The sequence below is a fragment of the Amycolatopsis sp. FDAARGOS 1241 genome, from assembly GCF_016889705.1.
In the GTDB taxonomy this organism is placed as follows: domain Bacteria; phylum Actinomycetota; class Actinomycetes; order Mycobacteriales; family Pseudonocardiaceae; genus Amycolatopsis.
On the sequence record NZ_CP069526.1, the window covers coordinates 1,134,351 to 1,243,596 of the forward strand.

124 protein-coding genes, 1 tRNA gene and 7 pseudogenes (2 of these 132 only partly in view) are annotated in these 109,246 nt (G+C 70.6%); 98 read left to right on the forward strand and 34 right to left on the reverse strand.

What is annotated here, in order from left to right; genetic code table 11:
• The 24 genes from I6J71_RS05450 to xerC all read left to right on the forward strand — a co-directional run.
• On the forward strand, positions 1-184 hold the 3' portion of the coding sequence (locus tag I6J71_RS05450) for a hypothetical protein (protein WP_204093710.1). 26 nt of this gene lie to the left of the window's left edge; only the last 184 of its 210 coding nucleotides appear in the window; its start codon lies off the left edge, out of view; the stop codon is at positions 182-184.
• The gene (locus tag I6J71_RS05455; protein ID WP_204093711.1) at positions 178-585 is read left to right on the forward strand and encodes an SsgA family sporulation/cell division regulator; all 408 of its coding nucleotides are present in this window, start codon (positions 178-180) and stop codon (positions 583-585) included. The genes I6J71_RS05450 and I6J71_RS05455 overlap by 7 nt, the downstream gene beginning before the upstream one ends.
• 148 nt (positions 586-733) lie before the next feature.
• Entirely contained in the window at positions 734-901 is a 168-nt protein-coding gene (locus tag I6J71_RS05460; RefSeq protein WP_204093712.1) for a hypothetical protein, read from the forward strand.
• A complete protein-coding gene (locus I6J71_RS05465) occupies positions 898-1,041 on the forward strand; it encodes a hypothetical protein (protein ID WP_204093713.1) in 144 nt (47 codons plus the stop codon). The genes I6J71_RS05460 and I6J71_RS05465 overlap by 4 nt, the downstream gene beginning before the upstream one ends.
• Positions 1,042-1,338: 297 nt before the next feature.
• Positions 1,339-1,542 carry a hypothetical protein gene (locus I6J71_RS05470; RefSeq protein ID WP_204093714.1) on the forward strand — a complete coding sequence of 68 codons (204 nt, stop codon included), beginning with the start codon at positions 1,339-1,341 and terminating at the stop codon, positions 1,540-1,542.
• Positions 1,542-1,898, forward strand: coding sequence for a hypothetical protein (locus tag I6J71_RS05475; protein WP_204093715.1), 357 nt, complete (start codon positions 1,542-1,544; stop codon positions 1,896-1,898). Before I6J71_RS05470 ends, I6J71_RS05475 begins: the two co-directional genes overlap by 1 nt.
• Positions 1,891-2,274 (forward strand): hypothetical protein, encoded by a 384-nt coding sequence (locus I6J71_RS05480; RefSeq protein ID WP_204093716.1) that lies wholly within the window; start codon positions 1,891-1,893, stop codon positions 2,272-2,274. The genes I6J71_RS05475 and I6J71_RS05480 overlap by 8 nt, the downstream gene beginning before the upstream one ends.
• A complete protein-coding gene (locus tag I6J71_RS05485) occupies positions 2,265-2,666 on the forward strand; it encodes a hypothetical protein (RefSeq protein ID WP_204093717.1) in 402 nt (133 codons plus the stop codon). The genes I6J71_RS05480 and I6J71_RS05485 overlap by 10 nt, the downstream gene beginning before the upstream one ends.
• Positions 2,663-3,982 carry a hypothetical protein gene (locus I6J71_RS47665; protein WP_239154455.1) on the forward strand — a complete coding sequence of 440 codons (1,320 nt, stop codon included), beginning with the start codon at positions 2,663-2,665 and terminating at the stop codon, positions 3,980-3,982. The genes I6J71_RS05485 and I6J71_RS47665 overlap by 4 nt, the downstream gene beginning before the upstream one ends.
• A 119-nt stretch (positions 3,983-4,101) precedes the next feature.
• Positions 4,102-6,459 carry an FtsK/SpoIIIE domain-containing protein gene (locus I6J71_RS05495; protein ID WP_204093718.1) on the forward strand — a complete coding sequence of 786 codons (2,358 nt, stop codon included), beginning with the start codon at positions 4,102-4,104 and terminating at the stop codon, positions 6,457-6,459.
• A gap of 244 nt (positions 6,460-6,703) precedes the next feature.
• Positions 6,704-7,192: a hypothetical protein gene (locus I6J71_RS05500; protein WP_204093719.1), complete on the forward strand. Its 489-nt coding sequence runs from the start codon at positions 6,704-6,706 to the stop codon at positions 7,190-7,192.
• Positions 7,193-7,508: 316 nt separating this feature from the next.
• Complete coding sequence (locus tag I6J71_RS05505; protein ID WP_204093720.1) at positions 7,509-7,943, forward strand: hypothetical protein; 435 nt, start codon at positions 7,509-7,511, stop codon at positions 7,941-7,943.
• A 25-nt stretch (positions 7,944-7,968) separates the two neighbouring features.
• Entirely contained in the window at positions 7,969-8,349 is a 381-nt protein-coding gene (locus I6J71_RS05510; RefSeq protein WP_204093721.1) for a hypothetical protein, read from the forward strand.
• Complete coding sequence (locus I6J71_RS49665) at positions 8,346-8,471, forward strand: hypothetical protein (protein WP_255570767.1); 126 nt, start codon at positions 8,346-8,348, stop codon at positions 8,469-8,471. Before I6J71_RS05510 ends, I6J71_RS49665 begins: the two co-directional genes overlap by 4 nt.
• 159 nt (positions 8,472-8,630) lie before the next feature.
• Entirely contained in the window at positions 8,631-9,080 is a 450-nt protein-coding gene (gene ssb / locus I6J71_RS05515) for a single-stranded DNA-binding protein (RefSeq protein ID WP_204093722.1), read from the forward strand.
• A gap of 21 nt (positions 9,081-9,101) precedes the next feature.
• A complete protein-coding gene (locus I6J71_RS05520) occupies positions 9,102-9,401 on the forward strand; it encodes a hypothetical protein (RefSeq protein ID WP_204093723.1) in 300 nt (99 codons plus the stop codon).
• Entirely contained in the window at positions 9,398-10,336 is a 939-nt protein-coding gene (locus I6J71_RS05525; RefSeq protein WP_204093724.1) for a bifunctional DNA primase/polymerase, read from the forward strand. The genes I6J71_RS05520 and I6J71_RS05525 overlap by 4 nt, the downstream gene beginning before the upstream one ends.
• A gap of 18 nt (positions 10,337-10,354) precedes the next feature.
• Positions 10,355-10,624 (forward strand): hypothetical protein, encoded by a 270-nt coding sequence (locus tag I6J71_RS05530; protein ID WP_204093725.1) that lies wholly within the window; start codon positions 10,355-10,357, stop codon positions 10,622-10,624.
• Between the two features lie 131 nt (positions 10,625-10,755).
• Complete coding sequence (locus tag I6J71_RS05535; protein WP_204093726.1) at positions 10,756-11,115, forward strand: hypothetical protein; 360 nt, start codon at positions 10,756-10,758, stop codon at positions 11,113-11,115.
• A gap of 20 nt (positions 11,116-11,135) precedes the next feature.
• Positions 11,136-11,618 (forward strand): ATP-binding protein, encoded by a 483-nt coding sequence (locus I6J71_RS05540; RefSeq protein ID WP_204093727.1) that lies wholly within the window; start codon positions 11,136-11,138, stop codon positions 11,616-11,618.
• On the forward strand, positions 11,618-13,288 hold the full coding sequence (locus I6J71_RS05545; RefSeq protein ID WP_204093728.1) for a DNA cytosine methyltransferase: 1,671 nt from the start codon (positions 11,618-11,620) through the stop codon (positions 13,286-13,288). The genes I6J71_RS05540 and I6J71_RS05545 overlap by 1 nt, the downstream gene beginning before the upstream one ends.
• 78 nt (positions 13,289-13,366) lie before the next feature.
• The gene (locus I6J71_RS05550; protein WP_204093729.1) at positions 13,367-14,944 is read left to right on the forward strand and encodes a hypothetical protein; all 1,578 of its coding nucleotides are present in this window, start codon (positions 13,367-13,369) and stop codon (positions 14,942-14,944) included.
• Positions 14,945-15,348: 404 nt separating this feature from the next.
• Entirely contained in the window at positions 15,349-15,555 is a 207-nt protein-coding gene (locus tag I6J71_RS05555) for an AlpA family transcriptional regulator (protein ID WP_204093730.1), read from the forward strand.
• 23 nt (positions 15,556-15,578) lie between these two features.
• Entirely contained in the window at positions 15,579-16,988 is a 1,410-nt protein-coding gene (gene xerC, locus I6J71_RS47670; RefSeq protein WP_239154456.1) for a tyrosine recombinase XerC, read from the forward strand.
• A 130-nt stretch (positions 16,989-17,118) separates the two neighbouring features.
• Here the strand turns inward: xerC and I6J71_RS05565 are convergent.
• Positions 17,119-17,191: transfer RNA gene (locus tag I6J71_RS05565), tRNA-Arg, on the reverse strand.
• 115 nt (positions 17,192-17,306) lie between these two features.
• Between I6J71_RS05565 and I6J71_RS05570 the strand changes: the two genes are divergently transcribed.
• Together I6J71_RS05570 and I6J71_RS05575 are read left to right on the forward strand one after the other, a co-directional pair.
• The gene (locus I6J71_RS05570) at positions 17,307-18,428 is read left to right on the forward strand and encodes an epoxide hydrolase family protein (protein WP_204093731.1); all 1,122 of its coding nucleotides are present in this window, start codon (positions 17,307-17,309) and stop codon (positions 18,426-18,428) included.
• A gap of 160 nt (positions 18,429-18,588) precedes the next feature.
• Entirely contained in the window at positions 18,589-19,500 is a 912-nt protein-coding gene (locus tag I6J71_RS05575; protein WP_204093732.1) for a cation diffusion facilitator family transporter, read from the forward strand.
• Position 19,501: 1 nt separating this feature from the next.
• On the opposite strand, the gene I6J71_RS05580 is transcribed toward I6J71_RS05575, so the two are convergent.
• Complete coding sequence (locus I6J71_RS05580; RefSeq protein WP_204093733.1) at positions 19,502-20,092, reverse strand: GDSL-type esterase/lipase family protein; 591 nt, start codon at positions 20,090-20,092, stop codon at positions 19,502-19,504.
• Positions 20,089-21,300 (reverse strand): DUF6236 family protein, encoded by a 1,212-nt coding sequence (locus tag I6J71_RS05585; protein ID WP_204093734.1) that lies wholly within the window; start codon positions 21,298-21,300, stop codon positions 20,089-20,091. Before I6J71_RS05585 ends, I6J71_RS05580 begins: the two co-directional genes overlap by 4 nt.
• A 57-nt stretch (positions 21,301-21,357) precedes the next feature.
• Between I6J71_RS05585 and I6J71_RS05590 the strand changes: the two genes are divergently transcribed.
• Positions 21,358-21,963 carry a flavin reductase family protein gene (locus I6J71_RS05590; RefSeq protein ID WP_204093735.1) on the forward strand — a complete coding sequence of 202 codons (606 nt, stop codon included), beginning with the start codon at positions 21,358-21,360 and terminating at the stop codon, positions 21,961-21,963.
• A 45-nt stretch (positions 21,964-22,008) separates the two neighbouring features.
• Here I6J71_RS05590 and I6J71_RS05595 read toward each other — a convergent pair whose 3' ends face one another.
• Positions 22,009-22,728, reverse strand: coding sequence for a DUF305 domain-containing protein (locus I6J71_RS05595; RefSeq protein WP_204093736.1), 720 nt, complete (start codon positions 22,726-22,728; stop codon positions 22,009-22,011).
• A gap of 7 nt (positions 22,729-22,735) precedes the next feature.
• Entirely contained in the window at positions 22,736-23,596 is an 861-nt protein-coding gene (locus tag I6J71_RS05600; protein ID WP_370542086.1) for a DUF3105 domain-containing protein, read from the reverse strand.
• A gap of 184 nt (positions 23,597-23,780) precedes the next feature.
• On the opposite strand from I6J71_RS05600, the gene argS reads away from it, so the two are divergent.
• The 8 genes from argS to prfA all read left to right on the forward strand — a co-directional run bounded on the left by argS (position 23,781) and on the right by prfA (position 34,305).
• Positions 23,781-25,442 carry an arginine--tRNA ligase gene (argS, locus tag I6J71_RS05605; protein ID WP_204093737.1) on the forward strand — a complete coding sequence of 554 codons (1,662 nt, stop codon included), beginning with the start codon at positions 23,781-23,783 and terminating at the stop codon, positions 25,440-25,442.
• Positions 25,443-25,445: 3 nt separating this feature from the next.
• Complete coding sequence (gene lysA / locus I6J71_RS05610) at positions 25,446-26,876, forward strand: diaminopimelate decarboxylase (RefSeq protein WP_204093738.1); 1,431 nt, start codon at positions 25,446-25,448, stop codon at positions 26,874-26,876.
• Positions 26,877-26,888: 12 nt separating this feature from the next.
• Complete coding sequence (locus tag I6J71_RS05615; RefSeq protein ID WP_204096893.1) at positions 26,889-28,199, forward strand: homoserine dehydrogenase; 1,311 nt, start codon at positions 26,889-26,891, stop codon at positions 28,197-28,199.
• Between the two features lie 82 nt (positions 28,200-28,281).
• Entirely contained in the window at positions 28,282-29,337 is a 1,056-nt protein-coding gene (gene thrC / locus I6J71_RS05620) for a threonine synthase (RefSeq protein ID WP_204093739.1), read from the forward strand.
• The gene (gene thrB, locus I6J71_RS05625; protein ID WP_204093740.1) at positions 29,334-30,242 is read left to right on the forward strand and encodes a homoserine kinase; all 909 of its coding nucleotides are present in this window, start codon (positions 29,334-29,336) and stop codon (positions 30,240-30,242) included. The genes thrC and thrB overlap by 4 nt, the downstream gene beginning before the upstream one ends.
• A 412-nt stretch (positions 30,243-30,654) precedes the next feature.
• Complete coding sequence (rho, locus tag I6J71_RS05630; protein WP_204093741.1) at positions 30,655-32,673, forward strand: transcription termination factor Rho; 2,019 nt, start codon at positions 30,655-30,657, stop codon at positions 32,671-32,673.
• Positions 32,674-32,922: 249 nt separating this feature from the next.
• Positions 32,923-33,147 (forward strand): 50S ribosomal protein L31, encoded by a 225-nt coding sequence (gene rpmE / locus I6J71_RS05635; protein WP_204093742.1) that lies wholly within the window; start codon positions 32,923-32,925, stop codon positions 33,145-33,147.
• 87 nt (positions 33,148-33,234) lie between these two features.
• Positions 33,235-34,305 (forward strand): peptide chain release factor 1, encoded by a 1,071-nt coding sequence (prfA, locus tag I6J71_RS05640; RefSeq protein ID WP_204093743.1) that lies wholly within the window; start codon positions 33,235-33,237, stop codon positions 34,303-34,305.
• Between the two features lies 1 nt (position 34,306).
• Here prfA and I6J71_RS05645 read toward each other — a convergent pair whose 3' ends face one another.
• From I6J71_RS05645 to I6J71_RS05660, 4 genes are read right to left on the reverse strand one after another with little or no spacing between them, the layout of a single operon-like run.
• A complete protein-coding gene (locus tag I6J71_RS05645; protein WP_204093744.1) occupies positions 34,307-35,752 on the reverse strand; it encodes a hypothetical protein in 1,446 nt (481 codons plus the stop codon).
• A 54-nt stretch (positions 35,753-35,806) separates the two neighbouring features.
• Entirely contained in the window at positions 35,807-37,072 is a 1,266-nt protein-coding gene (locus I6J71_RS05650; protein ID WP_204093745.1) for a mannosyltransferase family protein, read from the reverse strand.
• Complete coding sequence (locus I6J71_RS05655; RefSeq protein WP_204093746.1) at positions 37,065-37,499, reverse strand: GtrA family protein; 435 nt, start codon at positions 37,497-37,499, stop codon at positions 37,065-37,067. The genes I6J71_RS05650 and I6J71_RS05655 overlap by 8 nt, the downstream gene beginning before the upstream one ends.
• Entirely contained in the window at positions 37,496-38,509 is a 1,014-nt protein-coding gene (locus tag I6J71_RS05660; protein WP_204093747.1) for a glycosyltransferase family 2 protein, read from the reverse strand. Before I6J71_RS05660 ends, I6J71_RS05655 begins: the two co-directional genes overlap by 4 nt.
• Before the next feature lie 187 nt (positions 38,510-38,696).
• On the opposite strand from I6J71_RS05660, the gene prmC reads away from it, so the two are divergent.
• The 15 genes from prmC to I6J71_RS05735 all read left to right on the forward strand — a co-directional run bounded on the left by prmC (position 38,697) and on the right by I6J71_RS05735 (position 53,281).
• Positions 38,697-39,563: a peptide chain release factor N(5)-glutamine methyltransferase gene (prmC, locus tag I6J71_RS05665; RefSeq protein ID WP_204093748.1), complete on the forward strand. Its 867-nt coding sequence runs from the start codon at positions 38,697-38,699 to the stop codon at positions 39,561-39,563.
• Positions 39,564-39,624: 61 nt separating this feature from the next.
• Positions 39,625-40,032 carry a VOC family protein gene (locus I6J71_RS05670; protein ID WP_204093749.1) on the forward strand — a complete coding sequence of 136 codons (408 nt, stop codon included), beginning with the start codon at positions 39,625-39,627 and terminating at the stop codon, positions 40,030-40,032.
• 440 nt (positions 40,033-40,472) lie between these two features.
• Positions 40,473-42,464: a M6 family metalloprotease domain-containing protein gene (locus I6J71_RS05675; RefSeq protein ID WP_204093750.1), complete on the forward strand. Its 1,992-nt coding sequence runs from the start codon at positions 40,473-40,475 to the stop codon at positions 42,462-42,464.
• A gap of 64 nt (positions 42,465-42,528) precedes the next feature.
• Entirely contained in the window at positions 42,529-43,179 is a 651-nt protein-coding gene (locus I6J71_RS05680; protein WP_204093751.1) for an L-threonylcarbamoyladenylate synthase, read from the forward strand.
• Positions 43,180-43,286: 107 nt separating this feature from the next.
• Positions 43,287-44,444, forward strand: coding sequence for a glycosyltransferase family 4 protein (locus I6J71_RS05685; protein ID WP_204093752.1), 1,158 nt, complete (start codon positions 43,287-43,289; stop codon positions 44,442-44,444).
• Positions 44,445-44,765: 321 nt separating this feature from the next.
• Complete coding sequence (locus I6J71_RS05690) at positions 44,766-45,215, forward strand: hypothetical protein (protein ID WP_204093753.1); 450 nt, start codon at positions 44,766-44,768, stop codon at positions 45,213-45,215.
• A gap of 515 nt (positions 45,216-45,730) precedes the next feature.
• Positions 45,731-46,528, forward strand: a complete 798-nt coding sequence (gene atpB / locus I6J71_RS05695; protein WP_204093754.1) for a F0F1 ATP synthase subunit A — start codon at positions 45,731-45,733, stop codon at positions 46,526-46,528.
• Between the two features lie 56 nt (positions 46,529-46,584).
• Positions 46,585-46,842, forward strand: a complete 258-nt coding sequence (locus I6J71_RS05700; RefSeq protein ID WP_204093755.1) for an ATP F0F1 synthase subunit C — start codon at positions 46,585-46,587, stop codon at positions 46,840-46,842.
• Between the two features lie 31 nt (positions 46,843-46,873).
• Positions 46,874-47,431, forward strand: coding sequence for a F0F1 ATP synthase subunit B (locus tag I6J71_RS05705; RefSeq protein ID WP_204093756.1), 558 nt, complete (start codon positions 46,874-46,876; stop codon positions 47,429-47,431).
• 6 nt (positions 47,432-47,437) lie between these two features.
• A complete protein-coding gene (locus I6J71_RS05710; RefSeq protein WP_204093757.1) occupies positions 47,438-48,262 on the forward strand; it encodes a F0F1 ATP synthase subunit delta in 825 nt (274 codons plus the stop codon).
• Positions 48,263-48,325: 63 nt separating this feature from the next.
• Positions 48,326-49,963, forward strand: coding sequence for a F0F1 ATP synthase subunit alpha (atpA, locus tag I6J71_RS05715; RefSeq protein WP_204093758.1), 1,638 nt, complete (start codon positions 48,326-48,328; stop codon positions 49,961-49,963).
• 11 nt (positions 49,964-49,974) lie between these two features.
• Positions 49,975-50,913 carry a F0F1 ATP synthase subunit gamma gene (locus tag I6J71_RS05720; protein ID WP_204093759.1) on the forward strand — a complete coding sequence of 313 codons (939 nt, stop codon included), beginning with the start codon at positions 49,975-49,977 and terminating at the stop codon, positions 50,911-50,913.
• Entirely contained in the window at positions 50,913-52,340 is a 1,428-nt protein-coding gene (atpD, locus tag I6J71_RS05725) for a F0F1 ATP synthase subunit beta (RefSeq protein ID WP_204093760.1), read from the forward strand. Before I6J71_RS05720 ends, atpD begins: the two co-directional genes overlap by 1 nt.
• Before the next feature lie 115 nt (positions 52,341-52,455).
• The gene (locus tag I6J71_RS05730) at positions 52,456-52,821 is read left to right on the forward strand and encodes a F0F1 ATP synthase subunit epsilon (RefSeq protein WP_204093761.1); all 366 of its coding nucleotides are present in this window, start codon (positions 52,456-52,458) and stop codon (positions 52,819-52,821) included.
• A gap of 25 nt (positions 52,822-52,846) precedes the next feature.
• Positions 52,847-53,281 carry a DUF2550 domain-containing protein gene (locus I6J71_RS05735; protein WP_204093762.1) on the forward strand — a complete coding sequence of 145 codons (435 nt, stop codon included), beginning with the start codon at positions 52,847-52,849 and terminating at the stop codon, positions 53,279-53,281.
• Positions 53,282-53,482: 201 nt separating this feature from the next.
• Here I6J71_RS05735 and I6J71_RS05740 read toward each other — a convergent pair whose 3' ends face one another.
• On the reverse strand, positions 53,483-54,049 hold the full coding sequence (locus I6J71_RS05740; RefSeq protein WP_204093763.1) for a cob(I)yrinic acid a,c-diamide adenosyltransferase: 567 nt from the start codon (positions 54,047-54,049) through the stop codon (positions 53,483-53,485).
• A 61-nt stretch (positions 54,050-54,110) separates the two neighbouring features.
• On the opposite strand from I6J71_RS05740, the gene murA reads away from it, so the two are divergent.
• Entirely contained in the window at positions 54,111-55,385 is a 1,275-nt protein-coding gene (gene murA / locus I6J71_RS05745) for a UDP-N-acetylglucosamine 1-carboxyvinyltransferase (RefSeq protein WP_204093764.1), read from the forward strand.
• Between the two features lie 397 nt (positions 55,386-55,782).
• On the opposite strand, the gene I6J71_RS47675 is transcribed toward murA, so the two are convergent.
• Together I6J71_RS47675 and I6J71_RS47680 are read right to left on the reverse strand one after the other, a co-directional pair.
• On the reverse strand, positions 55,783-56,646 hold the full coding sequence (locus I6J71_RS47675) for a hypothetical protein (RefSeq protein WP_239154457.1): 864 nt from the start codon (positions 56,644-56,646) through the stop codon (positions 55,783-55,785).
• 161 nt (positions 56,647-56,807) lie between these two features.
• A complete protein-coding gene (locus I6J71_RS47680; RefSeq protein ID WP_239154458.1) occupies positions 56,808-57,083 on the reverse strand; it encodes a hypothetical protein in 276 nt (91 codons plus the stop codon).
• Positions 57,084-57,293: 210 nt separating this feature from the next.
• Between I6J71_RS47680 and I6J71_RS05760 the strand changes: the two genes are divergently transcribed.
• Positions 57,294-57,905 (forward strand): TetR/AcrR family transcriptional regulator, encoded by a 612-nt coding sequence (locus I6J71_RS05760; RefSeq protein ID WP_239154459.1) that lies wholly within the window; start codon positions 57,294-57,296, stop codon positions 57,903-57,905.
• Between the two features lie 6 nt (positions 57,906-57,911).
• Here the strand turns inward: I6J71_RS05760 and I6J71_RS05765 are convergent, their stop codons facing one another.
• Together I6J71_RS05765 and I6J71_RS05770 are read right to left on the reverse strand one after the other, a co-directional pair.
• Complete coding sequence (locus I6J71_RS05765) at positions 57,912-58,538, reverse strand: LysE family translocator (protein ID WP_204093766.1); 627 nt, start codon at positions 58,536-58,538, stop codon at positions 57,912-57,914.
• Between the two features lie 20 nt (positions 58,539-58,558).
• Positions 58,559-59,186: pseudogene (locus I6J71_RS05770) on the reverse strand (LysE family translocator).
• 140 nt (positions 59,187-59,326) lie between these two features.
• Here I6J71_RS05770 and I6J71_RS05775 point away from each other — a divergent pair.
• The 5 genes from I6J71_RS05775 (at position 59,327) to ehuA (ending at position 62,985) form a co-directional block, all read left to right on the forward strand.
• The gene (locus I6J71_RS05775) at positions 59,327-59,767 is read left to right on the forward strand and encodes a DUF6191 domain-containing protein (RefSeq protein ID WP_239154460.1); all 441 of its coding nucleotides are present in this window, start codon (positions 59,327-59,329) and stop codon (positions 59,765-59,767) included.
• Positions 59,768-59,942: 175 nt separating this feature from the next.
• A complete protein-coding gene (ehuB, locus tag I6J71_RS05780; RefSeq protein WP_204093767.1) occupies positions 59,943-60,839 on the forward strand; it encodes an ectoine/hydroxyectoine ABC transporter substrate-binding protein EhuB in 897 nt (298 codons plus the stop codon).
• 13 nt (positions 60,840-60,852) lie between these two features.
• On the forward strand, positions 60,853-61,563 hold the full coding sequence (gene ehuC / locus I6J71_RS05785) for an ectoine/hydroxyectoine ABC transporter permease subunit EhuC (RefSeq protein WP_204093768.1): 711 nt from the start codon (positions 60,853-60,855) through the stop codon (positions 61,561-61,563).
• On the forward strand, positions 61,560-62,216 hold the full coding sequence (gene ehuD, locus I6J71_RS05790; RefSeq protein WP_204093769.1) for an ectoine/hydroxyectoine ABC transporter permease subunit EhuD: 657 nt from the start codon (positions 61,560-61,562) through the stop codon (positions 62,214-62,216). The genes ehuC and ehuD overlap by 4 nt, the downstream gene beginning before the upstream one ends.
• Positions 62,217-62,220: 4 nt before the next feature.
• Positions 62,221-62,985 carry an ectoine/hydroxyectoine ABC transporter ATP-binding protein EhuA gene (gene ehuA / locus I6J71_RS05795; protein WP_204096896.1) on the forward strand — a complete coding sequence of 255 codons (765 nt, stop codon included), beginning with the start codon at positions 62,221-62,223 and terminating at the stop codon, positions 62,983-62,985.
• On the opposite strand, the gene I6J71_RS05800 is transcribed toward ehuA, so the two are convergent.
• On the reverse strand, positions 62,982-63,539 hold the full coding sequence (locus I6J71_RS05800) for a cysteine hydrolase family protein (RefSeq protein WP_204093770.1): 558 nt from the start codon (positions 63,537-63,539) through the stop codon (positions 62,982-62,984). The genes ehuA and I6J71_RS05800 overlap by 4 nt on opposite strands.
• A gap of 70 nt (positions 63,540-63,609) precedes the next feature.
• On the opposite strand from I6J71_RS05800, the pseudogene I6J71_RS05805 reads away from it, so the two are divergent.
• The 3 genes and pseudogenes from I6J71_RS05805 (at position 63,610) to I6J71_RS50340 (ending at position 66,240) form a co-directional block, all read left to right on the forward strand.
• Positions 63,610-64,600, forward strand: a pseudogene (locus I6J71_RS05805) (GlxA family transcriptional regulator).
• Positions 64,573-65,346 (forward strand): enoyl-CoA hydratase-related protein, encoded by a 774-nt coding sequence (locus I6J71_RS05810; protein WP_204093771.1) that lies wholly within the window; start codon positions 64,573-64,575, stop codon positions 65,344-65,346. The pseudogene I6J71_RS05805 and the gene I6J71_RS05810 overlap by 28 nt, the downstream one beginning before the upstream one ends.
• Positions 65,347-65,765: 419 nt before the next feature.
• Positions 65,766-66,240, forward strand: a pseudogene (locus I6J71_RS50340) (leucine zipper domain-containing protein).
• A gap of 91 nt (positions 66,241-66,331) precedes the next feature.
• Here I6J71_RS50340 and I6J71_RS05820 read toward each other — a convergent pair.
• Positions 66,332-66,871, reverse strand: coding sequence for an NUDIX hydrolase (locus tag I6J71_RS05820; protein WP_204093772.1), 540 nt, complete (start codon positions 66,869-66,871; stop codon positions 66,332-66,334).
• Between the two features lie 37 nt (positions 66,872-66,908).
• Here I6J71_RS05820 and nucS point away from each other — a divergent pair, with 37 nt between their 5' ends.
• The 9 genes from nucS (at position 66,909) to dhaM (ending at position 74,748) form a co-directional block, all read left to right on the forward strand.
• Positions 66,909-67,568: an endonuclease NucS gene (gene nucS / locus I6J71_RS05825; protein ID WP_204093773.1), complete on the forward strand. Its 660-nt coding sequence runs from the start codon at positions 66,909-66,911 to the stop codon at positions 67,566-67,568.
• A gap of 228 nt (positions 67,569-67,796) precedes the next feature.
• Complete coding sequence (locus tag I6J71_RS05830) at positions 67,797-68,123, forward strand: hypothetical protein (protein ID WP_204093774.1); 327 nt, start codon at positions 67,797-67,799, stop codon at positions 68,121-68,123.
• 259 nt (positions 68,124-68,382) lie between these two features.
• Positions 68,383-69,153 (forward strand): hypothetical protein, encoded by a 771-nt coding sequence (locus I6J71_RS05835; RefSeq protein ID WP_204093775.1) that lies wholly within the window; start codon positions 68,383-68,385, stop codon positions 69,151-69,153.
• A 164-nt stretch (positions 69,154-69,317) separates the two neighbouring features.
• Entirely contained in the window at positions 69,318-71,018 is a 1,701-nt protein-coding gene (locus tag I6J71_RS05840) for a sodium:solute symporter family protein (RefSeq protein ID WP_204093776.1), read from the forward strand.
• Between the two features lie 13 nt (positions 71,019-71,031).
• Entirely contained in the window at positions 71,032-71,328 is a 297-nt protein-coding gene (locus I6J71_RS05845; protein WP_204093777.1) for a hypothetical protein, read from the forward strand.
• A gap of 46 nt (positions 71,329-71,374) precedes the next feature.
• Positions 71,375-72,364, forward strand: coding sequence for a DUF3558 domain-containing protein (locus I6J71_RS05850; RefSeq protein ID WP_239154461.1), 990 nt, complete (start codon positions 71,375-71,377; stop codon positions 72,362-72,364).
• A gap of 70 nt (positions 72,365-72,434) precedes the next feature.
• On the forward strand, positions 72,435-73,436 hold the full coding sequence (gene dhaK / locus I6J71_RS05855) for a dihydroxyacetone kinase subunit DhaK (RefSeq protein ID WP_204093779.1): 1,002 nt from the start codon (positions 72,435-72,437) through the stop codon (positions 73,434-73,436).
• The gene (gene dhaL, locus I6J71_RS05860; RefSeq protein ID WP_204093780.1) at positions 73,436-74,068 is read left to right on the forward strand and encodes a dihydroxyacetone kinase subunit DhaL; all 633 of its coding nucleotides are present in this window, start codon (positions 73,436-73,438) and stop codon (positions 74,066-74,068) included. The genes dhaK and dhaL overlap by 1 nt, the downstream gene beginning before the upstream one ends.
• Positions 74,065-74,748: a dihydroxyacetone kinase phosphoryl donor subunit DhaM gene (gene dhaM, locus I6J71_RS05865; protein ID WP_204093781.1), complete on the forward strand. Its 684-nt coding sequence runs from the start codon at positions 74,065-74,067 to the stop codon at positions 74,746-74,748. The genes dhaL and dhaM overlap by 4 nt, the downstream gene beginning before the upstream one ends.
• A gap of 71 nt (positions 74,749-74,819) precedes the next feature.
• On the opposite strand, the gene I6J71_RS05870 is transcribed toward dhaM, so the two are convergent.
• Entirely contained in the window at positions 74,820-75,299 is a 480-nt protein-coding gene (locus I6J71_RS05870; protein WP_204093782.1) for an Lrp/AsnC family transcriptional regulator, read from the reverse strand.
• 59 nt (positions 75,300-75,358) lie between these two features.
• Between I6J71_RS05870 and I6J71_RS05875 the strand changes: the two genes are divergently transcribed.
• Positions 75,359-76,444 (forward strand): PLP-dependent aspartate aminotransferase family protein, encoded by a 1,086-nt coding sequence (locus I6J71_RS05875; protein WP_204093783.1) that lies wholly within the window; start codon positions 75,359-75,361, stop codon positions 76,442-76,444.
• 3 nt (positions 76,445-76,447) lie between these two features.
• Here I6J71_RS05875 and I6J71_RS05880 read toward each other — a convergent pair whose 3' ends face one another.
• Positions 76,448-76,651: a zinc ribbon domain-containing protein gene (locus I6J71_RS05880; RefSeq protein ID WP_204093784.1), complete on the reverse strand. Its 204-nt coding sequence runs from the start codon at positions 76,649-76,651 to the stop codon at positions 76,448-76,450.
• Positions 76,652-76,695: 44 nt separating this feature from the next.
• Between I6J71_RS05880 and I6J71_RS05885 the strand changes: the two genes are divergently transcribed.
• The gene (locus I6J71_RS05885; protein WP_204093785.1) at positions 76,696-77,820 is read left to right on the forward strand and encodes an alkaline phosphatase family protein; all 1,125 of its coding nucleotides are present in this window, start codon (positions 76,696-76,698) and stop codon (positions 77,818-77,820) included.
• 6 nt (positions 77,821-77,826) lie between these two features.
• A complete protein-coding gene (locus tag I6J71_RS05890) occupies positions 77,827-78,123 on the forward strand; it encodes a hypothetical protein (RefSeq protein ID WP_204093786.1) in 297 nt (98 codons plus the stop codon).
• Between the two features lie 75 nt (positions 78,124-78,198).
• Here I6J71_RS05890 and I6J71_RS05895 read toward each other — a convergent pair whose 3' ends face one another.
• Positions 78,199-78,696 carry a GNAT family N-acetyltransferase gene (locus I6J71_RS05895; RefSeq protein WP_204093787.1) on the reverse strand — a complete coding sequence of 166 codons (498 nt, stop codon included), beginning with the start codon at positions 78,694-78,696 and terminating at the stop codon, positions 78,199-78,201.
• 50 nt (positions 78,697-78,746) lie between these two features.
• Here I6J71_RS05895 and I6J71_RS05900 point away from each other — a divergent pair, with 50 nt between their 5' ends.
• Entirely contained in the window at positions 78,747-79,484 is a 738-nt protein-coding gene (locus I6J71_RS05900) for an alpha/beta fold hydrolase (protein WP_204093788.1), read from the forward strand.
• Here I6J71_RS05900 and I6J71_RS05905 read toward each other — a convergent pair.
• Positions 79,481-80,314, reverse strand: coding sequence for a phosphotransferase (locus tag I6J71_RS05905; RefSeq protein WP_204093789.1), 834 nt, complete (start codon positions 80,312-80,314; stop codon positions 79,481-79,483). The two genes, I6J71_RS05900 and I6J71_RS05905, sit on opposite strands and share 4 nt — an antisense overlap.
• Positions 80,315-80,449: 135 nt before the next feature.
• Here I6J71_RS05905 and ctaD point away from each other — a divergent pair, with 135 nt between their 5' ends.
• The 4 genes from ctaD (at position 80,450) to I6J71_RS05925 (ending at position 84,905) form a co-directional block, all read left to right on the forward strand.
• Positions 80,450-82,222, forward strand: coding sequence for a cytochrome c oxidase subunit I (gene ctaD, locus I6J71_RS05910; protein ID WP_204093790.1), 1,773 nt, complete (start codon positions 80,450-80,452; stop codon positions 82,220-82,222).
• Between the two features lie 202 nt (positions 82,223-82,424).
• Positions 82,425-83,654, forward strand: coding sequence for a phosphoserine phosphatase SerB (gene serB, locus I6J71_RS05915; RefSeq protein WP_204093791.1), 1,230 nt, complete (start codon positions 82,425-82,427; stop codon positions 83,652-83,654).
• A complete protein-coding gene (locus I6J71_RS05920; RefSeq protein ID WP_204093792.1) occupies positions 83,651-84,415 on the forward strand; it encodes a peptidyl-tRNA hydrolase in 765 nt (254 codons plus the stop codon). Before serB ends, I6J71_RS05920 begins: the two co-directional genes overlap by 4 nt.
• Positions 84,416-84,500: 85 nt before the next feature.
• Positions 84,501-84,905 (forward strand): OsmC family protein, encoded by a 405-nt coding sequence (locus I6J71_RS05925; RefSeq protein WP_204093793.1) that lies wholly within the window; start codon positions 84,501-84,503, stop codon positions 84,903-84,905.
• A 51-nt stretch (positions 84,906-84,956) separates the two neighbouring features.
• On the opposite strand, the gene I6J71_RS05930 is transcribed toward I6J71_RS05925, so the two are convergent.
• From I6J71_RS05930 to I6J71_RS05940, 3 genes are all read right to left on the reverse strand, one after another.
• Entirely contained in the window at positions 84,957-85,289 is a 333-nt protein-coding gene (locus I6J71_RS05930) for a hypothetical protein (RefSeq protein WP_204093794.1), read from the reverse strand.
• A gap of 108 nt (positions 85,290-85,397) precedes the next feature.
• A complete protein-coding gene (locus I6J71_RS05935) occupies positions 85,398-87,449 on the reverse strand; it encodes an ATP-dependent DNA helicase (protein WP_204093795.1) in 2,052 nt (683 codons plus the stop codon).
• Between the two features lie 92 nt (positions 87,450-87,541).
• Positions 87,542-88,132, reverse strand: a complete 591-nt coding sequence (locus I6J71_RS05940) for a biotin transporter BioY (RefSeq protein WP_204093796.1) — start codon at positions 88,130-88,132, stop codon at positions 87,542-87,544.
• Positions 88,133-88,309: 177 nt separating this feature from the next.
• Between I6J71_RS05940 and I6J71_RS05945 the strand changes: the two genes are divergently transcribed.
• Positions 88,310-88,981, forward strand: a complete 672-nt coding sequence (locus I6J71_RS05945) for a hypothetical protein (protein WP_204093797.1) — start codon at positions 88,310-88,312, stop codon at positions 88,979-88,981.
• 8 nt (positions 88,982-88,989) lie between these two features.
• Here I6J71_RS05945 and I6J71_RS05950 read toward each other — a convergent pair whose 3' ends face one another.
• Together I6J71_RS05950 and I6J71_RS05955 are read right to left on the reverse strand one after the other, a co-directional pair.
• A complete protein-coding gene (locus tag I6J71_RS05950) occupies positions 88,990-89,565 on the reverse strand; it encodes an isochorismatase family protein (protein ID WP_204093798.1) in 576 nt (191 codons plus the stop codon).
• A gap of 10 nt (positions 89,566-89,575) precedes the next feature.
• Positions 89,576-90,883, reverse strand: coding sequence for a nicotinate phosphoribosyltransferase (locus tag I6J71_RS05955; RefSeq protein ID WP_204093799.1), 1,308 nt, complete (start codon positions 90,881-90,883; stop codon positions 89,576-89,578).
• Between the two features lie 74 nt (positions 90,884-90,957).
• Here I6J71_RS05955 and clpS point away from each other — a divergent pair, with 74 nt between their 5' ends.
• From clpS to I6J71_RS05970, 3 genes are read left to right on the forward strand one after another with little or no spacing between them, the layout of a single operon-like run.
• Positions 90,958-91,257, forward strand: coding sequence for an ATP-dependent Clp protease adapter ClpS (gene clpS / locus I6J71_RS05960; protein WP_204093800.1), 300 nt, complete (start codon positions 90,958-90,960; stop codon positions 91,255-91,257).
• A complete protein-coding gene (locus tag I6J71_RS05965) occupies positions 91,254-91,811 on the forward strand; it encodes a DUF2017 domain-containing protein (protein ID WP_204093801.1) in 558 nt (185 codons plus the stop codon). The genes clpS and I6J71_RS05965 overlap by 4 nt, the downstream gene beginning before the upstream one ends.
• A 23-nt stretch (positions 91,812-91,834) precedes the next feature.
• Positions 91,835-92,827 (forward strand): P1 family peptidase, encoded by a 993-nt coding sequence (locus I6J71_RS05970; protein ID WP_204093802.1) that lies wholly within the window; start codon positions 91,835-91,837, stop codon positions 92,825-92,827.
• Here I6J71_RS05970 and I6J71_RS47695 read toward each other — a convergent pair.
• Positions 92,824-92,970, reverse strand: a complete 147-nt coding sequence (locus I6J71_RS47695) for a hypothetical protein (protein WP_239154462.1) — start codon at positions 92,968-92,970, stop codon at positions 92,824-92,826. The genes I6J71_RS05970 and I6J71_RS47695 overlap by 4 nt on opposite strands.
• Before the next feature lie 316 nt (positions 92,971-93,286).
• Here I6J71_RS47695 and I6J71_RS05980 point away from each other — a divergent pair, with 316 nt between their 5' ends.
• From I6J71_RS05980 to I6J71_RS06000, 5 genes and pseudogenes are all read left to right on the forward strand, one after another.
• The gene (locus I6J71_RS05980; RefSeq protein ID WP_204093803.1) at positions 93,287-93,694 is read left to right on the forward strand and encodes a Mov34/MPN/PAD-1 family protein; all 408 of its coding nucleotides are present in this window, start codon (positions 93,287-93,289) and stop codon (positions 93,692-93,694) included.
• 66 nt (positions 93,695-93,760) lie between these two features.
• Entirely contained in the window at positions 93,761-94,039 is a 279-nt protein-coding gene (locus I6J71_RS05985; protein WP_204093804.1) for a MoaD/ThiS family protein, read from the forward strand.
• A gap of 4 nt (positions 94,040-94,043) precedes the next feature.
• On the forward strand, positions 94,044-94,994 hold the full coding sequence (locus I6J71_RS05990) for a PLP-dependent cysteine synthase family protein (RefSeq protein ID WP_204093805.1): 951 nt from the start codon (positions 94,044-94,046) through the stop codon (positions 94,992-94,994).
• A complete protein-coding gene (locus I6J71_RS05995) occupies positions 94,991-95,701 on the forward strand; it encodes an aspartate/glutamate racemase family protein (protein ID WP_204093806.1) in 711 nt (236 codons plus the stop codon). The genes I6J71_RS05990 and I6J71_RS05995 overlap by 4 nt, the downstream gene beginning before the upstream one ends.
• Before the next feature lie 116 nt (positions 95,702-95,817).
• Positions 95,818-96,474: pseudogene (locus I6J71_RS06000) on the forward strand (FAD-dependent oxidoreductase); the annotation flags it as partial.
• Between the two features lie 49 nt (positions 96,475-96,523).
• Here the strand turns inward: I6J71_RS06000 and I6J71_RS06005 are convergent.
• A pseudogene (locus I6J71_RS06005) lies at positions 96,524-96,967 on the reverse strand (FAD-dependent oxidoreductase); the annotation flags it as partial.
• Positions 96,968-97,084: 117 nt separating this feature from the next.
• On the opposite strand from I6J71_RS06005, the gene I6J71_RS06010 reads away from it, so the two are divergent.
• From I6J71_RS06010 to rdgB, 6 genes are all read left to right on the forward strand, one after another.
• Entirely contained in the window at positions 97,085-97,423 is a 339-nt protein-coding gene (locus I6J71_RS06010; protein WP_204093808.1) for a HEAT repeat domain-containing protein, read from the forward strand.
• Between the two features lie 85 nt (positions 97,424-97,508).
• Positions 97,509-98,156, forward strand: a complete 648-nt coding sequence (locus tag I6J71_RS06015) for a rhomboid family intramembrane serine protease (RefSeq protein ID WP_239155274.1) — start codon at positions 97,509-97,511, stop codon at positions 98,154-98,156.
• Positions 98,153-98,959, forward strand: a complete 807-nt coding sequence (gene murI / locus I6J71_RS06020; RefSeq protein WP_204093810.1) for a glutamate racemase — start codon at positions 98,153-98,155, stop codon at positions 98,957-98,959. Before I6J71_RS06015 ends, murI begins: the two co-directional genes overlap by 4 nt.
• Positions 98,960-98,983: 24 nt before the next feature.
• Positions 98,984-99,751 carry an MBL fold metallo-hydrolase gene (locus I6J71_RS06025; protein WP_204093811.1) on the forward strand — a complete coding sequence of 256 codons (768 nt, stop codon included), beginning with the start codon at positions 98,984-98,986 and terminating at the stop codon, positions 99,749-99,751.
• Positions 99,752-99,789: 38 nt separating this feature from the next.
• Complete coding sequence (gene rph / locus I6J71_RS06030; RefSeq protein ID WP_204093812.1) at positions 99,790-100,566, forward strand: ribonuclease PH; 777 nt, start codon at positions 99,790-99,792, stop codon at positions 100,564-100,566.
• Positions 100,563-101,171 (forward strand): RdgB/HAM1 family non-canonical purine NTP pyrophosphatase, encoded by a 609-nt coding sequence (rdgB, locus tag I6J71_RS06035; RefSeq protein WP_204093813.1) that lies wholly within the window; start codon positions 100,563-100,565, stop codon positions 101,169-101,171. Before rph ends, rdgB begins: the two co-directional genes overlap by 4 nt.
• 122 nt (positions 101,172-101,293) lie before the next feature.
• On the opposite strand, the gene I6J71_RS47700 is transcribed toward rdgB, so the two are convergent.
• Complete coding sequence (locus tag I6J71_RS47700) at positions 101,294-101,497, reverse strand: hypothetical protein (RefSeq protein ID WP_239154463.1); 204 nt, start codon at positions 101,495-101,497, stop codon at positions 101,294-101,296.
• Positions 101,498-101,602: 105 nt separating this feature from the next.
• Here I6J71_RS47700 and I6J71_RS06040 point away from each other — a divergent pair, with 105 nt between their 5' ends.
• Positions 101,603-102,475: a cell wall metabolism sensor histidine kinase WalK gene (locus tag I6J71_RS06040; protein WP_239154464.1), complete on the forward strand. Its 873-nt coding sequence runs from the start codon at positions 101,603-101,605 to the stop codon at positions 102,473-102,475.
• 3 nt (positions 102,476-102,478) lie between these two features.
• Here the strand turns inward: I6J71_RS06040 and bcp are convergent, their stop codons facing one another.
• From bcp to I6J71_RS47705, 4 genes are all read right to left on the reverse strand, one after another.
• On the reverse strand, positions 102,479-102,955 hold the full coding sequence (gene bcp, locus I6J71_RS06045) for a thioredoxin-dependent thiol peroxidase (protein ID WP_204093814.1): 477 nt from the start codon (positions 102,953-102,955) through the stop codon (positions 102,479-102,481).
• A gap of 14 nt (positions 102,956-102,969) precedes the next feature.
• On the reverse strand, positions 102,970-103,506 hold the full coding sequence (locus I6J71_RS06050) for a hypothetical protein (protein ID WP_204093815.1): 537 nt from the start codon (positions 103,504-103,506) through the stop codon (positions 102,970-102,972).
• Between the two features lie 179 nt (positions 103,507-103,685).
• Positions 103,686-103,868 carry a hypothetical protein gene (locus I6J71_RS06055; protein WP_204093816.1) on the reverse strand — a complete coding sequence of 61 codons (183 nt, stop codon included), beginning with the start codon at positions 103,866-103,868 and terminating at the stop codon, positions 103,686-103,688.
• A 341-nt stretch (positions 103,869-104,209) separates the two neighbouring features.
• A complete protein-coding gene (locus I6J71_RS47705; protein ID WP_239154465.1) occupies positions 104,210-104,554 on the reverse strand; it encodes a type II toxin-antitoxin system death-on-curing family toxin in 345 nt (114 codons plus the stop codon).
• A gap of 489 nt (positions 104,555-105,043) precedes the next feature.
• Here I6J71_RS47705 and I6J71_RS50345 point away from each other — a divergent pair.
• From I6J71_RS50345 to I6J71_RS06070, 3 genes and pseudogenes are all read left to right on the forward strand, one after another.
• A pseudogene (locus I6J71_RS50345) lies at positions 105,044-105,313 on the forward strand (alcohol dehydrogenase catalytic domain-containing protein); the annotation flags it as partial.
• A 172-nt stretch (positions 105,314-105,485) separates the two neighbouring features.
• Positions 105,486-105,644: pseudogene (locus tag I6J71_RS50350) on the forward strand (alcohol dehydrogenase); the annotation flags it as partial.
• A 139-nt stretch (positions 105,645-105,783) separates the two neighbouring features.
• Positions 105,784-105,933 (forward strand): hypothetical protein, encoded by a 150-nt coding sequence (locus tag I6J71_RS06070; protein WP_204093819.1) that lies wholly within the window; start codon positions 105,784-105,786, stop codon positions 105,931-105,933.
• 20 nt (positions 105,934-105,953) lie between these two features.
• Here the strand turns inward: I6J71_RS06070 and I6J71_RS06075 are convergent, their stop codons facing one another.
• Positions 105,954-106,883, reverse strand: a complete 930-nt coding sequence (locus I6J71_RS06075; RefSeq protein WP_204093820.1) for a TetR/AcrR family transcriptional regulator C-terminal domain-containing protein — start codon at positions 106,881-106,883, stop codon at positions 105,954-105,956.
• Between the two features lie 117 nt (positions 106,884-107,000).
• On the opposite strand from I6J71_RS06075, the gene I6J71_RS06080 reads away from it, so the two are divergent.
• Positions 107,001-108,101 (forward strand): FAD-dependent monooxygenase, encoded by a 1,101-nt coding sequence (locus I6J71_RS06080; RefSeq protein ID WP_204093821.1) that lies wholly within the window; start codon positions 107,001-107,003, stop codon positions 108,099-108,101.
• Positions 108,102-108,141: 40 nt separating this feature from the next.
• On the opposite strand, the gene I6J71_RS06085 is transcribed toward I6J71_RS06080, so the two are convergent.
• Positions 108,142-108,612, reverse strand: a complete 471-nt coding sequence (locus tag I6J71_RS06085; protein ID WP_204093822.1) for a DUF2087 domain-containing protein — start codon at positions 108,610-108,612, stop codon at positions 108,142-108,144.
• Between the two features lie 194 nt (positions 108,613-108,806).
• Between I6J71_RS06085 and I6J71_RS06090 the strand changes: the two genes are divergently transcribed.
• Positions 108,807-109,246: the 5' end (the start) of a CHAD domain-containing protein gene (locus tag I6J71_RS06090; protein WP_204093823.1), read on the forward strand. It continues 538 nt past the right edge of the window; 440 of the gene's 978 nt are visible here — the first part of the coding sequence; the start codon lies at positions 108,807-108,809; the stop codon falls past the right edge of the window.

A 109,246-nucleotide genomic window follows, 5' to 3' on the forward strand; every position in this document is an offset into this window, starting at 1 on the left:
GCTGCATCTGTCCCGCCCGGTCGCCGGTGCTGGGGTGGCGGTGGTGGCCGCGTGGCAGCGCCGCCACGCCGAGGTGCTGGAGCACCTGGCCGCCGAGGGCGGTGCCGGCACGCAGGCCGCGGTGGCTGCCCCGGTGGTGCGCCGCCGCGCCGACGGGTTGGCGGGGGAGGCGGGCGGATGTTGAACGTGTTCATGACCGCCCGCCTGCTCGGCTCGACCAAGAAGCCGCGTTACGCGGGGCAGGAGCTGCGGGTGTGGTTGTGCTACGACCCGGCCGACCCCTACGCGGTGCAGCTGAACTTCGTGGCCGGGGGCGGTAAGCGCATCGGCTGGCTGTTCAGCCGGGACCTGCTCGCCGCCGGGCTGACCGGCCGCGCCGGGGACGGCGACGTGCGGATCACCGGCCTGGACGACACCGTCGAGATCGCGCTGTCCTCCCCGGATGGTGTGGCGCGGCTGGAGTTTTCCCGCGCCGACCTGGAACGCGGCATCGACGAGAGCGAAACCCTCGTGCCGATCGGCACCGAGTCGGCCGCGTTCGACTGGGACCACGAGATCGGCCTGCTCGGCCGCGGCGCAGCCTGATCCACCACCCGCATCACCACGAGATCAACGCCAGCCGCCGCTGAGGGCGGCTCCACAGCCGCCGGGGCGGCCTCGCCAACGTCGACGTCCGGGGCCGTCTCGGTGCACCACACCCGCACATCCCTTGCCACGGAAGGAGAACGACGTCATGCGACGGTCTCGTGAGGCCGACAACCGCAAGCGGATCGATCCCAGCCTCAGCGGCGGTGCCCAGCTGGGCCGCTGTCTGGGCTGCCGGCGCCGCACCCACAAGAACACCAACCTGTGCGGGCGCCCGGCGTGCTCGCGCGCGGTCGCGGGGGTGATGGAGGTATGAGCGCCTGCAAGCACACCGCGTTCATCGCGAAGCTGCGCCGCGGCTGGGCCTACAAAACCTGCCGCGACTGCAAACACTCCTGGTCCGAACCCATGCCCGCACCCTCACCGCGCAAGAAGCTCACCGTCGTGAAGCGCTGAGGACCCCGGCCCGGTCAACCACCAGTCGCACAAACCCAACCCGCACAGCGGAAATCGAAGGGAAACAACCATGGCGAAGAACGAGGCCAACACCCCGAAGCAGCCCCAGCCCGGCGACAAGCCCGTCGGCACCTGGGCGGACCACGTCCACGCGAACGTCCAGAAGAACCAGAAGAAGCAGGGCAAGTAGCCCCGCCACCACGCGTTCGGGGTGGTCGGGCCAGAAGGTAGCTGGCCCGACCACTCCCGACCGTACCTCACCTCACCTGGTCGAACACCGTCCGGAAGGGACCGATCATGACTGGACCCGAGCACTACCGCGAGGCCGAACGACTTGTCTGCTCGACGAGTCTGCGCAACCCGCTCCCCGAAGACGCGAACAAGCCCGGAGCGGCGCAGGTGCACGCCACGCTGGCGCTGGCGGCGGCCACCGCCGCGGCCGGGCGGATGCCCGGCACGACCGCGCAGGCGTGGGACACCGCGACGGGGGTGGGTTCGTGATGTCCACCCCAGACACGCCCGGACCCGACGGCGACGCGGCGGACACGTTGTTCCTGCTGCGCCGACTGGTGGAGCGCAACGGCACCTGGGTGCTGGTCACGGTGTTCACCGCGGTCGCGGTGTGGCTGGGGCTGCACCTGGCCCGCGCGGCGCTGGTGCTGGTGGTGCGGCTGCTGGCCTGCGTGATGGCCCGCGCCGACCGCTACGCCAGCACCCGGGTGCTGACCCCGCCGCCGCGGCGGGTGAACCACTACTTCGACGGCCACAACGGCAGCGACTACGACCCGCACCACTACGAGCACGGACACACGCCCGGCCCCGCGCCGGGCCGGTACTGGGAGGCCGCACATGCGTAGGCACAACACCAACGACAACGGCCCGGCACACCGCGGCCGCGACGACAGGCTTCAGACCACGCCGGGCGAGCTGGCCGACCTGATCGCCGCGTCCTACCGTCGCGCGCCGCGCGCGGTGCTGGTGGCCGCCGGGTTCACGGGCCTGGCCGGCTGGCTGACCGGGATCGCGTGGCTGCAAGGGCTGCTGGCGACCCTGGCCGTCCTGACCGGGCTCTACGCCGCCGGGCACCTGATCTTTCTGGCCCGCGCGGCCCGCGAGTACGCCGACGCCCTGGCCACCACCCACGCCCTCTACGTCCGCCGCCACGACGGGAGCGGCGGCACCGAGGGCGACGCGGACGGGTTCGATCCGAGGAAGGAGCCGTGGTGGGGATAAGTGATTCGACGACCCGACGGCGGGGACACGCGCGGACGCGGCAGGAGGCCGCGCTGGCGTGGACGGCGTCGCACGTGATCGAGCTGTGCGGGGTGGCGCTGCCGCTGGTCGGCGGGTTCGTGTGGACGCCGTGGATCGACGTGATCGCCGGGGTTGTGGCGGCGCTGTGGGTGCAGCACGAGGTGGTCCTGCACCGGCGCACCGCCGCCGCCCGCGCGGCCCACACGAAGCTGCTCAACGATATCCCGACCGCACGCCTGACCAGCGCCGCGGCCAAGACAACCGTGCCCGCCACCGACAACCCAGGCAGTGACGAGACGAGCCCGGCCGAGCACGCCGGCACCGAGCCCGCCGACGACACGGCGCGGGCACGACGGGAGGTGTCCCGATGAGCTACTACACCGACCGGGCCGAACAGGCCCGCGCCGACAAGGAACTCAAGGCGAAACTCGAGCGCGAGGCCGCCCGCGAACGGTTCGACCAGCAGCTGAAGCTCGCCGAGATGCGCCGCGAGCACGCGCGCCAGGACAAGGCCGATGCGCAGGCCGAAGCGGGGGACAAGCGCGACCGCCGCAAGGTCGCGCGGGGCAAGGCCCTCGCGTGGGCGAAGGACCACGTGGTGGACCTGCTGATCTACCCGCTGATGCTCGGGTCGGCCGCGATCGCGATCCCGCTGGCCGCCCGGTGGGGCGCGCTGCACCTGGGCGAGTCCGGCGGGCTGCTGCCGATCCTGTCCGAGTGGGGCATGGTCGCCTTCTCCATCGCCGTGCACGTCTCCCGGGTCCGCCACCCCCAGCGCCCGGTGTGGGCGCTGCAGCTGGGCACGTGGGTGTTCGCCGCGGTCGGATTCGCGATCGCCGTGATCCGGGGCATCACCGACCCGGCCGGCGGCGGCTGGGACCTCGGAGTGGTGATGGGCCTGGTGTCCATCGCCGGAGTGGCCGCGCACCAGCTGGTCTCGGCCGCCCCGCGGCGGAGCCCAGCCGAGCGGGCCGCGCATCGGCTGGCCCGGCAGGAAGCGGCCGAACGCAAAGCCGAGCTGGCCACGCGCAAGGTCGCCGCCGCCCGGGTCGACGCCGCCCGCCGCGCCGCGATCGCCGACGCGGTCGCGGAGATCGACCCGGACGGCACCGCCCGCCTGGTGTACCGGCCCGGCCACTACACGCTGCACCGCCGGGGCAAGCTGCGCCCCGCGTCGGTGCCCGGCCTGCCCGTCGCCCCCCTCGACGACGAGGGGGCCGGGACGGGGGTGGCCGACGAGGCTGCCGCTTACCTGGCCGGGCTGCGGTTCCGGCGGCTGAGCGAGATCGGCCCGGACGCTACAACCCCGCCCGGCAAAGGGGAGGAGCCGGGCGGGGTCGCCACCCTCGACCCTAACCCGGCCGGCGGCCCGGACCGGATCGCCGACCACGACAACACCCGACCGGAGGACCCCGCCCCCGGCACGAGCACCGGCCGCGCGACGCCGACCCGGCGCACCAGCCCGACACGACGGGCGGCGCGTTCGGTCATCCCCGAACCGACCCGGCGGAGTTTCGACGAGCTGACCGCCGAGTTCGACGCGGCGGTCGCGAACCCGCCCGACGGGTTCGACCCCGCGAACGCGGAGTCCATCCGCAAGACCCTGCGCTGCGGGAAGAAGCCCGCGACGCAGCTGAAGAAGCGCTACCTCGCCACCACCGACGACCGCACCGGCGGTCGCGGCTAGACCCACCCACATCCCCGGGCAGGGTCCACACCACCCTGCCCCGTGCATCCGGGTGCCGGTCGGTGCTGGGTCCTGCCCGCGTCGTGCACAGTCCACCCGCACGAAGGGCACCCAACGCGATGAACCCCACCGACCACGACAACAACCGCACCACGCCTGAGTCCGGGCGCGAGTCCACGCCCGAGTCGGCCCGCGAGACCGGGACCGAGTCCACCCGCACGCCTGCCGGGCCGGCGGGGGAACTGGCCACCGTCCACCCCCTGCGCGCCCACACTGACCAGCACCAGTCCACCGAGCCGGGCGTGGTCGAGTCCGCCCCCGTCGCGATCGAGGGCGAGCTCGTCTCCGACGAGGAGTGGTTGCTCTACACCAGCCAGAAAGCGCAGATGGAATGGCGGATGCGCGAGTACAAGCGCCAGGCCCTGTGGGTCGGCACGCACGCCATCACCGCGGTCCGGCACGAGCGGACCCTCAGCACCCTGAAGTTCGTCGGCCGCAACGTGCTGGTGTACCCGACACTGGGGGCCGCGGCGGCGATCAAGCGGTGGCGCGACACGCACGGCTCGTCCCGCTACGAGCGCATGATGCGCGCGGCCGAGCTGGCCGGAGAACACGAGAAGGTCGCCGAATGGGAGGCCCGCGACGTCGCGGAGAAGCAGCGCCGGCACGACCGGACGATGGACTGGATCCGCTCGCCGTGGCAGATCGCCAAGGCCGCCGCACTGCTGACCTTCTCCACGACGGTGCTGCTGCTGGTCCTGGGCCTGATCCTGTGGATCGCCGGCAAGGGCGGGGTGCTGGACCCGATCACCGGCGTGATCGACGCGATCGCGTTCTGCGTGTGGTTCGTCGCCACCTACGGCGCGTTCCTCGTACTGGCCGGCACGGCCGGGCTGGTGACCTACCTGTGGAACCTCGGCCGCCGCTCCCAGTCGGTGCCCGACATGTTCCGCCCAGCCTCGGCCAAGCTTGTCGACGAGGTGTCCATCACCCCGTCGGTGGTGGTCACGGCGCTGCGTGACCTGCGGATTTCCGAGCTGCGCAAGAAGATCGAGCAGATGGAAGACGGCGGCGCGGCGATGCTCGGCCCGATCCGTCTGGCCGGCTGCGGGGTCGAGTTCGACGTGCACCTGCCCTCCGGGGTGGACACCGAGGAGGTCAAGCGCAAGCGCCGCAAGTTCGCGGAGAACATGGGCCGCCACGAGCACGAGGTGTTCCTGTCCACCCCGCCCGCCCCGCGCACGGTACGCGTGTGGGCGGCGGACCCCGGGGCACTGGACCAGCCGATCGGCCCATCGCCGCTGGTCACAGACCCGAGCCTCACCGCCGACCTCTACGGCGGGCGGGCACCGTGGGGCGTGGACCTGCGCGGCGACGCGGTGCTGATGCCGCTGCTGCAGGCGCACCTGCTGCTCACCGGTGTGTCCAAGCAGGGCAAGACCGCGACCCTGCGGGCGCTGGCGCTGTGGATGGCGCTGGACCCGTCGGTGCGGTTCTACATCGCCGACCTCAAGGGCATCGGGGACTGGCGCATGTTCAAGCCGCGGGCGGACGTCCTGATCGAAGGCCCGTCCGACCAGCACGCCATCGCCGCCACCGAGATGCTGGAGTGGGCCGTGGAGGAGATGGAGAAGCGGCTGATGTCCTTCGACGGCGACAAGTACCGCAACGGTGTCCCGCGCGAGCTGGCCAAACCGGGCGGCCCGTTTGAGCCGATCGTGTGCATTGTGGACGAAGCGCAGAACGCGTTCATGAACCCGCTCAAGGACGACGAGAAGAGGCCCTACGGCGGGCAGACCAACGAGTCCCGCTACTTCATGGCCGCCCGCAAGATCCAGAACCAGGGCCGGGCGGTGAATGTCGTGCTGTGGCAGGGAACGCAGGACCCGACGGATCAGAACCTGCCCAAGCTGGTCCGCGAGGGCGCCCACATCCGCGGTGGCCTGGTCCTTGGGTCGGAGTCCCAGTCCCGCATGGCCATCGGCGACAAGGCCGTCAACGCCGGCGGTGCGGTGCCGCACGAGCTGCGGATGGGCCTGGACAAGGGCACCTTGGTCGTCGCCGGCGAAGGCGTCCCGCTCCCGCAAGGGCAGGCGTCGATGGTGGTGCGCACCCACTTCATCGACGGCGACGACGCGGAAGACATCATCACCCGCGCCGTGGCCCTGCGCCAGGCCGTGACGAAGACAAAACCGCAGGTCGAATCCCCGGAGGAAACTCGAGACCTGCTGGCCGACCTGGCCGCGGTGCTCGGGGAGAACAAGGTGCCGGCCGGGGAAGTGGTGGCGCTGCTGCGCGACCTCGACCCCGACTGGGCCGCCTACCAGCGGCTCGGCCGCAGCGAACTGGTCGCCGTCCTCGACCGCGACCACGGCATCAAGGTGCCCTCGACCAGCAACAGGTGGCCCATCGATCCTGTCACTGTGCGTGACGCGATCGCCCGGCGCGACCTTGCCGAGGACACCACCGGTGCGTAGCCGAAGTTACGCACCACCCACACCTCCTGGACCCGCGCAACCGCGGGTCCAGGAGGCCTTCCGCAGGTCCACGTAACCGCGTAACTCCGTAACTAGCGCAGCTCAGCGGCAGTGACGGCCGAAGTTAGATCGTAACTGCCCCGGCCGGACGTAACCCCCGCCGTAACCCGCGCGCACCCCATTTCCCGCAGACCCTCACACGCCCCACTGTGACTACATTCCGTGACCATTTTGGAGGTTTGTTATGGGCTGGTTCAGCTCGACCCCCACCCGCGACCGCAAGGCCGAACGCGACCGAGAAGAGGCCGAGGCGCGGCTCGCGATCGCCGCGCACGAGGTCGGGCACGCGATCGGCTGCGCCGCCGCCGGGATCCGCGTACACGCCGTGCGCATCTGGGGCGACCAAGGGCAGGTCGACGCCGACGGCATCGAGGCATCCGATCAGGCCAAGGTGGACGGCTACCTGGTCATGATGCTGTGCGGCTGGGCTGCCGGGGCCGAGTGGATGCACCGCCACCACGGCTACTCCCGCTCTGCCGCGCTCTCGTGGGCGCGGCAAGGAGCCCGTTCCGACTGGGCCGACTTCCGCCGCAAGAAACGGGACGGCTCGCACAACGGCGGCTGGTACGAGCGCCAGGCGCAGAACCTGGTGCGCGCCAACTGGTCGCGCATCGAACGCCACGCCCGCGAGCTGGCCCGCACCGGCCGCCTCACGGGCAGCCGCTTCAACTGACCCCCGCCCCGGGCCGTTGCCCAGCGGGTTCTGGCTCCACCGCTCGCTGCCTCGACACCACCCGCCCGCACCACCAGAAGGAGGAACACTCGATGACCACCGCTCCCGCTCAGCCGGCACAGATCGAGCTCGCTGCCGCCCACGCTCGATCTGCCCGCGCCCGACCGGGCCGACGCGCAGACCTTCCGGCTGCCGATGGCCGGCACCTGCTCTACACCGTCCCGCCCGGCGGTGGCCGCGTGAGTCCGGCCCTGATCGCGACCATCGGGTCGGCCGGGAGTCGGGAAAACCACGTGACGTTCGAGAGGAGCTGAGCATGGGATGGTTCAGCCCCCGCCGCGACCCCACCGACCCGCACCAGCTACGCATCGCGATCCACGAACTTGGCCACGCCGCCGTCTGGTCCGACGCTGGACTCCAGATCCGGGAGGTCGTGCACACCGGGGATTCCGGACACTGCGCCGTCGTATGGGACCCGGACAACCTCACCGGCTACGCCGTCGGCTGTTGGGGCGGATTCGAGGCCGAAGACCGCTGGCTACGTGCCCACCGCGCCGGGCGCGCCAGCCGGGGCAACGCCTCCCACGACATCGGCAACTTCCGCCACGTGAACCGCGGCCTCGACACACGCCTGTCCGAAGGCAGGGCCCGGTCCTTGGCTCGGGCCGCGGTCGCCCGCCACTGGCGCCGGATCGAAACCCTCGCACCGCAACTCATCCGTGCAGGGCGACTGAACGGCATTCGCGCCTGAACTCTGTCCAGAAAGGACATCCGCAATGTTCCTGCCTGCTCCCGACCTGTCTGCCACCGATGTGTTCGCGTGCCTGCGTGTCCACGCTCCCGCAGTGCTCACCGATCCCACCGGTGCGATCCTCGCGGTCGGCGTCACCCGCCCCGTCGCGGCGGTAAACATGATCCGCGCCGCCGGCCCCGCACTCGACCTGCCCACGCCCGACCGGGCCGACGCCCAGACCTTCCGGCTGCGCTGGTTCGCCTACACCCACCCCGCACGCCCGGGCGATGCGTTCCTGCGGGCCGCCGGCCCCGGCGAAGACGGCGCGTTCCCAGTGGTGATCTGGCGCGCCGCCGACCAGGCCCGCGCCCGCGCCGCCCACGACGCCGCCCGCGCGCTCAGTGCGATGGGGGCCGCGGCATGAGCGGCCGGCCCGACCCCAAGCCCGCAGGCAACCCGTGGGACCTGCACGAGTCGATCACCCGCGACAACGAGGAGCTCACCCGCGCGCGCCGTGACGCGGACACGAAAGGCGGCAGGCGATAAGCGCCTGCTGCTGACCCCCCACCTGCCAGCAGACAGCCCTGCACCGTCGACCACGAACGCGCGCACCAACCCCACGTCGTGCGAACTCGCGACGTCCCGACTTTGTGGCCGGGGCGAGTTCGTGCTGTCCACACCCGCCCCGAGCAAGGAGTGTTTGTCATGGCTGGACTTCCCGAGATCACGATGGCCGGAACGCTGACCGCGGACCCGGAGATGCGGTTCACCCCCGCCGGTGCCGGGGTGTGTTCGTTCACCCTCGCCGCCAACGATCGCCGGTTCGACAAGGACAGCGGCGAGTGGCGTGATGCCGGGGCCACGTTCATGCGCTGCACCGTGTGGCGTCGCCAGGCCGAGAACGTCGCCGACTGCCGCAAGGGCGACCGGCTGCTCGTCACCGGCGAGCTGCGCCAGTCCGAGTGGGAGGACAAGAACACCGGCGAGAAGCGCTACGGCTTCGACGTGCAAGTCCGCGAGGCCGCGCTGTCGATGCTGTTTCACCCGGCCACATCCGCCCGCCCCGACCGCACCACCGGCGGCAGCACGGGCGATGCGTGGGCGTCCTCGGCCCCCACGACCGGCGGCCCGGCGTCGGACGCACCCCCGTTCTGACCGAAAGGGCGGTGATCGGCGGTGGCCGACACCACGAAGTACCGCGCGGCCGACGTGGCCGCATGGCTCACCGAGCACGCGCACGCCGCACCCGGCCCCGCCCGCCGCGCCGGCCGGGTCGTGGCCGACGCGTGGAACGCACGCGAGTTATACGCCTCGGCCACGCTCCCGGCCCTCGCCGACTGCCTTGCCGCATCCGGCTGTCTGGTGTCCGAGCTGGAGTCGGTCGCGGATCGGCTGGCCCGCTGCTGCGGGGCGCACCTGCCCGACATCCCGGCGTGGGACCCGAATCCGAACTGGCGAAAGGAGATCAGCGGATGAGTCAGGCACAACGCGCAGCACTGCGGGCGGCCGCGTTGGAGATTGCTGGCAGGGGGTGGAAGGTCTTCCCGTGCCGGCCGGGCACCAAAGCCGCCTGCTGGCACGGCAAGGACGACTGCCCGGCGTCGGGGGTGTGCGCGGCCGGGCACGTCACCCCCGAGTCTTTGGCCACCTCGGATTTGGACAAGGTCGGGGCCAAGTGGTCCGAGCCCGTGCCCTACAACATCGCGCTCTTTCCCGGCCCGTCATGCCTGTTCCTGCTCGACTGCGACCAGCCCAAACCCGGGCACAAGGGCGAGCACGACCCGGACGGCTGGACCCAGCTGCAGGCCTTGGCAGCCGAGCGGGGCGGGCCGCTGCCCGACACCTACACCGTCACCACCCCCACCGGCGGCCGGCACCTGCTCTACACCGCGCCCCCCGGCTGCCACCTGCGCTCGACGGTCAAGCACCTCGCCAGCAACATCGACACCCGCGGGTGGGGCGGCTACGCCCTCGCCCCCGGCTCGCTCCGCCCCGACGGCGCTTACGAACTGCTCGACGACACCGAGCCGGTCGAGCTGCCGGGGTGGTTGGTCCAAGCCACCGTCGAACGCGCCTCTACGGCCGTCTCAGGGCGCGACCAGACGGCCGTAGCCGCGCCGAGTTCCTACGTGGCCGCAGCGGTGCAGGCCGAGTGCGACCGCGTCCGCAGTGCGCCGCCAGGCACCCGGAACAAGGCGCTGTCGACCGCGGCCTACGCGCTCGGCCAGCTCGCCGGGGCCCGGCTGCTGGACGAGACCTACGCCCGCGCCGAACTGCGGGCCGCGGTCGCCGCCTGGAACACCCCCGAATCCGCCGTCAAGGACGACGGCGTGATCGGCACCGCTCTGCGCGCCGGAGCGGAGAACCCCCGTCGGATCAAGCCGCGACACGGCACCCGCCGCGCCGCCTGAACACCAAGGAGGACACCGATGGCCGCCATCGTTCACCGCTGCGCCTGCGGGCACCTGGACAGCTTCCACGCCCCGTCGCCGAAGGGCGACACCGCGCCCTGCAGCATGGCGCGCTGCGACTGCGCCGACGTCGACCCGGGCGCCCCGGAGGTCATCCCAACCTGGCGTTCGGAAACCCCGTTCGACCAGGCGCAGCCCGACCCGGCCCTGATCGAGCCGGGCACCGACCGGTCGTGCGACTGCGAGGACTGCTGGTCGCTCTACAACGCCGAACACGTGGCCGCGTGACGACCTGCCACCACCGGGTCTGCGACCGCTGCGCCAGCCAGTACCTCTGACCACATCGGACACCGAGAAGGGCCGGGCACCACGCGTGCCCGGCCCTTCTCGTGCCCGTCTTCCGGAAGGGAGCCACCGCCATGACCGCCATCCAACCGACGACACCGCTCTCGACGGCCACCGTGCTCGGGGAGGTCGCCGACCGGCGGCGCCAGCAGGACGCCACGTTCGGCGAGCAGAACCACCCCGATGGCACCGGCCCCGACGTCGAGCTGACCGGAGTGCTGCGCCGCGCCGCCGACGCCGCCTACACCGCACGGTTCACCACCGAGCTGGCCCGCGCCGAGGGTCGCCTGACCTGGCTGCACATCCTGCGTGAAGAGGTCTACGAGGCGCTGGCCGAAGCCGCCCCGGCGGAACTGCGGGATGAGCTGCTCGACGTCGCGGCCACCGCGGTGGTCTGGATCGAGGCCATCGACCGCCGCGGCGCGGCCTCGTGAGCGCGCCACACGACCCGCTGATGCGCGTCATGGTCGGCGGGCCCGGCTGCGGCAAGACGACCTACTGCGAACGCCAGCTGGCGGACGGAAGGTTCGGGACCCGGTTGTCGCTGTACCGCGAACGCGCCGTGCTCGGCCGCCACGAGCATGACCAGGCCGCCACCCCGGCCGCCGTCGCGATGGTCCGCGCGATCGCGGGCGCGCTGCTGGCCGGCGAGCGCGAGGTCATCATCGACGCCACCGCCACCACCGCGGCCGAGCGTGGCACCTGGCTGGCCCTCGCCCGCCAGCCCGCCGCCGTCCCGGTCGCGGTGATCGTGCGGGCCCCGCTTGCCGTGGCGTTGGCCCGCAACGCCAACCGCGCGCGCCCGGTGCCCGAACCGGTCGTCCGCGAGTTCTGGCACCGGGTCCACGCGCTCACCCTGCTCGCGCTGCTGGCCGAGGGCTTCCGCGCCGTCACCGAGGTCGACACCACACCAACCACCACACCGGAGGTCTGCTGATGTACACCGTGACTGACCTGTTCTGCGGCGCCGGCGGCTCCGGGCTTGGAGCCACGGCCGTGCCCGGCGTGGAGCTGGTGATGGCTGCCAACCACAGCCCGCAGGCGATCGAAACCCACCAGACCAACTTCCCCGACTGCGACCACGACTGCGCCGACATCTCCCAGGTCGACCCGCGCCGCTACCGCCGCACCGACATCCTGTGGGCCTCGCCGGAGTGCACCAACCACTCCATCGCCAAGGGCAAGCGGCGGGCCAAGAACCGCAACCAGGGCGTGCTGTTCGGGGAGGAGGAGGTGCCCGACCACGTGGCCGAGCGGTCGCGGGCGACGATGTGGGACGTGCCACGGTTCGTCGAGGCGCACCGCCACGACGTCGTGATCGTGGAGAACGTGGTGGACGCGGCGAAGTGGGAGCCGTTCCGAGCGTGGCTGGCCGCGATGGACTGCCTCGGCTACGACCACCGGATCGTCTCGCTCAACAGCATGCACGCCCCGGCGATCGCCGTTCCGCGCGCGCCGCAGAGCCGGGACCGGATGTACGTGGTGTTCTGGCGCAAGGGCAACCCGGTGCCGGACCTCGACATCCGGCCCGCCGCGTGGTGCCCGGCCTGCGACGTCGAGGTGGCGGCGGTGCAGTGGTGGAAGCCCGGCCGCACGGTCGGCCGATACCGGCAGCAGTACCTCTACCGCTGCCCGAACACCAAGTGCCGCAACGCGATCGTCGAGCCGTACGTGCTGCCCGCAGCGGCGGTGATCGACTGGTCCGCCCTCGGAGAGCGCATCGGCGACCGGCGCGACCCGCTGTCGGAGAAGACGATAAGTCGCATCCGGGCCGGGTTGCAGCGCTACGCGCGGCCGATGACGTTCGAGGCCACCGGCAACACCCATGTGCGCCCCGGCTCCGGCTACGCGCGCGCGTGGCCAGCCGACTGGCCGACCGCGACTCTGACTACCTCGCAGACCCGCGCCTTGCTCGTGCCCAGCGGCGGCAGCCGGAACGAGGACGCCCGCATCGTCGCCGACCCGTTCCGCACCCGCACCACCAGTGAGTGGGAGGGGCTGCTGGTCCCGTTGGAGGGCAGGGAGGGCAAGCACGCCACCAGCACGGACGACCCGATGCGCACACAGACCGCGCGGCACGAAACGGCGCTCGTGGTCCCGTACTACGGCACCGGGACAGCGCGGCCTGCCGCCCGACCGATGCCGACGATGACCACTGTGGACACCGCCGGGGTGGCGTTCATCGCCGAACTGCGCGGCGGTGGCTCGGACGCCCGCGACGTCGCCGAGCCGCTGGCGACGGTGTGCGCCTCGGGCAACCACCACATGCTGGTGCGGCACAACACCGCCCGCGGCAACCCCGGCCAGATGTGCACGCCCGCCACCGAGCCCGTGCGGCTCACCACCGCCGGGCACCAATCGCTCGTGGGCTGGCCGGGCGAAGCGCCCGCCGTCGAGGACTGCACGTTCCGGATGCTGTCCGTGCCGGAAGTCCAGGCTGCGATGGCGTTCACCCCTGACTACGTCATCACTGGCACCAGCAAGCGCGTCCGGGTGCGCCAGCTCGGCAACGGCGTCACCCCGCCCGCCGCCGAATGGCTGGTCGGCGCGGCGGTCGCCTCGCTGGAGCGCCGCCGCGTGGGCCGCCGGCGTCGCATCGCCGCGTGACCTGCCGCTGCCCCGGCACCCACAGCCTGCCGGGGTGGCGGGGCTCGACCGCTCTACCCGCACGACGGAGGGAACGCCATGGCCAGCACACCCGCACAAGCCCGGTCGCTGTGGCCACTGGGCGACTCGGGGCGTCCGCGGCTGCGGATCGGTGAGGACCCGGACGCCATCCGGGTCCTCACCAGCGCCCTGGACGACCGGATCATCCCGAACACCTACGTGTGCGAGGGCGACCCGGTGGTGGTGGAGGAGATCTCCGGCGCCACCGAGGACACCGAGGCCGGGGATGCCGACGTGGCGTTGCCCATCACCGCGTCGGTGCTCAAACCGCCGCTGCTCGCCTCGCTGCTGGCCGAGCACGCCGAAGTCATCGACGTCAAACGAGACGGAAAGGAGGTGGAGACCACGCCGAACGCCACCGTGCTCAACGCCGTGCTCGCGCGCCGGTCGTGGCCGAAACTACCGGTGCTGCACCGGATCATCTCCACGCCGGTGCTGCGCCGCGACGGCACGCTGCTGCAGGACCCCGGCTACGACCAGGCGACCGGCTACTACCTGGCCGGAAACCAGCACCTGGGACGGGTTCCCGAGCAGCCCACCAAGGCCGAGGTGGCCGAGTCTCGGGAATTCCTGCTGGACCGGTTCCTGCGGGACTTCCCGTGGCGCAGTGACGCCGACCGCGCCAACTACCTGGCGCTGCTGGTCACCCCGCTGATCCGCCCCTACACGCGGGCGTTGTCGCCCTTCGGGATGATCGAAGCGTCGATGCCCGGGTCGGGGAAAACCATCCTGGCCGGCTGTGTCGGGCTGATGGTTGGGCAACGGGTGCTCACCTGGACCGACTCCGAGGAGGAGTTGCGCAAGGCCATCACCACGGTCCTGGCCGACTCGGTCGGGGTGATCGTGTTCGACAACCTCGCCGAGGGCTCCATGGTGAACTCCGCCGTGCTCGCGCGGCTGGTCACCGAACGAAACTGGACCGATCGCCGGTTGGGCACCAACGCGGCGGCGAACTTCATCAACGACCGGTTGTGGCTGGCGACCGGCAACAACCTCCGCACCGGCGGGGACATGGCATCCCGCTCGGTGTGGGTGCGGCTCGACCCGAACTGCCCCCGTCCCGAGGCCCGCACCGGGTTCACGATCCCGAACCTCGACTCGTGGATCCTCGACCCGGGCAACCGGGCGACGGTGCTGCGGCATGTGCTGATCCTGATCCTCGACTGGACCAACAACGGGGCACCCACCGCCGCGCAGGTGCCGCAGATGCGGCAGTTCACCCCTTGGGCCACACACCTCGGCGGGTTCCTCGAACACCACCAGATCGGAGGGTTCCTCACCAACGCCGAATCCGTGCGGGAGCTGGACGAGGAAGACAGCGAATGGCGGTCGTTCCTGATGGCCTGGGACGACGTCCACGGCGACGTCCGGCTGACCTCGCAGCAGCTGCGCCAGTCCGGCGAGCCGACCGGAGGGACCGATCCCTGGGCCGGGACGTTCCCGACCGACCGGCGCGGCAAGCCGCTCACCGTGAAGAGCCTGGGGTGGCGGCTGCGGGGCCAGATCGACCGCTGGCACGGCGACGTGGTGTTACGCAGCGCAACCGACAGCCACGCCAACAGTCGGCTCTGGTGGGTCGAGCGACAAGCGCTCTAGGAACACAGGCGGAGAAAAAACCCGCAAAACCCGCAAACCCGCAAACGATCACTCTGCAGGGCTCTGATCAGGAAAAAGAGGCTGGCAGGGGGTTGCGGGTTTCTCCATCAACCTCGACTGAGAAACCCGCAAAACCCGCGGGTTTACGGGTTTCTCGCCAACCTCCCGCAGCAAAACCCGCAAGTGAAACCGCAGATCAGAGGCCACTTTGCGGGTTTGCGGGTTTTGCGGGTTTCTTCCGGCACCCCCCGCCCCAGCTGCCAAACCCGCATCGCCACCCTGCCAGCCGTCCTTGGGTGAGCGCCTACCCAGCGTCACCAAGGTGGCGCCACGTAACCCACTCCCACACCGTCCCGTTGGGGCGGTTCGTCGTGCCCGCTCGCCGGGCGTCTTGGAGGACCCGAATGCCGCAGCAGCACCGCACATCAGGCAAACGACAACTGCTCACCATCGCCAGCGTCTGCGAAGAGCTGGACGTGGCGCAGTCCACTTTTTACGAGTGGCGCGCGAAACGGTGCGCTCCACGCTGCATCAAGCTTCCGAACGGCGGTGTCCGAATCCGCCGCGCGGACCTGGATTCATGGCTGGAAGAACGAGAGGTTGCCGCTTGATCAGTTCGTCATACAAGGTCCGAGTGTGGAAGCTCGAGACTCGGCTCAACGCGGCCAAGAAGGTCACCAGTTACCGCGTTCTGTGGCAGGTCGAGCAGGAGGTGTTCAAGGAGAGTTTCAAGCTCTACGCCCAGGCTGACGGGCATCGGTCGTCCTTGCTGGCGGCTCAGCGCGCAGGTGAAGCGTTCGACCTGGTGTCAGGTCTGCCGCCGTCGATGTTGCGGCCGAAGGGAGACCTGAGCTGGTACCGGTTCACCGAGGAGTACATCGACATGAAATGGCCCGACGCAGCCGCGACCGCGCGCCAGACGATGGCTGAGGCGCTGATTCGCGTGATGCCGGTGTTCGTGAAGGAGGGGAAGAACGAGCCCGACGCGAAGGTCGTGCGGTCTGCGTTACGACAGTGGGGGTACAACACCGAGTACCGCAATGGGCACGACATGCCGGCCGATGTGCGCAAAGTTCTGGAGTGGCTGGCCCGCAACACGTTGTCGGTCAAGGCCGTCAGCGACCCGGACATCCTGCGCGCCTTGCAGCGGGCAGTGACGCGGCGGCTGGACGGCAAACGCTTCGCTCCGAGCGTGGCCCGAAAGACACGCGGGGTGCTGTTCAACGCACTCGATTACGCGATCGAGAAGAAGCTGATCGACGCGAACCCGCTCAGCTCGGTGAAGTGGACGGCCATGCCGAAGGGGAAGCGAAAAGTCGACAAGCGTGCAGTGCCCAACCCGGTGCAAGCGCGGACGTTGCTGGCTGCCGTCGGCGCACTGCCGCGCAGCGGGCCGAGGCTGGAGGCGTTTTTCGGCGCGATGTACTACGCCGGGCTGCGGCCCGAGGAAGCCGTTTCGTTGAACAAGCGGAACCTGTCGTCCCTGCCGGAGCCTGTATGGAACGAACAGACCCAGGAGTACGTGTACGACTGGGGCGAGTTCCACCTGGAAAAGGCCGAACCTCACGCCGGGGGGAGGTGGACCAACACTGGGAGGCCGCGAGACGAGCGTCCCCTGAAGTCGCGAGGCGACGACGAAGGGCGCCCCGTGTCGTTCCCACCGGACTTGACCCGGTTGCTGTGGCGGCACATTCGGACGTTCGGTTTCGGACCTGATGGCCGGCTGTTCTGCGCGGAGCGAGGAGGGGAAATCCCGATGATCACTTACACCCGCGCATGGCGGGCCGCCCGCAAGGCTGCACTGACCGAGGAGGTCCAGGCGACGCCGCTCGCGGCGCGGCCGTACGACCTGCGTCATGCGGCCGTCAGTACTCGGCTGGCGGCCGGGGTGGACCCAGCGGAGGTCGCGGCCTGGGCAGGCCACTCCGTCGGCGTGCTCATGGAGGTGTATGCGACGTTTCTCGACGGAGGAGAAGCGGCCAACCGGGCACGAATCGAGAAGATCCTCGGCCACCAGCCGCGAGGCAGACTGCCGGAGCAGTGATCCCTTGGGAAGGTATTGGGAAGAAGCACCCGTGTAGAGCCGGGTGTTGATGGAGACAGCCGGAGGACGGGAAAAATCGCTTCAGGCGCAAAAAAGCTGGTCAGAAGCGGTTTTTCCCGCTCCCATGGGGTGCCCTCGGCAGGATTCGAACCTGCGACACCTGCCTCCGGAGGGCAGTGCTCTATCCCCTGAGCTACGAGGGCTCATCGCTCACGCGACCGGACGAGCTTAGCGCATGGTCGTTTCCCCGCTGCGCCGGAGGGTCACCTTCCGGCGCGGGGGCTGCTAGCGTCGATCTTGTCGACGGAGGGAGCAGCGGTGCCGGCGGAACCGTTCAAGGTCGAGGTGGCTGAGGCTGACGTCCGGGACCTGCGGGAACGGCTCGCGCGCACGCGCTGGCCCGAGGCCGAGACCGTGGACGACTGGTCGCAGGGGCTGCCGCTCGCGTATGCGCGGGAGCTGTGCCGCAGCTGGGCCGAGGAGTACGACTTCGGGTTCGCCGACCGGGTGAACGCGTTCCCGCAGTTCCGGGAGACCGTGGACGGGCTGGGGATCCACTTCCTGCACGTCCGGTCGCCCGAGCCGGACGCGTTCCCGCTGGTCGTGACGCACGGGTGGCCTGGGTCGGTGCTGGAGTTCCTGGACGTGCTGGGGCCGCTGACGGATCCGCGGGCGCACGGCGGCGACCCGGCGGACGCGTTCCACGTCGTCGCGCCGTCGTTGCCCGGGTACGGGTGGAGTGACAAGCCGGTGCGCGCGGGCTGGGGTGTGGAGCGCACGGCGCGGGCGTGGGACCGGCTGATGGTGTCTCTGGGGTACGAGCGCTACGGCGCACAGGGCGGCGACTGGGGTTCGGCCGTGTCCGGCGCGCTCGGCGAGGTGGCGCCGGAGCGCGTCGCCGGTGTGCACGTGAACATGGCGGCCGCGCCGCTGGGGCAGTTCGACGACCCGACGCCCGGGGAGGTGGCGGCGCTGGCCGCGGCCAAGGAGTTCGGCCGCACGGGCCGCGGGTACTCGGGGCAGCAGTCCACGCGCCCGCAGACGCTCGGCTACGGCCTCACCGATTCGCCCGCCGGCCAGGCCGCGTGGATCGCCGAGAAGTTCTGGGCGTGGACGGACAACAACGGCCACCCGGAAGACGCCTTGACCCGCCGCCAGATCCTCGACGCGATCTCCGTGTACTGGTTCACGGCGTCGGCCACGTCGTCGGCGCGGCTGTACTGGGAGAGCTTCGGCAGCTTCCGCGACAAGGTGACGGCGCCGTCGGGGATTTCGCTGTATCCCAAGGAGATCACGCGGCCTTCGCGACGCGAGGCGGAGCTGCGCTTCACCGACCTGCGGTGGTTCGAGGAGCTCCCGCGCGGCGGTCACTTCGCGGCGATGGAGCAGCCGGCGTCGCTCGTCGAGCAAGTGCGCGGGTTCTTCCGCCTCGTGCGCTGAACGCAACCCCTGTCCCAGCCTTCGGGAGTACTCATCCGGGGGGTGGGTTTGGCTCCACCTGGGCGATTACCCTGAACTTAGGCTTACCTGTATTGCATATATGCGCATGCGACTATATATTGCGGACAGGAGCCGTTGACCTGCGGAGGGAGGCGAAAGCATGGGGCACGGCCACGGGCACACGGCCGCCCCGGCGAGCGCTTCCGGACGCTACCTCCGCGCACTGGTGGTCGCCCTCGTCATCGGCGCGGGGTTCATGGTACTGGAGGGCGTGGTCGGGTTCACGACCGGCTCGCTCGCCCTGATCTCCGACGCGGCCCACATGTTCACCGACGTCCTCGGCGTCGGCATGGCGCTCACCGCGATCGTCCTGGCCCGCCGCAGCGGCCCGACGGCCAGCCGCACCTTCGGCATGTACCGCGCCGAAGTGCTCGCCGCGCTCGGCAACGCCGTGCTGCTGTTCGGCGTGGCCGCGTATGTGCTCTTCGAAGCCATTGGCCGCATCACCGATCCGCCCGAGGTGCCGGGCTTGCCCGTGCTCCTGGCCGCCGGCGCCGGCCTGATCGCGAACGTCGTGTCGTTCTTCGTGCTGCGCGGCGGAGCCCGTGAGAGCCTCAACGTCCGCGGCGCGTACCTCGAGGTGCTCGCCGACCTGATCGGCTCGGTGGGCGTCCTGCTCAGCGGCGCCATCATCCTCACCACCGGCTGGCGCTACGCCGACCCGATCATCGGTGTCGCCATCGGCCTGTTCGTGCTGCCGCGCACGTGGACCCTGGCCCGCCGCGCGCTGCGCATCCTCTTCCAGCACGCCCCGACGGGCGTCGACGTCGGCGAGATCAGTACGGAGCTCGCCGCCCTCCCCGGCGTCTCCGACGTCCACGACTTGCACGTCTGGACGCTCACCTCCGGCATGGAGGTCGCCTCCGCTCACCTCACGATGAGCGGGGAGGCCGAGCAGTCCGCCGTGCTGACCGAGGCGCAGGACCTGCTGGCGTCGCGGTATTCGATCAGCCACGCGACGCTGCAGGTGGAGGGGCCGCACGCGGCCCGGTGCCAGGAACTGTCCTGGTAGCTCAGCCGCTGATCCACCCGGGCCACCCGCCGGCCAGCACCAGCTCCGCCAGCCGCCGGTAACCGCCCGCGCCGGGGTGCGCGCCGTCGCGCGCGAGGGCTTCCGAGGTCCACACCGGGTCGGCGGCCAGCGCTTCCGTGGTGGCGACGAAGGGCACGTTCCGCGCCGCGCACAACCCCGCCATCGCCGCGGCGAGGTCGACGGTCCGGCGCAAGTGGGCCGCACCCGCGTCGATGACCGGCGGCGGGCCCACCACGAGCACCGGGATGCCCCGCAGCGCGGATTCTTGGAGCAGCGAAGCCAAGTTCGCCACGCACCGGTCCGCAGCCACGCGCACGGTGCCGTTCTCCTCGACCATGTCGTTGCTGCCGAAGGAAACCACGAGCCGGTTGTCCTCGTCCGGCACCACCCGCGCTTCGACCTCCGGCCAGCAGCGGCGCAGGACGTCTTCGGAGGTGTTGCGGCGGATGCCGAGGTTGAAGCCGGTGACGGCCCCGCCGGTGGCCTGCAGCACGCGGCCGACCCAGCCGCGGTGTTCCGGGTCGCCGACACCTTGGACGAACGAGTCGCCGAGGAAGATCACCCGGGTCATCGCGCGGGCCACGCACGGCGCAAGCGGTCATTCAGCTTGGCCGGGCTGAGTTCGCGGTCCAAGCGGAACAGGTAGCCCACCGGGGATTCGCGGATGGCCGCGTGGCGTTCGCGCCGCCACTGGACCGGAGCGGCCAGCACGCAGGCGGCCGCTGTGGCGGAACCGGCGATCGCCGGCGACAGCCCGACCGCGTCGGCTGCCATCGTGACCAGTGCGGGTGGCGCGATGGACTTCACGTTGCCGACCGCCTTCACCGACTCCAGGCCGACGCTGCGAAGCTGCTCGCTCAGGTGCTTGAGCTGTTCGGTCACGGCGTGGTCGACCTCGGTGCGCAGGTACTCGCGGAATACGGCCAGGTCCCGCACGTCCTGCAGCTGCGCGAGCCGCTGCGACTGCTCAGTCACGTACCGGCGGAAGGCGTCGAGTTCGGCGCCGAACTTCGTGCGGACTTCGATGATCTTCTCGACCGGCACCCGCTCGAGTCCCAAGGGGACGACGGTCTCGAAGGCGAGGAACACGAACGCGTCCTCCGCGTCCGGGTGGCCCGCGGTGGCGGGCGCCGAGCCGAGGAGCACGTCGGCGAGCCGCTCGAGTGTCCAGCCCGACGCGGCCGTGTGGTGCAGCGCCTGGTCGGTGACCGGGTGCAGGCGGTTCTCGGCCGCGATGCGTTCGACCAGGGCGCACGTGTAGACGTCCACGAGCTCCGGGTGCATCCCCACCCAGAGGCCGCCGTGGCCCTCGACGACCGTGGCGAGCCCGGTGTCCACCGCCGCTTCGATCAGGCGAGCGGACACCTTGTCGGCGTGGACGTAGTCGTGCCACGACGAGGCCAGCAGATCGACCTCCTGGCGTGGTCGGGGCAGCATCGAGCGGCGAGGCCGCACCGACCGGCGAGGCCGCTCGGTCAGACCGGGCACCGGAAGCCGGTTCCTGCCGGGCTCGAGTCCGAACCGCTCCCGCAGCTCCCGTCCGTGGGTGGCGATGAGTTCCAGGAACGGGAGCCCGACCTCTTCGGCGGCCCACGGTGGGGGCGCGAGATCCACCAGCCAGCCGGCGTCCGAGCCGAGCGTGTGCGACTCCTCGGAATCGAGGGCCGGATACCCTGCCGGGCGCAGCCGGGCCATCTTGGGCCAGTACAACGCCGCGTACTTCAGCCACCGGTCGTCTCGGACGTGGATGTACGGGTAGTACAGGGCGATCTGATCCACCGCGAACCCCCTTGATCGGCGTCGGGCAGCTTAGCGGTGGCCTGGTAGACCTGAGCCATGCGCAAGGACTTCGATCCCGTCGGCATCGCCCCGTTCGCGTTCTACCGGCTGCTCACGGCGACCGTGGTGCCGCGGCCGATCGCGTGGGTGTCGAGCACGTCGCGTACCGGTGTGGACAACCTCGCCCCGCACTCGTTCTTCACCGTGGCCTCGGCCGCGCCACCGGTGCTGCAGTTCACGTCGGTGGGGCGCAAGGACACGTTGCGCAACGTCGAGGCGACCGGCCAGTTCGTGGTGAACCTGGCGCCCGAGGAGCTGTTCGAGAAGATCAACGACACCGGTACCGACTTCCCGCCCGAGCACAGCGAGTTCGACGCCGCCGGGCTCACGCGCGAGCCGAGCCTGCGGGTGAAACCGCCGCGGGTGGCCGAGTCGCCGGTGGCGTTCGAGTGCGAGCTGCACAGCACGGTCGGGTTCGGCGTCTCGACGGTGGTCTTCGGCCGGGTGGTGCACATCGCGGTGGCCGAGCACGTGCTCGACGGCGACCACCCGCTCATCGAACGGCTGCGCCCGCTCGCCCGGCTGGGCCGCGACGAGTGGGGCACCGTCGGCGACGTCCGCGAGATCTCCCGGATCCCGTTCGCCGACTGGGAAAGGCGCTGAAAAAGGGCCGCCCCCGAACGGGAGCGGCCCTTCGAACTCCGAGACTCAGGACGCCGGCAGCGGCTGGGCGCCGCGCGCCTGCAGCATCAGCTTCATCTGGTCCATCTCCGCGCCCTGCGACGTGAGGATGCTCTGGCACAGCGCTTTCACCGCCGGCAGGCTCGAGTGCTCCTGCGCGTACTGGGCCATCGCCGTGCCGCCTTCGTGGTGACGCAGCATGAGCTGCAGGAAGTACACGTCCATCGCGCGGCCGGACAGCGAGCGCAGCTTCGCCAGCTCCGCGTCGGTGGCCATGCCGGGCATCGGCGCGCCTCCCCCCGGGGAGAGGGTCGCCATCTGCATGCCGTGGCCCATCGGCTCGGTCATCCACGTCATGTACGCGCCGGTCGCCTGCTCCGGCTGGTCCCACAGCATGAGCCAGCCCTTCATGCGGCCGACCTGCTCGGTCTGGGTGCTCTCGATGTCGAACGCGAGCTGCTTCACCTCGGGGTCCGTGGTGTGGTCGCGGGCCCAGTTGGCCATGGTGACGGCCTGCAGGTGGTGGGTCGACATGTCCTGCGCGAAGCCGACCTCGACCGAGCCGGCGCCGGGTGTCGCCGCCGCGGAGTCGTCGCCATCGGTGAGCCGCGTGGCGAACACGCCGATCGCGGCGCCGATCAGCAGCACGGCGAGCATCGCGCCGCCGATGATCACCCACCGCGACCAGGCCGGCCGGTCGCCGCCGGGCTCTTCGACGTCGGATTCGAGGTCGGCTTCCTTGCTCACAGCCGGATCACTGCCCCGCCGGCGCCGACGGCGCGGTCGGCAGACCCGAGGTGCCCGGCATGCCACCCTGTTCGCCCTGGGCGCCGGTGGTGCCCTTGTAGTCCATCGGCTTCGCGTCCGGGCCCGGCTTGCTCGGGTCGAACGGCGGCGGGTTGCTCGGGTCGAACTGGCCCGGGCCGAGCGCGTCGCACGAGGCGCCGATCTCGGGGTACACACCGTTCGGGTTGGTCCGCAGCGCGGCGATGAACTCGTCGATCCGCGGGTCGCTCGCGCTGTCGAGCTTCAGCTGGTGGCCCCACGACTGCAGGGAGATCGGCTTGTCGAGGCCGGGGTAGGGCGACATCATCGTGTACGTCTTGCCCTTGACCCGCGCGGCGAGCAGGTCGACCTGGTCACCCTTGACGAGGTCCGGGTTGTAGGCGATCCACACGGTGCCGTGCTCGAGCGCGTGCACCATGTTTTCCGTGCGCACGGCGGTGGGGTAGACGACGCCGTTGCAGGCGGCCCAGTAGCCGTCGTGCGGCCCGCCGAACGGCGGGCTGTGGTCGTAGGCCACCCGTTCGGTGGGCAGCACGTGCACCGATCCGGTGTACGTCGCGGTGATCACGCCCGGGATGCGCTTGGACGGGTCCGGGTCGGTAGCGGTCGGGGCGAACGACGCGGCTGCCTCCTCACGGGACTTCTGGTCGCGTTGCGGAGCCGATTTCACCAGGTAGTAGGTGACGACGCTGGCCAGCAGGGCCACCACCACGACGACTCCGATGATGGTTCCCCACGGGGTGCCCTTCTTGGTGACGACGGACTTGCCCCGGGCCGCCTTCACCGCGTTGGCGGACGTCCCCTTCTTGCTGGTTGTCCCTTTCGCCATGGTTTGCCGCGATCTCCTCGTGAGATGATGGAGGAATCCGGTCGGACCCTGCCCGTCGGCCAGTGTAGAGACCGGGCGTCTGATCACCGTGAACGCCTCTCGCGATCACCGCGGGTGTGATCCGGGCCAATCCTCGGTCGGACCGGCGTAAGCGTCCGACCTGGGCACACCTAGAATTCGGCGGGTGACTCCCGCCGCTCTCGCCGACCTGGTCCGCGCCTCCGCCGTGCAGGTGCTCGATGCCCGAGGTGTCGATGCCGCCGTGCTGCCGGAGCAGGTGACCATCGAACGTCCCCGCAACCCCGAACACGGCGACTACGCGACCAACCTCGCCTTGCAGGTGGCCAAGAAGGCCGGTCTCCAGCCGCGGGAGTTCGCGGAAGCGCTCGCCCAGGTCGTCGCGGCGGCCGACGGGGTGGCCGCGGCCGACGTCGCCGGCCCGGGTTTCCTCAACTTCCGCCTCGCCGCCGGCGCGCAGGGTGAGGTCGTGCGCCAGGTGCTGGCCGCGGGCGAGCAGTACGGCCGCGGCGACGCGCTGGCGGGCCGCAGGATCAACCTCGAGTTCGTGTCGGCCAACCCGACCGGCCCGATCCACCTCGGCGGCACGCGGTGGGCGGCGGTCGGCGACGCGCTGGGCCGCGTGCTGTCCGCGCAGGGCGGCGAAGTCACGCGCGAGTACTACTTCAACGACGCCGGCGCGCAGATCGACCGCTTCGTCCGCTCGCTCATCGCCGCCGCGAAGGGCGAGCCCGCGCCGGAGGACGGCTACGCGGGCGGCTACATCAACGACATCGCCGCCGAGGTCCTCAGGCAGGAGCCGAGCGCGCTGTCGCTGCCCGAGGCCGAGCGGCACGAGACGTTCCGGCGCATCGGCATCGAGCTGATGTTCACCGAGATCAAGCAAAGCCTGCACGAGTTCGGCACCGACTTCGACGTGTACTTCCACGAGAACTCGCTGCACGAGTCCGGCGCCGTCGACGCCGCCGTGCAGCAGCTCAAGGACTCCGGCAACCTCTACTTCGCCGATGGCGCGTGGTGGCTCAAGTCGAGCGAGTACGGCGACGACAAGGACCGCGTCGTCATAAAGAAGGACGGGAACCCGGCCTACATCGCCGGCGACCTGGCCTACTTCAAGGACAAGCGCAACCGCGGTTTCGACCTGTGCATCTACATGCTCGGCGCCGACCACCACGGCTACATCGCCCGGCTCAAGGCCGCCGCGACGGCGTTCGGCGACGACCCGGACACCGTCGAGGTGCTCATCGGCCAGATGGTGAACCTCGTGAGCGAAGGCAAGCCGGTGCGCATGTCCAAGCGCGCGGGCACCGTGATCACGATGGAGGACCTCGTGGAGGCCGTGGGCGTCGACCCGGCCCGCTACGAGCTCATCCGCTACTCCGTCGACTCCACTTTGGACGTCGACCTCGACCTGCTGCGCAAGCACTCCAACGACAACCCGGTCTACTACGTGCAGTACGCGCACGCGCGCCTGTGCACGATGCTGCGCGGCGCCGCCGACCTCGGGCTCAAGTCCACTCCGGACGCCGACCTCGGCACGCTCACGCTGTCGGTGGAGGGCGACCTCATCCGCACGATCGGGGAGTTCCCCGAGGTCGTGCGCCGCGCCGCCGAGATGCGCGAACCGCACCGCGTCGCCCGCTACCTCGAGGAGCTGGCCGGCGCGCTGCACAAGTTCTACGCGGTCCGCGAGGCCCGCGTGCTCCCCAAGGGAGATGAGGAACCCACCGCGGCCAACGTCGCCCGCGTGACTCTCTGCGAGGCGGCGCGCCAGGTGCTCGCCAACGGCCTCGCGCTGCTCGGTGTCACCGCTCCGGAACGGATGTAACAAATGGCGCACCCCGCGGGCCCACGCCACGCCGACGTCTACCCCCACGCCGATGCCTCCGGGTTCCCGCCCGCGGGTGCCGACGAACTCGACAAGCTGCCCGCGAAGGTGTGGCCGCGCAACACGTTCCGCGCGTCCGACGGTGTCGTGCGCATCGCGGGCGTGGACGTGCGCGAGCTCGCCGAGCAGTACGGCACGCCGCTGTTCGTGGTCGACGAAGCGGACTTCAAGTCCCGCTGCGGCGACTACGCCCAGGCGTTCGACGACCCGGCGCTCGTGCACTACGCGTCGAAGGCTTTCCTGTCGATCGAGATCGCCCGCTGGGTGGCCGAGCAGGGGCTGAGCCTCGACGTGTGCAGCGGCGGCGAGCTCGCCGTGGCGCAGCGCGCGAACTTCCCGGCCGAGCGGATCACCTTCCACGGCAACAACAAGTCGATCGCCGAGCTCGATCACGCGGTCGAGGCCGGCGTCGGCACGATCGTGGTGGACTCGTACTTCGAGATCGCCCGCCTCGCAGAGGTGGCCGCGCGCCGCGAGGTCGTGCAGCCGGTGCTGGTGCGGGTGACGGTCGGGGTCGAGGCTCACACGCACGAGTTCATCGCCACCGCGCACGAGGACCAGAAGTTCGGCTTCTCGCTCGCCTCGGGCGACGCGGCCGAGGCCGTGCGCCGCGTGCTCAACGCGCCGTCGCTCAAGCTCGTGGGCCTGCACAGCCACATCGGCTCGCAGATCTTCGACGCCGACGGCTTCGAGGTCGCCGCCCGCCGCGTGGTGGGCCTGCTCGCCGACCTCGCCAAGGAGCACGGCCGTGAGCTGCTCGACCAGCTGAACCTCGTCGACCTCGGTGGGGGCTTCGGCATCGCCTACACCGAGAAGGACAACCCGCCGCCGCCCTCGCAGATGATCACGCAGATCCGCGAGATCGTGCGCAAGGAGTGCGCCTACGCCGACCTGCCGGTGCCGCGGATCGCGGGGGAGCCGGGCCGCGCGATCGCCGGGCCGGGCACCTTCACGCTCTACGAGGTCGGCACCATCAAGGACGTCGCTCTCGGTGACAACACCACACGCCGCTACGTGAGCGTCGACGGGGGCATGAGCGACAACATCCGCACCGCGCTGTACGACGCGGTGTACGACTGCCGGGTGGTTTCGCGCGCCGCGAGCGACGGTGACGAGCCCGTGACCGCCACGCTGTCCCGAGTGGTGGGAAAACACTGTGAATCCGGCGACATCGTCGTCCGAGACTGCTGGCTGCCCGACACGCTTGCTCCCGGCGACCTGCTGGCCGTCGCGGCGACCGGTGCCTACTGCTACTCGATGGCGAGCGGGTACAACCGGCAGCCGCGCCCGGCAGTGGTGGCCGTGCGCAACGGCAGCGCCCGCGTGCTGCTGCGGCGGGAGACGACGGACGACATGCTGCGCCTGGAGGTTTGACGAGTGTCCACTGTGTCTCGATCGGACGGTCGGGCGATCAGGGTCGCCCTGCTCGGCTGCGGCACGGTCGGCAGCGAGGTCTGCCGCCTGCTCACCGAGCAGGCCGACGAGCTCGCTGCGCGCGCCGGTGCCCCGGTCGAGCTGGCGGGCATCGCCGTGCGCCGGCCCGACAAGCACCCCGAGCTCCCGCAAGAGCTGCTCACCGACGACGCGGCGGAGCTCGTGCGCCGCGACGACGTCGACGTGGTGGTGGAGCTCGTCGGCGGCATCGAACCGGTGCGCAGCTGGCTGCTCGCGGCTCTGAACTCGGGGAAGTCCGTGGTCACGGCCAACAAGGCGCTGCTGGCCGAGCACTCCGCCGACCTCTTCGAAGCCGCCGACGCCGCGGGCGCCGACCTGTACTTCGAGGCGGCGGTCGCGGGTGCCATCCCCCTGCTGCGCCCGCTGCGCGAATCGCTCGCCGGTGACCGCATCACGCGGGTGATGGGCATCGTCAACGGCACCACGAACTACATCCTCTCGGCCATGGACACCACGGGCGCCGGCTACTCGGAGACGCTCGACGAGGCCGGCCGCCTGGGCTACGCGGAAGCCGACCCGACGGCCGACGTCGACGGCTACGACGCCGCGTCCAAGGCCGCGATCCTCGCCTCGCTGGCGTTCCACACGCGCGTGACGCTCAAGGACGTGCACCGCGAGGGCATCGCCGAGGTCACGGCGTCGGACCTGCTCGCGGCCCGCGCGCTGGGCCGCACGGTCAAGCTCCTGGCCATCTGCGAGCGCGTGACGGCCGACGACGGCGCCGAATCGGTTTCGGCGCGCGTGCACCCGGTGATGATCCCGCGCAGCCACCAGCTCGCGGGTGTCGCCGGCGCGTTCAACGCCGTGTACGTGGAGGCCGACGCGGCGGGGCAGCTGATGTTCTACGGCCAGGGCGCCGGTGGCTCGCCCACGGCGAGCGCGGTGCTCGGCGACCTGGTCGCGGTGGCCCGCAACCGCGTGGCCGGCGGCCGCGGCCCGCGCGAATCCGCGCACGCCGCGCTGCCCGTGCGTCCGATGGGCCAGACGCCCACGCGCTACCACGTGAGCCTCGACGTCGCCGATCGCGCGGGCGTCCTGGCCCAGGTGGCGCAGGCGTTCGCCGCCCACGGCGTGAGCATCGCCGCCGTGCGCCAGCGCGATGCCAACGACACGGCGAGTCTCGTGGTGGTCACCCACCTGGCGCCCGACGCGGCGCTGCGGTCCACTGTGGATGAGATCGCGAAGCTCGACGTGGTGCACGAAGTCGTGAGCGTGATGCGCGTGGAAGGCGAAGACCAATGAGCGAAGCTTGCCGGCGAATCATCGCTGTTCGCGCGAACGCCGCACCAGTGATCAACGGGGAACTCCGAATCGAGGCGGCGGCATGAGTGCGTGGCCAGGGATCATCGAGGCGTACCGCGACCGCGTCCCGGTGCCGGACGGCGCACGAGTGGTGACGCTCGGCGAGGGCAACACGCCGCTGCTGCCGGCCGCGCGCCTGTCCGAGCTCACCGGGTGCACGGTGTACTTGAAGGTGGAGGGCGCGAACCCCACCGGTTCGTTCAAGGACCGCGGCATGACCGTGGCCATCACCCACGCGCTCGCGAGCGGGCTCAAGGCCGTGATCTGCGCCTCCACGGGCAACACGTCCGCCTCCGCGGCCGCCTACGCCGCACGCGCCGGGCTCACCTGCGCGGTGCTCGTGCCGCAGGGCAAGATCGCGATGGGCAAGCTCGCTCAGGCCGTCCTGCACGGCGCGCGCATCCTGCAGGTCGACGGCAACTTCGACGATTGCCTGGAACTCGCCCGCAAGACCGCGGCGGACTACCCCGTGACGCTCGTGAACTCCGTCAACCCGGTGCGCATCGCGGGCCAGAAGACGGCGGCGTTCGAGGTGTGCGACGTGCTCGGCGAGGCACCCGACATCCACTGCCTGCCGGTGGGCAACGCGGGCAACATCACCGCTTACTGGGCCGGGTATTCGGAGTACTCCGCGGACGGTGTGGTGAAGAACACCCCGCGCATGTTCGGCTTCCAGGCCGCGGGCGCCGCGCCGCTCGTGCGGGGCGAACCCGTGTCCGATCCCGACACGATCGCCACGGCGATCCGCATCGGCAGCCCCGCTTCGTGGGCCGGTGCGGTGAAGGCGAAGGACGAGTCCGGCGGCCTGTTCGAGGCGATCACGGACGAAAAGATTCTCGAGGCCTACCGCCTGCTCGCCGGGCGCGAGGGGGTGTTCGTGGAGCCCGCGTCGGCCACCAGCGTCGCCGGCCTGCTGGCCACCGCCGCCGACGGCCGCCTCCCGAAGGGCTCGACGGTCGTGTGCACCGTGACCGGCCACGGCCTGAAGGACCCCGCGACCGCGCTCGAGGGCAACGTCGAGGTCGAGCCGCTGGCCGTGGACCCATCGGCGGTCGCCGCCGCGCTGGACCTGCGGTGACGTGCTCCTCGGGCCGGCCGGCCGGCGCGTCGTTCCGGGTCACCGTGCCGGGTTCGACGGCCAACCTCGGCCCGGGTTTCGACGCGCTCGGCCTGGCGCTGGCGCTGCACGACGTCGTCGAACTGCAGGTGACCGAAGACGGTCTCAAGATCGAGGTCGTCGACGCGGGGGCCGGCGGAGTCGCCGACGTGCCGACCGACGAACGGCACCTCGTCGTGCGGGCGATCCGCCGTGCGTGCGCGCACTTCGACGTGCGCCCGCCGGGTCTGCACCTGCGCTGCTTCAACAAGATCCCGCACGCGCGCGGCCTCGGTTCCTCGGCCGCAGCCGTGGTCTCGGGCGTTGCGCTCGGGTACGCGCTCGCGGGCGTCCCGCTCGACGACGAGGCGCTGCAGCTCGCGGCCGAATTCGAAGGCCACGCGGACAATGCGGCTGCCAGCCTGCTCGGCGGGCTCGTGGTGGCGTGGAGTGAAAACGGCCGCTTCCACGCCGAGCGCGTCGAGCCGAGCGCGGCGATCCGCCCCGTGGTCGCGATCCCGGCGCTGAAGTCGTCCACCGACGCCACGCGCGGCCTGCTCCCGCAGCACGTCCCGCACGCCGACGCGGCGCACAGCGCCGGCCGGACGGCGCTCACGGTGCTCGCGATGACGCGGAAGCCCGGACTCCTGCTGGCCGCCACGGAGGACCGGCTGCACCAGGACTACCGGGCGAGCGCGTACCCCGCCAGCTCCGAGCTGGTGCGTACGCTCCGTGCCCGAGGGGTGGCCGCGACGATCTCCGGCGCGGGTCCGACGGTCCTCGCGCTCACGGAGACGGGAATACTGCCGTCGGATGTGGACGTTGACACCTTCGACGTCCACGAGCTGGGCGTCGATCTCGCCGGTGTGCAGGTTGCGGCTCAGTAAAGCCCCGGTCACGTGGCGGCCGGAACGTGCGCCACGCGGGGGGTGGTTGTTGCACCCGCCCACCGGGCGGTCTACCCTCGGGGGCGTTCGATCACCGTGCGTTTCCGCACCCGATGCCGGTCCTGTTCGCTCCTCGCGAGCCTCCGGTCCGCATCCTTCGTCGATCCGCCGATCCGCACCGCCTGGCAAACGGGAGCGGAGGGACGCAGGCGGGTTTCCGGTTTCGGCGGTGCCGAATTTCGTTTCCTCCGTTTGGGGGAGGCAACCACCCCTGTGCTGGCGACGCTCTCGCTGTGTCTCGCACGGCTAGGCGCGGGTCGTCCGCATCGGAAGCAAATGCCGTTTCGCAGCACGCGATCGGCGGCAGTCCGCTGATCCACCTGGAGGCGTGGATCGGTCAGGAAGGACATGTGTGAGCAACACCGATCTGTTGAGCGGCGACGTGGAGACCCCCGCCGCGGCCGCTGAGACGAATGGGGCTGCGGCTGCTCCGAAGCGCCGCACCGGGGGCCTGTCCGGGATGGTCATCGCCGAGCTGCGCCAACTGGCGGGCGAACTGGGTGTGGGCGAGACCACGGGGATGCGCAAGGGCGACCTGATCGCCGCGATCCGCGAGCGGCAGGGCAAGACGAAGAAGCGCACCGCCACGGCGGAGACGCTCCCGCTCGAAGGTGTCGGCGACGCTCCGGCGCCGAAGACGACGAAGGCGGCCAAGTCCGACGAGCCGGCTCGCGCCGAGAAGAAGCGCGAAGCGGCTCCGAGCGCCGAGTCCGCGCCCGCCCCGAAGGCGGAGACCAACGGGTCCGCGCCCGAGGCGTCCGCTCCGGCCGAGGCGCCGGCGGAAAAGCCCGCGCAGCAGGAGCGCCAGGACGGCGGCCAGCAGAACGACGGCCAGCCCGAGGAAGGCGGTCGCGGCCGACGTCGCCGCGGCGCCAACCGCGCCGCGGGCGCACCGGACGGCCAGCGCGAACAGCGTGACGGTGGCCAGCGCGGCGACCGCAACGACCGCGGTGACCGGAACGACCGTGGTGAGCGTGGTGAGCGCGGCGACCGCCAGGGCGGCCGCGACAACCGCGACAACCGCGGCGGCCAGGACAACCGCCAGCGCAACAACCAGCAGGACGGCGGCAACCGCGGTCAGCAGGACAACCGCGACAACCGCGCACAAGGCGGGGACGACGACGAGGAAGGCGGCCGTCGCGGCCGGCGCTTCCGCGACCGCCGCCGGCGGGGCAGCGGGGGCGGCCGGGGTGAAGGCGGTTCGCCGGACACCGAGATCCGCGAGGACGACGTCCTGCTGCCGGTCGCCGGCATCCTGGACGTGCTGGACAACTACGCGTTCGTGCGCACTTCCGGCTACCTGGCCGGGCCGAACGACGTGTACGTTTCGCTCTCGCTGGTCCGCAAGTTCGGCCTGCGCCGCGGTGACGCCATCACCGGTGTCGTCCGCCAGCCGCGCGAGGGCGAGCAGCAGCGGCAGAAGTTCAACCCGCTGGTGCGCGTCGACTCGATCAACGGCCTGGAGCCGGACGAGGCCAAGCGCCGTCCCGACTTCACCAAGCTGACGCCGCTCTACCCCAACGAGCGCCTGCGGCTCGAAACCGAGCCGCACAAGCTCACCACCCGCGTGATCGACCTGATCATGCCGGTCGGCAAGGGGCAGCGCGCCCTGATCGTGTCGCCGCCGAAGGCCGGTAAGACCACGATCATGCAGGACATCGCCAACGCGATCACCACGAACAACCCCGAGTGCCACCTCATGGTCGTGCTGGTCGACGAGCGGCCGGAAGAGGTCACGGACATGCAGCGGTCCGTGAAGGGCGAGGTCATCGCCTCTACCTTCGACCGCCCGCCGGCCGACCACACGTCGGTCGCGGAGCTCTCGATCGAGCGCGCCAAGCGCCTGGTCGAGATGGGCCACGACGTGGTGGTGCTGCTCGACTCGATCACCCGTCTCGGCCGTGCCTACAACCTGGCCGCGCCGGCGTCGGGTCGCATCCTGTCCGGTGGTGTCGACTCGACCGCGCTGTATCCGCCGAAGCGGTTCCTGGGTGCCGCGCGCAACATCGAGAACGGTGGTTCGCTCACCATCTTCGCCACGGCGATGGTGGAGACGGGCTCCACGATGGACACGGTGATCTTCGAGGAGTTCAAGGGCACCGGCAACGCGGAGCTCAAGCTCGACCGCAAGATCTCCGAGCGCCGCGTGTTCCCGGCGGTCGACGTCAACCCGTCCGGCACCCGCAAGGAGGAGCTGCTGCTCCCGCCGGACGAGCTCGCGGTCACGCACAAGCTGCACCGCGTGCTCCACGCGCTCGACTCGCAGCAGGCCATCGACCTGCTCCTGTCGCGCCTGCGCAAGACGAAGAACAACATCGAGTTCCTCATGCAGGTCTCGAAGACGGCCCTCGGCGGGAACGACGAGGACTGAGTTCGCTGCTGGCGAAGGGCCCCTCGAGCGTTCGAGGGGCCCTTCGGCGTTCCGGGCGGTTCAGTGGTCTCGGCGGGCAGCACAGACAACCGGTGGGCGGTGGGCTCCGGCGGGGTGGCTGTGAGCCGAGGAATACCAGGCCAGGAGGGTCTGTTGAGGAAGGTGTCAGCTCGTCTGGCACAATGACCCGCTGAAGTCCGGCACCGGTTCACCCCGACTGGGGACCCGGGGCCAACGAGAGAGGACACCATGAAGAGCGGTATTCACCCTGACTACGTGGTCACCCAGGTCACGTGCAACTGCGGGAACAGCTTCACCACCCGCAGCACCAAGGAGTCGGGCCAGATCCACGTCGAGATCTGCTCGAACTGCCACCCCTTCTACACCGGTAAGCAGAAGATCATGGACACCGGTGGCCGGGTCGCGCGGTTCGAGAAGCGCTACGGCAAGCGTCAGAAGAACGACGCCAAGTAGCTTCGCCGACGGCGCCCACCTGCACGAGCGGGTGGGCGCCGTTTGCTGTCTCCAGTAATCGTTTCGAGGCCGGGAAGAAGGCGCGCAGTGGATTCGACGTCGCTCAAGGGGCTGCTCGAGGAGCACGCCCAGCTGGAGACGCAGCTGGCGGATCCCGCCGTGCACGCCGACCAGGCGAAGGCCCGCAAGCTCGGCCGCCGCTACGCCGAGCTCAGCCCGGTCGTGAAGGCGGTGCGGGAGCTCGACCAGACCCGCGACGACCTCTCGGCGGCCAGGGAGCTGGCCGCCGAGGACGCGGCGTTCGCGGCGGAGGCCGAGGAGCTGGCCGCGAAGGTGCCCGAGCTGGAGTCGCGGCTCACCGAGCTGCTGCTGCCGCGCGACCCGTACGACGGATCAGACGTGGTCATGGAGATCAAGTCCGGTGAGGGCGGCGAGGAGTCGGCGCTGTTCGCCGGCGACCTGCTGCGCATGTACCTGCGCTACGCCGAGCGCCACGGCTGGAAGGCCGAGGTGCTCGACTCGACCGACTCCGACCTCGGCGGGTTCAAGGACGTCACGCTGTCGATCAAGAGCAAGACCGCCGACGTCGACGGCGTCTGGTCGCGCCTGAAGTTCGAGGGCGGGGTGCACCGCGTACAGCGCGTGCCGGCGACCGAGTCGCAGGGGCGCATCCACACGTCCGCCGCGGGGGTGCTGATCTACCCCGAACCCGAAGAGGTCGAGGTCGAGATCGACCCGAACGACCTGCGCATCGACGTCTTCCGCTCGTCGGGTCCCGGCGGTCAGAGCGTGAACACGACCGACTCGGCCGTGCGCATCACGCACCTGCCGACCGGCATCGTCGTGTCGTGCCAGAACGAGAAGTCGCAGATCCAGAACCGCGCCCGCGCGCTGCAGGTCCTGCAGGCGCGCCTGCAGGCGATCGCCGAGGAGGAGGCCGCCGCGAAGGCATCGGACGCCCGGCGTTCGCAGGTCCGCACCGTCGACCGTTCCGAGCGGGTGCGCACGTACAACTTCCCGGAGAACCGCATCTCGGACCACCGGGTGAACTACAAGGCCTACAACCTCGACCAGGTGCTCGACGGCGACCTCGACGGCGTTCTGGACGCACTGGCCACCGCCGACCGCGAAGAGCGGCTGGCGGCGCAGTCCGGCTGAGTCACACCGTCGCCGGGATCTCCTCGGTCAGCGGCTCGTCGTCCGCGCCCACGACCGGCTCCTCGGGCGGCTCTCCCTCGGCGCGGGGCAGCAGGCTGAGGACGCCGAAGACGATCGCGAGCACGGTCGGGAAGAGCGTGAGCAGCTGGTGCTTCACGCCTTCCACGCCCTCGCCGAGCGCGGACAGCCCGAGCTGCCCGACGGCGAAGAGCGTCAGCAGGAAGACGACGAGGCCGTACTCGCGCCGGTTCCGGCGGAACGCGCGGACGCCGGCCCAGGCGAGCAGCAGCCAGATCGGGATCAGCACGAACAGCCCGGCGGGCGCGGCTAGCGCGGCGGAGCCGGAGAACACCGGTACGCGGTACTCCTTCGCCAGCCGCGGCTGCCCGGAGAGCTCGCCGAAACTGCCGAGGTTGCCGGGCCGCGCAGTGAGCGTGTTCACGCCGCCCTGCTGCAGGATCTGCGCGACGCGCTCGGGGTGCGTCGCGTAGTACTGCACCACGTTGCGGCGGCTGATCTTGTCGCGGTACTGCGGGTAGAGCGGGTCGGTCGACGCCGCGCCCGGGCTCCACCAGCCGGTGCCGATGTACTTCGCGAACGACGGCGGGAACCCCAGCGCGGCCAGGTCGGCGTTCGTGTCGTGCTTGCCGTCCACGATGGAGTCGAAGATCGCGTTGTACATGTTGGCCTCGCGGTACTCCGCGTTGGCCGGGTCGCCGTGGGACTGCACGGCGAGCGTCCCGGCGCCGACGATCGCGAGCACAACCACAGGCAGCGCCCAGCGGGCCCCGCCGCGCGCGCCCTTCGGCTTCACGAGAAGAACCGCGATCACGAAAAGGGGAATGAGCAACAGGGTCTGCGACTTCGCGGTGATTCCGATCAGTCCACCGAGGACGGTGATGGCGGCACCCGCCCGGCGCCGGGCGCGGTCGCGGTGCATCAGCAGCAGGCCGCCGGCGATCAGCAGCAGGCCGAGGAAGGCCGCGCCCTCGCTGAGCGTGGAGGCGAAGTAGCCGAAGAACGCCGAGTCACCCATGACGAGCAGCAGGAGAACCGTCGCGACAACCTTGCCGCTGCGCTTCAGGTCGAGGCCGGCGACGGCGGCGGTGATGGCCACCGCGACGAGCACGCAGGTGCCGGCACCGAGGACCAGCAGGTTCAAGTTGGCACTCGAGCCGAAGAGGTGGCCCGCCTTGCTCGCGAGCCAGTCGAGCCAGCTCTGGCTCGAGACGTAGTCGCTCCTGCAGGGGACCCCGGCGCCGTAGCTGAACCGGACGAAGCCCTCCGACGGGCGGTCGAGCTGCTTGCCGCCGAGCTTGCAGAGCAGCCGCCAGCCGTCGCCGTTGTCCGCCATGCCGATGGGCCGGGGAACGAGGAACCGGATCAGGAGGAGGGCGAGCGAAGCGATGAAGATCGCGAGACCGAAGCGGAGCTCTTTGGTTCGCACCCGGCCGAGTGTAGGCAGGGCGGTGCCGCGCCGCCGGGTGAGCGCCCTCCGCGCTCAGCCGGCCCAGTAGCCGGAGATGAAGCGCACGAAGATCAGCGCGCCGATCGTCGCGTTGGCGTACAGCACTGCGTAGGCCACGCCGCGCAGCTTCGGCCGGCGCTCGGTGAACAGCACCAGCGCCACGTACATCACGAAACACGGCAGCAAGTAGCGGTGCACGGACACCACGTTGTTGTTGATCGTGAGCATCACGATCGACGCGATGCCGAACAGGGCCAGCGGGATTCCCTTGGCGCGCAACGCGACGAACACGTAGACCGACGAAATCAGCAGCAGGACCAGTCCGATGGTGGGCAGCACGTGGCTCATCAGCGTCCACCCGTCCATCGGGATGTCGCCGAGCAGCGCGTGCGCGGTGATCTTCGCTTCGGTCCACGCGGTGGCGAAGATGTTCGGGTTGAACTTGTGGTACGACCAGGTCGCGACACCCTTGAGGGCGTTGAAGCTCGCCATCGCGCTGCCGGTCCGCAGCTTCATGTAGACCATGTGCGTGCCGAGCCCGAGGAACGCGGCGGGGAACCACAGCAGCCGCCAGTCGAGCAGGCCGCGAAGCTTCCAGTCCTTCGAGCGCCAGAACTCCAGGAAACACAGCCCGACGAACACCGCCGCCGTGATCCGCGAGGCGGTGAGCGGGATGAGGCACAGGCCCATCCACACCCACTGGCGGCGCAGGGCGAACAGGTAGGCCCAGAAGCCCAGCGCGCAGAACACGGCTTCGCTGTAGAAGGAGTGCAGGAAGAAGGCCGCGGGCGCCGTGAGGAAGGCCGCGACCACGAGCCACGGCGCGCGGTCGCCGGTGAAGAAGAACCGGGCGATCTTCAGCAGTGCCACCGCGGCCAGCCAGGTCGCGACGAGGTTGACGAGGAATCCTGCCACCAGCAGGCCGATCAGGTGGAAGCTGATCGTCTGCACGAGCCACACGCAGATCGGGAACACCGGGTAGAACGCGCGCAGCGGCACGTAGCTGCTCGTGTAGGCGTGCTGCGCGATCTCGCCGTAGTTGCCGGCGTCCCAGCGGTAGGTGTGCGCGAGCAAGCTCCACGTCGACCCGATCCCGGTCTTGGGAATGCCCTCGCTCGTCGGGCTCGCCGGACCGAACAGCCACGCGACGGCGATCAGCGCGACGTTCCACGCGATCACGGCCGCGAGCACCTTCGCGAAGTCGCCGGTGAGCCACGCGGGCACGCGGGCCGCGCGCGGTGTTTCCGGCGCCGGACCCGCATCGTCGAGCGAAACGGGCGGAACGGCGGTGCTAGTCATGAGCGGCCTCCTGGGCCGGGGTCGGGACCACCTTGCGGCGGGTCCGGAAGACCACCTTGTTGTAGAGCACGTAGTTCCACACCAGCCCGACCGCGATCCCGGCGAACTTCGGGACCAGCGGCGTGACACCGGGCAGGGCGCTGGTGACCGCGTAGATCACCAGCGCCTGCACGACCCAGAGGCCGAACGCGGTGACGGCGAAGAACAACAGCGCCTGGCGGCGGACGTCGCCGTCCTTGGCGCGGAAGGTGAAGTTGCGGTTGAGCGTGAAGCTCAGCAGCATGCCCGCGGTGGTCGAGCAGAAGTTCGCGACGAACAGCGGCAGCCCGGCCACCGAGTACAGCACCAGGTAACCGAGCGCGTCGACCAGCGTGTTGGCCACCCCGACGAGGCCGAAACGCAGCTGGGTCGCGCTGATCAGTTTCACCGGACGCCGGTCCCGGCGTCCACACCGGACTCGACCGCACGCTCCAGTTGGGTCAGTCCGGTGCGGACGGAGGCGACCCCGTACAGCGGCCGGTTCTGCACCTGGGAGTACGTGCGTCCGATGTAGCTGCCGAGCACACCCAGCATGATGATCTGGATACCGCCGAGGAAGAACATCGCGATGGTGATGAACGCCCAGCCCGGCACGGCCGTCTGGGGCGCGAAGAGCTTCACCCCGATCACGTAGAGCACGCCGAAGAAGCTCAGCGCCGAGATCAGGTATCCGAACCGGCTGATCAGGCGCAGCGGGGTGACCGAGAAGCCCAGGATGCCGTCGGCGGCGAAGCGGAGCATCTTGCGCAGCGGGTAGCCGGTGACGCCGGCGTGGCGCTTGTCGCGGTCGAAGACCACCGCCGTCTGCTTGAACCCGATGTAGCTCACCAGGCCCCGCAGGAACCGGTCGCGCTCACGGTAGCGGCGCAGCTCGTCGACGACCTTCCGGTCGATGAGCCGGAAGTCGCCGGTGTTCTTCGGGATGTCGACGGCGGCCATCTTGCGCAGGAACCAGTAGAACGCGCTGGCGGTGATCTTCTTGAACGCGCTGTCCTGGCGCGAGCGGCGCTGCGCGTAGACGACGTCGAAGCCCTCTTCCCACTTTTCGATCAGCTCGAGAGCGACGCGCGGCGGGTCCTGCAGGTCACTGTCCATGATGATCGTGGCGTCGGCATCGACGAGGTCGAGACCAGCGGTGACGGCCATCTGGTGGCCGAAGTTGCGGGACAGCTCGACGACCGTCACCCGGTTGTCGCGTTCGGCGAGCGCGGTGAGCAGCGCGAGCGAGCTGTCGCGGCTGCCGTCGTCGACGTAGAGGAAGCTGAAGTCGTAGCGGTCGGCGAGTGGCGCCGTGACCTCGTCCACCGTGCGGTGGAGCAGGTCGATGTTGCCCTCCTCGTTGTAGATCGGGAAGACGAACGTGATCCGGCGTCTCGTGCCTGAGGGCTCCGTGGGCACTTCGGCTCCCGCTCCACTAGGTGAATCGGGCGAACGCGCGCAGATCGGCGGCCCGAGGGGACGCCGGAATCCTAAGAGATCACGCACGTGGTCCCTCGTCGGCCCCGTCCCGCTGCGGCCAGGCGGCTCCGGATCCGGGCGCCGAGTCGATACCCTGGGGCCAGGATTTCGACGTGAGGGAAAACTTGTGAATCGGCAGCCGCTGCGCCTGGCCATCATGGAGGCGACCCGGATTCTCACCGAGGCGGGCGTGGAGTCGCCGCGGGCGGACGCGGATCTGATCGCCGCGCACGTGCTCGGGGTGGAGCGGGGCCGGTTGCCGATGGTGCCGCTGGTGGATCCGCCGGTGATCGAGGCGATCGGACAGCTGGTGCAACAGCGGGCCAAGCGCATTCCGCTGCAGTACCTCACGGGGTGGGCGGCGCTGGGCAACATCACCGTCAACGTGGGCCCCGGGGTGTTCGTGCCGCGGCCGGAGACCGAGCTGCTGCTGGAGTGGGGCCTCAAGAGCCTGCACGGGCGCGAGTACCCCGTGGTGGTCGACCTGTGCACGGGTTCGGCCGCGCTGGCCCTGGCCGTGGCGCACGAGCGGCGCGACGCGGTCGTGTACGCCGTCGACGTGGACCCGCAGGCGCTCGCCTGGGCACGGCACAACGCCGACGTCCACGCCGACGCCGGCGACACCCCCATCCGCCTCTACTCGGGCGACATCGCGGACCCGACGATCTTCGCCGAGCTCGACGGCCTCGTCGACCTGGTGCTGTGCAACCCCCCGTACGTCCCGGAGGGCACCCCCGTGCCTCCGGAGGTCGCCGAGCACGACCCGGCGCGCGCCGTCTTCGCCGAGGAGAGCGGCCTGGCGGTGATCCGCCACGCCATCGCGGCCGGCGCCCGCCTCCTGCGCCCGGGCGGCGCCCTCGCCATCGAGCACGACGACACTCACGGCTCGGCCGTCCCGGCCCTCGTGCGGGCCCGCCGGGTCCTCACCGCCGTCGAAGACCACCCCGACTACACCGGCCGGCCCCGGTTCGTCACCGCCCGCCGGCTCGGCTGACCGCGGGCCGGCGGGGAAAACCGCTGTCCGGGCCGGTCTCACGCGCGTAGGGTGCGCGCGCATGGCCTGCCGGAGCACCGAACTCGTCATCGATTGCGCCGACCCCCAACGCCTGGGCGAGTTCTGGTGCGAAGTCCTCGGCTACGTCGAACTGGGCTGGGACGGCGACGACCTGGAGATCGGCCCGCCCGGCGCCGGCTTCGGCGGGCCGCTGCCCACGCTGGTGCTCAGCCGCAGCAGCGACCCGAAGCGCGGCAAACCGCCGCTGCACCTCGACGTGAGCCCCACCGACCGCGACCAGGACGCGGAACTCGAGCGGCTCTTCGCCGCGGGCGCGCGCACGGCCGACGTCGGCCAGACGGGCACCGAATCGTGGCACGTCCTCGCCGACCCGGAGGGCAACGAGTTCTGCCTGCTGCGTCGCCGCGTCGAGCCGGTGGAGACCGACGGGCCGGCCGCCGTCGGCTGATCTCGCACGCAGTTCGCCGGCCGACCGCAACGGTGCCGGACCGGGTAGCTCGATCCTGCTCCGCCGCCGGGTCGAGCGAGCGGCCGACACCGCGGGCAGTGGATCTCTCGCGCAGCATGACCCCGCTCGCCGGTGGCAACGCCGCCTGGCCGCGTAGCTGACGCAGAAGGGATGTGGCCGGCCGCGCGACCGGCTCGCCCGCCGCTACGGCGCCCGGCGCGTGGTTCCACCCTTTGACGGCCGCCCACTGGAAGCGTGCCCGGCTCGTCCCGCCGTGGCCGCCGAACCGCCACTTCACCCGTTACCGCCTCGCTGTCCGACTTTCGTCGTGAGGCAATGGGGTCCGATTTCGTTCGCAACCCTAACGATTCGCGGTCGACTGAATACCGTCGATCACCGGGCCGTCCGCTCCGGGATGGCCCGAGCGTGAAGGAGTGTGGATGAGACCCTCCTGGAAACCCGCGCGGCGCACCGCGAAAGCCGCCGCTCTCGTCGCCGCCGTCGTCCTCTTGCCCGCGCTGACGGCGGGTACGGCGAACGCCGACACGTTCACCCGCGGCTGGCCCGCGCCGATCGATTCCGCGCACTGGGCCGACCAGGCCGCGATGACGTGGAACGACTACAAGAAGGTCCCGGGCACGAACTGGGCCGACCCGTCCCTCAAGCCCACGCAGCGCACCTTCAAGGGCGCCGTGGTGCTGGCGGACTACCCCGACGAAGACTTCGTCGTCACGAAGGCGCCCCACTCGACCGTGTTCGGGAACCCCGGCCCGGCCGCGAGCGGCATCCCGCGCGAGGACGTCGCGCAGTACTACCAGGACTTCCTCAACAAACCCGAACCGCTCAACCACGGCCACACCATCAACGAGTACTGGATGGAGGACTCCGGCGGCCGCTTCGGCGTCGACCTGACCGCGTTCGGGCCGTACCGCCTGCCGGGCAAGTCCTACGAGTACGGCATGGAGTTCCAGGACAACGCCTGCCCCGCCAGTGACACCTGCGACCGCGACCTGCGCACCGACGCGCGCGCCGCGTGGAAGGCCGACGTCGGCGCGCTGGCCGACCAGTTCGACTTCGTCTTCTTCCTCTCCGCCGGTCAGGACGAGAGCTCGACCTGGCAGGAGTTCGGCGAGATGAAGTTCGGCAGCCAGGACGCGGTGCCCGACGAGTTCGGCCCGCCCGATCCGGCCCTGCCCAACTGGGCCGACACCCGCTACGTCCCGTGGACCTCGTGGGCCTCGGCCTCGAGCATCTGGCCCAACGCCCAGAACGGCTCCTCGACGCAGGCCGAAAGCTCCGGCCAGGGCACCTACGCCCACGAGTTCAGCCACATCCTCGGCATCGGCGACAACTACAACAACCCGTTCGGCAATCCGCCGCAGCGCGCGTACACCGGTCCGTGGGAAATGCTGTCGCGCGGCAGCTTCAACGGTCCCGGCGGCCCGCACACGCGCTGGCAGATCCCGGCGACGCAGGGCGGTTCGATGGGCGCGCACCACATGCTGCGCAACAAGCTCAAGCTCGGCATCGTCGACCCCGCCGACGTGTTGCAGCTCGACCGCGACCAGCTCGCGAAGACCGGGCCCGTGGCCGCTCGGGTCACCGCGCGTGAGGCTGCGCCCGAACCGGGCTCGTACGCGGGCATCACCATCGCGCTGCCGGGTGGCGACAAGTCGCCGAAGTGCGACCGCAACACCGACCCGCTGTGCGACGGTGGCGGCTACGACAACTACACCCTCGAGGTCGTCGACCGCATGGGCTCGGACTCGTTCGCGCCCGACTCCGGTGTGCTGCTGGCCAAGACGAAGAACCGCGACGCCGCCCCGTTCGAGTGGATCGTCGACGCCAACCCGCAGGACATCGGCCTGACCGACTACGTCAAGCCGGACGGCACGCCCGTCAAGATCACCATCGGCGACTACCGGCAGCTCAACGACGCGACGTTCAAGGCCGGCACCGGCTCGTCGGGCAAGTACGAGTACACCGACGAGGCCAACCGGCTGCGCTTCCTGGTCACCGACCTCGCGCGCGACCGCCGCGGCGTCTTGTCGTACACGGTCACCGTCGCCTCGCTCGACGGGTCCGGCCCGCAGACGCGCGGCGCTCGCCTGTGGCCGGCGCTGCCCGCGTTCACCGAGGGCGGTCTCGCGACGTGCGACTTCCGGCTGCTCAACACCGGCTCCGCACGGGGTGCGCAGGCGCCGTACGACACCGACACCTACCGGCTCAGCGCCGCCACGGACGCCAAGGGCTGGGAGGTCCGGCTGCCCAACGAGGTGACGACGGCGAAGTTCGGGCAAAGCACCCAAGTCGCGGCGTACGCGAAACGCGCGCCGGGCGCGCCGTACACAGCCCGCGTGAAGCTCACGGCCACCTCCGTGAGCGACCCGGGCAAGACGAGCACCGCCACCTGCACGGCCATCGGGTTCTGACCCCGTGTCCCCGGCACCTGACCACCGGATTCGGGTGCCGGGGACGAGGGCTAGGCTTCGCGGCATGAGTGCGGTGTACGACTGCAGCAAGCGCGAGTCCCGGATCGAAGGGCTGGCCGCCGCGGCCGCCGCCGTGCGGTCCAGCCGGCTGGTGGTCCTGCCCACCGACACCGTCTACGGCATCGGTGCCGACGCCTTCGACGCGGGCGCCGTGCAGGCGTTGCTGCGCGCGAAGAACCGCGGCCCGGACATGCCCGTCGGCGTGCTCGTCGGTTCGTGGTCCACTGTGGATGGTCTGGTGCTGGGGGTGCCGCCGCAGGCGCGGGCGCTCGTGGAGGCGTTCTGGCCCGGCGACCTGTCTATCGTGCTGCCGCACGCGCCGAGCCTGCAGTGGGATCTCGGCCAGTCGCGCGGCACGGTGATGCTGCGGATGCCGCTGCACCCCGTGGCGCTGGAGCTGCTGCGCGACGTCGGCCCGATGGCGGTGTCGAGCGCGAACGTCTCGGGCCGCCCGCCGGCGTCCACCGCGGCCGAGGCGCAGGACCAGCTCGGCGACTCCGTGGCGGTCTACCTCGACGGTGGTTCGAGCGGCGAACCCGTCGCTTCGTCGATCGTGGACCTCACCGGTGAAAAGCCGGTGGTGCTGCGCGAAGGCGCGGTCACCCGCGCCGCGATCGCCGAGGTCATGGGCATTCCGGTCGAATCGCTCGCCTGAGCGGTCCACAGTGGCCGCGCGGACGGGAGGCTCCGTTGAACCACGTGACACCCGGTCGCGGTAGCGTGACGCGGTGACTCGGACCCCCCGGCAGGCGTGACGCGGTCATGCCCCCTGTGCAAGGACTTCTCCCGATCCGGGAGTACCTCCTCGTCGCGCTCACCGCGACGGCGGTGACGTACCTGCTCACCGGCGTCGTCCGCCGCGTCGCGATCCGCATCGGCGCGATCGCCAACCCCCGCGCCCGCGACGTCCACGTGACGCCGATCCCGCGCATGGGTGGCGTCGGAATCTACCTCGGTGTGGCCGCGGCGATGGGCCTGGCGCACCAGCTGCCCGCGCTGAGCCACGGGTTCGACGCTTCGCTCGACTCCGTCGGCGTGCTGCTCGCGGCCGGCGTCATCTCGCTCATCGGCGCGCTGGACGACCGGTTCGAGCTCGACGCGTGGACGAAGCTCGCCGGGCAGGTGATGTGCGCGGGGATCCTCGTCATCTTCGGCGTGCAGTGGGTGTCGTTCTGGGTGCCGTGGGGCGGCACCGGCGACTCGTTCGGTTCGGTGCTGGTGCTGGACAAGAACCAGGGCGCGCTGCTGACCGTCGTGATGGTCGTGGTGATGGTCAACGCGATGAACTTCGTCGACGGCCTCGACGGCCTCGCGGGCGGCCTCGGTTTCATCGCCGCGTCGGCCACGTGCGCCTTCTCGCTGGGCCTGCTCGACAACACGGGCGGTGACTTCGGCACCTACCCGCCGGCCCTCATCGCCGCGACCCTGGCGGGCGCCTGTCTGGGCTTCCTGCCCTACAACTTCCAGCCCGCCAAGATCTTCATGGGCGACTCCGGGTCCATGATGATCGGCCTCATGCTCGCCGGCGCCACGACGTCCGCGAGCGGGCGCGTCAGCTACACGCGTTTTTCCGCCTCCGATGCGCTCGCCCTGCTGTCCCCCCTGGTCGTGGTCGTCGCGGTGCTCTTCGTGCCCGTCCTGGATCTCGTGATGGCCGTCGTCCGCCGCACCCGCCGCGGCGAAAGCCCCTTCGCCGCGGACAAGATGCACCTCCACCACCGCCTGCTCGAGATCGGCCACTCCCAGCGCCGCGCCGTCCTGCTCATCTACTTGTGGGCGGGCATCCTCGCGTTCGGCGCCGTGTCGGTGACGTTGTTCGACAGCCCGCTCGTCTTCTGGGGCATCGGGGCCGGGCTGCTGGTGGCGGTGCTGGTGTCATTGGTGCCGCGGTTGCGAGCGCGCAACCGCGCTGCGGGTTGAGTGTTCGCGAATTTTGTGAGCCGGGGAAATCGCTGTTCGTCCGGCGAGCCCTTGCCGCCGGGGCGATTACCCGACGCTCCCCTTGGCACCATTCCGGACAGTCGGACCGGCCGAACTCCCTTGTCCCGCACCGGTTCGAGCTCCGCTCGGCTCACCTGACCCGCCCGGGCGAATCGCGGAAATCGTGAGCGCCGTGGAGTCCGCCGGGCTTCCGTTCGCCCGTTCGAAGAATTGCTCGGCGAGAAGCCGCCAGCCGGGGCCTCAAGCGCCGGATCACCAGTGGTCTCTACACTCGGTGCCGAACCGAGTAGGGAGTCACTGGTGAGCGAAACCGAAACCTCGACCGAAGCCCAGGAGAACCCGCACGCCAAGGTGGTGCTGCAGGCCGCCCGGGCGATGACGCGGGCTTCGCTGCTGGTCACGCCGCCGGCGGTGGTGCTCTGCATCGTGCTGTTCAGTATCCTCTACGGGCTGCACGGGTTCCTCGGTTCGCTGGTCGGGGGTGTGCTCGCGCTGCTCGCATCGCTGTCGACGCTGGGCTTGATGCGGTTCAGCGCGGGCCAGGACCCGATGTTCGTCATGGTCATCGCGCTCGGTGGGTACGTCGTGAAGATCGTCGTGCTGTTCGCGGCGCTGTCGCTGCTCAAGGGCGTCACGGCGTTGCACGCGCTTTCGCTCGGCATCACGATGGTCGTGGCCATCCTGCTGGCCGCAGCGGCGGAGTTCGCTGCCTTCCGCAAGACGAAGATCCCCACGATCATCCCGTCCTGACCGCCCGCGGGCGCTGTCACTCAGCGTAGGACGACCTGGAGCAGCCGAGTGTGATCTGAAACACACTCGGCTTCTTCCGTGTCGCTGGCAGCGTCGGCCGGGTGGCTCACCTGCGATCTTGCGGATCGGTCGTGAGCGGTTCCGGACTTGGGTCCCAACCGGTCCCGGGACCTAAGTCCTGCGCTGATCGGCTGGCATGGAGTACGCGTGTACGGCACTGATTGACCTGCTGGTATGGTCCGCGTCAAGGGTGGCGGACTCGGCCGCACACTCCCGCAGACGAACCTCGATCAGCAGTGTGGCGACCTGATGGTTCCGCCCCTCAACCGCTGGTCCGAAGTGGATTGCCGGGCAGTGTTCACGCGAGACGACCTTCGCGCACAGCATGAAAAGTGTTCACGCGCGGTGGAGCCAGCCGCCTCTAACGTGCTCGTACCTATCGGGTACGTTAAGTCCAGATCGTGACGATTCCCCCGGCGGAGTGAACGCCGGCCGGGAGAACCGGGAGGAGCGCAGTGATCGCGCTGGTACTGACCGAGGGTGCGACTTTCACGCCCCCTGGTGCTGATGCCTTCGAGCTGCCGCCGTTTTTGGGGTCTGGCGAGTGGGGCTTGAACAAGCCGAAGCTGCTGGCGATCATCGCTTTGGTTGTCGTCGCCGGCTACTTCTTGCTGGCGTCGCGCAAGTTGAAGATCGTGCCGACCAAGAGCCAGTTCATCGCGGAGTCCGTCTACGACTTCAGCCGCAACAACATCACGCGGACGCAGATCGGTTCGAAAGAGTTCAAGCCGTTCATCCCGCTGGTTCTCGCGTTGTTCACGTTCATCTTGCTGAACAACCTCTTCGGGATCATTCCGTTCTTCCAGTTCCCGACCATGGCGCGGATCGGCTTCCCGCTGGCCATGTCGCTTCTCGTGGTTTACCCGGTGTACCACTACGTGGGCATCAAGAAGTACGGCTTGGGCGGGTACCTGAAGAACCAGCTGGCGCCGGCGGGGATCCCGAAGTTCGTGCTCCCGCTCTACGGGCTGATCGAGTTCGCGCAGAAGTTCTTCATCACGCCGCTCACGCTGGCCATCCGTGTTTTTGCCGCCATGTTCGCGGGACACCTGATCATCATCGTGTTCACGCTGGGCGGGAGCTTCCTGCTCACGGAGACCTCGAGCTGGGCTCTCAAGCCGGTTTCGTTGCTGGCCTGGGTCCTGGCGATCCTGATGACCTTCCTCGAGGCCTTCATCCAGGTGCTGCAGGCTTACATCTTCGCCCTGCTGTCGGCCGGGTACATCGGCGCCGCGCTCGCCGCGGACCACTGAGAAACACAAGCCCCCGATCCGCGTGAGTGCGCGGACCGAAGTGAAGGGAAACGTACGTGAGCAACATCGTTCTGGCCCAGGCTGCCGAGCAGGCTGTCAACCTCAACCCCGGCCTCGCCGCGATCGGTTACGGCCTGGGCGCGATCGGTCCGGGTATCGGCATCGGCTTGATCTTCGCCGCGGTCATCAACGGCACCGCTCGCCAGCCGGAGGCGCAGGGCAAGCTGCAGGGCATCGGCTTCTCGACCTTCGTGCTCACCGAGGTGCTCGCGCTGATCGGTATCGTCATCTACTTCATCGCCTCTGCGGCCTGAGTCAACTGCTGCTCTCGCTTAAGGAGACGTCGTGCTGAAGACCGAAGCGGTGTTGGCGGCCGAAGGCGCCCCCAACCCGATTCTCCCGGACATCCCGGAGCTGATCCTCGGCATCGTCGCCTTCCTGATCCTGTTGTTCCTGCTCAAGAAGTACGTCGTGCCCCGCTTCGAGGCTGCGTACGAGGAGCGGGCGCAGAAGATCGAAGGCGGCATCGAGAAGGCCGAGAAGGCCCAGGCCGAGGCCGAAGAGGCGCTCGCGGAGTACCGCGCGCAGCTGGCCGACGCCCGGTCCGAGGCCGCGAAGATCCGCGACGACGCCCGGCTCGAAGCCGAGCAGATCAAGGCGGAGCTGCGGGCCGAGGCCGAGGCCGAGTCCCAGCGGATCGTCGCCCAGGGGCAGGCCCAGCTGCAGGCCCAGAAGGCGCAGATCGTCGCCGAGCTGCGGGCCGACATGGGGCGCAACGCCGTCGAGCTGGCGAGCCGGATCGTCGGTGAGTCGCTCGAGGACGAGGCGCGCCGCCGCGGCACCGTCGACCGGTTCCTGGCCGAGCTGGAGACCGCGTCGGCCACCAACGGAGCGGGGAAGTAACCAGAGATGACGCTGCATGCTGCGAGCCGTGAAGCGCTCGACCTCGCCGAGACCCGTCTCGGCGAGGTTCTGGCCGACGCGGGTTCGGATCCCGCGACGGTCGGGGACGAGCTGCTCTCGGTCGTCGACCTCCTTGACCGCGAAATCGGCCTGCGCCGGGCGGTCAGCGACGCTTCGGCCAGCCCGGAGAGCCGCCAGGGCCTCGTCCGCCGCCTGTTCGACGGAAAGCTGAGCGAACCGGCCCTGAAGGTGCTCGACGCCGTGGCGGGCAGCCGCTGGTCAAGCCCTCGTGAGCTGGTGGACGGGATCGAGTCCCTCGGCCGTTCGGCGTTGCTCACCTCCGCCGAGAAGACCGGGAACGTCGAGACCGTCGAGTCCCAGCTGTTCCAGGTCTCGCGCATCGTCGCGGGCTCGCCGGAGCTCGAGGCCGCGCTGTCCGACCTGGCCGGTCCCGCCGACGCCAAGCGGACGCTGGTCCGCGGGCTGTTCGCGGACAAGGTCGACGTGGTCGTCGAGACCCTGGTCGAGCAGGTCGTCCGCCGCGCCAAGGGGCGTGGGGTCGGCGTCGGGCTCGACAAGCTGGTCGCGCTGGCCGCCCAACGGCGGCAGCGCTCGGTCGCGTACGTGACCAGCGCCAACGCCCTCACCGACGAGCAGCAGGCCCAGCTCGGGTCGAAGCTCAACGGCATCTACGGGCGGCCCCTCGCGTTGCACGTCGAAGTTGACCCCCGGCTGGGCGGCGGGCTCGTCGTCCGCGTCGGCGACGAGGTCATCGACGGCAGCACGGCGGGCCAGCTGGCCGCGGTGCGCCGCAGGCTGAGCCGCGCCTGACGGGTGCGCCCGGCACCACAGACTTTGCACACTGGACAGAACAGAAGCGAGAGCGGGAACGAAATGGCGGAGCTGACGATCTCCTCGGACGAGATCCGCAGTGCGATCGAGAACTACGTCTCGAGTTACGCCCCGGACGTGAACCGGGAAGAGGTCGGCGTGGTCGCCGACGCCGGTGACGGTATCGCCCACGTCGAGGGCCTCCCCTCGGCCATGGCCAACGAGCTGCTCGAGTTCCCGGGCGGCATCCTCGGTGTGGCGCTGAACCTGGACGCCCGCGAGATCGGTACGGCCATCCTCGGCGACTTCGAGACGATCGAAGAGGGTCAGCCGGTCAAGCGGACCGGCCAGGTGCTGTCCGTGCCGGTCGGCGACGGCTACCTCGGCCGGGTCGTGAACCCGCTGGGCCAGGCCATCGACGGTCTCGGCGAGATCGAGACCACGGACCGGCGCGCCCTGGAGCTCAAGGCCGCCTCGGTGGTCGAGCGCCAGCCGGTGTCCGAGCCGCTGCAGACCGGCATCACCGCCATCGACGCGATGACGCCGATCGGGCGCGGCCAGCGCCAGCTGATCATCGGTGACCGCAAGACGGGCAAGACCGCCGTCGCCGTGGACACCATCATCAACCAGAAGGCCAACTGGGAGACCGGCGACCCGAAGCAGCAGGTCCGCTGCATCTACGTCGCGATCGGCCAGAAGGGCTCCACGATCGCCTCGGTCAAGCAGGCCCTCGAGGACGCCGGCGCGATGGAGTACACGACCATCGTCGCGGCGCCCGCGTCGGACTCGGCCGGCTTCAAGTGGATCGCTCCGTACACCGGCTCGGCCATCGGCCAGCACTGGATGTACGAGGGCAAGCACGTCTTGATCGTGTTCGACGACCTGACCAAGCAGGCCGACGCCTACCGCGCGATCTCGCTGCTGCTGCGCCGCCCGCCGGGCCGCGAGGCGTTCCCCGGCGACGTCTTCTACTTGCACTCCCGTCTCCTCGAGCGGTGCGCCAAGCTGTCGGACGAGCTGGGTGCCGGCTCGCTGACCGGCCTGCCGATCATCGAGACGAAGGCCAACGACGTGTCGGCCTACATCCCGACGAACGTCATCTCGATCACCGATGGCCAGTGCTTCTTCCAGTCGGACCTGTTCAACGCCGGCCAGCGCCCGGCCATCGACGTGGGTATCTCGGTGTCCCGCGTGGGTGGTGCCGCGCAGGTGAAGGCGATGAAGTCGGTCTCGGGCTCGCTGCGCATCGACCTGTCGCAGTACCGCGAGCTCGAGGCGTTCGCCGCCTTCGCCTCGGACCTCGACGACGCGTCGAAGGCGCAGCTCGAGCGCGGTGCGCGCCTGTACGAGGTGCTCAAGCAGCCGCAGTACTCGCCGATCCCGGTCGAGGAGCAGGTCGTCACGGTGTACCTGGGCACGAACGGGCACTACGACTCGGTCCCGACCGAGGACGTGCGCCGCTTCAACCAGGAGTTCCTCGACTCGGCTCGCCGCAAGCACGGCGAGGTCCTGGGCAAGATCCGCGACACCGGCAAGTTCGAGGACGAGACGGCCGACGCGCTCGTGGCCGCGGTGAACGAGTTCAAGAAGGAGTTCACGACGTCCGAGGGCAAGCCCCTGGAGTCGAACGCCGACGCGATGGACGCCGACAAGGTCGGGCAGGAGACCGTCAAGGTCAACAAGCCCGCCCCGAAGAAGTGAGCTGGTAGCTCATGGCCGCACAACTCCGGGAACTTCGGTCGCGCATCAAGGCGACCAAGTCGATCGGCAAGATCACGAAGGCGATGGAGCTCATCGCCACCGCGCGCATCACCAAGGCGCGGGCGAAGGTCGCCGCTTCCCGGCCGTACGCGGACGAGATCACCAAGGTGCTCTCGGCGCTGGCCGGTGCGGCGGCGAACCTCGACCACCCGCTGCTGGTCGAGCGCCCGAACCCGAAGCGCGCGGCTGTCCTCGTCGTCACCAGCGACAAGGGCCAGGCCGGTGGCTACAACGCCAACGTGCTGCGCGCGGCCGAGGAACTGCTCGCCCTGCTCCGCGAGGAGGGCAAGGAGCCCGAGGTCTACGTCACGGGCAACAAGGGGCTCGGCTACTACCGGTTCCGGGGCCGCGAGGTCGTCGACAGCTGGACGGGCTTCTCCGACCAGCCGAAGTACACCGACGCCGTCGAGGTGGGCGAGGCGCTGGTCAAGTCGTTCCTCGCCGGCACGCCGGAAGGTGAGCCGGGTGTCGCCGACGGGGTCGACGAGATCCACGTCGTCTACACCGAGTTCGTCTCGATGCTGACGCAGCGGCCGATCGCCAAGCGGGTCGCGCCGCTCGAGGTCGAGTACACCGAGGGCGAGGAAGAGCAGAAGCCCGCCGGCGAGCTGCTCCCGAGCTACGAGTTCGAGCCGAGCGCCGACAAGCTGCTGGGCGCGCTGCTGCCGAAGTACATCAACACGCGCCTGTACTCGGCGCTGCTGGAGTCGGCGGCGTCCGAACTGGCAGCCCGCCGCACCGCGATGAAGGCCGCGTCGGACAATGCGAACGATCTGGTGAACACGCTGACGCGGGAGGCGAACCAGGCCCGCCAGGCGCAGATCACCCAGGAGATCTCCGAAATCGTCGGTGGCGCGAACGCGCTCACCGCAGCAGGAAGTGATGACTGATGACCAGTACTGAAGCCCCGCGCGCCAAGGGGCGCATCGTCTCGGTGACCGGGCCGGTCGTCGACGTCGAGTTCCCGCGCGGTTCCGTTCCCGACCAGTACAACGCGCTCAAGGTCGACATCGAGTTCGAGCAGCTGCGCAAGACCGTGACCCTCGAGGTCGCGAGCCACCTGGGCGACAACCTCGTCCGCACGATTTCGCTGCAGCCGCAGGACGGCCTCGTCCGCGGCGCGGAGGTCACCGACACCGGCGGCCCCATCACCGTGCCGGTGGGCGACAAGGTCAAGGGCCACGTCTACAACGCCCTCGGCGAGTGCCTCGACGAGCCCGGCTACGGCGAGGACCTCGAGCGCTGGGGCATCCACCGCAACCCGCCGGCCTTCGACCAGCTCGAGGGCAAGACGGAGATGCTGGAGACCGGCCTCAAGGTCGTCGACCTGCTGACCCCGTACGTGCAGGGTGGCAAGATCGGCCTGTTCGGCGGTGCGGGCGTGGGCAAGACGGTGCTGATCAAGGAGATGATCACCCGCGTCGCCCGCAACTTCGGTGGTACCTCGGTGTTCGCCGGCGTCGGCGAGCGCACCCGTGAGGGCAACGACCTCTTCCTGGAGATGTCCGAGGACGGCGTCATCAACGACACCGCCCTCGTCTTCGGTCAGATGGACGAGCCGCCGGGCACCCGCATGCGCGTCGCGCTGTCCGCGCTGACGATGGCGGAGTACTTCCGCGATGTCCAGAACCAGGACGTGCTGCTGTTCATCGACAACATCTTCCGGTTCACCCAGGCCGGTTCCGAGGTGTCGACCCTGCTGGGCCGCATGCCTTCGGCCGTGGGTTACCAGCCGACGCTGGCCGACGAGATGGGCCAGCTGCAGGAGCGCATCACCTCGACCCGTGGCCGGTCGATCACCTCGATGCAGGCGATCTACGTGCCCGCGGACGACTACACCGACCCGGCCCCGGCGACGACGTTCGCCCACCTGGACGCCACCACCGAGCTCTCGCGGTCGGTGTTCCAGAAGGGCATCTTCCCGGCGGTGGACCCGCTGGCGTCGACGTCGACGATCCTCGACCCGGCCATCGTCGGTGAGGACCACTACCGCGTGGCGTCCGAGGTCATCCGGATCCTGCAGAAGTACAAGGAGCTGCAGGACATCATCGCGATCCTCGGCATGGACGAGCTTTCGGAAGAGGACAAGCTCACCGTTCAGCGCGCCCGCCGCATCGAGCGGTTCCTGTCGCAGAACATGCTGGTCGCCGAGGCGTTCACGCAGATCCCGGGCTCGACCGTGCCGCTGTCGGAGACCATCGAGTCGTTCGACCGCATCAGCAAGGGCGACTTCGACCACTACCCGGAGCAGGCGTTCCTGGGCATCGGTGGCCTCGAAGACCTCGAGAAGAAGTACAAGGAAATCACCAAGAAGTGACTTCCGGGGGACGGCGGGGACAGAAGTCCATTGTGGACTGACGGCCCCGCCGTTCTCGTAACCGGACCCGGACCTATTACACTCGGTGGTGACACCCCGAGCGAAGGAGTGCTACGTGGCTGAGATGTCCGTGGAGCTGGTGGCCGTGGAGCGCCGGCTCTGGTCGGGTTCCGCCACCTTCGTGGTGGCACAGACCACCGAGGGCGAGATCGGCATCATGCCCGGCCACGAGCCGGTGCTCGGGCAGCTCGTCGAGGGTGGCGTGGTGAAGATCAACACGACCGACGGTGACGTGCTCACCGCGGCCGTGCACGGCGGTTTCCTCTCGGTGACCGCGACCGGGGTGAGCGTGCTCGCGGAGAGCGCCGAGCTTTCGGACGAGATCGACGTCGACGCGGCCCGCGCGGCCCTGACGACGGACGACGAGGTGGAGCGCGCGAGGGCCTCGGCCCAGCTGCGCGCGGCCGGTCAGTCGGTCTGATCGAGCGAGACGAGCAGGAGCCGCCGTGAAGATCGCCATCGTGGTGCTAGGGCTCCTGATCGTGCTCGCCGTGCTGGTGGCCTGGTACGGCCAGCGGTGGATCCGGATGCGCCGCGGCGGTGGCGTGAGCGTCGCGCTGCGGTGGCGTCCGGACAACCCGCGGGCGAGCTGGCACCTCGGGCTCGGCCGGTACGAGGGCGACGAGTTCGTCTGGTACCGCGTCTGGAGTCTCCGGACCGGCCCGGACCGCGTGTTCCAGCGCGAGAGCATGCAGATCGCCGACCGCCGCGACCCGTCCGGCACGGAGGCGTACGCGGTGCCCGAGGGGTCGACCGTCCTGCGGTGTGAATCGTCCACGCAGGAGGCGATCGAGATCGCGATGGGTCCGGGCGCGCTGACCGGGTTCCTGTCCTGGCTGGAGTCCGCTCCGCCGGGGCGAATGTTGCCGCACGCGTCCTGACCGGGGTATGCCCTCGGGTCATGGAGCGCCCGGGACGACTGAGCGCCGCGGAGTGAGCCGCGCGCAAGCACCGGTGAGCGCGGCTGCCCGAGCCCGTGCGGCTCGAGGACACCACCACGACGCAGGACGTGGAACCCGGAGCCGATTCGACGTGGAACGTCGACTACGAACGCTACTGGGCGGCCCAGGAACGACTCTGAATCAGCCGCCCGGCTTCCAGAGCACGTCACCGTCCGGGTTCGCCAGCCGGGCGAGGATGAACAGCAGGTCCGAAAGCCGGTTGAGGTACTTCACGGCGATCGGGTTCGTCGTGTCCGGCTCGGCCTCGACGAGCACCCAGCCGGAGCGTTCCGCGCGCCGGGTGACGGTGCGGGCCTGGTGCAGGTACGCCGCGCCGGGCGTGCCGCCCGGCAGGATGAACGACGTGAGCTTCGGCAGCCGCTCGTTGAACTCGTCGCACCAGCCCTCCACGCGCCCGAGGTAGGCCTCGGTGATGCGCAGCGGCTCGTACGGGGGATTTTCCTGGATCGGCAGGCACAGGTCCGCGCCGACGTCGAACAGGTCGTCCTGCACGCGCCTCAGGACGGTGGCGATTTCGTCGCCGAGGCCACCGACGGCCACGGCCAGTCCGATGACCGAGTTGGCCTCGTCCGTGTCGGCGTAGGCGCCCAGGCGGGGCGAGGTTTTGGGCACCCGCGAGCCGTCGCCGAGCGCCGTGGTGCCGCTGTCGCCGACCTTCGTGTAGACGCGGTTGATGCGAACGACCATGAGCCAGACTGTACCGGCCCCGCGTGTGCCGAAACTGGGTGAGAGGGCATGATTGGCGGCCATGAGCGAGCACTTCGACGTGCACGGAGGGGCGCGGCTGGTCGGCGAGGTCGACGTGGTCGGGGCCAAGAACAGCGTGCTGAAGCTGATGGCCGCAGCCCTGCTGGCCGAGGGCACCACCACCATCACGAACTGCCCGCAGATCCTCGACGTGCCCCTGATGGCCGACGTCCTGCGCAGCGTCGGCTGCGAGGTCGAGATCGACGGCGACACCGCGCGGATCACCACGCCGGCGTCGCTGTCGCACCGCGCGGACTCGGCGGCGATGGGCAAGCTGCGCGCGTCGGTGTGCGTGCTGGGCCCGCTCGTGGGCCGGCTGAAGAAGGCCGTGGTCGCGCTGCCGGGTGGCGACGCGATCGGCTCGCGACCGCTGGACATGCACCAGAACGGCCTGCGCAAGCTCGGCGCGACGAGCACGATCGAGCACGGTTGCGTCGTCGCCAACGCCGAGGCGTTGGTCGGCGCCCAGATCTGGCTCGACTTCCCGAGTGTCGGCGCGACCGAGAACATCCTGATGGCCGCCGTGCTGGCCGAGGGCACCACGGTGATCGACAACGCCGCGCGCGAGCCCGAGATCGCCGACATCTGCACGATGCTCACGGAGATGGGCGCGAAGATCGAAGGCGCCGGCACGTCGACGCTGACGGTGCACGGTGTGGACCAGCTGCGCCCGACCGAGCACCGCGTGATCGGTGACCGGATCGTTGGTGCCACCTGGGCGTTCGCCGCCGCGATGACGCGCGGCGACCTGACTGTGCGCGGCGTGAACCCGCACCACCTCGACCTGGTGCTCGACAAGCTGCGGCTCGCGGGCGCGGACGTGACGACGTTCGACGAGAAAGGCTTCCGCGTCGTGCAGCCGGACCGCCCGAAGGCCGTCGACTGGGTCACCCTGCCCTACCCCGGGTTCGCCACGGACCTGCAGCCGTTCGCCGTCGCGCTGTCCGCGGTGTCGGAAGGCACGTCGATGATCACGGAGAACGTGTACGAAGCGCGGTTCCGCTTCATCGAGGAGATGATCCGCCTCTCCGGCGACGCCCGCACCGACGGCCACCACGCGGTCGTCCGCGGCGTCGACAAACTCTCCAGCGCCCCCGTCTGGGCCTCCGACATCCGCGCCGGCGCGGGTCTCGTGCTGGCGGGCCTGTGCGCCGAGGGCGTCACCGAGGTCTGGGACGTGTTCCACATCGACCGCGGCTACCCGCACTTCGTCGAGAACCTCAACCGCCTGGGCGCGCGGATCGAGCGTGTGGCGGGGGAGCCCGAACGGGCCTAGCGGTAGTGACCGGAGACGTTGGTCGTGCGGTGGCGACGACCTAATCGATCTTGATGGAGGAAGACCTCCGGTGTGGTGTGGAGCTGTCTGACGGCGTCCGCCCGCTCACCGGAGGTCTTGCTCGGCGCAACCGAACCGGTCCGGCGTTACACCCACCCCTGATCACACGTGGCAAGGGCGGGTGGCAGTTCGCCGGCCGCCACCAGGGCAGGCGCAACCGAGTCGCCACGTCCGGCAAGCCTCGCAACGCCTACCGCAGCCCGAAGAGCGGTACCGCGTTCGTGCACACCGTGGTTCGTGCACACCGTGCTCGAGGACCCGGCGCATCGCCTACGCCGACATCCACGACGACAAAGCTGCCGTGACCGCGACCGGGGTGCTCCGCCGCGTGGTGGCCTTATTCGCCGCCCCCGGCGTCACCGTCGACGCGCTCTCCGACAACGGCTTGGTCTGCCGATCCCACGCCTGGCGCGACGCCTGCACAGAACTCGGGATGAACCCGAAACCCGCACGCCTTTACCGACCCCGGACCAACGGCACAATCGGGCGACGCCACCGAGCTATGGCCACCGGCCGGGCCTACGCCCGACCGGTTCCCCACACCCCGAGCTGCCCGGTCACTACACCTGGGCCTCCGCCGATGCGGCCGAGCACGAAGGAGTGCTCGGCCGCATCGGTTCCGTCCGCGGGTCAGAGGGTGTCGTCGAGCCGTAGATGCGGGCGAACGCCAGGCGCTGCGCGTCCAGGTGGCAGTGGGCGTCGGCGGCTTCCTCGGCGGTGAAGCTGAGCAGCGTCTTCGGCCCGGCGAGCCGGTCGTTGAGGCGGCGCGGCTCCGGTGGGTGTCGGCGTGGCCGTTGAAGAACAGCTCGTCGGTGGCCTCGCAGATCAGCGCGGGGCGCGAGATGAGCTCGGCGACGCCGCCGTCGAGCTGGTAGGTGAGGTACTTCGCGAGGAACTCGCGGTCCGTCGCCGCGCCCATGACGTAGCGGCCGTGGCCGGTGGCCCAGCGCAGCGTGGGGTTCGCGGCGCGGCCGGCGGCCAGGATGCCGTCGAGCTCCTCGTCGCGCGGCGCGTTGGCGCGACGTTCGATCTCCGCGCGATCTCCCGGCGGGAACGGGATGACGGCGGCCGCGGCGTCGAACACCCCGTCCACCGCCACGACGGCCGCGGCGCGCGGAGCGAGCATCCCGCCGAGGCTTACTCCCGGCAGTGCCACCTTCGCCGGGTCGACGCCGGGGTCGGTGAGCGCGTAGTCGAGCACCGGCCCACGACGTGCTCCCAGTCGGGACTGAAGGCGAGCCCGTCGCGGTGGATCGCGCTGGGCTGGCCGGGGCCCTCGAACGCGAGCACGTGATAACTCCTGCCCGGCCGCGGCGCCGGAGAAGTGCATCTCCTCGGCCGCGCCGTCGAAACCGCTGTGCCTCACCATGAGCGGCTTGGCGCCTTCGCCCGGCGCCCGGTAGAAGCAGCCGGGCAGCACGCGACCCGCGTGGGGATCTCGACCGGCTCGATGCCCTCGAACCCCGCGATCGCGCGGTGGAAGCACTCGACGCTGCGGTCGTAGCCATACGCGATGCGCGGGTCGGCCGGGTGCTCGTCCAGGAAGAACTCGGCCGAACGGTAGTGGGTAGGCGCCGGGCGCCGACGGGGTGGGCTTTCGCGGCTTCGGCGGCCACCCGCTCCGCGGTGGCGAGCCATTCGTCCTCGCAGCTGTCGCAGTCGCCGGCCTTGATGCGCGCGGCCGTGGCGACGACCTCGCCGAAGTCCGAACCGCCGTAGGTCGCGTGGCCGAACACGCGCAGGGTCTCGAACCAGAACTGGGGTCGTCTTCGAACAGGAGCTGCTTCACGGGGGCTCCTCCGAGAGCGACGGAACGGTACCGTCTCGGCCAGCCGCTACGATGACGCCGTGCCGACCCGCCGCACCCCGACCGGGGCAGCCGTGCTGCAGCCGGAGGTCACGAACGCCATCACCGAAGCCGTGCTCGACGAGCTCGCGGCCGTGGGCTACGGCCGGCTCGCGATGGAAGCGGTGGCCAAGCGCGCCGGTGTCGGCAAGAGCGCGCTGTACCGCCGCTGGCCCTCGAAGGACGCGATGATCTCGGCGGTCGTCGCGGAGTTCAGCGTGAGCCGCGCGACGGCTCCCGACACGGGTTCCCTGCGTGGCGACCTGATCGAACTGCAGCAGGCGGTGCACGACCGGCTCACGCATCCGCGCTTCTCCCGGATCCTGCCGGACCTGATCGCCGAGGGCGCCCGCAATCCGGGCCCGGCGGAGGAGATCCGAAGCGCGATCGGCGGCCCGCGCCGCGAGGTCGCCCGGCGCCTTTTCGACCGCGCCCTCGGCCGTGGCGAACTCCCCGCCGGCACGGACGTCGAACTCGCGCTGGACTTGCTGGCGGGACCGAGCTACTGGCGCCTGGTCGTGCGCCGCGAACCCCCGGGCCCGGAATTTGTCGAGCACGTCGTCGACCACGTGCTGCGGGCCCTCGGCGCCCGTGAAGTGCCCACCGGGCAGTAGCCGGCCCTACGCCTCCAGGGCGAGCCCGACACCGAAGCCGATCAGCACCGTGCCCGTCACCCCGTCCAGCGCTCGGCGCACGCGGCGGCGCTCCAGCCAGCCGCGGACGCGGTGGACGAGCAGGAGCAGCATGATCTGCCACACCGCGCCCACGGCGGCGACCGTGTACGCCAGCAGCAGCGCGTCACCGGTGGTCGTCACGCCGGGAGTGAGGAACTGCGGCAGCACGGACAGGTACAGCACCAGCACCTTCGGGTTGGTGACGTTGGAGAGGAACCCTTCGCGCCAGCGCCGGAACGCGCTCTGCCGGCCGCGCATCGCGTCGGCGATGGCCTGGTAGTCGCCGCGCCAGGCGCCGCGCAGGGCCTGGAAGCCGAGGTAGCAGAGGTAGGCGACGCCGAGCCACTTGACGGTCTCGAAGATCGGGCGCGAGTTCGTGATCACCGCACCCAGGCCGAGCGCGGCGGCGCTGCCCTGCAGGAAGTTGGCGACGGCGATGCCCGCGCACGCCCACGCGCCACCCCGGGCGCCGCCGGACAGCGCGTTCTTCAGCACGACCATGCTGTCCGGGCCGGGCGCCACGGCGAGCACCACCATCATGGCGAGGAACCCGCCGTACACACCCCACGTCATGCGGCGAACCGTAACCCCGGTCAGGACTCCAGGGCCAGGGCGGCACCGAAGCCGACGAGTGCGGTGCCGGTCACTCCGTCGAGGGCGCGCCGCACCTTGCGCTGCTGCAGCCACGCGCGCACGCGGTGCACGAAGAACAGCAGCACCCAGCAGCCAGACCGTGCCCAGCACCGCCACGGTGTACGCGAGCACGAGCGCGTCCCACGTCGTGGTGCGCACGGGGTCGAGGAACTGCGGCAGCACCGACAGGTACAGCACGAGGACTTTCGGGTTGGTGACGTTGGAGAGGAATCCCTCGCGCCACCGCCGGAAGCCGCTCGCGCGCTTGCGCTGCGTTTCCGCGACGGCCGCGTAGTTGCCGCGCCACGCACCGCGCAGGGCCTGCAAGCCGAGGAACACGAGGTAAGCCGCGCCGAGCCACTTGAGCGCGAGGAACACCGGCTGCGACCGCGCGATGACCACGCCCAGCCCGAGCGCCGCGGCCGTGCCCTGCAGGGCGTTGCCGGCGAAGATGCCGGCCGTCGCGAGCAGGCCGCCGCGGGCGCCGCCGGACAGCGCGTTCTTCAGCATCACCATCGTGTCGGGTCCGGGAGCCAGGACGATGAGCACCACGATGACGAGATAGCTGCCGTACCCACTCCAAGTCACGGTCTTCCACGCTAACCGCCGCCGCGGCACGAGTCTCGCGGATTTCGGTCACAGCCGTTGGCGGATGTGGCAACCCCGGCGAACCAGCCGCCGCGCTCACACTCCAAGGGGCAAGGGACCCGATCGAAGCCGGAGAGCAGGTGCGGAAGGACCAGCAGTGCCGGCCGCGGCCCGCGTGGTACCCGGTGCTGCCCGAGCTCGTCGCCGTCGCGGACGCGCCGCGGGTCGCCGAACTTGTCGCGCGGAACGCCGCACGGCTGGCGTTCGTTGGCGGAGTCGTGCAGGTCATCTTGTCCTTCGCGCTGCCCCTGGCGACCCTCCTGCTGGTGCTCGTGGGGGCGTGGGAGGTGCGGCCGAAGAAGAAGCCGTCGCGGCTCAAGCGGCGGCTGTCCTCCACGTACCTCGACGAGGTCACCTCGTTCCTCTACGGCACCAAACGCACCGAACTCGAGCACCGCGACTCCGTCGAGATGACCCTCGAAGAGGACGCCCAGGGCGCGCCGCCGCTGGGGGACATCGACCTCGATCGCGGCGTCGTGACCCTGCGCCCCGGGAATCAGGACAAGCGTTCCGAGAGCTGACTGCCAGGTCTCGACCTTTCGAAAGCTGCCACGGATCGAATGCCTTCGAACACGCATTGTTCCCGGCGGTCAATTTACGGTAACGGCTGGCCGTCATCTCTGCGTTCGTCGTGCTTCTCTGTGTGCGGACACCTACGTTCGACGCACGGAATGGTGATCGAAACGAGGTGCTGAGATGAAGCACGACGAGTGGTCGAGACGTCAGTTGTTCCGGCGATCAGTGCTGGTGGGGGCGGCTGTCCTGGGTGGGCCCGTCATCCTTTCCGCGTGCACTTCGACGTCGTCCGGAGACGCGTTGCAAGCGGCTCAGTCCGCCAAGAAGATCAAAATCGGAATCGCGAACGAATCCCCGTACGGCTACACGGACCAAAGTGGAAAAGTCACCGGAGAAGCGCCGGAAGTGGCGCGCGCGGTGTTCAAGAACCTGGGAATCGACACGGTCGAGGCGAGCGCCGTGTCGTTCGACCAGCTGATCCCGGCGCTCAACGCGAAGCAGTACGACGTGGTGGCGGCGGGCATGAACATCACGCCGCAGCGCTGCGGCCAGGCCGCGTTCTCGATCCCGGACTACTCGGCGCTGACGGCCTTGCTGGTCCCGCGGGGCAACCCGCAGCAGGTGCTGAAGTTCGAGGACATCGCGGCGAAGAAGGTCAAGGTCGCCGTGCTGTCCGCGGCCGTCGAGAAGGGCTACGCGACCAGCGCGGGTGTCCCGGAGAGCCAGATCGAGACCCTGGACTCGCAGGACAACATGCTGCGCGCCGTCACCGACGGACGCGTCTACTGCGCGGCGCTCACCGACATCTCGCTCAAGGACGTGCTGAAGAAGAACCCCGGGGCGGCCGCCGAGGTGACCCCCGGGTTCGAGCCGGTCGAGAACGGCAAGCCGGTGATCTCGGCGGGCGGGTTCGTCTTCCGCACCGCCGACACGTCACTGGTCAACGCCTTCAACACGGAGCTGAAGAAGCTGCACGACAGCGGCCAGTGGGTCACGATCGTCACGCCGTTCGGCTTCACGCAGGCGAACCTGCCGAAGCCGGAAGTGACGACCGAGAAGCTCTGCGCCGCCGCGTGACGGGACGGCGGTCATGTCGAACGCGCCGCACATCATTTCGTCGATCCTCGAAGGTCTCAGCATCACGGTCGAGGCGGCCGTCGGCGGGATCATCCTCACCATCGTCCTCTCGCTGATCGCCGGGCTCGCGCTGCTGTCGCCGCGGCGGGTCGTCCGGGGGATCGCGCGGGTGTACGTGGAGGTCTTCCGCGGGACGTCGGAGGCCGTCCAGCTGTTCTGGCTGTACTTCGTGCTGCCGGTGCTGGTCGGGTTCCAGCTGGTGCCGTTGTTCGCCGGCATCCTGGTGCTGGGCCTGAACCACGGCGCGTACGGGGCCGAAGTCGTGCGCGGCGCCGTACGGTCGGTGCCGAAGGCGCAGTTCGAAGGGGCGGTCGCGCTCAACCTGTCGCCGGCCCAGCGGATGGTGCGGGTGCTCCTGCCGCAGGCGTTCGCCGAGATGCTGCCGCCCTTCAACAACCTGTTCATCCAGCTGCTGAAGAGCACCGCGTTGCTGTCGTTCATCTCGGCGGGCGAGATCACCGAACGCGGTGAGCTGCTGCGGCCGGTGTTCGGTGCCGACATCGGCTGGATCTACGGCACGGAGCTGGTGCTCTACCTGCTGCTCGCCATCCTGATCACGACGGGCATGCGAGCGCTGGAGCGGTGGGCGGCGCGGCGGCTGGGCCGGGCGCCCGTGGCGCGCACGGAGCTCGACCTGACGGTGGGCGGCGGAGGTGCCGGGTGAACTGGAGCTGGCAGGCCGCTGCCGACGCGATCCCGTTGCTGCTGAAGGGATTGCTGGTCACGGTCGAGCTCACGCTGCTGGGCTCGGCCCTCGCCTACGCGCTCGGCCTGGTGCTCGCGCTGCTGCGCCGGGCCCGGATACCGGTGCTCTCGCGTCTGGTGTGGCTGTTCATCGAGTTCATCCGCAGCACGCCGCTGCTGATCCAGGTCTTCGTGCTGTACTGGCTGGTGCCGCCGCTCACCGGCTTCAAGATGTCGGCCTTCGTCACCGGTGTAGTGGCGCTGGGCGTGCACTACGCCACCTACACCGCGGAGGTGTACCGGGCGGGGATCGAAGCTGTCCCGAAAGGACAGTGGGAGGCGGCGACGGCGCTGAACCTGCCGCGCTCGCGCGTGTGGACGGCGGTCGTGCTGCCCCAGGCGATCCCGCGGGTGCTGCCGGCGCTGGGCAACTACACGATCTCGATGTTCAAGGAAACGCCGCTGCTGCTGGCCATCGGCGTGCTCGACGTGCTCAACCGCGCCAAGGAGGTCGGTGCGGAGACGTTCCGCGTAGTCGAGCCCTACACCCTGGCCGGGGTGCTGTTCCTGCTGGTGAGCCTGCCCGCTTCAGTGCTGGTCCGACGATGGGAGCGCCGTGCCGAACGAGCCTGACGCGATGATCCGGTTCTCGGGTGTGGTCAAGAAGTTCGGTGACCACGTCGTGCTCGACGAGCTTGATTTCGTCGTGGCACCAGGGGAGTTCGTCTCGCTGATCGGCCCCAGCGGCTCCGGCAAGACGACGATCCTGCGGTTGCTGATGACGCTGGAGCGGGTCAACGGCGGCACGATCGACGTCGGCGGCGAGTGCCTGACCCACGTGCGCCGCGGCGATCGCCTGGTGCCGGCGGACGAGAAGCACCTGCGCGCGATGCGGCGCCGGATCGGCATGGTGTTCCAGCAGTTCAACCTGTTCCCCAACATGAACGTGCTGCGCAACATCACCGAGGCACCCGTGCGCGCCCTCGGCGTGCCGCCGGCCGAGGCCGAGCAGCGGGCGCGTGAGCTGCTCGGCCTCGTCGGCCTGGAGGACAGGGCCGAGGCGCACCCGATGCGGCTGTCGGGCGGGCAGCAGCAGCGGGTCGCGATCGCCCGGGCGCTGGCGATGCGGCCGGACGTGCTGTTGCTCGACGAGGTGACCTCGGCCCTCGACCCAGAGCTCGTCGCCGACGTCCTGCGCGTGCTGCGGGACATCGCGACGACCACGGACATCACGATCCTGTGCGTGACCCACGAGATGCAGTTCGCGCAGGACGTCTCGGACCGGGTGATGATGTTCGACCACGGCCGGGTGCTGGAGGACGCGCCGCCCGAGAAGCTCTTCACCGCGCCTTCCCACCAGCGCACCAAGGAGTTCCTGCGAGCTGTGATCGAGCGCCGCTAACCCAGGATCTCCGCGGTGGACGTGACGGTGGCGAACTCGTCGTGCAGGTTCGCCGCCGTCACGCGGGTGAGCTCGTCGGCCGTGATCGTGGTGCCGTCCCGGGCGGTCAGATCGAACGTGAACGTCGCGTCGAGGGCGAACGTGACGTCGTAGCCGAGGTTCGCGCCCATGCGGGCGGTGGTCTCGCAGCATAAGTTGGTCTGGATGCCGGCGAGGACGAAGTCGCCGATGCCGTGGCGCTTGAGCCACGCGTCGAGGTCGACGTCGCCGAGGTCGACCTCGCCGAGGAACGCCGAGTTCACCTCCTTGCCGAACACCAGGTCGGGGCGGGCGCCATCGAGTTCGGGCGCGAAGTCGTGGCCGGGTTGCCCGGGGCGCAGCGGGGAATCTGGCTTCACGGAGTCGTGGTGCACGAGGACAACGTGGTCGCGGCGCCGCTGCCACGCGTCGAGCAGGGCTTTGATGTTGGCTTCCGCGGCCGGGTTGTTGCGCGGGCCCCAGAACCGCGCGTCGGAGAAGCCGCGCTGGACGTCGATGAGCAGGAGTGCGGTCATGCCTCGAGTTTCGGGCGCCGGTGGCGTCGAGGGGAGTGGCAGAAGGTGCGCGATCCGGTACTTTTCTGCCATGCGGACGATCGGGGTGCTGCTCCTGCCGGGTACGCGGATGTTCGATCTGGCCGTGGTCGCGGAGGTCTGGGCCCAGGACCGCACGGACAGCGGGATCGGCCCGTTCACCGTGCGGCGCGGGCCGGCGACCGACGCCGGTGTCGCCGTTCGGTGACGTCACGCCGACGCACGGGATCGCCGGGCTGGCCGGTTGCGACCTCGTGCTCGCTCCGGGCCGCGACGACCCGCTGGCCCCGGTGCCGTCGGCGGCACGCGCGGCGTTGCGGCGGGCGCACCGCTCGGGTGCCACGGTTGCGGGCCTGTGCTCGGGCGCGTTCACGTTCGCCGCGGCGGGCCTGCTCGACGGCCGGCCCGCGACCACCCTCTGGCGCGACTTCGACGCTCTTTCCGCCGCCGCACCGCGGGCTTCGCTGCGGCGGGACGTGCTCCACACCGAGGCCGGCGGCGTGCTGACCTCCGCCGGGGTCGTCGGCGGCCTCGACCTGTGCCTGCACCTCGTGCGCCGCGACCACGGCGCCGACGTCGCCGCGAAACTGGCGCGGCGGCTCGTGATGCCGTCCGCGCGCGAAGGCGGCCAGCCGCAGTACGTCGACAACTCGGTGCCCGGGGCACCCGCCCGGCCCGGGCTTTCGTCCACTTTGGACTGGGCGGTGGCGCGGCTGGGCGAGGACATCGGGGTGGCGGATCTGGTGGTGCACGCGGGGATGAGCGAGCGGACGTGCCACCGCGAGTTCGCGGCCGTCACCGGGGTGACGCCGGGTCGGTGACTGCGCGCGCAACGCGTGCGTTACGCGCAGCAACTGCTGGAGACCACGGAGCTGTCGGTGGAGCGCGTCGCGCAGCGGTCGGGCCTGGGCACGGCGGCGAACCTGCGCCGCCGGCTGCGCGCGGAGCTCGGCGTCGGGCCCGCTTCGTGCCGGCGCACGTTCCGTTCCGCGCCGAGCGGGGTTACGGTCGGGGCATGGGCGAGTACGAGCACCTCCTCGTGAAACGCGACGGCGACACGATCACCATCACGATGAACCGCGCGGCGCGGCGCAACTCGCTGTCCGCCGAGCACCTGACCGAGCTGCTCGCGGCCTTCCGCGAGGCCGGCAGCACCGACGCGACGGGCATCGTCCTCGCCGGCGCCGGCCCGGTCTTCTCCGCCGGCCACGACTTCGGTGACGTGGCTTCGCGGGACCTGATGGGCGTGCGGTCGCTGCTGACGCTGTGCACGGATCTGATGCGGACCGTGCAGTCGGTGCCGCAGGTGGTCGTCGCGCGCGTGCACGGCCTGGCCACCGCGGCGGGCTGCCAGCTGGTGGCGTCGTGCGACCTCGCCGTCGCGGCGTCGTCGGCGGGTTTCGCCCTCCCCGGCGGCAAGGGCGGGTGGTTCTGCCACACCCCGGCCGTTCCGGTGGCGCGGTCCATCGGGCGCAAGCGCTTGATGGAGATGGCGCTGACAGGTGACGTCGTGCCCGCTGAGGTCGCGCTGGACTGGGGCCTGGTCAACTACGTCGTCCCCGACGACGAGCTGGACTCCGCCGTGGCCGACCTCCTGGCCCGCGCCACGCGCGGCAGCCGCGCCGGCAAGACGATGGGCAAGCTCACCCTCTACGCCCAGCTCGACCGGCCCGAGGCCGACGCCTACGCGATCGCCCTCGAGGTCATGGCGTCCGCGTCGCAGCTGCCCGGCGCGCGCGAAGGGATGGCGGCGTTCCTGGAGAAGCGCAAGCCCGAGTGGCCGGACTGACCCCGTCAGCGCCCGATCCACCGCACTACTGAGGGAGGCAAGGGAAGAATTTCGGGGTGCTCCGTCGGGTATGGCTCGCTCGAGATGCGCGTTGAAGACCCGGGATCCCCGTCGTCGTCGGGAAGAACCGGACACCTTGACTCGGTTCGGGGTCGATGCTTGGTAGAGGTAGACGGGTAGCTCGCCGCTGTCCGAGGAGCAGGAAATCGAGATTTTTCTCGATCCCTTCAGCGTGTGGGTCAGAGCTTGGCCAACGACCTTGCGGGTTCGGTCGCGCTCCAGCACACACGCGAAGTCGTAGCTACCTCGATCAGCCTCCCGGTAGCTCTAGCTGTGATGTCCGGGGACGTTGTCCCGGGTTGAATGGGTGACGGCCTGTCGCGCAGGCAGGTGAAGGCCTCCGGCTGTGAAGTGGAGCTGTGCAGGAACCGCTTCATCGACCGGAGGCCCCTAACGCCACCCTGACCCCGCGAACCCGGCTACGGCTGGCTCGCCTGGTCGTCGAGCAGAGCTGGACCTGCGCGGCGGCGGCGAAGATGTTCATGGTCGCTGCCAAGACCGCCGCGAAGCGGGCTGAGCGGTACCGGCACGAAGGCGAAGCCGGGATGATCGATCGCAGCTCGCGTCCGCACCACAGCCCGGCCCGCACCCCCGGCCCGGCGGTGCGGGCGATCGGACCCGCCCCTACGGACCCCAGACCAACGGAACCTCGGACGCTTCCACCGCACCCTGGGCGAAGGCTGTTCCTACGCCCGCGTCTACCCGAGCGAACAGCAGCGCCGAGCAGCACTACCCGACTGGCGCCACTTCTACAATCACCACCGAGCCCACAGCGCCATCGGAGGCCACCCACCGATCACCCGACTGACCAACCTCCCCGGACACCACACCTAGAGGTCCGATTTGACAGCTCGTTGGCCAGTCGAGGAAGCAATCGGAGACGAATCCGTGCTCAGGGGACTCGGCCATCGACGTCGTACGCCCGTCAGCCGCGTTCGTGCAGCAGCAAGAGCGTGTACGCGGCGATCGACTGCGCGTCCGTGATGCCGCCGGTGGAGATCATCTTCTCGACCTCCGCGCGGGTGAACCACGCCGTCGTCATGTCCTGCTCTTCGAGCTCGCGCTCGGGCTCGCCTTCGGTGAGGTCCGTGGCGAGGTAGACGTGGCCACGCTGGCTGGACATGCCCGGTGCGACCTCGAGCAGCCCGATCTCGGTGACGGTGCCCGCGCGCAGGCCCGTTTCCTCACGCAGCTCGCGGCGCGCGAGCTCGGCCGGCGGCGTCTCGGCGAGGTCGGGCGCCGTGCCCTGCGGGAACTCCCAGCGGCGTTCCCCGACGGGGTAGCGGAACTGGTCGACCAGCTGCACGCGGTCGCCGTCGAGCGGGATGACGAGGGCGTAGGCCGGTTTGTCGACCACACCGTAGATGCCTTCGCTGCCGTCGGGCCGGCGGATGGCGTCCTCCCGCACCGTCATCCAGTTGTTCCGGTACACCTCGCGGGTCGCGACACGCTGAATGGGGTCCACTCGCCCAGTATCGCCGAGCCTGTCCTACCCTCGGCGGGTGCGTCTCGTGATCGCTCGCTGCCAGGTCGACTACGCCGGCCGCCTCACCGCCCACCTGCCGATGGCCACGCGCCTGCTGCTCGTCAAGTCGGACGGCTCCGTCTCGGTGCACTCCGACGACCGCGCGTACAAGCCGCTGAACTGGATGAGCCCGCCCTGCTGGCTCATCGAGGACGGCAAGCTGTGGATCGTCGAGAACAAGCAGGGCGAGAAGCTCGTGATCTCGATCGAAGAGATCTACCACGACCACGAGCAGGAACTGGGCGCCGAACCGGGCCTGCAGAAGGACGGCGTGGAAGCCCACCTGCAGGAGCTGCTCGCCGAGCACATCAAGACCCTCGGCGACGGCTACACCCTGGTGCGCCGCGAGTTCCCCACCGCGATCGGCCCGGTCGACATCATGGCCCGCGACGGGGAAGGCCAGTCGGTCGCCGTGGAGATCAAGCGCCGCGGCGAGATCGACGGCGTGGAACAGCTGACGCGCTACCTCGAACTGCTCAACCGCGACCCGCTGCTGGCCCCGGTGTCCGGTGTGTTCGCCGCGCAGATCATCAAGCCGCAGGCCCGCACCCTCGCGGAGGACCGCGGCATCCGCTGCCTGACCCTCGACTACGACGCCCTGCGCGGCATCGAATCGGACGAGTTCCGGTTGTTCTGAACCAGTCCGGGTGCCGTCAAGGGTTCCCGAGTCCGCGTTCCTGCCCGACCGGCCCCACGCCGGCGGCGGGAACCGGGCGGAACCACCGGCCCCGGCCGCACGGTTGAACGGCGGAAACGCCCGCAATTCCGTGTCCCGCTGGGTGAAGCGAGTTGATTGATCATTCAGCTACCTCCTGGTACATGAAGAAGTGATCTCCTCGCACCCCAGTGGAAGGTGAACGAAACGATGAGAAAAGGCCTGTACCTCGCCGGTGCCGTCACCGGGCTCGCGATGGTCGCGAGCGCCGCGCCTGCGCTCGCCGACACGGCGGACGTGGTTTTTTACTCCGGAGCGGGGCTCAGCGGTGTGCGCGAGGTGCCTGAGACGGGCACCCACGACGAATGCCTGCCGACTGCGCAGCGCAACACCTCCGCGGTCAACTACTCCGCAAACAGCATCCTGCTGTACTCCGGCCCGAACTGCACTGGCAGTGAGTTCGCGCTCGGCTCGCTGCACCAGGCGAACACCGTCTACGGCGGGTTCGTGAGCTACCGGGTCGTCCAGGCCTTCTGACGCGCACCGGCGCCGCGGACCGGAAGTGGTCCGGTCCGCGGTGAACCGGAAACGAATCGCAGCACAAAAGTGCGACGAATTCATTTCGAGCTGCGCCGTTCGAGTGAGCTCAAGAACCGTTGATGAGATCTGTGTCACACTCGTTCCGAGGGGTTTCACGCCGTTTGCCGAGGCGTCCTGGGGCGATGGATTTCCAGCACTGTCAACGGATTTCGCGCTGCGTCGAAATCCCTCCGGTAATCACGACGAGGAGGGAACGATGCGTTATCGACCCATTGGTACCGACCCCGCCGACCCGCGGCTCGGCCGGTTCGTCCCCGACGACTGGCAGCACCTCGAGCGGTATCCGCTCACCGCGCTCGCCACGAAGGAAAGACCCGTGCGGACGCCGGTCGTCATCGGCGTCAACTGGTACCGAGAGTTCGACGACCCGGAACCCGACGGGAAGTCCGGGGAGATGTTCATCGCCAAGGGTGGTTCGGTCACGACCGTCCGGGGTGGACACTGCGTGTGCCTCGAACCCGGCGGCACGCCGGACACCGACCAGTCGTACAACTTCTACAACCAGGGCGCGGAGGGCGCGTGCGTCGGCTTCGGCTGGTCGCGCTGCATGACGCTGTTCAACGGCGACGACTACGCGGCCCGCTGGCTGTGGGACGCCGCGAAGAAGCGCGACGAGTGGGCCGAGACCAATCCCGGTGACGAGAACGGCACGTCGGTCCGCGCCGCCGCCGAGGTGCTCAGGGAACTCGGTCACGTCGAGTGGCAGGACGAGTACTCCGACGACGACTGGCGGCGACGCGAGTCCTACACGCCCGACGTGAAGCAGGGCATCCGCGCCTTCCGCTGGGCCCGCACGGTCGACGAGGTCCACGCCGCCCTCGGCAACCACCGCGCGGACGAGCTCGGCGCCGTCCCGTTGCTGAACTCCTGGGGCGCGAACTACCCGCACCGCGTGTGGCTTCCCGACGAGGTCCTCGATCGGCTCATCCGGGAGGAGGGCGAGATCGCCGTGCCCACCGATCGCTGAGCGGGGCGCAGGGCTTCGTTTCCCCAGTTCAGGCTGGGGAGACGAAGCCCTCTCAGGGGAAAGTTCGTGTCGGCGTGCCACCGCCAAATCTATGCAGTACTGTCCGGATCTGACAGGACGCTGGTGTTTCCTGTGGGAAAATGTTTGATTCGGAGGTGGCTCGGGTGCAGGTCCTTGCCGACGCGAACCTGCGGCTCGACGCGAGTCCTATCGACTACATCGAGCTGGCGTTCTACTTCGTGCTGGTGCTCGGCATCGGCTATCTGGCCCGCAGGCAGGTGTCGAGCAGCCTCGACTTCTTCCTCTCCGGGCGCTCGCTCCCGGCGTGGGTGACCGGGCTCGCGTTCATCTCGGCCAACCTCGGCGCCATCGAGGTCATGGGCATGTCGGCCAACGGGGCCGAGTACGGCCTGCCGACCGCCCACTACTTCTGGATCGGCGCGATCCCCGCGATGCTGTTCCTCGGCGTCGTGATGATGCCCTTCTACTACGGCTCCAAGGTCCGCAGCGTGCCGGAGTTCATGCTCCGCCGGTTCGGCCCCGCCGCGCACTGGGTCAACGGCGCCAGTTTCGCGCTCGCGCAGATCCTGATCGCCGGCGCGAACCTGTACCTGCTGGCCAGCGTCGTGAACCTGCTGCTGGGCTGGCCGATCTGGGTCTCGATCATCGTCGCGGCCGTCATCGTCCTCACCTACACCGCGCTCGGCGGCCTGTCGGCGGCCATCTACAACGAGGTGCTGCAGTTCTTCGTCATCCTCGCCGCGCTGATCCCGCTCACGATCGTCGGCCTGTACAAGGTCGGCGGCTGGAACGGCCTGATCGAGAAGGTGACCAACAGCCCGGGCGGCGCCGCGCAGACCCACTCGTGGCCGGGCAACCAGCTGACCGGGTTCGGCAGCAACTTCCTGTCGGTCCTCGGCCTGGTCTTCGGTCTCGGGTTCGTGCTCTCGTTCGGTTACTGGACCACGAACTTCGTGGAGGTCCAGCGCGCCATGGCGTCGAAGAGCATGTCGGCCGCCCGCCGCACGCCGATCATCGGCTCGTTCCCGAAGATGTTCATCCCGTTCGTCGTGATCATCCCCGGCATGGTCGCCGCGGTGACCGTCACCGAACTGCAGGGCGCGAACAAGCAGGCGCTGCTGGACGGGCACGCCGCGCCCAGCGGGGCGACCTTCAACAACGCCCTGCTGCTGCTCATGCGCGACGTGCTGCCCAACGGCATCCTCGGCGTCGCCATCGCGGGCCTGCTCGCCTCGTTCATGGCCGGCATGGCGGCGAACCTGAGCTCGTTCAACACCGTGTTCACCTACGACATCTTCCAGACGTACCTGGTGAAGAACCGGCCCGACAAGTTCTACCTGAGCACGGGCCGCGTCGTGACCATGGTTGCGACGGTGCTGGCGATCTTCACCGCGTTCATCGCTTCGACGTACTCGAACCTGATGGACTACCTGCAGACGCTGTTCTCCTTCTTCAACGCGCCGCTGTTCGCCACGTTCATCCTCGGCATGTTCTGGAAGCGGATGACGAAGGCGGCGGGCTGGTCCGGCCTGGTGTTCGGTACCGCGGCGGCCGTCGTGATCTTCGTGCTCAGCAAGGTCGGCACGTTCACCCTGCCCGGCCAGGGCGTCAGCTTCGTGGCCGCGATCGCGGCATTCGTGGTCGACATCGCGGTGAGCGTGGGGGTCACCTACCTGACCAAGCCCAAGCCCGACGCGGAACTGGTCGGCCTCGTCTACTCGCTCACCCCGCGCGAGTCGCTCAAGCACGAGACCACCGGTGAGGATGCGGGCTGGTACCGCAAGCCCGTACTGCTCGCCGGGATCGCCGCCGTCATCACCATCGTCCTGAACTTCGCCTTCTAGGAGGACGACCGCCATGGCAATCGAACCCACCTCGCGGCCGCGCAAGGGCGGCGCGTTCGACATCCGCCTGATCATCGCCCTGCTCACGGGTGTGTACGGCATCATCCTGACGGTCATGGGCATCGCGTTCTACACCGAAGCCGACGAGCAGAAGGCGGCCGGCGTGAACATCAACCTGTGGGCGGGGATCGCTCTGCTGGTGTTCACCGCGCTGATGGTGCTGTGGGCGAGCCTGCGCCCGCTCATCGTGCCGCCGCGGCAGGACCAGACCGACGAGTCCGGCACCGACGAACCGCCGGTGGCCGGATAAGCGCGTTGTCCGGACAGCCGGGCGGGCTGCCGCTAGCGTGCCCCGCGTGCACGATCTGAAGCGCGGCCAGTCGCCGAAGTTGTTCGCCCTGGTGGTGGCCGGTGTGCTCGGCCTGAGCGCCTGCGGCGGTCCGGACCTCGGCAAGCAGAACTTCCCCCGCACCACCGTCGCCGCTTCGGGCGGGGACACCGGCAGCGGGCCCATCACCGACCCGGCGGTCACGGTGGCCGCGCTGCGACCGTTGCTGCCGTGCCAGTTCCTCGACCAGGCTTCGCTCACGCCGCTCGGTGCGCCCGAGGGTGAACCCGAAGCGGAAACCGTGAGTTTCGCCGAGTGCCGGGCCAAGGTGAAGGACGCGGGCGGCAAGGAGATCTCGGTGACCGCCGAAGTCGGGGCCATCGTGGTGTTCGCTTCGGACAAGACGACCGGCCAGGTCGGCGGGCTCCCGCAGGTCGAGGTGCCGGACCAGACCGGTGGCTCCTGTTCGGTCAGTGCGCTGACTTCGCGCACGCCCAACCTCGGCCTCACGTTCGACATCGACTACAGCGGCGGCGATCCGTGTGCGGCCGGACGCACACTGCTGCGGTCCGCCGTGCCGAAGCTGCACAATTCGCCGCAGAAGTACCCCGAGGCCAAAGGATCCGTCGTCACGGCGGATCCCTGCACGATGCTCGACCAGTCCGCCGTGGACGGCGTGGTGAAAAACGCCAGGCCCGAGGCGACCGGGCTGCACAGCTGCCAGTGGGGTGACAGCGGGACGATCGCGGTGCGGTTCAACCCGGGCGTCCCGCCGGTCGAGGGCGGCGGCTGGGTGAAGACCGACGTGGGCACCGCGAGCCAGGCCTTCGCCAAGAAGGGCACGGGCCCGAGTTCGACCTGTGAGGTGCAGTGGCAGCACCGGCCGTGGCAGGGCGAGGGCGGCGAACTCGTCCAAGTGCAGTACACGAACTACAACGCTCAGGCTGACCAGGACGACCCGTGCGGCAAGGTGACGGGGCTGGCGAAACAGGTGGCCACGAAACTGCCCCGGCCCTGAAGCTTGGCAGGGGGTGCCTCCGGGCGACTAGGTTGGGGGAACCACCACGCCGACGTGCCGGAGGTCCGCCATGAAGAAGATCATCAACGACCCGGCCACCGTGGTCGCGGACTCCTTGAGAGGCCTCGCGGTCGCCCACTCCGACATCCTGCGTGTGCGGGACGATCCCGCGGTCGTCGTGAGGGCCGACGCGCCGGTACCGCGCAAGGTCGCCGTGATCTCCGGTGGCGGCTCGGGTCACGAACCGATGCACGGCGGCTTCGTCGGCCGCGGCATGCTCGACGCGGCCGTGCCCGGTGCCGTGTTCACGTCGCCCACGCCGGACGCGGTCCAGGCCGCCGTCGCCGCGACGACGGGGCCTTCGGGCGCACTGCTGATCGTGAAGAACTACACGGGCGACGTGCTGAACTTCGAGACCGCCGCCGAGCTGGCCGCGGCCGAGGACCTCGACGTGCGCAGCGTGGTCATCGACGACGACGTCGCGGTGAAGGACTCCACGTTCACGGCCGGCCGCCGCGGGGTCGGCGGCACGGTACTGCTGGAGAAGATCGTGGGCGCGGCCGCGGAGCGCGGCGACTCGCTGGAAGCGGTGGAGGCGCTGGCGCGCAAGTTGGTCGGCCAGGTGCGCTCGATCGGGGTGGCGCTGACGGCGCCGACCGTGCCGCACGTCGGCGAGCCGAGCTTCGACCTGGGCCCGGACGAGATCGAGTTCGGCATCGGCATCCACGGCGAGCCGGGCCGCGAGCGCCTCCCGGCCGAACCGGCCGACGCGCTGGTGGCGCGGATGGTCGACGCGATCGTGCCCGACCTGCCGTACGAGGCGGGGGACAAAGTCCTGCTGTTCACCAATTCCATGGGTGGCACACCGCTGCTGGAGCTGTACCTGGCGCACGGCATCGCCGAGCGGCTGCTCGCCGAGCGTGGGATCGTGGTCGAGCGCCGGCTCGTCGGCCCGTACATCACGAGTCTCGAGATGCAGGGCATCAGCCTGACGGTGCTGAAACTGGACGACGAGCTGACCGAGCTGTGGGACGCGCCCGTGTGGACGCCCGCGCTGCGGTGGGGGGTCTGATGGGCTGTTCTTCCGAAGGGCTGGCGGCGGCGCTGCGGGCCGCCGCCGAGGTCGTGGCCGAGCACCGCACCGAGCTCGTGGACCTCGACCGCGCCATCGGCGACGGCGACCACGGCGAGAACATGAACCGGGGGTTCACCGCGATCGTGTCCGCTTTGGAGACGGAGGTGCCGCCGACGCCGGCCGCCGTCGCGAAGCTGGCGGCCACCACGCTGATCTCGAAGGTCGGCGGCGCCGCGGGTCCCTTGTACGGCACGGCTTTCCTGCGCGCGGCCACGAAGCTGGGCGACGCGACGGAGATCGACGTGCCGCTGGCCGTCGCGGCGCTGGAGGCCGCGCTCGAAGGCGTGCAGACCCGCGGCAAGGCGGTGGGCGGCGACGCGACGATGGTGGACGCGCTGATCCCGGCCGTTTCGGCGGCGACCGCGGCAGCTGCCGCTTCGGACGCCACGGTTGCCTCGGTGCTCGCGGCCGCCGCCGAGGCGGCCGACCGCGGTGCGGAGTCCACAGTGGATCTCGTGCCGCGCAAGGGCCGGGCGTCCTACTTGGGCGAACGCGCCGTGGGGCACATGGATCCCGGGGCCCGCTCGTCGGCCCTGCTGCTGCACGCGTTCGCGGAGGCCGCCCGGTGACCGTCGGGATCGTGCTCGTCTCGCACAGCGCCAAGCTCGCCGAGGGCCTGGCCGAACTCACGTCCCAGATGGCTCCCGACGTCCGGGTCGTGGCCGCCGGCGGCTTGCCCGACGACGGGGGCCTCGGCACCGACTACGACGAAGTCGTGGCCGCCACCCAGCGCGCGGACTCCGGCGACGGCGTCGTGTTGCTGTATGACCTCGGCAGCGCGCAGATGACCGCGGAACTCGCCGTGGAGTCCCTGGCGGACCCGTCCGCGGCGGTGGTCGCCGACGGTCCGCTGGTCGAAGGCGCCGTGGCCGCCGCCGTCGCCGCACAGGGTGGGGCCGACCGGAAGGCGGTCGCCGAGGCCGCCGCGAGCGCGGGACTGGCTCCTGACCTGTCTCTTGTGGACGCTCCGCTGGACGCGGACGCCGCGCAGGAGAAGGAGTTCACGCTCACCAACGACGTCGGCCTCCACGCCCGCCCCGCGGCCGTCCTGGCCCGAAGCCTGGCTTCCCTCGACGCCGAAGTCACCGTCCGGCTGGGCGAACAGGAGGCCGACGCCCGCAGCGTGCTCGCGCTGATGTCGCTCGGCGCGCGTCAGGGCGACCGGATCGCCGTGCGTGCCCACGGCCCGCAGGCTTCGGAAGCCCTGGCGAAGGTCACCGAACTCGTGGACACGAACTTCGGCGAGTAGTCCACTTCGGACGCAGGGTCTGGCGGTGGAAACCGCGGGTTCGCGCTCGCGGAGATCGCCGCCGCCGGTGGTCAGGGTCGAGCAGGGGGCAGCAGAGGTCCGCCGCTCCAGTGCTGGAACACCAGGTTCGTGTGGACGCGCGCCACTTCGTCGCGGGCGGTGAGTTCGTCGAGGACCAGGCGCTGGAGCTCGGCGGCCGAGCTGGTGGCGACGTGGGCCAGGAAGTCGTCCGGGCCGGTGAGGTGGTAGACGGCGCGGACTTCGGGCAGCGCGAGCAGGTGCTGCACGAACGGGTCGACCAGCGGGCGCCGGTGGGGGCGGACCTGGACGAACAGGAACGCCTCCAGCGGACGGCCCAGCTTGGCGGCGTCGACCTGCGCGTGCTGGCCCGTGATGACGCCCGTTTCGCGCAGGCGGGCGACGCGGTCCAGGCACGTGGACGGCGCGATGCCGACGGCGGCCGCGAGGTCCTTGTTCGACATCCGGGCATCGTTCTGCAGCAGGCGCAGGATCTCGAGGTCCACCGGGCTCAGTTCGACGGATCCGGTCATCGCGCGAATGATATCCGACACCATTGCGGGAAAACCGCACGATGGCCGAGTCTCCGGGTATGACGGACCTGCGCACCCGAGCCGTCCACGCCGGCCGCGACGACCTGACCGACCTGGGTCTGCACGCGGCGCCCCTCGACTACTCGACGACGTACCCGTCGCGTGACAGCGCGGCCGAGGCCAGGCGCATCGACGAGTTCGCGGCCGGCGGCCATGTGAGCGGGATCTACGGCCGCATCGGCAACCCGACGGTCGAGCGGTTCGAGCGGGCGCTCGCCGAGCTGGAGGGGTTCGAGCACGCGGTGGCGTTCGCGAGCGGGATGTCCGCCGTGCAGCGGGGGAAGCGCCACGTCGTCGGCGTCCGGTCGCTGTACGGGTCGACCGACCACCTGCTCACGTCCGGCCTGCTCGGCACCGAGGTCACCTGGGGCGCGCCCGAAGACGCCGCCCGAGCCGTTCGGGAGGACACCGGGCGGGTGTTCGTCGAAACCCCGGCGAACCCCGCGCTCACCGAACTCGACATCGCGGCGCTCGTCGAACGGTGCGGTGCCGTGCCCGTCCTCGTGGACAACACCTTCGCGACGCCCGTGCTGCAATGCCCTGGCCACCACGGCGCCCGGCTTGTGCTGCACTCCGCCACGAAGTTCCTCGGCGGCCACGGCGACGTGATGGGCGGCGTCGTCGCGTGTGACGCGGAGGAGGCCGCGCGCTTGCGGGACATCCGGTTCGCGACGGGCGCGGTCCTGCACCCGTTGGCGGGCTACCTCTTGCTGCGCGGGCTTTCGACGCTCCCGTTGCGTGTCACCGCAGCCTCGGCCACCGCCGCGGTCCTCGCCGAGCGCCTGGCGCAACACCCTGCGGTGACCGCGGTGCACCACCCGCGCATCGGCGGGCCGCTCGTGGCGTTCGAGGTGGCCGGCGACCCGCACGCGGTGATCGGCGCCGTCCGCGTGATCACTCCCGCGGTGAGCCTCGGCAGTGTCGACACGCTGATCCAGCACCCGGCGTCGTTGACGCACCCGGTCGCCGCGGAGCACGACCGCGAGAAAGCCGGCATCACCGGCCGGCTGATCCGCCTCTCGGCCGGCCTCGAAGACGTCGAGGACCTGCGGCACGACCTCGACCAGGCGCTGAAGGCCTGCTGAGCGTCAGTTCGAGCAGCACCCGCCGCCGCAGCAACCGCCCGACGGCGCGGGTGTCGCGGCGGAGCCGGTGAGCGCGACGGTGGTCAGCAGCTTCACGGTGTCCGAGTGCCCCTCGGGACACGGTGCCGGCGCGCTGGACTCGCTCATCGGCCGCTGCAGCTCGAAGGTGCCGGTGCACTCGCGGCAGCGGTAGGCGTAGGTGGGCATGGCCCGATTATCGCCCGTGTGGCCACGAGGGGGAAGCTGTCGGGGTGGACGTTCCCGAGATCACGGACCTCCCGCACCTGGGCCAGGTCGTGCCGGCGGTGCTCGGCGCGCTCGGTGTGCCGGGCGAGGACGGTTCGCTGGCCCTGCCGGAAGCTCGCAGCGCGTGTGTGCTGTTGATCGACGGTCTCGGCTGGCAGCTGCTCGCCGAGCACGCCGCCGACGCACCCGTGCTGACGGAGCTGGCGAAGAGCCCGCTGCGCGTCGGCTTCCCGTCGACGACGGCGGCCGGCGTCGCGGCGATCGGCACCGGTCTCGCGTCGGGGGAGCACGGCATGGTCGGCTACACGTTCGAGGTGCCGGGCGCGGGTGTGCTCAACGCCCTGCGCTGGCGCTCGCACGACGACGGCAGCGACCTGCGTGGCGCCCTGCCGCCGCGCGACGTCCAGCCCCTGCCGACGACCTTCGAACGCGCCGTCGCCGCGGGCATCGAGGCGGCCGTGGTGTCGTCCGCGCAGTTCGCCGACACGGCGCTGACGCGCGCCACCCAGAGCGGCGCGCGGTACGCCGGCGTGCACGCGCTCGGCGACCTCGCCGCGCGGACGCTGGACGTGCTGGCCTCGCGCGCGTTCTGCTACGCCTACCACAGCGAACTCGACCTGCTGGGCCACCTGTACGGCCCGGGTTCTCCCGCGTGGCGCATGCAGCTGCGCCACGTCGACCGGCTCGTGGAGTCCCTTGTGGACGGTCTGCCGGCGGGTGCGCTGCTCGCCGTCGTCGCGGACCACGGCATGGTCGCGGTGGACGACAAGCTCGACCTCGAGGACACACCCGCGCTGCTCGCCGGCGTGCGCGCCTTCGGCGGCGAAGTGCGGGCGCGGCACGTGTACGCCGAAACCGGAGCCGAAGCCGACGTGCTGGCCGCGTGGCAGGAGGTGCTGGGCTCCCGCGCCTGGGTCCTGCCCCGCGACGAGGCCATCGCGCGCGGCTGGTTCGGCGCGACCGTCAGCGACCGCGTGCGACCGCGCATCGGCGACGTCGTCGCGGCGGCACAAGGCACGTTCGGCATGGTGCGCGAGCTGTCCGAGGCCGTTGAGTCGTCGCTGATCGGGCAGCACGGTTCCCTGACTGAGGCCGAGCAGCTCGTCCCCCTGGCCCTCGCCCACGGGTGACCCGACGTGCCCCGACGCAACCGCCCCGGCCGCGGCCGGCCCGAGCGCCCCGACCTGGGCTCCGTCAGCGGCTGGGCCCACCCCGAATCCGGTCCCGACGGCGAGTGGCTCGTCCGCACCGTCCCCGGCTCGCACGCCACCAAGACCTACCGCTGCCCCGGCTGCGACCACGAGATCCGCCCCGGCACCCCCCACGTCGTGGTGTGGCCGGCCGACGAAACGGGCTCGGTCGCCGACCGCCGGCACTGGCACCGGGCGTGCTGGGAAGCGCGGGCGCGCCGGCGGCCGAACCGCCGCTGGTGACCCAGCGCCGGAACACCCGGCGCCGGAACACCTGCGCCGGAACACCCAGCGCTGAAACACCCAGCGCTGAAACACCTAGCGCCGGAAGTGCCGCGAAACCGCCCCCTCGTACTCTTCCTCCTCGTACTTCGTGAACCCCAGCCGTTCGACGACCCGCAGCGACGGCGTGTTCGCCACGTTCACCGAGATCAGCACCGGGATCGCCGGCAGTTCCCGTTCGACCCAGTCGACAGCGGCGCGCGGGGCCTCCACGGCGTAGCGCTCGCCCCACGCGGCCGGCGCGAAGCGGTACGCCAGGTTGAGCACTCGTTCGTCCCGGAAGCGGCGCAGGCGGACGCCCGCGAGGCCCAGCACCTCGGTGCCCCCGCGTTCCCGGACGGCGCAGTAACCGTAGCCGTGCTCGGCCCAGTGGGCCAGCCACGAGTCGAACAGCAGCTCGCCGTCGGGCGGCGCGGGCAGGGCGGGGTTGAGGCGGTTGGTCGCCGGGTCCGTCTCGATGGCGACGACGGCCGGGCGGTCGGCTTCCGCGAGAGGCCGCAGCACCAGCCGTTCGGTCTTGATCTCCCTCAGCACCCCCGACGGTAGCGGCGGGGTCCGACAGGATTTCCGCCACAATCAGCACCATGACCGAACTGCCGCTCGTGCTGCTGCACGCCTTCCCGCTCGACGCCCGCATGTGGGACCCGGTCCGCGCGCCGCTGGCCGAGCGCTTGCGGGTCATCACCCCCGACCAGCGCGGGCTGGGCCGCAGCCCGCTGCCGGAATCGGACCGCGAACCGAGCCTCGACGACGCGGCGCGGGACGTCGTCGCGCTGCTCGACCGGCTGGAGCTGGACGAAGTGGTGCTCGGCGGCTGCTCGATGGGCGGCTACCTCGCGCTGGCCGTGCTGCGCCACGCCCCCGACCGCGTCGCCGGCCTGGTGCTCATCGACACCAAGGCCACCGCCGACACTCCCGAAGCCGCCGAGAACCGGCTCAAGGTCGCCGAACGCGCCGAAACCGAGGGCGTCAAGGGGTGGCTGGCCGACGCGAACCTGCCGAACCTCCTCGCGGAAGCCGCGCCGGCCGAGGTCGCCGATCGCGTCCGCGGCCTCATCGACGACCAGCCGCCCGCCGGCGTCGCGTGGGCGGCGCGCGCCATGCGCGCCCGGCCCGACGCGCTCGACGTGCTGCGCGGCGCCGATGTCCCCGCGCTCGTGATCGTCGGCGAGGAAGACGCGATCACGCCGGTCGAGGCGGCGAACGCGATGGTCGACGCCGTGGGCGACGCCACGCTCGTCGTCCTGCCCGGCGCCGGCCACCTGACGCCGCTGGAGGACCCGGCGGGTGTCGTCGAGGCGATCCTCGGCTGGTACGCCTAGCCGGGGAAGTGCTCCGCCAGCGCGGCCCGTGCCTCGCCCAGCCGGTGCGGGAACCGCACGGCGACGAGGAAGCGCCACACCACCACGAGCAGCTCGCGCAACCGCGTGCACACGGCCAGCGCCACGGGGTCCGCGTCGGCCGGATAAGCCGCCAGGAACTCGGGTCCGCCCTGCTTCGCGAGGATCGCGAGGTCCCACGCGAGCGGCCCGCGCCAGGTGTCTTCGAAGTCGAGCCAGCACGGGCCCGCGGCGGTTGCGATGACGTTGCGGGGATGAGCGTCGCCGTGCAGGGCTTGGCCGTCGCCGGAAGGCAGTTCCCCCGCGAGCCGCAAGGCTTCGTCGCGGATCCGCGGAGCCGCACCGGCCATCGTGGCGCCGTGGCGCTCGAGCGCGCCCAGGATCTCGTCGACGGGCCCGCGTGCGGGAAGTTCACCCGGATAGGCACGCAGTGCCCCGTGGACTTCGGCGAGGGATCCCGCCACCTCGCCCGGCGTGTGCCGATGGTCCGGATCGTGCGGTGTCCAGTGCCAGAGCGTGACCGGCAGACCGTGCGCGAAATGCGGTCCGGCCGGGGGATCCGCGGTGGGTGAGACGACGCGCACACCACTCTCCGTGAGGTGGCGCGAGAGGGCGACGTCACGCGCCAGCCAGGCCGTCGCATCGGGGCGCAGCAGCAGCGTCGTGCCGGGTACCCGAGCGACGACGGAACCCAGTCTCACCAGCACGTTCGAGCGTTCGTGGAGCACCTCGGGCGCCCGTGCGCCGAGCCCGTGCCGCCGGGCGACGGCGAGCGCCGCTTCGAGCGCGGAAGCCGTGTACCGGTCGGCCATGCGCTGATCTAACCAGCCGGTGCGAGCGACGGTGGGTAGCGAGGGCTACGATCCCTCCTAGTCGCCGGATCAGGCCTCGTGCCGACTCCGGCGACTCGGACGATGACCACCGAGGTTTGAGTGTTGGAGGCAGGAGTGACGGCCGTAGCCCCCAAGCCGATCGCAACGCGCCCGTATCCCGCGCGCGAGTCGGTAAAGGGTTCGTACCTGCTGCGGTTGTTCCGCACGACGGACCACAAGCAGATCGGCATCATGTACCTGGTCACGTCGTTCGCCTTCTTCATGGCGGGCGGCGCGATGGCCATGCTGATCCGCACGGAACTGGCCCGGCCGGGCCAGCAGTTCCTGTCGCAGGAGCAGTACAACCAGCTGTTCACGATGCACGGCACGATCATGCTGCTGCTGTACGCGACCCCGATCCTGTTCGGGTTCGCGAACTTCGTGCTGCCGCTGCAGATCGGTTCGCCGGACGTCGCGTTCCCGCGGCTGAACGCGTTCTCGTACTGGCTCTACCTCTTCGGTGGGCTGATCGTCCTTTCCGGATTCCTGACCCCGGGTGGCGCCGCCGACTTCGGCTGGTTCGCCTACACCCCGCTCTCGGACGCGATCCACTCGCCGGGCGTCGGGGCCGACCTCTGGATCTCCGGCCTGGTCGTCTCCGGTCTGGGCACGATCCTCGGTGCGGTCAACATGGTCACCACCGTGGTCTGCCTGCGCGCGCCGGGCATGACGATGTACCGGATGCCGATCTTCACCTGGAACATCCTGGTCACCAGCATCCTGATCCTGCTCGCGTTCCCGATCCTGACCGCGGCCCTGTTGGGTCTGCTGGCCGACCGGCACCTCGGCGCGCACGTGTTCGACCCCGCCAACGGCGGCGTGATCCTCTGGCAGCACCTGTTCTGGTTCTTCGGGCACCCCGAGGTCTACATCGTCGCGCTGCCGTTCTTCGGGATCGTGTCCGAGATCTTCCCGGTCTTCAGCCGCAAGCCGGTGTTCGGGTACAAGGGGCTGGTCTTCGCGACGCTGGCGATCGCGGCCCTGTCCGTGGCGGTGTGGGCGCACCACATGTACGCCACCGGCGCCGTGCTGCTGCCGTTCTTCTCCTTCATGACGTTCCTGATCGCGGTTCCGACCGGCGTGAAGTTCTTCAACTGGATCGGCACGATGTGGAAGGGCCAGCTGTCCTTCGAGACGCCGATGATCTTCTCGATGGGCTTCATCGTCACGTTCCTCTTCGGCGGTCTGACCGGTATCCTGCTGGCCGCCCCGGCCATCGACTTCCACGTCTCGGACAGCTACTTCGTGGTGGCGCACTTCCACTACGTGCTCTACGGCACGATCGTGTTCGCGACCTTCGCCGGCATCTACTTCTGGTTCCCGAAGATCACGGGCCGGATGATGGACGAGAAGCTCGGCAAGTGGCACTTCTGGACGACGTTCATCGGCTTCCACGGCACGTTCCTGGTGCAGCACTGGCTCGGCGCCGAGGGCATGCCGCGCCGCTACGCCGACTACCTCGCCAGCGACGGGTTCACCACGCTCAACACGATCTCCACGATCGGCGCGTACATCCTGGGCGCGTCCACGCTGCCGTTCATCTGGAACGTGGTCAAGAGCTACCGCTACGGCGAGATCGTCACCGTCGACGACCCGTGGGGCTACGGCAATTCCCTCGAATGGGCCACGTCCTGCCCGCCACCGCGGCACAACTTCACCGAACTGCCCCGCATCCGCTCCGAGCGCCCCGCGTTCGAGCTGCACTACCCGCACATGGTGGAGCGTATGCACGCCGAAGGGGAGATCGGCTTCTTCGGCAAGCCGCGTCACGCCGGCGCGCCCTCGCAGAAGCTCGTCGAGGCCACCATGCCGGGCAGCCACGACACCGACAACGCGGGCGAGCAGTAAGCCCGGCGTGAACCACCAGGGGCGCGTGCCCGGCTCATCCGAAGCCGGGCACGCGCCTTTTTGGTACCCCCACCCCGCGCGGGCCGGGGCGTCCATCGTTCGGGCCCGCGTTGTGTGAAGCCGGGCACGCGCTCTTCTTGCGCTCGCCGTGGGAGGCCAGACTGGTGCTGCTCGCACAGCGTTGAACGAGGGATGGAGCCCAGTGACCCAGACGCCAGTCCTGATCACCACTACCGGTCCCGACAAGCCGGGGGTGTCGTCCGTGCTGTTCGCGGCGCTGACGCGCCACGACGTCGACGTGCTGGACGTCGAGCAGGTCGTGATCCGGGGACAGCTCGTGCTGGGCGTGCTCGCCGGCGTCTACCGCGACCCGGAGGGCCTGCAGGAGTACGTGGAGCAGGCGATGGCGACCGTTGGCATGCAGGTCGAGGTGAAGATCGGCGACGAGATCGGCGCCGACCCGTTCGCGCTCGGGCGGCGGGACTCGTCCCACGTGCTGGTGATGCTGGGACGGCCGGTCACGGCGCGGGCGTTTTCCGAGGTCGCAGCGCGGCTGGCGGGGCTCGGGGCGAACATCGATTCGATCCGGAGCGTCGCCGATTACCCGGTGACCGGGCTGGAGTTGTACGTCTCCGTCCGCGAGGACACCGAGGCTGCCGACGCGGAGCTGCGGTCGGTGCTGGCCGACGCGGCGTCGACGGCCGGGGTGGACGTCGCCGTGGAGCGCGCCGGCATCAGCCGGAAGGCGAAGCGGCTGGTGGTGTTCGACGTCGACTCCACGCTCGTGCAGGGTGAGGTCATCGAGAAGCTCGGGGCCCACGCGGGCGTTGAACCGCAGGTCCGCGAGATCACCGAGGCCGCCATGCGCGGCGAGCTGAACTTCACCGAGTCGCTCGAACGGCGCGTCTCCCTGCTGGCCGGCCTGCCCGAGAGCGTGCTCGACGAGGTCGCCGCGACGCTGGAGCTCACGCCCGGCGCGCGCACGACCGTCCGCACGCTCAAACGCCTGGGCTTCCGCTGTGGAGTCGTCTCGGGCGGGTTCACGCGGGTCATCCGGAGCCTCGTGGACGACCTCGGGCTCGACTTCGCGGCGGCCAACGAGCTGGAGATCGTCGACGGAAAGCTGACCGGCCGCGTCGTCGGCGAGGTCGTGGACCGCGCGGGCAAGGCCAAGGCGCTGCGCCGGTTCGCCGACGAATACGGCATCCCGCTGGGACAGTGCGTCGCCGTCGGCGACGGCGCCAACGACATCGACATGCTGGCGGCGGCCGGCATGGGCGTGGCCTTCAACGCGAAGCCGGCGCTGCGCGAGGTCGCGGACACCGCGCTGTCGCACCCGTACCTCGACGCGGTGCTGTTCGTCCTGGGCGTCACGCGCGCCGAGGTGGAGGCCGCCGACGCGGCCGACGGAATGGCACTGGTCCGGCCGTGAACCGCGTGCTGGAACCGCTGGGCAGCCGCTACGCGTACTGGCTCGGGCTGCCCGCCGCGGCGACGTCCGACACGTCGGACGAGGACCCCGCGCAAGTGCGCGCCATGCCGATCATCCTGCGTATCGAACGCGCCGAGCCGCCCGGCCGCACGCCCCTGCTCGAGGCGGCGGCCGCCGCGGCGCTGGCCGTGTGTCTCGACGAGCGTTCCGAGCCCGGCGGCGAGTGGGCCGAGCCGATGCACGCGTGGCTGGACAACCGCATCCGCAAGGTCGCGCGCCGGGCTCGCGGGACGCACTGGCAGGCCGTGCAGGACTTGCCGGGCATCACCGTGTCGGTCGACGGCGCCGAGGCACGGGCGCTCGTGCCCGGCCTGGTCGGCGAGACGCCGAAGGAGGTGTCGCGCCTGCAGATCTCCGGCAGCGAACTGCCGCCCGACACGCCGGGCCCAGCGCCCGAAGGCGTGCCGTTGCTGCTGCTCAACCCGGAGGTGCCGATGACCGTCGGCAAGGCTTCCGCGCAAGTCGGGCACGGGACGATGATCCTGGCCTCGCTGCTGTCGGACGCCGAGCTGGCCGCGTGGGCCGCGCAGGACTACCGCGTCGCAGTGCGCACCCCGGCCCCCGCGCGCTGGAAGGAGTTGTGCCCGGTGGACGACCCCGAGGCCGGCTGGCGTGACGACCGCGTGATCGCGGTCCGCGACGCGGGCTTCACGGAGGTCGACCCGGGCACGATCACGGTGCTGGCGCAGTACCCGGCCTGATCGTTCCAGTGCCGTGCGTCGCTTTCCGGAACACCGGTGTGGCGCGGGTGGTTTTGGACAGTGACAACGTCGGGAGGAGCGGGCGATGAGCCTGGAAGTGCAGCGTGAAGGCGAACACGATTTCGTCGGGCGCAACGAGCGCGGTGCCGAGGTGCGCATCGGCCGCAAGGGTGCCGAGGGCGCGTTCTCCCCGGCTGAGCTGTTGCAGATCGCGGCCGCCGGGTGCTCCGCAGTAACTGCCGAACATCTGATCACCCGCCGCGTCGGCGACGACTCGAAGTTCAGCGTTTCCGTGACCGCTGATCGCCGGGAAGGGGCTTCGGAGCTGGACGCCGTCCACGTCGCCTTCGACGTCGACGTGTCCGCGCTCGACGCGGAGCAGCGGGAAGCCCTCGCGACGGCCGTGGATCGCGCGATCGACCGCTTGTGCACGGTCAGCCGGACGCTCAAGAAGGGCATCCCCGTGACGGAGACCTTCCCGACCGACTGATCGGCCGACCGGCGCAGCTCGCTGAGCCGCCCGTGCGCGAGCCCGGGTGGCTCAGCTCTGCCAGACGACGTACGCCTGGTCGGCATCCGTCGTCATGGCTTCGATGAACTTGTCGTTGTCGAAGCCCGGCAGTGCCTGGAGACGCTCTATGAGTGCGTCGGCGGCGGGGTCGCCGCTCGGCACGGCCGTGCCGGTGCCGTCGGAACCGACGAGCATGAAGAAGACGTCCTCGTTCCAGGGCCCGTCGGGGATGACTCTGACCATCACGGACTGCAGCTCCGTCCAGGTGACGGCTTCTTCGCTGCCATCGGCGAGACGGCGCCGCACCCCGGTGTCGTCGACACTGACGGTCCGGGATCGTGCGCTGGACGGATCCTGGGTCAACCGGTGCTCCCTGTCGTGTTCGTTCATCCCACCGTACCTGCCCCGGTTGTGCCCGCCGTCACGCGGGCGCGGCTGGGCGGGCCTCGCCGGCGCGGCCAGGTGGGTCGATCACGCCGGGGCCGCCGAATCGAGGCGCTTCAGCGCATCGCGGGCGACCTGCGGATCCGTGGTGGGCCACAGCGGGGGCAGCGATGCGCGCAGGAAACCGCCGTAGCGCGCGGTGGCCAGGCGCGAATCGAGCACCGCGACCACTCCGCGGTCGGTGATCGAGCGGTGCAGCCGGCCCGTGCCCTGCGCCAGCAGCAGCGCCGCGTGCGTCGCCGCGACGGTGAGGAACCCGTTGCCGCCACGGGCTTCCACGGCGCGCTGCCGGGCGGACAGCACCGGGTCGTCGGGGCGCGGGAACGGGATGCGGTCCACGACCACGAGCTGCAGCGAGGGCCCCGGCACGTCGACGCCCTGCCACAGCGTGAGCGTGCCGAACAGGCACGTGCGCGGGTCGTCGCTGAACTGCCGCACCAGCGTGGGCATCGAGTCGTCGCCCTGGCACAGGATCGGGAAGTCCAGCCGCTCGCGCATCTCCTCCGCGGCCTGCTTCGCCGCGCGCATCGACGAGAACAGCCCCAGCGTGCGCCCGCCCGCGGCCTGGACCAGCTCGGCCAGCTCGTCCATTGTGGACGAAGCCAGCCCGTCGCGCCCGGGCGGCGGCAGGTGCTTGGCCACGTAGAGGATGCCGTTGCGCGCGTGGTCGAACGGCGACCCGACGTCGAGCCCCGTCCACTTCGGTCCCTTGTCCTCGTCGGACGGCGCTTCCTTGTCCGTGGCCGTGCCGGGCGACTTCCGCACCCGCGCCTGGCCCGGCGGCAGGCCCCACTGCCGCGCCATCGTGTCGAACTCGCCGCCCAGCGTCAGCGTCGCCGACGTGAGCACGGTGGTGTGCAGGTTGAACACGCGCTCGCGCAGCAGGCCCGCGACACCCAGCGGGGCCACCTTCAGCGCCGGCGGCCGCGGGTTGGCCGAATAGCGGTCGCCGGTCAGCCACACCACGTCGCGCTGGTGCGCCAGGTCGTCGTCGTACGCGTCGAGCAGCCGCGCGGCGTTGTCATGCACCTCTTCGAGCAGCGACCGCGCCAGCTTGCGCGCGGTGGCCTCGTCGACGTCCTCCTTGCGGTCCGAGCCCAGCGCCGTGAGGCAGGCCTTCGCCGCGTCGCGCACCGCCGGGACCGCGCCCTTGAGCGGCTGCGGCAGCTCGTCCAGGCGCCCGGCCGGCAGGTCGTCGAGGATCAGGGCCAGGCCGTCGCTCGCCTCCATCAGGCGGTCGGCCTGGTCGGCGTCGATCAGCCGGCCGCAACGGCGCGCGGCCGCCGACACCATCGCGCTGGTCAGCTCGCCCGTGGCGACCGACGTGACGCGGTCGACCAGATCGTGGGCCTCGTCGATGATGACGAGGTCGTGGTCGGGCAGCACCTGGTAGCCCTGCAGCGCGTCGATGGCCAGCAGCGCGTGGTTGGTCACGACCACGTCGGCGCGCCCGGCTTCGGCGCGCGCGCGTTCGGCGAAGCAGTCGGTGCCGATCGGGCAGCGCGACGCGCCCAGGCATTCCTTGGCGGTGACGGATACCTGCCGCCACGCCTGGTCGGACACGCCGGGCACGAGCTCGTCGCGGTCGCCGGTCTCGGTGTCCGACGACCACTCGCGCAGCCGGGTGACCTCCTTGCCCAGCCGCGAAACGGCGAACGGGTCGAACAGCTGCGCGTCTTCCGGCTCCTCGGGCGCCCCCGTGTCGAGCCGGTGCAGGCACAGGTAGTTGCGGCGGCCCTTGAGGATCGCGAAGGTCGGTTCGCGCCCCAGCGGCTTCTTCAGCGCCTTCGCCAGGCGCGGCAGGTCGCGGTCGACCAATTGTCGTTGCAGCGCGATGGTGGCCGTCGAGACGACGACGGTGGCTTCCTTCTCCACCGCGTAGCGGATCGCCGGCACCAGGTACGCCAGGGACTTCCCGGTGCCCGTGCCCGCCTGGACGGCGAGGTGCTCACCGGTGCGGATCGCGTCGCCGACGGCGTCGGCCATCTTCACCTGGCCGGGCCGCTCGGCTCCGCCGACGGACTCCACAGCGTGGGTGAGGAGTTCGAGGACACCGGGGAAATCTGTTCGGGCGGGCACAGCGACACACGATAGCCCGCAGGACCGACAGGATCGGCGCTCCGGCGCGAACGGGCCGTTCGCGCCGGAGCGCCGCGGCTCCCGGGACGGGCTCAGTCCTCCTTGCGCACGCGGGCCACGGCGGCCCACACGAGCGGCAGGACACCCGCCGCGACCACGATCTTCAGCGCGTCGCCGATCAGGAACGGCACCACACCCTTGGCGAACGCGGTCGAGAAGTCGAACCCGGCGGCGGCCATCAGCCACGGCACGCCGAACGCGTAGATCACGACGTTTCCGAGCACCATGGTCCCCACCGTGCGCAGCGGCGTGCGGTCACCACCGCGGCGCGCGAGCGCACCCACGACGGCGCCGGCGAACACGAACCCGACGAGGTAGCCGGCGGACGCACCCGACAGGCCCGACGTCGCGCCCTGGAACCACGGCACGCCGGCCGCGCCGACGAGCAGGTACAGCAGCAGCGAAGCGGCGCCGCGGCGCATGCCGAGCGAGGCGCCGACGAGCAGTGCGGCGAACGTCTGGCCGGTCATCGGCACCGGGCTGCCCGGGACCGGGATGACGAGCTGCGCGGCCGCGCCGGTGAGCACGGCGCCGCCGGCGACCAGCGCGAGGTCGCGGGCGAGGGCGCCGGGCACGAGGTCGGCCAGCACCTGACGGCGGCCGGTGAGGGACAGCGACGACACGGAGACCTCCTGCGAACGAAAACGGACGTCCCCGGAGGTTAACGCTCGTTACCGCCGGAAATGACTACAAGTTGCGTTGGTCACGACGCCACTCGTCCGGGTGGTGTAGGGGTTGTGACGTTTCGCGGGGGTGCCTCGCTGCCGACGATGCACGTACGGGTCGAAGGGAGACGGGTGATGCGTGGTCGGGTCCGGTTGGTGGCGGCGACGGCCGTGCTGGGAGCCACCGTGCTCCCGGCTCAGGCCCACGCCGCGGACGTCACGTCCACCGGGTGGGGTTCCTCGGGCAGCGTCGACGTCCTGATCGACAACCAGCACGTGGTCACCGGCGAGCTCGCCCGCTGCGACGCCGACGGTCCCACCAGCGCCCGCACCGAGGGCGGCGAGACGGGCGACGTCGCGGTGTTCGGTCTCGGCGGCACCACCTGCGGCCGCAAGGACAACGTCACGACGGTGCAGGCGGGCGGGCAGCGCTTCGAAGCCGACGTGCTCAAGCGCTACGGCGGTCCCGCGATCAAGGTCCGCACGTACTCGGCCGGCTGCTCGACCACGCAGAACGGCAGCACCGGTTCGATCTCGATCGGCACGGTCACGGGCTTCACCGTGCCCTCGTCGATCCCCGCTGACTACCGCTTGACGATCCCCGGCGGCGAGGCGGGCACGGCGCTGGCCGCGGTCACCCTGAACGAGACCGTGACGCCGCAGCCCGCCGACGGCAGCCTGGTCACGCACGCCGTGCACATCGAGCTGTTCCCTCAGGGTGGTCCCGCGAGCGGCGACATCTACCTCGGCACCGCCGCCTGCAACCCGTTCGGCAAGGGCGGCGCGCCGAAGCCGCCGCAGAGCTGACCGTCCACTCAGGACGCAGGGAGCACCGCGGTGCCGGTGTAGGTGACGCCCGCCTTCGTGAAGTCTTCGAGCGCGGCCTCGACCGTCGGCTGCGAGCCGCCGACGGTCAGGTCCAGCAGGACCTTCACGGAGAAGCCCGCCTTGGCGGCGTCGAGCGCCGTGGCGCGCACGCAGAAGTCCGTGGCGATGCCGACCACCTCGACGTCGGTGACGCCGCGGGCGCGCAGCCAGTCTTCGAGCGTCTGCCCGTCGCCCGACATGCCCTCGAAGCCCGAGTACGCCGCGGTGTACTCGCCCTTCGAGAAGACCGCCTCGATCGGCACGATGTCGAGAGACGGGTGGAACGACGCGCCCGGCGTGCCGGCGACGCAGTGCGGCGGCCAGCTGGTGTTGAAGTCCGGCGTGTCGCTGAAGTGGTCGCCCGGATCGACGTGGTGGTCGCGAGTGGCGACCACGTGGTCATAGCCCCCTTCGGCCGTGTGCCGCGAGATCGCCTCCGCGGCCGCCGCCCCGCCGGGCAGGCCCAGCGAGCCCCCTTCGCAGAAGTCGTTCTGCACATCCACCACGATGAGCGCGGTTCCCATGCTCGGCTCCCTACTCGAGAAACGTCGTCGGTATCGCGGGTTCGCCGTGCGAGAGCTTGAGGCCCTCCCACGGCAGGCTGACCTGGGCGCGCCGCAACCGGGCCCGCGCGTCGTCCAGCGTGGGCAGATCATCCACCGCGCGGCCGCCGCGCACCAGGGGGATCTGCAGTTCGAGGTCGTGCTCCTCGCGCGCCGGGCGGCCCGCGGCCGCCGTCCACACGACCTCTTCCACGGCCGTCCCGGTGTGGCGGTGGCGGCGCAGCGCGTGCTTGCGGCCGCCGCGGGATTCCTTGTGGGCACTGCGTTTCGCGACGGGTTTGCCGTCGACCTCGACCAGTTTGTAGACCATGCCGGCAGTCGGCGCGCCCGAACCGGTGACCACGGAAGTACCCACGCCGTAGGCGTCCACGGGCTCCGCGCGCAACGCGGCGATGGCGTGTTCGTCGAGGTCACCCGACACGACGATGCGGGTGTCCTTCGCGCCCAGCGCGTCGAGCTGGTCGCGGGCCTTGCGGGCGAGCGGGCCGACGTCGCCCGAGTCGATGCGGATCGCGCCGAGGTCGGGCCCGGCCACGCGCACGGCGGCCTCGATGCCGGCCGTGATGTCGTAGGTGTCCACGAGCAGTGTGGTGTCCGGGCCCATCTTGTCGACCTGGGCGCGGAACGCCGCCTCCTCGCTGTCGTGCAGAAGCATGAAGGCGTGGGCGACCGTGCCGCGCGTCGGGATGCCGTAGCGGCGCCCGGCCTCGAGGTTCGACGTGGTGGCGAAGCCCGCGATGTAGGCGGCGCGCGCGGCGGCGACGGCAGCGTATTCGTGCGTGCGCCGGCCGCCCATCTCGATGATCGGGCGCCCGTGCGCCGCGCCGGCCATGCGCGCGGCCGCCGACGCGATGGCGCTGTCGTGGTTGAGGATCGACAGCACCAGCGTCTCGAGCAGCACGGCCTCGGCGAACGTGCCGCTCACGGTGAGCAGCGGCGAGCCGGGGAAGTACAGCTCGCCCTCGGGGTAGCCGTCGATGTCGCCGGAGAACTCGTAGTTCGCGAGCCACGACAGCGTGGGCTCGTCGACGACCGCCGTCTGTTCGAGCAGCGCCAGCTCGGCGTCGGTGAACCGGAAATCGGCGATCGCGTCGAGCACGCGCGCGGTCCCGGCGACGACGCCGTAGCGGCGGCCGTCGGGCAGGCGCCGCGCGAAGACTTCGAACACGCACGGCCGCTCGGCGGTCCCGTCGGCCAGCGCGCTGCCCAGCATGGTCAGCTCGTAGTGGTCGGTGAGCAGCGCCGTGCTGGCGCTGGTGACCGGCTCGGGTGCACCCATGGGGCAAGCCTATTCACCCACATGGCGGGACCTGGCGCGGCGTACCCCGTGACCCCCGTGACACCATGGGGTGCATGTCCACGCCTGTCGCATCCGAACAGACGCAGGTTGATCCACTCGGGGCAGAGGTCGCCGACGTGGACAAGCCCTGGCGGACCGTCGTGTGGAACGATCCGGTCAACTTGATGTCGTACGTGACGTACGTGTTCCAGAAATTGTTCGGGTACAGCCGCGACCACGCCACGAAGCTGATGCTCGACGTGCACCACAAGGGCAAGGCGATCGTGTCGTCCGGGAGCAAGGAGAAGGTGGAGACGGACGTGGCGAAGCTGCACGCCGCCGGTCTGTGGGCGACCATGGAACAGCCCTCGTGAAGGCGTGGCGCCGCACGGGCGACGTGATCCTCGCGGGGTTCGAGCAGCAGGAGGCCGCGGTGCTGCGCGGCCTGGTCAGCCAGCTCGAAGACATGTTCCAGGCGCGCGCCGAGGAGGCGCCGCAGGACGAGCTGGCCGAGCTCACGGGCATCCGCACGGGCCCGTCGGAGTCGCCGGACGATCCGGTGCTCTCGCGGCTGCTGCCCGACTTCCACAAGCTCGACCCGGACAACCCGAGCCGCGAGGACATCGACTCCGCGGCGGCGATGCGCTCGCTGCACGAGCCGGAGCTGCTGGAGACGAAGGTCGGTGTCGCGAAGGTCGTGCTGGACACGCTGCCGCGCGACGGCGGCGACGTCCGGCTGGACTTCGAGCAGGCCGACGCGTGGCTGGGCGCACTCAACGACGTGCGGCTCGCGCTCGGCACGGCTCTCGATGTCACCGAGGACATGCCCGACGAGCTGCCCGACGACGATCCGCGGGCGCCGCACCTCGGCGTCTACCACTGGCTGACCTGGGTGCAGGAGACGCTGATCCAGGCGCTCACGGCGTAAGCGGCTCGAACGAGGGGGGACCGATGAGCGGCATCACCGACGTGCCCGGCGTGCTCGTGGGGCACCACCAGCGGCTCGGCGACGGCTGGGCGACGGGCACCACCGTGGTGCTCGTGCCGGACGGCGCGACCGGTGCAGTCGACCAGCGCGGCGGCGCGCCCGGCACGCGCGAGACGAACCTGCTGGAGCCGGAGAACCTGGTGCAGCGCGTGAACGCCGTCTGCCTCTCAGGCGGCAGCGCCTACGGGCTGGCCGCGGCCGACGGCGTGGTGCGGTGGCTTGCGGAGCGGAACCTCGGGTTCCCCGTCGGGTCGCAGCCGCACCAGGTGGTGCCGATCGTACCCGGCGCGGTGCTGTTCGACCTGCCGCGCAGTACGTGGGGCAACCGCCCGGACGCCGATTTCGGTTACGCCGCTTGCGAAGCCGCCTCGGCGACGTTCGCGTCGGGCACCGTCGGCGCCGGCTCCGGGGCCGTGGTCGGCTCGCTCAAGGGTGGCATCGGCTCGGCGAGTGAGGTCGTCGGCGACGTGACCGTCGGCGCGCTCGCGGCCGTGAACGCAAGTGGGGAAGCCGTGGACTTCGCGACCGGCCGCCCGTTCGCCGCCGACCACGAGGTCGACGGCGAGTTCGGCGTCCGCTGGCCCGGCCGGCCGGGTGAGGCACCGTCCGCACGCACCGACCTGAACACGACGATCGGCGTGGTGGCCTGCGACGCCGCGCTGTCGAAGGCTGAAGCGCGCCGCCTCGCGGTGGCCGGACAGGACGGCCTCGCGCGAGCCGTGCGGCCGGCGCACACGATGTTCGACGGCGACACGGTGTTCGCGCTCGCCACCGGCGCCCACGAGCTGCCCGCCACGGCGGGCACCTTCGCCGACGGCCAGCGCGCGGCGGCGCTGGACGCGTTGTGCTCGGCGGCGGCGCGGGTGTTCGCCCGGGCGATGGTCCACGGCCTGCTGTCGGCGACCGCGGCCGGCGGTGTGGTGGCGTACCGGGACGTCTGGCCCGAGGCGTTCTAGAGGTCCGGCAGCGGGTCCTGCGGGGTCCACGCGCCGTGGCGTTCGAGGTCCGCGGCCCGGACCGTGACCACGTCCTCGTCGGCGATCTCCAGCACCACGTCGGCGAACGAGATCGTCGGCCCCAGCGACGGGTGGCTCTCCACCGGCCCCCAGCTCCGTGCTCCGCGGCAGTTGCTCCCACACGGACTTCGGCCGCAGCCGGCGGAACCGGCCGCAGGCGAGCACGGTGATGTGCCGGTCGGTCACGGCCACGAGGAAGCTGTGGAGCGCAGCCGTGCCGTTGAGGTACAGCGAACTGCCCGCGAGGACGTACTGGAGCTGGTCGCCGTCGGCCAGGAACGGGCGGCAGCGGTCGCGGATCTTCGACGGCGGTGGCACGTCCCGATTGTCCCGCAGCGGGTGGATGAGCGGAAGGTCTCACAGTATGGACAGGGTCTTTCCACCACCTAAGATGTGCGTGTGCTCCGGATCCGCCGTGAACTCGTCGACGAGATCGTCGCCCACGCCCGCCGTGACCACCCCGACGAGGCCTGCGGGGTGATCGCCGGTCCCGTGGGCTCTGACGTGCCCGAGCGGTTCATCCCGATGCTGAACGCCGCGCGCTCGCCGACGTTCTACGAGTTCGACTCGGGCGACCTGCTCAAGCTCTACCGCGAGATGGACGCCAACGACGAGGTGCCCGTGGTGATCTACCACTCGCACACCGCGACAGAGGCCTACCCGTCGCGCACCGACGCGAACATCGCCGCCGAACCCGACGCGCACTACGTGCTCGTCTCCACGAAGGATCCCGATTCGCACGAGTTCCGCTCGTACCGGATCGTGGACGCCGAGATCACCGAGGAGCCGGTCGAGATCGTCGACTGAGCCCGCGGAATAAAGCGCACTGTCCGATGCGTCAGCGCCTGAGGAACTCCTGGAGGTAAGAACACCATGGCCGTGACCGTGTCCATCCCGACCATCCTGCGCACCCACACCGGCGGCGAGAAGTCCGTCGAGGCGGCGGGCAAGACCGTCCTCGAGGTGATCGACGACGTCGAGTCGCGCCACGCCGGGATCAAGGCGCGCCTGGTCAAGGAGGAGAAGCTGCACCGCTTCATCAACGTCTACGTCAACGACGAGGACGTGCGCTTCGCGGGCGGCCTCGACGCCGAGGTGAAGGACGGCGACACCCTGACGATCCTGCCCGCCGTGGCCGGCGGCGCTCGCTGATCCCATGGCCCGCTACGAGTCCCTGCTCGAAGCGCTCGGCGGCACGCCACTCGTGGGGCTGCCCCGGCTCTCGCCCACCCACGACGTTCGGCTGTGGGCGAAGCTCGAGGACCGCAACCCCACGGGCTCGATCAAGGACCGGCCCGCGCTGGCCATGATCGAGGCCGCGGAGCGGGAAGGCAGGCTGCGCCGCGGTTCGACGATCCTCGAGCCGACCTCGGGCAACACCGGCATCTCGCTCGCCATGGCCGCGAAGCTCAAGGGCTACGGGCTGGTGTGCGTGATGCCGGAGAACACCTCCACCGAGCGCAAGCAGCTGCTGCAGGCCTACGGCGCACGGATCGTGTTCTCGCCGGCGGCGGGCGGCTCGAACGAAGCCGTGCGGCGGGCCAAGGAGCTGGCCGAGCAGAACCCGGACTGGGTGATGCTCTACCAGTACGGCAACCCGGCCAACGCCGACGCGCACTACCGCGGCACGGGCCCCGAGTTGCTGAAGGACCTGCCGACGGTGACCCACTTCGTGGGCGGCCTCGGCACGACCGGCACGCTCGTCGGCGTCGGCCGCTACCTGCACGAGGTCAAGCCCGACGTGCAAATCATCGCCGCCGAGCCCCGCTACGGCGAACTGGTCTACGGCCTGCGGAACCTGGACGAGGGGTTCGTGCCGGAGCTGTACGACCCGACGGTGCTGAACGGCCGGTACTCCGTCGGAGCGTACGACGCTCTCCGCCGCACGCGGGAGCTGTTGGAGCACGAGGGCATCTTCGCCGGCATCTCCACCGGCGCCGTCCTGCACGCGGCCCTGGCGGTCGCGGAGAAGGCGGCGGCTCGGGGTGAGCCCGCGGACGTCGCGTTCGTCGTCGCGGACGCCGGCTGGAAGTACCTGTCGACGGGCGCCTACGCGGGCTCGCTCGACGAGGCTGCCGAACGTCTCGACGGACAGCTCTGGGCGTGAAGACGATCGGCCTCCTGGGCGGCATGAGCTGGGAGTCGTCGGCCGAGTACTACCGATTGGTCAACTCGCGCGTGCGGGAGGCGCTGGGCGGTTACCACTCCGCGCGGGTGGTGCTGTACTCGGTCGACTTCGCCGAAATCGAGGCGTTGCAGTCTTCGGGCGACTGGGTGGCGGCGGGACAGGCGCTGGCCGCCGCCGCCTCGGCTTTGGCGGCGGCGGGCGCGGACGTGATCGTGTTGTGCACCAACACGATGCACAAGGTCGCGTCGTCGCTTGAGGTCGGCGTGCCGTTCCTGCACCTGGGGGGCACGACGGCCGCAGCGGTGCGCGCGGCCGGGGTTTCCCGGGTGGGATTGCTGGGGACGGCGTTCACGATGAGCCAGCCGTTCTACCGCGAACGCCTTGCGGCGCATGGGCTTTCGGTGCTCGCGCCGTCCGATGTGGACCAGCAGCGGGTGCACCGCGTGATTTACGACGAGCTCGTGCAGGGCGTGGTGCTGCCGGCCTCGCGCGAGGCCTACCGGGGTGTGATCTCGCGGCTGGTCGAGGCCGGCGCCGAAGGCGTGATCTATGGCTGCACGGAGATCGAGCTGCTCGTCGATCAGTCCGACAGCCCGGTGCCGGCTTTCCCGACCACGCGGCTTCACGCGGAAGCCGCGGTGGATTGGGCTCTGGGGTTGCGGGAGCTGCCGCCGGCTCCGGTCTGACAGCGCGGCCCGGCAGTGCCAGCGGGGTTCCAGCGCGGTGTGCGTCTCAGCGGGTCTTGTGAGCCTTCGTGCCGAGGGCGGCCCGGCCGGGCTGCCCCGGAAACGGAGGAGCCGTCATGAATCCGCCAGTCACGATCATCGGTGCCGGCCTCGGTGGGCTGACGCTCGCCCGCGTCCTACACGTCCACGGAATCCCGGCCACGGTCTACGAGGCCGAGCCTCCCCGTCCGCCCGCGCGCAGGGCGGGATGCTCGACATCCACGACTACAACGGGCAGCTCGCCGTCGAGGCGGCCGGGCTGATGGCCGGGTTCCGCGGCCTCATCCTCGAGGGCCGCCAGCAGCTGCGGGTCCTCGACCGCGACGGGCGCGTCCTCTTCGACAAGGCCGACGACGGCACGGGTGGGCGGCCCGAAGTGCAACGTGGCGAGCTGCGCCGGCTGCTGCTCGACTCGCTGCCGGAGGGCACCGTCCGGTGGGGACACAAGACACCGGCGTCCGCGCTCTGGGCGCGGGCCACCACGAAGTCCGCTTCGCCGACGGCGGTGCCGTGATCACGCGCCTGCTGGTCGGCGCGGACGGCGTGTGGTCCCGCGTCCGCGAGCTCGAGTCGCCGGCCGTGCCCGAGTACACCGGGCCGTCGTCGAGACCTACCTGTTCGACACCGACACCTGCCACCCGGCCACCGCGAAGGCCGTCGGCGGCGGCTCGATGGGCGTGCCCGCGTCGGGCAAGGGGATCATGGCCCACCGCGAGAGCGGCGACACCGTGCACACCTGCCAGCGGGTGGGTTCCGTGCCGGGGAGCGAGGAGAACACCGAGATCAGAACCTCTGCGGTTTCCTCGTCGGACTTGCCGTCGAGCAAGGTGTCGACCGCAGCGCCCTGGGCGGCGACCTCGGCGCTGCGCTGCGGCCGAACATGGCCTGCTTGAACGCGGTGAGGGCGCCTTCGACGTCGCCGGGGTGGGCGGCGAGGGCTTGGGCGAGTTCGGTGCCGTCGAGCATGGCGAGGTTGGCGCCTTCGCCGTTGGGAGGCATGACGTGGGCGGCATCGGCCACGAGGGTCACGCCCGGAATGCGGGCCCAGTGGTGGTCGGCAGGCAGGGCGTAGTGCGGGCGCAGGACCGGGTCGGTGTCGCTGTCGGTGATCAGGGCCGTGAGTTCCGGCGCCCAGCCGGTGAACTCCTGCGCGACGCGGGCGGCAGCCGCCGAGGCGTCGGTGAAGTCGATGGCCTCGAGCCACTCCAGCGGCCTGGTGAGCGAAACGTTCCCCCGCCCACCACACGCCGGCCGAACGCCCGACGAAGTGCGATCGGCCGCGAAACGCCGAGCCATGGCGGAAAACCACGACGCTCGCCTTCGAGACCGCATTAGCCTTCCCGCATGTCCAGCTTCGACGCCACGATGCGGATGATGCGGCGGAACAACCCACAGACCCAGGAAGCCGGCTTCCGGCTCCTGCTCGCCCGCGCAGGCGACCACATCGACGCCCTCCTCGGTGAGTTCGCGACCGAACAAGACCCGGGCCTGCGCTGCCGGCTCCTGGAACTCATCGGCGCGGCCGAGTCGCCGAAGGCGCTGCCCGACCTCCTCGCCCAGCTCGACAGTCCCGACGAAGCCCTGCGAAGGTGGGCGGCGCGGGGCCTCAGCGGTCTCGGTACCCGGGAAGCGCGCACGGCGTTGTGGCGTGCCCGCGCGAACAGCTCCGGACACCGCCCCTGAACTCGAACATCAGGGAATTCACCCGAGGTCGCCCGTACCGGACGGACGTAACCTGGAGCACGTGACCACACCGCCACTGCAGCCACTGCCGTTCGGGGACCAGCCGGCCGACAAGCCGGCGGGTACCGACGTTCGCAAGCGCATCCTGCCGCCCCATCCGAAGGCGGCGGCGATCGTCGCGGTGGGGTTCACATTGGTGCTCTACCTGGTGGAGCTGGTGGACGTGATCCTGCCGGCGGACCTCGACCACGGGGGCATCGTGTCGAGGCAGCTGTCGGGGCTGGACGGGATCCTGTGGGCGCCGCTGCTGCACGCCGGCTGGGGCCACCTGTTCTCGAACACCGTGCCGGTCCTCGTGCTGTCGTTCCTGGCGATGGCGGCGGGCATCGGGCGCTGGGCAGTCGTCACGGCGCTCATCTGGCTCGTCTCCGGCGTGGGGGTGTGGCTGGTCGGGCCGTCGAACACGTATACGGTCGGCGCGTCCGGGCTGGCGTTCGGGTGGCTCGCGTTCCTGCTGGTCCGCGGGATCTTCAACCGCGCGTTCGGGCAGATCCTGGTCGCGATCGTGCTGCTCGGCGTGTGGAGCGGGATGCTGTGGGGCTTGCTGCCGGGCAACCCCGGCATTTCCTGGCAGGGCCACCTCTTCGGCGCGCTCGCCGGCGTCCTCGCGGCCTGGCTCACGTCCCGGGGCGATCGCCCGAAGAAGGAGCCCGCGGGTAGCCTCGAGGCGTGAGTTCCCCGACCGCCGACGCGCCCATCGGGGTTTTCGATTCCGGCGTCGGCGGGCTGACCGTCGCCCGGTCGATCCTCGAACTCCTGCCCGCCGAGCAGCTGCGCTACGTGGGCGACACCGCGCACAACCCCTACGGCCCGCTCCCGATCGCGACGGCCCGCGAGTACGCGCTCGAAGCCCTCGACGACCTTGTCGAACGCGGCGTGAAAGCGCTGGTCATCGCCTGCAACACCGCGTCCGCCGCCTGTCTGCGCGACGCGCGTGAACGCTACGACGTCCCCGTCATCGAGGTCGTCCTGCCCGCCGCGCGCCGAGCCGCGTCGGTCACGCACACCGGCCGCGTCGGCGTCATCGGCACGGAGGGCACGGTCCGCTCCCGCGCGTACGACGACGCCTTCGCCGCGGCCCCCGACGTACAGCTCACCAGCGTCGCCTGCCCCCGGTTCGTCGACTTCGTGGAGCGCGGCATCACGTCCGGGCGCCAGGTGCTCGGCCTCGCGCAGGGCTACCTGCAGCCGCTGCTCGACGCCCAGGTCGACACACTGGTGCTCGGCTGCACGCACTACCCGCTGCTCTCCGGTGTGCTGCAGATCGTGATGGGCCAGGACGTCACGCTCGTCTCCAGCGCCGACGAGACGGCCAAGGATCTCTTCCGCGTGCTCACCGAACTCGACCTGCTGGCCGACCGCGACGAGGCCCCGAAGCACGAGTTCGTGGCCACCGGTTCGCCGGAGCCGTTCACGCGGCTCGCCGCGCGGTTCATGGGCTTCGCGCCGGGTGTCCTCGCTCCCACGAGCGCGTAGGAGCGCCGGAGTTAGGGTGACGGCGTGCGACTGACGATCCTCGGCTGCTCGGGCAGCGTCCCCGGGCCGAACGCCGCCGCGTCCGGGTACCTGCTGGAAGCGGAGGGCTTCCGCCTCGGGCTCGAGCTCGGCAACGGCGCCTTCGCCCAGCTGCAGACCGTGCTCGACCCGTTCGACCTCGACGCCCTCGTCCTGTCGCACCTGCACTCCGACCACTGCGCCGACGTCAACGCCCTCACGGTCCTGCGGCGCTACCACCCGGCTGCGCCCTACCCGGCGCGGCCGCGGCGGCTGCCGCTGTACGCGCCGCCGGACGCGCCTTCGCGCCTGGCCCACGCGTACGCCGCCGACGCTGACGAGCGCGCCGCCGCGGACCTGTCTGACGTCTACGACTTCCACGTGCTGCGCGAGGAGACCACGCAGATCGGCCCGTTCGACGTCACCGCCGCGGTCGTGCACCACCCGACGCCCGCGTTCGGCCTGCGGATTTCCTACGGCGGCAGCATCCTCGCCTACACCGGCGACACCGGGCCGTGCGCGGCGCTCGGCGAGCTGGCCGACGGTGTCGACGTATTGCTGTCCGAAGCGTCCTGGACCGACGCGGCCGACCGCCCGGCGGGCGTGCACCTGTCCGGCAAACAGGCCGGTGAGCTGGCGAAGGACGCCGCTGTCGGCCGGCTGCTGCTCACGCACATCGCGCCGTGGACCGACCGGGCCGCGGTGCTCGCGGAGGCCGAGGCGATCTTCCCCGGCACCGAGCTCGTGATCCAGGGTGCCGTCTACGACATCTGAGCGGCGGAGCGTCGGTGGCCTGCCTTAAAGTGCACGGCGTGACGAGGAAAGATGGCAGGAACGACGACCAGCTCCGCGACATCAAGATCACCCGCGGTTTCCAGAAGTGGCCTGCCGGTTCGGTGCTCATCGAGTTCGGCAACACGCGAGTCCTGTGCGCGGCCAGCGTCACCGAGGGGGTCCCGCGCTGGCGGGCGGGCTCCGGGCTGGGCTGGGTCACGGCGGAGTACGCGATGCTCCCGTCGGCGACCAACACCCGCAGCGACCGCGAGTCGGTGAAGGGCCGCATCGGCGGCCGCACCCACGAGATTTCCCGGCTCATCGGCCGGTCGCTGCGCGCGTGCATCGACCTCGCGGCACTCGGCGAGAACACGATCGTGATCGACTGCGACGTGATCCAGGCCGACGGCGGCACGCGCACTGCGGCCGTGACCGGCGGGTACGTCGCGCTGCACGACGCGATCACCTGGCTCGGCGCGGCGAACCGGCTCAACGATCCGCAGCCGCTGTCCTCGTCCGTCGCGGCCGTCAGCGTCGGCGTGGTCGACGGCCGGGTGCGCCTGGACCTGCCGTACGAAGAGGACTCGCGCGCGGAGGTCGACATGAACGTCGTCGCCACCGATGCCGGCACGCTCATCGAGGTGCAGGGCACCGGTGAGGGCGCCACGTTCGCCCGGTCCACTCTGGACACCATGCTCGACCTGGCGCTCGCCGGCTGCGCGGAACTCACGCGGCTGCAGAACGAGGCGCTGGCGCTGCCGTACCCGGGCGAGCTGCCGCAGCCGCGTCCGGACAAGAAGAAGGGGGCCAAGTGACGAAGCTGCTGCTGGCCACGCGCAACCAGAAGAAGCTCGGTGAGCTGCGGCGGATCCTCGAGGCCGAAGGCGTCTCGGGCATCGAGGTGCTGGGCCTCGCCGACGTCGACGAGTTCCCCGAGGCACCGGAGACGGCTCCCGACTTCGAGGGCAACGCCGTGGCCAAGGCCCGCGACGCCGTCGAGGCCACCGGCCTGCCCGCCGTCGCCGACGACTCCGGCTTGACCGTCGATGCGCTGGGCGGCATGCCGGGCATCCTGTCCGCGCGCTGGTCCGGCCGCCACGGTGATGACGACGCCAACCTCGACCTTGTCCTCGCGCAGCTCTCCGACACCCCGGACGACCGCCGCGGCGCGGCCTTCGTGTGCGCCGCCGCGCTCGTGCTCCCGTCCGGCGAGGAAACGGTCGTCCGCGGCGAATGGCGCGGCACGTTGCTGCGCGAACGCCGTGGCACCAACGGTTTCGGCTACGACCCGATCTTCGTCCCGGACGGCGGAACCCTGACGTCGGCGGAGCTGGCACCGTCCGAAAAGGACGCTGCGTCACACCGGGGCCGTGCGCTGCGGGCGCTGCTGCCGGCGCTGCGCGAGCTCGCCGGTTCCTGACGGCTACTTGTCGCTCGGGCCCATGACCTGGACTTCGCAGGTCCGCTCGGTCGTTTCGTGGTCCGGCGGCTGATCGCTGCTCGTGAAGCGCCACGGCGATTCGTCGTCGTCCGGGGATTCGGCTACGTGCATGCCCCGGCGGTCATGCATAAGACCCAGCGGTGCACGTTGTCCTGGTACGCCGGGTTCGCCGAGTCTTCGCCCCACGGCAGCAGGGGCAGCTTCGACCGGCAGGCGTCGCCGGCGGCCCGGTGGTCCTTCGCCCACTGCTCGGCTCCGGCGATGGAGTTGGGTTGCGAGTCGACGACGGCGTCGTGGTCCTTCATGCACGTGCGCGCCCGCGGCGTGGCTCTACATCACGGTAAAGGGCGGCGACCAGCCAACGAGCGGCTTCACGCTGTCGGCCCGACAACCAGGTGCGCCTCGCCGAGGTGGCGGACGCGATCCTCGTGCTGACGGTCGTGGTCACCGGGCTCGCGTCGATCCGGCTCATCCGGCCGCTGCACGCGCTCACGGGCGCCGCGCAACGCATGGAGGCGGGGGAGGCCGGCTCGCGCGTCGAGGTGAAGGGCAAGGACGAGATCGCGCGGCTGGCGCGGGCGTTCAACGACATGTCCGAGGCGCGCGAGCGGCTGGAGACCGCGCGCAAGGCGATGGCCAGCGACATCGCCCACGAGCTGCGCACCCCGCTGGCCAACATCCGTGGGTGGCTCGAAGCCACGCAGGACGGGCTGAGCCGCTTCGACGACGAACTCGTCGCGTCGCTGCCGGAAGAAGCGCTGCATCTGCAGCACATCGTCGACGACCTGCGGGACCTCGCCCTGGCCGACGCCGGTGCGCTGCGCGTGCACCCCGAGCCGATCGACGCGAATTCGCGGCTCGGTCAGCAGCGGCCCACGCCGCGCAACCGCACCGGGTCCGCGGTGATCGCCGGATCGGCCATGGGCACGACGGTGAGGGACACCCCCGCCGCCTCTGTTCGCGTCGCCCTCGCGGGAGCCGCGGACAGCCACAGCGCGGCCGCGCGGGGTGTGGCGCACGGCGTTCGAGACGAGGTTGTCGATTGCCTGCCAGACGGGGTGTTCGAGGCGGCCGACACCGGTGCCGGCATCGCGGCCGAGGACCTGCCGCACGTGTTCGACCGGTTCTGGCGCGCTGAGAAGGCCCGCACGCGCGGTTCCGGCGGCAGCGGGCTGGGCCTGGCGATCGTGCGGAACCTCGCCCAGGCGCACGGCGGCACGGTGGCCGTGCGCAGCACGCTGGGCGAGGGGTCGACGTTCACGCTGCGCTTCCCGGTCGGCTGAGCGTCAGGCGGCGAGCCCCAGGTCGCGGATGAGCTTCGCGACGTGACCGGTCGCGCGGACGTTGTAGAGGGCCTTCGCGACCTTGCCCTCCGCGTCGACGATGAACGTCGAGCGGATGACGCCCTGCACGACGCGGCCGTAGTTCTTCTTTTCCCCGAAGGCACCCCAAGCGGTGAGCACCTTCTTGTCCGGGTCGGACAGCAGCGGGAACGTCAGCTGCTCCTTCTCGACGAACTTCGCGAGCTTCTCCGGCTTGTCCGGCGAGATGCCGAGGACCTGGTAGCCGGCGTCGTTGAACTCAGCGAGATTGTCTCGGAAGTCGCAGGCCTGCTTCGTGCACCCCGGGGTCATGGCGGCGGGGTAGAAGTACACGACCACGGCCTGGCCGCGGAAGTCGCTGAGGGAGACGTCCTTGCCCGTGCTGTCGGGGAGGGTGAAGTCGGGGGCGGCGTCGCCGGTGGAGAGTCGCTGCTCGGTCATGGACGCAGCGTAATTCAGGCAGCCCCGCAGTACGTGACCACGGCGGACTCGGCGGCGCTGGGGCGCACCTGCAGCGTGAGCTTGGTCGGGCGCTCCGGCACGGCGAACGCCAGCGTCAGCTGCGCCGAGCGGCCCTGCTGCAAATCCTTGCCGGCGTCGGTGATGCCCCCGAGGCCCTGCGTCGCGTCGACAATCTGCTTGGTGGGCTTGCCGTCGATCGTCGCGACGACCGACAGGCCCGAGAGCCGGTAGAAGTCCGCGCCGCCGTTGGTGATCTCGACACCGAACGACGCCGCGCGCGAGCTGCGCGGGTAGGCGGCTGGGCCAGGCTGGAACGACTGGGGCGCCGAGACGGAGATCATGATGCCGTTGGCGAACCGGTGCTCCGCGCCGAACTGCAGGTCACGCGCCTGCTGTGCGGCCGCGCCCTTCGCCGGGCCGGTGGCGCCGCCGAGGGCCGCGGTGCCCTCCTGCGCGTCGACGCCGCAGGCCCCCACCGCCGTCAGCAGGCAGGCGGTGAGCAGAAGCTGGGCGGTGCGCGCGGGCGCCATTCGGTGTACTCCAGTCGGGGCGAGGGTTGAGGCCGATCGGCGTAGTCACCGAAGCCGACTCGCTCCACTGTCCCTGCACCTGCACGTGCGCGCGCATGAAGACGCGGACCTGGTGTACAGCCGTGGCCGATCCGTGATCGAAAGGGCACTCCGGGTGACAGTCGTCACCGAAGTGCCACTCAAACGGCCAAGGCGAACAACAGGATGAAGATCGCGACACCGGCGCCCCAGGCGACCATCAGCCACCCGAAGTCACGCACGGGGTCGACCGCGCGGCTCTCCTCGCCGGGGATGTAGACGCCGCGGTTCTCGAACCAGTCCGTCCACTTGCGCAGCAAGCGCAGCGGATTGCGTGACGGCACGACTCACCTCCCGGATCGGCTTCGCCGCTGCCAGCGTACGGGGCGCCCGCCCGCCTGGTGAAGGAGCGTCTCCGAGGCGGAACACGCTGGTCCTGGTCGCTCTCGCGGTGATGCTGCGTGTGTGCTCGGTGGCTCCGGCTCGAGCGGCGACGCCGCCGGGCACCGCGCCGCGCGCGCGTCCGGTGTGGGTGTGCCGGCCTGGGCTGGTGGCGAATCCCTGCAACCAGAACCCGGCGGGTGTCCCTCAGGTGGCTTCGCCGGACTTCACGGTCGGCTATCCGGCGTCGCCGGGCGGGTGCCCAGCGCAGGCGATCCGGCGAACTCGGCCAGCCGCGCCGCGATCATCGGCGAATCGAACTGCCCTTGCACGTCGGCGTGGACGAAGGGCTCGGCCGCGTCCTCGTCGAGCGGCTCCCGTAACGGCCGGTCGTTGAGGCCGAGGAAGAACCGATGGCGGTCCAGGCGAGGCGTTTGTTGCCGTCGATGAGCGGGTGCCCGCGGCCGAGCGATTCCATGAGCGCCGCCGCCTTCCCCCACACTCCCGGGTTCGCGTCCTCACCGAGCACGGACGTCCGCGGCCGCGCGACGGCCGCCGCGAGGATCGCCGTGTCGCGCACCGCGAACTCCCCGCGCGCTACCCGCCGCGCGACGACCACAAAGTCGTGGACGCTCAAGTACTCGGTCACCGCGCGAGCCTCTCGTTGAGTTCCGCGCTCACCTCGAGCACCCGCTCCAGCACCGCGGCGCGCCGCTCGGCCCGCGCCCTCGGGGCGGCCGGCAACGTCTCCCGCACGCTCCGCCCCGGCCTCCGCCTGCCGCTCGAGCTCCCGCAACTCCCGGTCGCTGAACTCGACGGGCAACCTCCGGGCCAACCCGGAACCTTGGAGCCTGCGACGCGCTGGCGAACCCCGGTTTTCCGCGTCCCGCCCAGGAACCGTCACCATGACCCGGGCCCGTTGCCGCCCTGCGCAGGTCCGCCCGGCGGGTACTGCGCCGGTGGGATCGCCCGCCGCCAACCGAGCCCTGCCCCGCGGGCCCCGCCCACGACGACGGTTGCGGCAGCGGCCCCGTCCCCGGTGGACCGGCCCACCCCTTCCCATCCGCGAGTTGCCCAGCTCCGCCGGCCCCGGGTGCGGCTTGCGCGAGCGGACCCGCCGGTGGCTCAGCTTTGTGGTGTGTGCGGTGGCGACATGATCCCCCGCATGGCGCTGTTCGGCGTGCAGCTGCCGCGTGTGCCGGGGCACGAGATCGCCGGCGGCGTCGACGCGGTCGGCGAGGGCGTGACCATGTGGCAGGTAGGCGACAAGGTCGGCGTCGGCTGGTCCGGTGGCGTCGACTTGACCTGCGAGTTCTGCCGGCGCGGTGATTTCACCGGCTGCGTCGAACGCACGATCGTGGGTGCTTCTTACGACGGGGGCTACGCCGAGTACATGGTTGCGCCGGAGGACGCGGTGGCTCGGGTGCCGGACGAACTGTCCTTCGAAGAGGCGTCGCCGTTGATGTGCGCCGGCATCACCGCCTTCAACGCGCTGCGCCACGCCAAGGCCGGCCCCGGCGATCTCGTCGCGGTGCAGGGTGTGGGCGGCGTCCCACCTCGCGGTCCAGTTCGCGAACCGGATGGGTTTCCGCACGGTCGCGATCAACCGCGGCCGTGCGAAGGAGGAGCTCGCGCGCAGCCTCGGCGTCGACGAGTACATCGACAGCGCCCAGGGCAGCGCCGGCGAGGCCGTGAGGAAGATGGGCGGCGCGTCCGTGATCCTCGGGACCGTCGACCACGCCGACCCGCAGTCGGACCTGATCACCGGCCTGCGTCCCAGCGGCCAGGTGATCGTGCTCGAGGGGCCAGCAGCCGATCCAGGTCACCGGTCACCTGCTGGCGACCGACCGGCTGAACCTCTCCAGCTTCTACTGCGGGGTGGCGCAGGACAGTCAGGACACGATGAACTTCGCCGTGCTGCGGGGCGTCCGCCCGATCATCGAGACGTTCCCGCTCGAGCAGGCCGAGGAGGCCTTCCCGCACATGCCGAAGGGCAACATCCGCGTGGTGCTGAAGATCGCCGACTGAGCCGGTTTTCGAGAACGCGCTCATCCCGCTCGTGGGGTGGGCGCGTTCTCCAGTTTCAGGGCGATCCCGTCGAGCAGTGCGCGCAAGCCGAGCTCGAACAGCTCGTCGAGGTCGAGGTCGTAACCCTCGGACTCCAGCGTCGTGAGCATGCGGCTGAACACGGGGAAGCGCCCCGAGCTCATCATCGCGGCGTGACCCGGCGCCTGGGCTGCCATCCACTCGTCCTCGGTGAGCCCCGACGTGCCGGCGGCGTGCCGCTCGCGTTCGAGGTGGACGGCGACGCCCTGGACGTAGCTGAAGAACAGCACGTGGAGGTCGCACATCGCCGCGGCGGACAGGCCGTGGCCGTCCAGCGCGCTCAGCGCCTGCTCCGCGTGGGTGGCGAGGTTGGGCAGCGGCAGCGGGCGCGTGATGGGGGACAGCTGCGCGAGCCACGGGTGCCTGCGGTACAGCGACCACAGCGTGCGCCCGGCGAGTTCGAGCCGCTCACGCCAGCCCGCCGGCGGCCGGGCCGGGTACCCGCGTTCGGCGAACGCCGCGTCGGCCATGAGGACCACGAGCTCGTCGCGGCCGGCGACGTACCGGTACGGCGCCATCCCCGCGACGCCCAGCCGCGCCGCGACGCCGCGCATCGACAACGCCGACAGACCTTCTTCGTCGGCGATCGTGATCGCCGTGCGGACGATCCGCTCCTGTGACAGGCCAGGTGGTCGCGTTCGCCCCCTCACCGCCGGCTGCTTGCCCGCGACGACGGTGCCGGACCGCGGTTCGGCCCGCACCAGGCCTTCCTGGCCGAGCGCCGCGAGCGCTTTGGCCGCGGTGGCCGTCGCGACGCCCCACTCGGCGGCGATCCGGCGGGTCGAGGGGACCTTCGCGCCCGGCGCGAGCTCTCCGTCGGCGATGCGGCGGCGCAGGTCAGCGGCTATCTCGAGGTAGCGCTGCTTGGTCATCGTGCTCCCGTCTGTACTAGGACAGTTCAGCAACTGTACTAGGTCAGTTTTGGCGCGGCTGCCTGATCGTCGCCAGTGTTTGTCGCGTAAGGATACGACGCACACTTGGAGGAACCCATGCGCAACGTCCTCATCTCCGGCGCCGGCATCGGCGGCCCCGCTCTGGCCTGCTTCCTGCGCCGCGCCGGGTTCACGGTGACCGTCGTCGAGCGCGCGCCCGGGCTGCGGGAGGGCGGACAGGCGGTCGACATCCGCGGCGTCGCGCTCGACGTCGTCGACCGGCTGGGGCTGGGCGCCGAGGTGCGTGCGCTGCGCACGCGCATGCGCGGGATGTCCGTGGTGGACGGAACGGGCACTGAGCTGGTCCGTTCGGAGGAAACGGTGTTCAGCAGTGGCCGTCTCGACAGCCCGGACGTCGAGCTCGTCCGCGACGACCTGGTTTCGTTGCTGTACAAGGCAACGTGCGACGACGTCGAGTACGTCTTCGGCGACTCGATCACGGCACTGGAGCAGCTCGGTCACGGCGTGCGCGTCGAGTTCGAGCACGGCGGGTTCCGCACGTTCGACGTGGTCGTCGGCGCCGACGGCCTCCACTCGACCGTGCGGCGGCTGGCGTTCGGGCCGGAAGAAGGCTTCGCCCGGCACCTCGGGCAGCACCTGGCGATCTTCCCGGCCCCCAATGTCCTCGGCCTCGACAACTGGCAGGTGTGGTTCCGCGACGGTGAAACCGGCGGCGCGGTGTACCCGGTGCACGACAACGCGGAACTGCGCGTGACCCTGGGCTTCGCGTCGCCGCCGCTGGCCTACGACCACCGCGATGTGGTGGCGCAGAAGCAGATCGTGGCCGCACGCCTGGCCGGCGCGGGCTGGGAGGTGCCGCGCCTGCTGTCCGAAATGGACAGCGCTCTGAACTTCTACTTCGACGCCATGCAGCAGATCACGATGGACTCCTGGACCACCGGCCGCGTCGCCCTCATCGGCGACGCGGGGTACTGCGCGTCGCCGCTTTCGGGCCAGGGCACGAGCCTGGCGCTCGTCGGCGCCTACGTGCTCGCGACGGAACTCGCCCGCCACGACATCGCACCGGCGTTTGCGGCGTACGAGGAGCGGATGCGCCCGTTCGTGCTCGCGAACCAGGCGCTGGCCACAGAGAACCCCGAGGGGCCGGCGGCGGAGGAATCCGTGGACCGCGCCAAGAACGCGATCATCTTGCCGTAACCCTCACCGGCTCTGACTGACGCGCGCTGTGCCACGGGGCTCAGGCGGACGGCCGGCCGTAGGCGCTGCCGTCGTTGCTGCGCTCCAGGAACCCCTCGTCCACGAGGTAGCGGCGCAGCGCCGCGTGGTCGTCGTGCACGGCGCCGAGCTTGGCGCGCACCTCGCGCTCGGTGTAGACGCGCCCCGGCTCGAACCCGTCGGCCAGCCGCGCCAGCAACGCCTGCCGCACCTTCCCCGGCCGCGGCAGCGCGACGAGGCGGCCCTTCGTGAACAACGCTTCCACCGGGTCGGCCGGTGGTCTGGTCAACGCTTTCGCGAACACCTCCGGCACCGCCCGGCAGCGACCCGCGTCGAGCGTGATCAGCCCGGCGGCCGCCAGGCGCTGCGCGAGTTTCCGCGTCCGCCGGTCCGCGGGCGCCGGCAGCCCGTCCGGAGCGCTGCAGACCTGCACGAAGAACCGGAGCCGCTCGGGGTCGGCGAGCGCGGAGACCAGAGCTTCGGGGGACGGCATGTCCGGACGGTACCGCCGGTTGCCCCGCGCACGCACCGGATTTGCCTGCGGCGTCAGGGGTTCGCGTCGAGTTCGGCCAAGCACCCGTTGCGGGCCTGCCGGCCGTCGATCGAGCTGCCGGCACGGCACCCATAACGAACACTCATGACCTCGGGCACCCTGCTCGGGAGCGGAGTTGAGGATCATGGTTTCCGATGATGTGGCGGACGGACTCACCAACAGACAGCACAACGGCGTGCCGGGTCAGGCTTCCCGAGGCGCCACGTCCGGCCCCGCTGCGGCCGGACGCCACCGCCGGGGAGGCGCTGACGGCGTTCCTGCGAGCCCAGCGGGAACGGCTCGTTCAGTCCGAGCTGGCGATCCGGCAGGACCTGCCGGACGCCGCGTTCGACCTCCGGACCGCGGTCCGGCGCACCCGGGCGGCGCTGCGCACCTACCGGCCGCTGGTGGCCGACGAGCAGCTGGTCACCGAGCTGATCGACGAGCTGCGCTGGCTGGGCCGTGAGGTGTCCGCGGCCCGGGATGCCCAGGTCGCCCGGGAGCGGATCAGCGCCGGGCTGGACGAGCTGGACGACGAGCTGCGCCGGGGCCCGGTGCGGACCTTGGTCGCCGGGCACTTCGCCCGGGTCGACGC

Excerpts from the sequence above, each read along its gene's own strand:
- I6J71_RS05455 (WP_204093711.1), top strand. The coding sequence starts at position 178 with ATGTTGAACGTGTTCATGACCGCCCGCCTGCTCGGCTCGACCAAGAAG.
- I6J71_RS05460 (WP_204093712.1), top strand. The coding sequence starts at position 734 with ATGCGACGGTCTCGTGAGGCCGACAACCGCAAGCGGATCGATCCCAGC.
- I6J71_RS05465 (WP_204093713.1), top strand. The coding sequence starts at position 898 with ATGAGCGCCTGCAAGCACACCGCGTTCATCGCGAAGCTGCGCCGCGGC.
- I6J71_RS05470 (WP_204093714.1), top strand. The coding sequence starts at position 1,339 with ATGACTGGACCCGAGCACTACCGCGAGGCCGAACGACTTGTCTGCTCG.
- I6J71_RS05475 (WP_204093715.1), top strand. The coding sequence starts at position 1,542 with ATGTCCACCCCAGACACGCCCGGACCCGACGGCGACGCGGCGGACACG.
- I6J71_RS05480 (WP_204093716.1), top strand. The coding sequence starts at position 1,891 with ATGCGTAGGCACAACACCAACGACAACGGCCCGGCACACCGCGGCCGC.
- I6J71_RS47665 (WP_239154455.1), top strand. The coding sequence starts at position 2,663 with ATGAGCTACTACACCGACCGGGCCGAACAGGCCCGCGCCGACAAGGAA.
- I6J71_RS05495 (WP_204093718.1), top strand. The coding sequence starts at position 4,102 with ATGAACCCCACCGACCACGACAACAACCGCACCACGCCTGAGTCCGGG.
- I6J71_RS05500 (WP_204093719.1), top strand. The coding sequence starts at position 6,704 with ATGGGCTGGTTCAGCTCGACCCCCACCCGCGACCGCAAGGCCGAACGC.
- I6J71_RS05505 (WP_204093720.1), top strand. The coding sequence starts at position 7,509 with ATGGGATGGTTCAGCCCCCGCCGCGACCCCACCGACCCGCACCAGCTA.
- I6J71_RS05510 (WP_204093721.1), top strand. The coding sequence starts at position 7,969 with ATGTTCCTGCCTGCTCCCGACCTGTCTGCCACCGATGTGTTCGCGTGC.
- I6J71_RS49665 (WP_255570767.1), top strand. The coding sequence starts at position 8,346 with ATGAGCGGCCGGCCCGACCCCAAGCCCGCAGGCAACCCGTGGGACCTG.
- ssb (WP_204093722.1), top strand. The coding sequence starts at position 8,631 with ATGGCTGGACTTCCCGAGATCACGATGGCCGGAACGCTGACCGCGGAC.
- I6J71_RS05525 (WP_204093724.1), top strand. The coding sequence starts at position 9,398 with ATGAGTCAGGCACAACGCGCAGCACTGCGGGCGGCCGCGTTGGAGATT.
- I6J71_RS05530 (WP_204093725.1), top strand. The coding sequence starts at position 10,355 with ATGGCCGCCATCGTTCACCGCTGCGCCTGCGGGCACCTGGACAGCTTC.
- I6J71_RS05535 (WP_204093726.1), top strand. The coding sequence starts at position 10,756 with ATGACCGCCATCCAACCGACGACACCGCTCTCGACGGCCACCGTGCTC.
- I6J71_RS05540 (WP_204093727.1), top strand. The coding sequence starts at position 11,136 with ATGCGCGTCATGGTCGGCGGGCCCGGCTGCGGCAAGACGACCTACTGC.
- I6J71_RS05545 (WP_204093728.1), top strand. The coding sequence starts at position 11,618 with ATGTACACCGTGACTGACCTGTTCTGCGGCGCCGGCGGCTCCGGGCTT.
- I6J71_RS05550 (WP_204093729.1), top strand. The coding sequence starts at position 13,367 with ATGGCCAGCACACCCGCACAAGCCCGGTCGCTGTGGCCACTGGGCGAC.
- I6J71_RS05555 (WP_204093730.1), top strand. The coding sequence starts at position 15,349 with ATGCCGCAGCAGCACCGCACATCAGGCAAACGACAACTGCTCACCATC.
- I6J71_RS05575 (WP_204093732.1), top strand. The coding sequence starts at position 18,589 with ATGGGGCACGGCCACGGGCACACGGCCGCCCCGGCGAGCGCTTCCGGA.
- I6J71_RS05580 (WP_204093733.1), bottom strand. The coding sequence starts at position 20,092 with ATGACCCGGGTGATCTTCCTCGGCGACTCGTTCGTCCAAGGTGTCGGC.
- I6J71_RS05590 (WP_204093735.1), top strand. The coding sequence starts at position 21,358 with ATGCGCAAGGACTTCGATCCCGTCGGCATCGCCCCGTTCGCGTTCTAC.
- I6J71_RS05600 (WP_370542086.1), bottom strand. The coding sequence starts at position 23,596 with ATGGCGAAAGGGACAACCAGCAAGAAGGGGACGTCCGCCAACGCGGTG.
- lysA (WP_204093738.1), top strand. The coding sequence starts at position 25,446 with ATGGCGCACCCCGCGGGCCCACGCCACGCCGACGTCTACCCCCACGCC.
- thrC (WP_204093739.1), top strand. The coding sequence starts at position 28,282 with ATGAGTGCGTGGCCAGGGATCATCGAGGCGTACCGCGACCGCGTCCCG.
- rpmE (WP_204093742.1), top strand. The coding sequence starts at position 32,923 with ATGAAGAGCGGTATTCACCCTGACTACGTGGTCACCCAGGTCACGTGC.
- I6J71_RS05650 (WP_204093745.1), bottom strand. The coding sequence starts at position 37,072 with ATGACTAGCACCGCCGTTCCGCCCGTTTCGCTCGACGATGCGGGTCCG.
- I6J71_RS05670 (WP_204093749.1), top strand. The coding sequence starts at position 39,625 with ATGGCCTGCCGGAGCACCGAACTCGTCATCGATTGCGCCGACCCCCAA.
- I6J71_RS05675 (WP_204093750.1), top strand. The coding sequence starts at position 40,473 with ATGAGACCCTCCTGGAAACCCGCGCGGCGCACCGCGAAAGCCGCCGCT.
- I6J71_RS05680 (WP_204093751.1), top strand. The coding sequence starts at position 42,529 with ATGAGTGCGGTGTACGACTGCAGCAAGCGCGAGTCCCGGATCGAAGGG.
- I6J71_RS05685 (WP_204093752.1), top strand. The coding sequence starts at position 43,287 with ATGCCCCCTGTGCAAGGACTTCTCCCGATCCGGGAGTACCTCCTCGTC.
- I6J71_RS05710 (WP_204093757.1), top strand. The coding sequence starts at position 47,438 with ATGACGCTGCATGCTGCGAGCCGTGAAGCGCTCGACCTCGCCGAGACC.
- atpA (WP_204093758.1), top strand. The coding sequence starts at position 48,326 with ATGGCGGAGCTGACGATCTCCTCGGACGAGATCCGCAGTGCGATCGAG.
- I6J71_RS05720 (WP_204093759.1), top strand. The coding sequence starts at position 49,975 with ATGGCCGCACAACTCCGGGAACTTCGGTCGCGCATCAAGGCGACCAAG.
- atpD (WP_204093760.1), top strand. The coding sequence starts at position 50,913 with ATGACCAGTACTGAAGCCCCGCGCGCCAAGGGGCGCATCGTCTCGGTG.
- I6J71_RS05740 (WP_204093763.1), bottom strand. The coding sequence starts at position 54,049 with ATGGTCGTTCGCATCAACCGCGTCTACACGAAGGTCGGCGACAGCGGC.
- murA (WP_204093764.1), top strand. The coding sequence starts at position 54,111 with ATGAGCGAGCACTTCGACGTGCACGGAGGGGCGCGGCTGGTCGGCGAG.
- I6J71_RS47680 (WP_239154458.1), bottom strand. The coding sequence starts at position 57,083 with ATGGCTCGCCACCGCGGAGCGGGTGGCCGCCGAAGCCGCGAAAGCCCA.
- I6J71_RS05765 (WP_204093766.1), bottom strand. The coding sequence starts at position 58,538 with ATGACGTGGGGTGTGTACGGCGGGTTCCTCGCCATGATGGTGGTGCTC.
- ehuB (WP_204093767.1), top strand. The coding sequence starts at position 59,943 with ATGAAGCACGACGAGTGGTCGAGACGTCAGTTGTTCCGGCGATCAGTG.
- ehuC (WP_204093768.1), top strand. The coding sequence starts at position 60,853 with ATGTCGAACGCGCCGCACATCATTTCGTCGATCCTCGAAGGTCTCAGC.
- ehuA (WP_204096896.1), top strand. The coding sequence starts at position 62,221 with ATGATCCGGTTCTCGGGTGTGGTCAAGAAGTTCGGTGACCACGTCGTG.
- I6J71_RS05800 (WP_204093770.1), bottom strand. The coding sequence starts at position 63,539 with ATGACCGCACTCCTGCTCATCGACGTCCAGCGCGGCTTCTCCGACGCG.
- I6J71_RS05810 (WP_204093771.1), top strand. The coding sequence starts at position 64,573 with ATGGGCGAGTACGAGCACCTCCTCGTGAAACGCGACGGCGACACGATC.
- I6J71_RS05830 (WP_204093774.1), top strand. The coding sequence starts at position 67,797 with ATGAGAAAAGGCCTGTACCTCGCCGGTGCCGTCACCGGGCTCGCGATG.
- I6J71_RS05835 (WP_204093775.1), top strand. The coding sequence starts at position 68,383 with ATGCGTTATCGACCCATTGGTACCGACCCCGCCGACCCGCGGCTCGGC.
- I6J71_RS05845 (WP_204093777.1), top strand. The coding sequence starts at position 71,032 with ATGGCAATCGAACCCACCTCGCGGCCGCGCAAGGGCGGCGCGTTCGAC.
- dhaK (WP_204093779.1), top strand. The coding sequence starts at position 72,435 with ATGAAGAAGATCATCAACGACCCGGCCACCGTGGTCGCGGACTCCTTG.
- dhaL (WP_204093780.1), top strand. The coding sequence starts at position 73,436 with ATGGGCTGTTCTTCCGAAGGGCTGGCGGCGGCGCTGCGGGCCGCCGCC.
- I6J71_RS05870 (WP_204093782.1), bottom strand. The coding sequence starts at position 75,299 with ATGACCGGATCCGTCGAACTGAGCCCGGTGGACCTCGAGATCCTGCGC.
- I6J71_RS05875 (WP_204093783.1), top strand. The coding sequence starts at position 75,359 with ATGACGGACCTGCGCACCCGAGCCGTCCACGCCGGCCGCGACGACCTG.
- I6J71_RS05880 (WP_204093784.1), bottom strand. The coding sequence starts at position 76,651 with ATGCCCACCTACGCCTACCGCTGCCGCGAGTGCACCGGCACCTTCGAG.
- I6J71_RS05900 (WP_204093788.1), top strand. The coding sequence starts at position 78,747 with ATGACCGAACTGCCGCTCGTGCTGCTGCACGCCTTCCCGCTCGACGCC.
- I6J71_RS05905 (WP_204093789.1), bottom strand. The coding sequence starts at position 80,314 with ATGGCCGACCGGTACACGGCTTCCGCGCTCGAAGCGGCGCTCGCCGTC.
- I6J71_RS05925 (WP_204093793.1), top strand. The coding sequence starts at position 84,501 with ATGAGCCTGGAAGTGCAGCGTGAAGGCGAACACGATTTCGTCGGGCGC.
- I6J71_RS05945 (WP_204093797.1), top strand. The coding sequence starts at position 88,310 with ATGCGTGGTCGGGTCCGGTTGGTGGCGGCGACGGCCGTGCTGGGAGCC.
- I6J71_RS05950 (WP_204093798.1), bottom strand. The coding sequence starts at position 89,565 with ATGGGAACCGCGCTCATCGTGGTGGATGTGCAGAACGACTTCTGCGAA.
- I6J71_RS05955 (WP_204093799.1), bottom strand. The coding sequence starts at position 90,883 with ATGGGTGCACCCGAGCCGGTCACCAGCGCCAGCACGGCGCTGCTCACC.
- clpS (WP_204093800.1), top strand. The coding sequence starts at position 90,958 with ATGTCCACGCCTGTCGCATCCGAACAGACGCAGGTTGATCCACTCGGG.
- I6J71_RS05970 (WP_204093802.1), top strand. The coding sequence starts at position 91,835 with ATGAGCGGCATCACCGACGTGCCCGGCGTGCTCGTGGGGCACCACCAG.
- I6J71_RS05985 (WP_204093804.1), top strand. The coding sequence starts at position 93,761 with ATGGCCGTGACCGTGTCCATCCCGACCATCCTGCGCACCCACACCGGC.
- I6J71_RS05990 (WP_204093805.1), top strand. The coding sequence starts at position 94,044 with ATGGCCCGCTACGAGTCCCTGCTCGAAGCGCTCGGCGGCACGCCACTC.
- I6J71_RS06010 (WP_204093808.1), top strand. The coding sequence starts at position 97,085 with ATGTCCAGCTTCGACGCCACGATGCGGATGATGCGGCGGAACAACCCA.
- I6J71_RS47700 (WP_239154463.1), bottom strand. The coding sequence starts at position 101,497 with ATGAAGGACCACGACGCCGTCGTCGACTCGCAACCCAACTCCATCGCC.
- bcp (WP_204093814.1), bottom strand. The coding sequence starts at position 102,955 with ATGACCGAGCAGCGACTCTCCACCGGCGACGCCGCCCCCGACTTCACC.
- I6J71_RS06050 (WP_204093815.1), bottom strand. The coding sequence starts at position 103,506 with ATGGCGCCCGCGCGCACCGCCCAGCTTCTGCTCACCGCCTGCCTGCTG.
- I6J71_RS06075 (WP_204093820.1), bottom strand. The coding sequence starts at position 106,883 with ATGACCAAGCAGCGCTACCTCGAGATAGCCGCTGACCTGCGCCGCCGC.
- I6J71_RS06080 (WP_204093821.1), top strand. The coding sequence starts at position 107,001 with ATGCGCAACGTCCTCATCTCCGGCGCCGGCATCGGCGGCCCCGCTCTG.
- I6J71_RS06085 (WP_204093822.1), bottom strand. The coding sequence starts at position 108,612 with ATGCCGTCCCCCGAAGCTCTGGTCTCCGCGCTCGCCGACCCCGAGCGG.